Here is a 115,343-nt window from a genome sequence, read left to right as displayed (position 1 = left end):
CGTAAGAAGATAACGAATATGAAATATTTGGTCACGGGAAGTGCCGGGTTTATTGGTTTTAGATTGTGTCAAAGACTATTAGAAAGTGGGCATGAAGTTATCGGTATCGATAATATGAATGCCTATTATGATCAGGGATTGAAACAGTCTCGACTGCATATACTTGAACAATATCCGCAGTTCCGGTTTATTCATCTTGATATCACTGACCGCGAAAAAGTGCTGGTGTTGTGTACTCAAGAGAATTTCGACCGCGTTATCCATCTTGCCGCACAGGCAGGGGTGCGTTACTCATTACAAAACCCATTTGCCTATGCTGACAGTAACCTGAATGGGCATTTGGCGATTTTAGAAGGTTGCCGCCAAGCGAAAGTGAAACACTTGGTGTATGCCTCTTCGAGTTCAGTGTATGGCGTGACCGATAAAATGCCATTCACTACCGACATGTCCACCGATCACCCTATTTCGTTATATGCCGCGACCAAAAAAGCCAATGAGTTAATGGCGCACTCTTATTCGCATCTTTATCAGCTCCCGACGACAGGCTTACGCTTTTTCACCGTGTATGGTCCGTGGGGACGCCCTGATATGGCGCTGTTTAAATTCACCAAGGCTATCTTAGCGGGTGAACCTATCGATGTTTATAATAACGGCGATCTGAGCCGTGATTTCACTTTCATTGATGATATTGTCGAAGGTGTTATTCGCGTTTCAGATATAATCCCGCAAGCAGACCCGCAAAATCGCTCAGATTCGCCAGCGCAAAGCAGCGCACCTTACCGGATTTATAATATTGGTAATGGACAGCCTGTGAAGCTGATTGATTTTATTTCTGCATTGGAAAATGCGTTAGGAAAAGAAGCCATTAAGAACTTCTTACCGATGCAAGCGGGAGATGTTTACACGACATGGGCAGACACCGAAGACCTGTTTAACGTCACCGGTTATCGCCCACAAGTTTCTATTGAACAGGGTGTTCAGGCGTTTGTTGATTGGTACAAGTCGTATTATCACCGTTAATATCGGTCATCAATACGATTTACCATCAATATAGTTTACCACCTGAAATATCCGCAGAAGGATTTGAGAGGCAAGTTTGAAAATAGCAATCGCAGGTACCGGCTACGTCGGTCTGTCTAACGCCATGTTACTGTCCCAACACCACGAAGTGGTGGCGGTCGATATCATTCCTGAAAAAGTGGCGATGCTTAACAATAAGCAATCCCCGATTATCGATACCGAAATCGAACAGTTTCTAACGGAAAAACAACTCAATTTCCGTGCAACCGAAGATAAAGTCGAAGCCTATACAGGCGCGCAATACGTGATTGTGGCGACCCCGACAGACTACGACCCAAAAACGAACTACTTCAACACCAATTCAGTGGAATCCGTCATTCATGATGTGAACAAACTGAACCCGGAAGCGACCATTATCGTCAAATCTACTATTCCAGTGGGCTTTACAGAGCGTCTGCGTAAAGAGTTCGGTTACACCAACGTGATTTTCTCCCCAGAATTCTTACGTGAAGGTCGCGCGCTATGGGATAACCTGTACCCGTCCCGTATCGTGGTGGGAGAACGTTCTGAACGTGCACAGATTTTCGCTGACTTACTGTTAGAAGGCGCGATTAAGAAAGATGTACCGGTGCTGTTTACTGACGGGACTGAAGCCGAAGCGGTTAAACTGTTCGCCAACACCTTTTTAGCTATGCGTGTGGCATACTTCAACGAATTAGACACTTACGCAGAAAGCCGTGGTTTGAATGCGCGTCAAATCATCGAAGGGGTTTCTTTAGACCCGCGTATCGGCAGCCACTACAATAACCCATCCTTCGGTTACGGCGGTTACTGCTTACCAAAAGACACCAAGCAGTTACTGGCGAACTACGACGATGTACCGAACAACCTAATTAACGCGATTGTCGAATCTAACCGCACGCGTAAAGACTTTATCTCGGATGCGATTATCGCTAAAGCACCACGTAAAGTCGGTGTGTATCGCTTAGTGATGAAAGCGGGCTCCGATAACTTCCGTGCCTCTGCGGTGCAGGGTGTGATGAAGCGTATTAAAGCGAAAGGCATTGAAGTGGTGGTTTACGAGCCAGTACTGAAAGACGATGAATTCTTCCGCTCGAAAGTTATCCGTGATTTAGACGCATTTAAAGCGGAAAGCGATATTATCTTGGCAAACCGTATGGTGCCTGAACTGGATGATGTGGCGGATAAAGTCTATACCCGCGATCTGTTTGGTAATGACTAAGATTAAAATAGTCAGCGGTGATTTATAATGAAAATGCCCCACAGGTTGGGGCATTTTTTATTTGTATCCGTCGTCATTCAGATAGATAGCTTTCCATCACCATCCCACCTGCACCTTGAGCGACGATTTCATAAGAATCATTAGCTGGGTAAATACGCGGTTTGATATGCGGGAAAATCGACAGTTTTTGCTCAATGGATTTTTTGGTCATCTCAAAGAAATGGTTTTTTGGCGTGAGTGTTCCGCCGCAAACCACCACATCCGCTTGAGTAATTAATACCGCGTTGGCAATCGCGATACCGTAGTAATAAGCAGCTTCTTCTAAGGCTTTAAGACACACCTCATCATTTTGGGCAAGCGCCTGAAAAATCGTGTGATAGTTAATTTCATCTTCAGATTTGACGAGTTGGTTAATGACCGAGGGTTTGCCAAGTCTTAAATGCTGAATCACGCGAGACTTAATGGCGTGCAATGAACTGTACTGTTTTAAACAGCCAAACGAGCCGCACTCACAACGCTGACCATTGATATCGATAGTCGTGTGTCCAAAAGCTTGAGCGGTGCTTATCGGCGTTGGGGCATATTGGTTATTGATAATGGTCGAGCTGCGAATGTCGGTGTCGCAAGTGGTGAGTAAGAACCGTTGGCTATCAGAGGCGTAGCGTAAACGGTACTCCGCAAAGGCCGCGAAGCTGATGCCACTTCCTAGCAGAACAAAGCAGGGAACACGCTGGGTAATGTATTGATATAACGCCTGAATTCGTGCGCTGTAGTCAGAGTAAGGCACTTTATCGCGTTCTAAAATATGGTCGATGGCAATGCCGATACCCAGTATTTTTTGAGTATCTAACTGATGCTCAGCAAGTAGGTCATCGACGTTGTCCAATAGATGGTCGAGCATATTTTCGGCGGTTTCGAGGTGCTCATACTTGATTTTGACTTTGCCAAGAATGTCTAACTTCAGATTTTGCAGAACAATCGTAGAGTAGATATCACTCATCTCAATGCCAATTAAATAGCCATCAGCTGGATTGACGCTGTACAAAATGGGTTTGCGTCCTCCTGTTGATTCCCCAAGTTCTGAAGTGGAGAGTAATTGGCATTTGCTCAGTTCATCGAGGAGCCTAGCACAGGTCGCGGGTTTCATATTCGCGAGGGAGGTTAGCGCCTCCGCCCGGATTGGTCCGTGGTTAAGGATCAGTCGATACAGCGTTTTGAGTTTTTGCGTTTTGGAATTTTTGGATGTGCGAAATTCGTTCAATAAACGGTGTAACAATTGTTCCCCTCCTATTTTCGCTAGTGGAATATCCAGCTATAAAGCTAATCATTCAAGATTAACAGATTCACATGGCGAGTACTTTAACAGATATCATGTTTATCAACATTTTCTCAAAATGAGATTAAGATCGCTGTTAGATTTTCTAATTTCGTTATTATCCTAATCATCTTCTTTATTTGATTTGATTGCGGAGCGCATTATGCACAACACCAAAGATATCTTAGAAAGCTTAAGTTTTATCCAATCTCGTACGGATATGAAGCCTACTGTTGGGATCATTTTAGGGTCTGGATTAGGCCCATTTGCTGATACGTTAGAAAATGCGGTGCATATTCCTTATAGCGAAGTACCCCATTTTGCGAAGTCTGAGGCAGTAGGTCACGCGAACGAGTTAGTGATCGGGACGATTGCAGGCAAAACTGTGGTGGCGATGAAAGGTCGTTTCCACTATTACGAAGGTTTTTCTCTGGATCAAGTGACGTTCCCTGTGCGTTTAATGAAAGCGCTGGGTGTGGAAAAATTGATCATTACCAACGCCTGCGGTGCGGTGAATACGGACTTTAACCCGGGCGATCTGATGGTTATCACTGATCATATTAACCTAACGGCGAATAACCCATTAATGGGGCCAAATAATCCAGAGCTGGGCGTACGTTTCCTTGATGTCAGCGAAGTGTACAACAAAGAGCTGCGCCAAACGATTTTGGATGTCGCGAAGGAGCAAGGTGTGTCTCTGCGCCAAGGCGTGTACGCATGGTGGACGGGTCCAACTTATGAAACGCCAGCCGAAATTCGTATGATCAGAACTCTCGGGGCTGATGCTGTGGGTATGTCGACAGTACCTGAAGCGCTGGTGGCTCACCATTCTCAGATTAAAACAGTCGGTATCTCCTGCCTGACCAACATGGCATGCGGCATTTTAGAACAGCCTTTAAGCCATGATGAAGTGATTGAAACGGCAGAAAAAGTGAAGGCAACCTTCTTAAAATTAGTGACGGGTGTGATTGAACGCTTCTAACTTTTTATCAAGTTAAGCTTTTTATCAAATTAAGCTTTTTATCAAATTAATAGAAAGACAGTGCGGGAGCGGTTTTCCTTTGGGGCGTTATCGCCGAGCTGAGAATGTTACCCGCCAAATTCACTCCAAACGGAGCCTAGTATGAATATTAAGTCTCGTTTAAAGGTCATGCTTTTTCTGCAATATTTTGTTTGGGGAAGTTGGCTGGTGACATTGGGTGCCTACATGATGAAAACCTTGGATTTTTCAGGGGCTGAAGTCGGTATGGTGTACAGCTCGAAAGGGATTGCCGCTATTTTGATGCCCGGATTAATCGGCATCATTGCGGATAAATATATCCCTGCAAACCGTCTGTATATGCTTTGCCATATTATTTGTGCCGGTTCGTTGTTTTACGCTGCGACGGTGGCGGATCCTTCAGTGATGTTCTGGGCAATGCTAATCAATGCAATGGCGTTTATGCCGACTATCGCCTTGTCGAACACCATTAGCTACTCATCGCTAAGTCAGTATCAGCTAGACTCTGTTGCCAATTTCCCGCCAATTCGTGTCTTTGGTACCGTAGGGTTTATTGCAGCGATGTGGAGTATTAGCTTACTGAAATTTGAGTTGAGCAGTATGCAGCTGTATGTGGCGGGAAGTTGCTCGTTGCTGCTCGCGATGTATTCCCTGACATTACCAAAAATGGCGGTAAATAAGCAGGCTATCACCACCAGTTGGATGAGCAAGCTTGGGTTAGATGCCTTGGTGTTGTTCAAAAAGCCGATTATGGCGGTATTTTTTCTGTTTGCGATGCTACTGGGTGCGGTTCTGCAAATTACCAATACGTTTGGTAGCCCGTTCTTGCATGATTTTGCGCGTAATCCGCTGTATCAAGACAGTTTGATTGTTCAGTATCCGTCGATTTTGCTGTCAGTTTCCCAAATGGCGGAAGTGGCGTTTATTCTCGCTATCCCATTCTTTTTAAAGCGTTATGGTATTAAAACCGTCATGCTGCTCAGTATGTTGGCATGGACATTGCGATTCGGTTTCTTTGCCTTCGGTGACCCATCGACTATCGGTTTGATGTTCTTAATTATGTCGATGATTGTGTATGGCTGTGCGTTCGATTTCTTTAATATTTCCGGTTCTATTTTTATTGAGCAGGAAGTAGACCACCGTATGCGTGCTAGTGCTCAAGGATTGTTTATGACCATGGTGAATGGTGTGGGTGCCTATTTTGGGGCGATATTGAGCGGATTGGTCGTTGACTACTTTAGTGTGGATGGCGTGAAGGATTGGCAGTCAATCTGGCTGGTGTTCTCGTCCTACACCGTAATATTGGCCGTGATCTTCTACTTCTCTTTCCATTATAAGCACCAGCGTGAGAAACCGTTGGAAATGGCAAAAGCGGGTTAAGGTTGAGTTTGATTTAATAAAAAAGCCAGCAAATTCAGTGAATAAGCTGGCTTGAAGTTACTCTGAAAAGTGATTTTTATTCGATGTTCTGAATCTGTTCGCGCATTTGCTCAATCAGCACTTTGAGTTCAACAGCAGAGTTAGTCACTTCACTATTAATAGATTTAGAGGCAAGAGTATTTGATTCACGGTTAAATTCTTGCATCATGAAATCAAGACGACGACCGCTGGCTTCTTTTTTCTTCAGGATATTGCGCGTCTCTTTGACGTGAGCTTCTAGTCGGTCTAACTCTTCGGCGACATCAACACGCTGAGCCAGCAAAATAAGCTCTTGCTCTAAGCGGTTGTTATCCACTTGAATTTGAGCTTCGTCTAATTTGCTTTGCAGGCGGTCACGTTGCCATTGCAGGATTTCAGGCATATGTTGGCGAACTTTGGCAACTTCAACCAAAACACCATCCAGACGTTGCTCGATAAGGCTATGCAGCGCTGCACCTTCTGCTTCACGGCTTTGGATAAAGGCATCGATAGTTTCATCTAAGCCTGCCATTAGTTGTTCACTAATCGCGTCTAAATCTTGTTCACCCGCGGACATCACTCCTGGCCAACGTAAGATTTCTAACGGATTAATCTCACCTTCATGGCTGTAATTTTTTACCCAGTTCGCTGCGCTAATCAGCTGGCGAGCTAAATCTTCATTGAGCAGTAACTCACCACGGTGAGCACTATCTAAGTCAAAACGTAGGTTACATTCGACTTTACCACGTGTTAGACGGGAACGAAGGCGTTCACGGATAACTGGCTCTAAGCTGCGAAATTGCTCGGGTAAACGGATATAGGTTTCTAAATAACGCTGGTTTACGGAACGCAGCTCCCAAGCCGCATTCCCCCATTCACCCTTGATATCACGGCGGGCAAAAGCAGTCATACTACGGATCATAATTCGTTCCTATCATTCATTAAGATAACAGGATTATAGCGCTATGACGGATGACAGGATAGGCATTATCCGATTAACAACGTATAATACGTGCCAATTTGAGTTGATAACGGAGATAACACCATGCGCCCAGCAGGTAGATTAGCAGACCAGATGCGCCCAATAAAAATTACGCGCAATTATACAAAGCATGCGGAAGGCTCTGTTCTTATTGAGTTTGGCGACACTAAGGTGTTATGTAACGCGACTGTTGAAGAGGGTGTTCCTCGTTTCTTAAAAGGTCAGGGGCAAGGTTGGGTAACCGCAGAATATGGTATGTTACCTCGCGCAACAAACTCCCGTAACCAACGTGAAGCGGCAAAAGGGAAACAAACCGGTCGTACTATGGAAATTCAACGACTGATCGCACGTTCATTACGTGCGGCGGTTGACCTGAAAAAACTTGGCGAGCATACCATTACGTTGGACTGCGATGTTATCCAAGCGGATGGCGGTACACGTACTGCAGCGATCTCAGGCGCGTGTGTTGCATTGGTTGATGCACTGAACAACATGGTTGCTCAAGGCAAATTAGCGAAAAGCCCTCTGAAATCCATGGTTGCTGCGGTGTCTGTTGGTATCGTTAATCAAGAAGCGCTGTGTGACCTGGAGTATGTTGAAGATTCTGCTGCAGAAACGGATATGAACGTCGTGATGATGGATGATGGCCGAATGATTGAGGTACAAGGTACCGCAGAAGGCGAACCGTTCAGTCATGAAGAGCTTTTAGCTCTTCTAGCATTAGCGAAAACGGGGCTAGACACCATTTTCGAAGCTCAGCGAGAAGCGCTGAAATAGATTTATTATTAAATAGGCGGCTGAAAAGTCGCCTTTTTTATGCCCGCAGTTTATGAATACAGCAGCAAATAAACCGCGAAAGTAGTTCCAATTAAAAAAGACCAATACTAATTAATGAGGAGAATGACCAATGAAAGCCTATCAGCGCGATTTTATTGAACTTGCCATGAAAAAACAGGTACTGAAATTTGGTGAGTTTACGCTGAAATCAGGTCGTAAGAGTCCCTATTTCTTTAATGCGGGGCTGTTTAATACAGGGCGTGACTTGGCTCTTGTCGGTCGTTTTTATGCACAAGCGTTAAAAGAAAGTGCCATTGAGTGTGATGTGATTTTTGGTCCAGCCTATAAAGGTATTCCGATTGCGACCACAACCGCAGTCGCATTGGCAGAACATCACAATATCGATATGCCATACTGCTTTAATCGTAAAGAAGCGAAAGACCACGGGGAAGGCGGTACATTAGTGGGTAGCCCACTGCAAGGACGTGTTGTGGTTGTCGATGATGTGATTACGGCAGGTACGGCAATTCGTGAGTCGATGGAAATCATCAAACAGCAGAAAGCAACGTTGAGTGGCGTGTTGCTGTGTTTAGATCGTCAAGAAAAAGGGAAAGGTGAAATTTCTGCGGTACAGGAAGTGGAACGTGACTATGGATGTAAAGTGTATTCGATCATCACAATGAGCGATTTAATTACATATTTAGCGGAAAAAGAAGATATGCAACAGCATCTTGCTGCGATGAAAGCGTATCGTGAGCAGTATGGAATTTAATTGAAAAAAAGCCCTCGCCCAATAATGGGCGGGGTGAGTAGTATAAATAAGCGGTTATTGTAACTGAGCCAAAATTAAAGGCCAGCGAGCTTCGAACTCTACCGTTGGACGGTAACGAAACTCAGAACGTACGAAGCGGGACAGCATACCTTCACAGAAGGCTAATAGTTGAGAAGCTAATAGTGATTCGTCATGGATAAAGCCTTGTCCATCACGAATTTTTTTCTCTTTTAATACTTGTCGCAGCTGTGATTCGATACGTTCGAATAATTGGTTAATGCGCCCTTGCAGCCTATCTTGCTCGAACATTAGCGCATGACCCGTCATTATACGCGTTAATCCAGGGTTTTTCTCTGAGAAACCTAAAATTAGCGCTAAAACCAGTTTAATTCGGACAAGTGTATCTTTTTCGTCCGTTAAAATCAGGTTGATGCGGGAAACAAGTGAATCTTCAATAAATTCAATTAAGCTGTCGAACATCTTCATTTTGCTTGGAAAATGACGATATAGCGCAGCTTCTGAAACACCAACTGTTGCAGCGAGTTTTGCCGTTGTAATACGCTGGCTGCCATCGCTACTTTCTAACATTAACGCAAGAGCCTGCAAAATCTCATCACGTCTGTTACGTTTTTGTATTGTATTCTCTGCCATGTCTGATAAGACCCCTGCTAAAACAGCAAGACAAACTATCCAAAATTTCGCTCTGAGTAAAGTCACACTCAGAATAAAACAGGTTTAAAATATGTAGAGATTATAATCAAATCTAATCCATTCACGAGGTACAAAAATACCTTACTGATTGTTTTTATTCATAAATATAGACGCTTGTAGGGCGCCTATATTCGGTATTTCAACGTGAATAGGTTCGACTTATTGTCGGCCCATTATTGGCGGCCAGAATGACCGAAACCACCTTCACCGCGTTCACTCGCGTCAAAGTCATCCACAATATTGAATTGTGCCTGAACAACAGGAACAAAGACCATTTGTGCCATACGTTCACCCGGTTCAACGGTGAATGCTTTGTCGCTACGGTTCCATACTGACACCATCAGTTGGCCTTGGTAGTCTGAGTCGATTAAACCAACCAAGTTACCTAGTACTACACCATGCTTATGACCTAAACCTGAACGTGGCAGAATTACTGCGGCAAGTTGCTCGTCTGCAATATGGATAGCTAGACCTGTTGGGATCAATTCAGTTTGACCCGGTGCTAAATCGATAGGTGCATCAATACATGCACGTAAATCTAAACCCGCAGAGCCAGTGGTTGCGTAAGTTGGCAGTGGAAACTCATTCCCAATACGTGCATCAAGAATTTTCAGATCGATCTTTTTCATAACGTTGGAGTATCTCGTCAAGTAAATGGTGGCTTAATTCAATTTTACTACTGTGTGGTAATCGAACATCACCGTGGGCATCAAATAGATGTAGTGCATTGTTATCACTATTAAAGCCATTATCCGCTAAGGAAACGTCATTCGCACAAATTAAATCAAGTTGCTTTTGTTGGCGCTTTTGTCGTGCATATTCTTCGACATTTTGGGTCTCTGCCGCGAAACCGACTACATAAGGGCGATTTTGCGTCAGTTTTCCTACACTTGCCACAATGTCAGGGTTTTGTACAAGGGTAATGGAAACTTCATTCCCTTGTTTCTTAATTTTATTCTCAGCGACGGTTTTAGCTCGGTAATCTGCAACCGCAGCACAGCCGATAAAAATATCTTGCTCAGTAATAGACTGGTGTACTTGTTCATACATCTCAAGGGCGCTCGTCACGTTAATGCGGTTTACACCATTCGGTGTTGCCAAATTAACAGGACCTGCGACGAGAGTGACGTTCGCTCCGCGTTCACTGGCAGCTTGCGCGATGGCAAAACCCATTTTCCCAGAACTATGATTACTGATAAAGCGTACAGGATCCAAATCTTCACGGGTTGGACCTGCCGTAACCATGATTGAAATCCCCTGTAGGTCTGAACGTGATTGCTGACCTAAACATGATTGAAAGTGCTGACCAGCCAATTTCACGATAGCTAATGGGTCAATCATACGCCCTGGCCCCACATCACCACATGCTTGGCTGCCTTCATCAGGACCCCAAATCATACACTGGCGTTGTTGCAGTCTGATTAAATTATCCTGTGTTGCTGCAGCGCGATACATTTGTTGATTCATCGCAGGCACGACGGCAATAGGCGCCGCAGATGCAAGACAAACGGTCGTAAGTAAATCATTCGCCATGCCAGCGCTTAATCGTGCGATTAAATCGGCAGTAGCTGGCGCTAAAATAATTATATCAGCCCATTTTGCCAATTCAATGTGACCCATTGCGGCCTCAGCGGCAGGGTCTAGCAAATCATCAGCGACCGGATGACCGGAAACGGCTTGCAACGTGAGAGGTGTAATGAACGCTTTTGCCGCAGGTGTCATGACAACACGTACAGATGCCCCTTCATCACGCAGTCGGCGAGTGAGTTCAGGGATTTTATAAGCGGCTATTCCACCACTGATACCAAGAACAATTCGCTTACCTAATAATGAGTTAACTGAAGTTTGTTGAGTCATGGTCTCTGTCCGATTTGGTCAACATGGGGGGCATCTTACCATATCAATGAGCTTGGTGAGAGAGCCGATTTTGTATCCCGATGCTATTTTTGCGAAGCGCTACGCAAAGGCTAGTTTATATGATTGCTCTGTGTATGTTGGTTGACTACAAAGAGGGCAACGACGTGAAAGAGGATGAGTCGATGCACGAATACATGGAGCTTTTACCACGAGAAAAAATGTTGGCATATGGAGCTGCATCATTATCTGATGCAGAGTTATTAGCTATTTTCTTACGTACGGGAACACGAGGTGAACCCGTTTTACAACTTGCTCAGCGTTTACTTCATGAGTTTGGTTCACTCTATTTATTAGTGCAAGCTGACTACGCAAAGCTGATTGAATGCAAAGGCTTGGGGGCTTGTAAATTAAGTCAGTTGCAAGCCGCTAGCGAACTCGCAAGGCGTTGTTTTTCTGCGCAAGTGCTTTGTGATGACATCATGGATAACCCCAATACATTGAAATCGAGGTTGCTTGAATTGTTTTCAGGGCAGGAGCGAGAGGTTTTCATGGTGCTATTTTTGAATAACCAGCATCAGGTGATTTGCCAGGAAGAGATGTTTAAAGGCACTATCAATCGCGTTGAAGTGCATCCAAGAGAAATTATCCGGTTTGCCATGAAAATGAATGCCAGAGCGATAGTGCTTGCTCATAATCACCCATCAGGAAACCCTGAGCCAAGCATGGCAGATAAGTACGTTACTGAGAAAATTCAGAGTGCTTGTGACATGATGGGGATTAAATTACTTGATCATTTTGTGGTTGGACACAAATCTTGCACCTCATTTGCCGAGCGCGGATGGCTGTAAAATTATTTTTTGACTAAAAAATGACAACTTTTGCTGTGTTGGGCTTGAGTGAAAACGATTGAAAGCGTATACTACGCCACCTTTAAGGATCTCGGGTTTGACGAGAAGAGCCTATCTCAGTAAATTTTTTTGCTAAGATAAAGATATTTTGTTGATCACTTAAAAGTTTGCTGAGATGGGCTCCTAAGCCTGACGAGGCAGTCAAGCCCAGAACAAAAAAGCTCGAGCTGATTAGATTTTTGGAGAATAGACATGTCACGAGTCTGCCAAGTTACCGGCAAGCGTCCAATGAGCGGTAACAACCGTTCACACGCATTAAACGCGACCAAACGTCGTTTTTTGCCAAACCTGCACTCTCACCGTTTCTGGGTTGAGTCTGAGAAACGTTTCGTAACACTGCGTGTATCTGCTAAAGGTATGCGTGTTATCGATAAAAAGGGTATTGATGCTGTTCTTGCTGAACTGCGTACCCGCGGTGAGAAGTACTAAGGAGCTAAAAAATGGCTAAAGGTATTCGCGAGAAAATCAAGCTGGTTTCTTCTGAAGGTACAGGTCACTTCTATACCACTACGAAGAACAAGCGCACAATGCCAGAAAAACTGGAACTGAAAAAATTCGATCCAGTTGTTCGTAAGCATGTGATCTACAAAGAAGCAAAAATCAAATAATTTTGCTTTCTGCGTACGAAGAACCCAGCTTAGGCTGGGTTTTTTTATGTCAAAAATTAGCCATAAAGTGGCTATCCATAGGGATATTGATTAAAAACTATAACCATTAATCTGAACGTAGTAACATGTTCAGTATTCATGGAATTAATAACGCATTTTATTGTCAAATATCCATATCAATTTATCTACTAGACCTGATTAAGAGCTCCTGGTGAAAAAACAGTATAAAAAAATTCTTGTAATCAAGATGCGGTTTCATGGTGACATGCTACTGACGACGCCTGTTATCAGCTCATTGAAGCAAAATTATCCTGATGCTCAGATTGATGTTTTGCTTTATCAGGACACCATTCCCATTTTGTCGGAAAACCAAGAGATCCATACACTATATGGCATGAAAGGTAAGAAAAGTGGTGGTTTGAGTAAAGCCTGCAACTTTTTAAGTCTACTGTTTAAATTACGTCGTAATCAGTATGATTTAGTGGTTAACCTTGCCGACCAATGGATGGTTTCGTTACTCGTTCGCGCGATTCCCGCAGAAACTAAGATTTCACACGATTTCGGTCATCGTGATTCGAAATTTTGGCGAAATAGCTTTACGCATCTCACTCCTCCTGAAGGAGAGCATGTTGTTTTAAATAATCTTTCTGTATTAAAACCGTTAGGGATCCAAGAATTCAAAACAGACCTAACCATGTCTTATGCGGAAGATGATTGGAAAAAAATTGATCAAAGACTGTTAGACCTTGGCGTTCACAGTAGCTATGTCGTGATCCAGCCTACTGCCCGACAAATTTTTAAATGTTGGGATAATGAAAAATTCTCAGCCGTCATTGATGCGTTGCAGTCTCGTGGCTATCAAGTGGTATTAACATCGGGCCCAAGCAAAGAAGACTTAGCGTGTGTGAATGAAATTGCGGAGAATTGCCAAACCAAGCCAACGACTGAGCTTGCAGGAAAAACATCTTTCCCTGAATTAGGCGCATTAATTGCGCATGCTGCCCTTTTTATTGGTGTCGATTCTGCACCGATGCATATTGCTGCCGCGGTTAAAACTCCCATCGTTTGCTTATTTGGTGCCACTAACCATATTTTCTGGCGTCCATGGAGCGATAATGTGGTGAAATTCTGGGCGGGGGACTATGAAAATATGCCACCTAGAGATGAGCTAGACCGCAATAAAAAATATCTCTCCGTGATCCCTGCGAGTGATGTGATTGAAGCAACAGAGCAAATGCTGCCGATGAATATGCGCTCAATGATGGGAAGGTACTAAGATGGTGTTGGCATTTTGTCTGTATAAATATTTTCCATTTGGAGGGCTACAACGCGACTTTTTACGTATCGCGATGGCTTGCCAAGCTCGTGGACATCAGATTCGTGTTTATACCCAGTCATGGGAAGGTGAACGCCCAGAACAGTTTGAAATTATTATTGTTCCTACTAGTTCAGGCACTAACCATGGACGAAATGCCCAATATTGTGAATGGGTAATGGCACATCTGAAGCAACATCCTGTAGATAGAATTGTTGGCTTTAATAAAATGCCTGAGCTGGATGTATATTTTGCTGCGGATGTTTGTTATGCGCAAAAAGTGGCTGAAGAAAAAGGCTTTTTCTATAAGCTGACTCCACGCTATAAACATTATGTTGCTTTTGAAAAAGCGGTCTTCCAAAAAGGAAAGGCAACGCAGCTCATGATGCTCACTCCTCATCAAATTACCCATTTTGAAAAGCACTATGGAACGGAAAGTGACCGTTTTCACATGCTGCCTCCGGGTATAGCCGTTGATCGAAAATATGACCAACAGATTGTGGATGCTAAGCGTATTTATCGGGAAAAGAATCAAATTCCAGAGTCTGCATTTTTACTGCTTCAAGTTGGGTCTGATTTTAAACGCAAGGGAGTTGATAGAACTCTTAAGGCGATGGCAGCACTGCCTGAAAACATCAGAAATAACACACTTTTGATGGTGGTAGGGCAAGATAAACCCGGTAAATATCAACGATTAGCGGAAACGTTGGGAATTACTAAACAAGTTTCATTTTTTAGCGGACGCAATGACATTGCGGAGCTAATGGCTGCTGCGGATATTTTGATGCATCCGGCTTATCAAGAAGCGGCTGGGATTGTCCTGCTTGAAGCGATTGTTGCTGGATTGCCAATTATAGTCACTGAAGTGTGTGGTTATGCGTCGTTTATCGACAAAGCACAATGTGGCGTGGTGGTTAATGAGCCGTTTGAACAGACAGTTTTAAATCAGGCTCTATGCGATAGTCTGCAAGATACACAAAAACGAACTCAGTGGGTAAACAATGCTAAATACTATGCGGATACAGAAGATCTGTATAGTTTACCGGAAAAAGCGGCCGATATTATTTTAGGATGCTCTAATGGTTGAGTTAAAAGCACCTTTTAACGAATTATGGAAAGATAAAGACCCATTTGTTGAAACAGATAAACTGGATGGCGAAGTCTTTCGTGCATTGGAAACGCGCAGAACATTGCGTTTCCAGCTTGATGATAAAAGCTATTTTATTAAGATTCATTATGGCACGACGCTAAAAGAGGTTTTGAAGAATTTATTTTCATTCCGTTTACCTGTTTTAGGTGCAGATCGTGAATGGAATGCAATTCATCGATTGACTGAAGCTGGCGTTGATACCATGAACGGGCGTGCTTTTGGGCAAAGAGGGTGGAACCCACTTCGACGTCATTCATTTATTATTACTGAAGACCTCACTCCAACAGTGAGTTTAGAAGATTACTGCGCTAATTGGGCAACTCAACCGCCTAAATTCAGAACTAAGCAAATGTTGATCCAGCGAGTTGCCGAGATGGTACGTAAGATGCATCGCATCGGCATTAATCACCGCGACTGTTATATTTGCCATTTCTTACTGCATCTACCGTTCACAGAAAATCTGCACGATTTAAAAATTTCAGTTATCGATTTGCATCGCGCACAGCTACGGTCGTCAGTTCCTACCCGTTGGCGAAATAAGGATTTAATTGGTTTATACTTTTCGTCACTAGAAATCGGCTTAACTCAACGAGATATTTTCCGGTTTATGAAGGTTTATTTTGAAATGCCGTTAAAAGAGATACTGAGTCAAGAATCTAGTTTGATGGCAGATGCGAAAAGCAAAGCTGACAAAATTAAAGCGCGTACGATCAGAAAGTCGCTATAAAGAAAAAGAGAGACTAAACATGTTTTTTAATAAGGAAAGTGCAATCACAAAGCAAATTGATCTTACAGCCAAAAATGTGGTTGCTAGAGATGATTGTTTACATATTTCTTACGGTATTGACCGTAATTTTTTATATGGTTGTGGAATTTCTATTGCCTCTCTCTTAAAAAATAACGAGGACATATCATTCTGTTTTCATGTTTTTACCGATTATTTTGATTCGGAACAAGAGGCTCTTTTTCGTGAGTTAGCTGAGCAATATAAAACAAGCATAAAAATATATTTAGTTGATTGTGAACAGTTAAAGTCGTTACCAAGTACCAAAAATTGGTCTTACGCAACGTATTTTAGATTTATCATTGCAGACTACTTTTCTGAGCAACTAGAGCGCATCATTTATATGGATGCGGATATCATGTGCCAAGGCTCATTAAGTGATTTGTTACATATTGAATTTAAAGAGAATCAAGTGGTAGCTGCTGTTCCTGAAAGAGATTCTGATTGGTGGAAAAAAAGAGCGGATGCATTGGGGATCCCTAGTATTGCAAATGGGTATTTTAATGCTGGCTTCTTAATTTTAAATTTAGTGAGTTGGAAGGAAAATGATATATCACTAAAGGCAATGAATCTGTTATCTCAAGATGAAGTTAAAGCCAAGATTTCCTATCTTGACCAAGATATATTGAACATGTTGTTAACTGGTAAAATTGTTTACTTAGACCAAAAATATAACACTCAATATAGTATTAATTATGAACTCCAAGATGGTCGAAAAGAGAATCCAATAACATCTAGTACAATTTTGATCCACTATATAGGGCCAACGAAGCCATGGCATGAGTGGGCTAATTATCCAACTGCAAAACCATTTTTAGACGCTAAAAATGCTTCTCCGTGGAAAGATATTCCTTTATTGAAAGCTAATAGCAGTAACCATTTGAGATATAGTGCAAAGCATTTTTTTAAACAGGGAAAGTTTATTTATAGTCTTCTATTAAGCCTAAAATATTTATTTAAGAAAATATTTTAGGCTCGAATATGATTTTTTGAATAGGTGATAATTAGGTTTTCTTTTGTACTAAGAGTAAGAAGCCAAGAACTATCCCGAGAGGCTTAATATCCATCTGTTCAAACATACCTCGAGTGAGTAGATAACCAACAAGAATGGTTATTAAAATAATGCTAATTTTTTTGGTATAGATACAGTCAGATTTTAAGTTTTTCAAGAGTGAAATAAATGCTATTATTATCATTGAAACAAATAAAGTTAACCCTAATAAACCAGTGCCAAACCAGATAAATAAAAATGTATTATGTGGGCCTATAGATTTTTTATAAACCCAATCTGGATGTTGGTTTACTTTCTCATTATAAACAGAATCATAAACATTGTTGCCATAACCATATCCAAGAATTGGCTTCTCTTTAATCATTTCCAAGGCTGTACCTTGAGTTCCGTTAGCATAACGGTTAGAACTACTGGTTTGCTCTAATTTAGAAAATAATAAAATATTGTTCTCATTGGTAATTACTTTCAAGGTGATAAGTGTAATTCCAATAAGGATTAGCACTGCTAGTGGTACTTTCCAATTTTTTATTAATAGGAAAAAGGTTATGCATGACACTAATATCGCTAGCCAAGCTCCTCGGGATAAGGTACCTAGAAGTATGAAGGAAAATGAAATTAACAATAAAGTGAGATAAAAAGAATATTTTGTTCTCTCTGAAAAAAGTAAGATAAGTAGTACTGGAAAGTAAAAAACTAAAGAGTTTGAAATTTCCCTAAAGGAATAAGTCGTAAATGGTAATGTACCATTGTTTATATATTCTAAACAATATCTTGTTAACTCAATAGTACAGTTTAGTGTTAGTCCAAATATAAAAGAAAAGGTAAGCGTTTGAAAAATATCTTTTTTATCTAGCTTGTGAAGTAAAATTGGAATGAAAAGTATGAAGAAAAGAAGACCATAATTTAGTGTGCTGTTAAATGCATACTTAATAGTTTCTTTTCGGTCTTCAGAATACAATGCTGATAGCAGTAAAAACAGGGAAAAAAGCAAGGAAAAAAAGAAAAGTTTATTTTTATATAAGGCAAATGCTTCATCTTTTTTCGATTGAAAGAAAGTTATCAAGGACAGTATTACAATTAATATTGAAATTCCTTTTTTATATCTTGTTATTCCATCGATAAAAAAGATAGAAATAATAAATACAATAGAAAATACATTAATTAGTGTAAGCCTATCATATTTACCATTTTTTATAGAGTTAAACATACTATTGCTCATATTATTTGAAAATTAAAAAACTTAAAATCATGGAAACCAAAAATCCAAATAAAAAACCTAGTGTTGTATATTTTATTTTTTTACTTTTTTTGAATTTCTCACTATCAGTTGGAATGTGATTATCCCACCCTAAGTGTTTTACTGCACTTTTATTTAAGATAACGACGTACATCCCATACATGCTATATGCGATAGATAAAACGCCTTCGGTAAGATCAGCACTCTTTCCAATATTGTACTTTTTGATTAATTTATAATCAGACAATCTTTTCACTCCAGGATTGAAGCTGAATCCTCTCATCATTGAATGAGAGCTATTTATTACGGAATAAGATATATTTTCAAATTCTTTCTGCTCATCTTTGCCAATAAAAGAATAATGTTTTTTGATATCATCATAATAATCACGTAGCCAAACTTGTAAAAGTTTAGGGTCGTGTAGTAATAAAGTTATTGAATCTTCAATAAAATTGCTTCGATAGAATTCCCAATCATCTTCACAATGAAAAATATAGTCGGTGTCAATTTTACTGTATGCAAGGTCAATAGATTTTATTTGACCTAAGTTTTTCTTATTAACAATGACATCGGTATATGGTTTCCATGATTCAGGAATAACTTTATGAACATCAGTATTTCCAGAATCTTCAGTAATTATGACTTTTTTGATCGGATATGAATTATATTTATCAAATGATAATAATGTTGCTTTCAGTAATTCAAATCGCCCACAGCTAGTTATAACAAGGGTCATATCACTTTTATCATCAAAAATCATAAAATTACCTATTTTAGGTTGTGGTAAATTAGTGTAACAATATATCTATACAGATAACAGTTGATTTTCGGTATCATTATACATTAATACATATACTCTGTACCTTATTAAGTGGTAAATTTATTATGCCAGAACTGCCCGAAGTTGAAACCAGCCGCCGAGGTATTGAACCACATTTAGTCGGCAATACAATTAGTTATGCCGTTGTGCGTAATGAACGGTTACGTTGGCCGGTAAGTGAACAAATCATGCGTTTATCTGATGAAACCGTGATTAGTGTTCAACGACGGGCAAAATACCTACTGATTGAACTGCGCAAAGGTTGGATTATTGTCCATTTAGGAATGTCTGGCAGTGTGCGAATTCTAACGGAAGAGATAACCGAAGGGAAACATGACCATGTAGACCTTATCTTGGGTGACGGTAAAGTACTGCGCTACACTGACCCTCGACGCTTTGGTGCATGGCTTTGGTGCGATGATTTAGCGTCTAGCTCCGTTCTCGCCCATTTAGGTCCTGAGCCTCTCTCCGATGAATTCAATCCTAAATATCTCTTTGATTTAGCAGCTAAACGTAAGGTTGCGGTCAAACCTTGGTTGATGGACAACAAAATCGTTGTTGGGGTAGGGAATATCTACGCTAATGAAGCGCTTTTTGCATCAAGAATCTCCCCAGAAAAGCTGACTAACACACTGACACTCAATGAAATTACCGAACTGGTTACGCAGATTAAAAAAGTGCTGCAACGTTCAATAGAGCAAGGTGGAACCACTCTCAAAGACTTTTTACAGTCAGACGGAAAACCGGGTTACTTTGCTCAAGAGTTATTTGTGTATGGAAAAAAAGGTGAGCCTTGCTCTTTATGCGGAACCCAGATTGAGAGCATCAAACAAGGACAGAGGACAACCTTTTATTGCCCTCAATGTCAGAAGTAATTGCTAGATTTTGTTGAGTTTTTTCAACATAGCCTCAGCAACTATAGGCGGTAAAAACGACGAAATATCTCCATCATGAAGCGCGACATCCTTAATTAATGAGGATGAAACGAAAGATAAGCTTTGTGATGGAAGTAAAAATACTGTTTCTAGCTCAGGAACAAAATGGCGGTTCATATTAGCCAGTTGCCATTCATATTCAAAATCTGCCACTGAACGTACGCCACGAATTAAAATATTCGCATTATTTTTCTGTGCAAAATTCGCCATTAACTCAGAAAAGCCAACCACTTCGACATTCCCTAAGTGAGCTGTAACTTGCTTCGCGAGCTCAACACGCTCTTCCAGATTAAACATAGGGCTTTTGCGTTGACTATTTGCGATAGCGAGCAAAACATGGTCAAACATCGCGGCAGCACGGGTGACGATATCGACGTGTCCAGAGGTAATCGGGTCAAAGGTTCCCGGATAAATAGCTTTATGGGTCATGATATTGCTATCTCTTTGTTTATTATTGCTTATCCTAATATATCGATAGGAATAAGTGACGGTGAAATCCACATTAACGGCAATTGCGTTCTCTTGCAACAATCACTGGTAAGCATCCATTTATTTTAAGTCTCATTTTAGGCACAGATTCTACACACTTTCAGTAATGGTTTATGGTAAGATACCGCCAATTTTGGTAAGTGAATCAGATCGAATGTTATTGCGTGTATATCAGGTACTTCTTTATCTCATCCAGCCATTGATTTGGATACGCTTATTATTGCGTAGCCGTAAAGCCCCTGCGTATCGCAAACGCTGGGGGGAACGCTATGGTTTTTGTGGTGGCAAAGTTGTTCCTAAAGGTATTTTATTACACTCAGTTTCTGTGGGGGAAACCCTTGCGGCAGTACCGTTAGTGCGTGCACTTCGCCATCACTATCCATCACTCCCTATCACTGTGACAACAATGACGCCAACCGGGTCAGAGCGTGTTCAGTCGGCATTTGGTGACGATATTAGTCACGTTTATCTCCCTTATGATTTACCAGGCTCAATGAGCCGTTTCCTTAATCAAGTTGATCCTAAACTGGTGATTATTATGGAAACAGAACTCTGGCCAAATATGATCAACCAATTGCATAAGCGTAATATTCCATTAGTTATCGCGAATGCTCGGTTATCTGAACGCTCTGCTGCGGGTTATCAAAAGCTTGGTAGCTTTGTGAAGCGTATGCTGCAAAATGTCACGATGGTGGCAGCTCAGCATCAAGAAGATGGTGAACGTTTTATTCAATTAGGGTTAAGACGTAAGCAGTTAGAAGTGACGGGAAGCTTAAAATTTGATATTTCCGTTACCCCTGAATTGGCTGTTAAAGCGATTACCTTACGCAGGCAGTGGGCCGCACATCGCCCTGTATGGATTGCGACAAGCACCCATGAAGGTGAAGAAGCCATTGTTTTACAAACTCACCAACAGTTGTTGAAAAAATTTCCCAATTTATTACTCATTTTAGTTCCAAGGCATCCAGAACGTTTCGTAAAAGCGGAAGAGTTGACGCAAAAAGCAGGGCTAAGCTTCATTCGTCGTAGTAGTGGCGTTATCCCATCTCTAGAAACCCAAGTGGTTATTGGCGATACGATGGGGGAATTGATGTTGCTGTACGGAATTGCAGATATTGCTTTCGTTGGCGGGAGCTTAGTTGAAACGGGCGGTCATAATCCACTTGAAGCAGCTGCGCATGCGTTACCTGTTTTGATGGGACCACATACCTTTAATTTTAAAGATATTTGCGCGAAATTAACCCAAGCAGATGGGTTGATCACTGTGACGGACAGCGAATCACTGGCTCAAGCCGTCACGAGCCTGCTATCCGATGAAGATTATCGACTGTATTATGGTCGACATGCCGCAGAAGTATTACATGAAAACCAAGGTGCATTGCAGCGTTTACTTAAATTGTTGCAGCCTTATTTACCTCCTAGAGAACAGTAATATTCAGCAAAATATTGATAACTTGAATATTACTATAATGAGTAATAACAATTTCTCTCATTTCTGATTATTTTGTTTAAACTATAGTAAACTACCCAGTCACGTTTTTGCATACTCAGCCGAGCGAGAGGTAGCACTCTACAAGCTTGACGTAAAATAATGCGTATTTCCCTTTAACTTTATTGATAAATTTCGCTGAAAAAAGAATGCCGACAACCAATCAACCAACTTCAAATAAGTATGTGTATCTTTGGATCATTGGCTATGCCATTGCCTGGATCCTTGCGAGTTTCTTTTTTGACCCGACCGTTCCTTACGATACGGTCGAAGCCGTTAACTGGGGAATGAATGGTGAGTGGGGCTCCCCAAAAAATCCGTGGTTTGTCGGTACGATGATGTGGCCTGCCATCCATTTGGGAATTTCTTATAGTTTCTATTGGTATTTAAGCCATTTTATCGGTATTGGATTTGGGTTACTTGGGGTATGGAAACTTGCCTATCGGTTAACAGGGCGCCGTGACCTTGCATGGTTTGCGATGCTGATGATGAATTTATCAGGCGTCATTAATTTCGATATTATTCCTTATAATGATAACTATATTTTAGTGACATTCTGGCCTTGGGTGATTTACTTATTTCTGCGTGCCGTCGAAGATAACCCACTGTGGTGGCTACCTTTTGCTTTAGTGACCGGTCTGGCAACAATGGGGAAATACTCCACGCTTGCTTTAGTCGGCTCCGTTTTCTTACTCACCCTTTTTGTGAAACAAGCGCGCCAAAGCTATCGCCATCCGGTGTTTTATTTAGCGATAGCACTGTGGTTTTCGATGATCTTGCCAAACTTCTTCTGGTTGATGGCGAGTGATTTTTCAGCCTTTAAATGGGTAGATTCGCAAATTGACCCCGGTTTTAACTTACATACCACGGAAGCTGCGTTAAGTGTGTTTTACCCGCTGATTATCGCAGCAATTATCTTATATTGCTGTGGCGGAAAAATCGGTTGGCCGAAAGCCTTATCGAACCGCATGGCAAACTTCATTATTTTATTTCCATTAGCCGTGATTTACGGTTGGTTCTCGTTCCATGATGGTGGGCGAATTACTGAGTGGTTACAGCCATTTATGATGGCCTGTGCGCCTTTATTTGTCGGCTCAATCACTGTAATGCCGAAAAAGTCACTGAAAAAACCATTAATTGGCTTAGCCGTTGTTGGTGTCTTAATGGTATCGGGCTATCTCATTGTTCAAGCTGGGAATATTCGAGGAGCAGGTCAGAAGTTTATTGGCGTGAAAACCTTAATTGCTGAAGGTGAACAGCGCTGGTATCAACGTTACGGAACGCCAGTCAAATATGTTGGCGGTGAGGATAACCTACATCAATGGTTTATTATCTATGCCCAAGATAGACCGCATGTTATCCAGCCTTGGACGCTAGAAAATCATATGCCGCCGAATGTGTATAACCGTGAGATTACCGAAGCAGAAATTCGTGAGCACGGTGCTATTTTATTAGGGCGAAAATATGACGATTGTGCCCACGAAGATTTCGCTAAAGTGCGTAAATTCTGGCCACAATTTACGATCGAAAAAGAAGATGTAATTTATCGCTCTGAACCGGATGCTGAGCCGAAAACCATGTGTTTTGGGTTTATTGCCCCAGAGAAAAAATAAATCTTTTATACAGTGAAAAAAATAATTAAGCGGTCAAATGACCGCTTAATTATTATGGGAGATAGGCTTTAGATAATACTCTGAGTGGGCTATAACTCGGTGCACAGTTGTTGGAAGACCACATCAGCTTTAATGCTATCCATTCTATTATCTACGCTTTTTATCTCATTTTGGTCTTTTCCATAACCACCAATTAAACCGGGGTTTGTTGGACCAAACAGCGTAAAATTCGGTTTATCCAACGCAGCGGTTAAATGGCTTAAGCCGGTATCGACAGAAACCACTGCTTTTGCATCCGCAATCTGTTGCGCGACTTGTGCCAGCGTTAATTTTGGTAAAACTTCAACAAAATCAAAACCCTCAGCTAGCCTCATCGCTCGTTGATGCTCATGCTCTGCACCCCAAGGGAGCTTCACTCTCAGCCCAGTTTCCTTCATTAACTGAATCAGTTCACGCCAATGAGACTCAGGCCAATGCTTATCGTCGCGGGTTGTGGAGTGCAAAAACAGCACATAGGGCGCTTCGGTTTCGTCGGCAGATTGCAAGAAATGGCGAGCAATCGCGTAATCGCCTTGGGTTCTAGGGCAAGTGTACCCGAGGCTTTTAGCAAATAATTGGCGAATACGTTCTACCGCATGTTGCTGTTTACTAATGGAATAACGATGGTCGTAGAAGAAGCTAGCAATCGGCTCGCGGATACTATGGCGGTCATAACCATGTTTAGAACCGAGAGCAAGGCGAGTGACTAGCAACGCACTCTTAAGTAACCCTTGCGCATCAATCACTGCATCGTAGTGGATTTCCTGTAGTTGGCGACGAAATGCCGCACGTTCAGCACGAATTGGCGCAGCAAACCAATTTTTTCGCCAGCGACGGATTGCCACAGGGATGACTTTATTCACCGCACTATGCCATGTAGGGATTTGAGCAAACCCCTCTTCGACGACCCAATCAAATTGAATATTCGGTATTGCTGCCTGCGCATCGGTTAATGCAGGCAGAGAGTGCAAAACATCTCCCATAGATGATGTTTTTACTAATAACACTCTCATTATTTAATACCTATATTTAAACGCGTGAGGGCATCCAGTACCATTTGCGGTTGAATATCAATTAAGCTCTGGTGATAGCCACTTTCGCCGTCACCTTTACGTACTTTGTGGTAACCCGTTATCAGCCGGATCACTTCCGCTTTATCGGACAGTGGTGGGGTAAAGTCAGGGCTGCTTGGGCCATATAGTGCGACTAACGGCTTATCGAGAGCTGCAGCCACATGCATTAAGCCAGAATCATTACTCACTACGGCTTGGCAAGCGTCAATAAGATTAACGGCTTGTTCTAACGACGTTTTTCCTGCGAAATTGAGGCAGTAATGACGAGCGTCGTCAGTCAAACTTTGGCGGATTTCTTCGCCTGCTTCATGGTCTTTTTGAGAGCCAAATAACAGGACTTGGTAGCCTTGCTCGCTGATTAGTTTTTGAGCTAACGCTGCATAGTGATAGTGTGGCCAACGTTTTGCAGGACCAAATTCAGCGCCTGGGCAGAAACCAATAATTGGGCGAGAAAAATCAATATTAAATTGACTAATAGTATCACTAACTTGTTGTTTATCAGTGACTAACCTAGGCCATAGAATTGGGGCGGGAATATCATTGGCAGATTTGATGAGCTGCTTGTCATACGCCAATGCTACGTAGCGTTGCACCATCAGCGGAAATGCTTGTTTATCTAATGGGCGTAAATCATTGAGCAGCCCATAACGCATTTCACCACGCCACCCCGTTCTTTTGGCGATTTTAGCAAAGAACGGCACCAGAGCAGATTTCAAGGAATTAGGTAAAACAATCGCCTGATCGTACCCATTTTTCCGCAAATTGATGCCTAATTGACGACGTTCGCCAATTTCGAGCTTTCCATGGCCTAATGGCATGGAAATCGCTTCAGACACTTCGGGCATTTTCGCCAATAACGGACGGCACCAATCCGGTGCCATCACATCTATCTGAGCATGAGGATGCAGCGCCTTGATCGTACGATAAAGGCTCTGAGACATCATCATATCCCCTACCCATGAGGGGCCAATTACTAATATTTTCATAGGCTCAATTTTCATAGGTACTGTTTTCATAGGCACTGTTTTCATAAAAGACGATTACGCGTCTTTATTCAGCCATTGCATATATTCGGTTACGCCTTCAGCAACGGTTTTAAACGGTGCGGTGTAACCTGCGGCACGTAATTTAGTCAGATCCGCCTGAGTGAAGCTTTGGTAGCGACCTTTTAATTTCTCAGGGAATTCAATGTATTCGATAGACACATTTTTATCTTTATGGAATTCAGTGACGGCATCGGCAACGGCTTGGAATGATTCCGCGCGACCTGTACCACAGTTGAAAATGCCAGAAACATTATTTTCCCAGAACCATAAATTCACCGCTGCCACATCGCCAACGTAGATGAAATCACGGCGGAAAGTGTCGCTTCCTTCAAACAGTTTCGGGGTTTGCCCTTCATTAATTTGTTTGTTTAAGTGGTAAGCCACGCTCGCCATGCTGCCTTTATGGTTTTCATTTGGTCCATAAACGTTGAAATAGCGGAAGCCACACACTTGAGACTGAGCTTCAGGCATGATGCTGCGGACATATTGGTCGAATTGGAATTTAGAGTAGCCGTATACGTTCAGTGGTTTTTCAAATTCACGTTCTTCGATGAAATTATCGCTACGTCCGCCGTATGTCGCTGCGGAAGAGGCATACAGGAAAGGAATTTCACGTTCTAAACAGTAATGCAGCAGTTCTTTAGAAAATTGATAGTTATTATCCATCATATACTTACCATCCCACTCAGTGGTGGATGAGCAAGCACCTTCATGGAAAACAGCGTCAATATCGCCAAAATCATCACCCGCAATAACGCTCACGATAAAGTCTTCTTTATCCATGTAATCGGCGATATCGAGGTCAACAAGGTTGGCAAACTTAGTACCATCTTTCAGGTTATCCACCACCAGAATATCGGTGCGACCCATTTCATTCAGGGCTTTAATAATATTGCTGCCAATAAAACCAGCTCCGCCAGTGACTACGATCATCGTGAATACCTCAAGTGGGTTAAGAATAAATAGATACAAAATTGGGGTCTATAATAACACCTCTTTGTGCAGACAACAGTATATCGACCAGATAATTGTCCTAGTTGTCATACCTCTTTAAAGGGCATTATCGTGATCTTGCCTACAAACTTAACTTATTTGCTCACCAGATATCGCTAGTTCTAGTGACTATTATTAAACTCTGTAAACAACTTCTTTACAGGAACAAATCATGTCAGAACAATTTTACCAGCAGATTAAACAACAATTGGTGCAAATAGAAGCTGAAGGCTTGTTTAAACATGAACGCATTATTACGACCTCTCAAGACGCGGATATTGAAATCCAGGGTGGACAGCGCGTTATTAACTTCTGTGCAAATAACTATTTAGGCTTAGCCAATCATCCCGCGCTGATTGAAGCGGCAAAACAAGGTATGGATAGCCATGGCTTTGGTATGGCATCGGTTCGCTTTATTTGCGGTACCCAAGACAGCCATAAAGTTCTTGAAAAGAAAATCGCGGATTTCCTTGGAATGGAAGATGCGATTCTCTATTCCTCTTGTTTTGATGCCAATGGCGGGCTTTTCGAAACGCTACTGGGGCCAGAAGACGCCATTATTTCTGATGCACTAAACCACGCATCCATTATTGACGGTGTTCGCCTGTGTAAAGCCCAGCGCTATCGCTACAGCAATAACAATATGACGGAATTAAAACAGCGCCTTGAAGAAGCGAAAGCTGCGGGTGCGCGTCATATTCTGATTGCGACTGACGGTGTTTTCTCGATGGATGGTGTGATTGCTGACTTGAAAACTGTCTGTGACCTTGCAGATGAATATAACGCATTGGTCATGGTAGATGACTCTCATGCTGTTGGTTTTGTTGGTGAAAACGGTCGTGGTAGCCACGAGTATTGTAAAGTGATGGGGCGAGTAGACATTATTACTGGCACACTCGGAAAAGCATTAGGTGGTGCATCGGGTGGTTATACTGCCGCCAAAAAAGAGGTTGTCGAGTGGTTACGTCAACGCTCTCGTCCGTATTTATTCTCTAACTCTTTGGCACCCGCTATTGTTGCTGCGTCCATTAAGGTGATCGATATGATGACCGAAGGGCAAGAGCGCCGTGAGAAATTGTGGCGTAATGCGGTGTTATTTAGAGAAAAAATGACGGCTGCAGGATTTACATTAGCAGGCGCCGATCATGCCATCATTCCTGTGATGTTGGGTGATGCCAAAATTGCTCAGCAATTTGCCTCAGAACTATTAAAAGAAGGTATTTATGTCACTGGATTTTTCTATCCGGTAGTTCCGCAAGGACAAGCGCGAATTCGCACGCAAATGTCTGCTGCACACAGCGAAGAGGATATTTTACACGCTGTTGATGCATTCACCCGTATTGGCAAAAAGCTTCAACTAATTTAGTTATAAATTTGATTTTCTTATGAAATTAATGCAGTTGTGAAATTAAAGTGGTCATTAAATTAATGTAATCATAAATAAAAGGTCGCCTATGAAAGCACTGTCCAAATTAAAAGCAGAACCAGGTATATGGATGACAGATGTTCCGAAACCGGAACTGGGACACAATGATGTGATGATTAAAATCCGTAAAACCGCTATTTGCGGTACGGATGTTCATATCTACAACTGGGATGAATGGTCGCAAAAAACGATTCCAGTTCCGATGGTGGTGGGTCATGAATATATAGGGGAAATTGTTGAGATTGGGCAGGAAGTTAAAGGGTTTAAAATTGGTGACCGTGTTTCTGGCGAAGGGCATATTACCTGCGGTCATTGCCGTAATTGCCGAGGTGGGCGTACCCACTTATGCCGTAATACCATTGGCGTCGGTGTAAATCGCCCAGGATGTTTTGCTGAGTATTTGGTGATCCCAGCGTTTAACGCCTTTAAAATTCCAGACAATATTCCCGATGAAATTGCAGCAATTTTTGACCCATTTGGTAATGCGGTACATACGGCACTATCGTTTGATTTAGTGGGGGAAGATGTGCTGGTTTCGGGCGCAGGTCCTATTGGTATTATGGCGGCAGCAGTTTGCCGACATGTTGGTGCTCGCCATGTGGTGATCACTGACGTGAATGATTATCGCCTTGAATTAGCGAAAAAAATGGGTGTCTCCCGCGCGGTGAATGTGAGCCGTGAAAATCTTAAAGACGTCATGAATGAACTGGGCATGAAAGAAGGCTTTGATGTGGCGCTAGAAGTTTCAGGGGCGCCCGCTGCTTTCCAAACTATGCTAGATACCATGAATCATGGTGGCAGAATTGCGCTATTAGGTATTCCTCCATCATCGATGGCAACAGACTGGAGCCAAGTTATATTTAAAGGTCTGTTTATCAAGGGAATTTATGGGCGTGAAATGTTTGAAACTTGGTATAAGATGGCGACACTCGTGCAATCAGGCCTCGATTTATCACCAATCATAACTCATGAGTTTTCTATTGATGATTTCCAAAAAGGCTTTGATGTGATGTGCTCAGGGCAGTCAGGAAAAGTGATTTTAAACTGGGATTAATGCAGAATTAGCTTATGAGTTTAAAGGGTTTATTGGCGAAGGCCTTTAAACCCTTTTTTATGTTTAGTCTTACCCGTTATGGTATTTTCTTTTCTGCAATCAAGGGCTGTAGGGTTTTATCTTGATAAATGGCCTCGACCACAAACATGAGTAGCTCAATGCCTTGTAGGCGGGTTGATGGGAGTTCGATATCGCATACACCTAACTCTGCGGGATTGACTGATTTTTCAGGTTGCTCCGCAGCATCGTTGGTCAGTTCTGGCTCCGCAAGAGTTGGTGTAGCATCATCAGAATCTACCGTTGTTTTAGCCGCTTCATGAGGTTTTGCCTCTGATTTGAATGGCATTTTTGTCTCTGGCTTTGTCACTGGCAGAGTTGGATTAACACCTTCAGGTTGCATTCTGAGCGTTTTACGTGGTTCGCCAGTTGCTGGCTGATAGCCGACCAGTGAACTGACAGGCACAAGCTCAATATCAGAGGGAACCAGTGGAATAAATTTTTGTAAGGCGCGCACGGTTGATGGATGCGGGTGACCAATAGCCACCGCGCTGCCATGTTTACGCGCGTAAGCAATGGCTTTATTCAACTGTGTACGGGTTTCTTCTTCAGATTGGTGATTATCAATAAAAATATTGCGCTTCGTAGAGGGAACGCCAAATTCTTTAGCAGCATTCAATGCTTGCGTATTACCAATCGTGACGCTATCCAAGAAAAAGAGGTTCGATTGCGACAGCGAGCGCATCACATTGCGCATCCCAGAAAGGCTGGAGGTCATCTCGCTACCCATATGGTTATTCATTCCTTTAGCGTGAGGAACTCGGCTAATGGCATTTTTGATGATGCGGTCAACCTCTTCAGCACTCATCGAGGGTGCCAAAGTGTCTTTTTCGAGAGGTTGTTTACTCAATGGTTTCATGGGCATATGGATTAAAATATCCCGCCCTTGCTGATAGGCGGTTGCCGCGACTTCAGCACCATGAGGTGAGTTAGGTAAAATAGCAATACTGATGGCGGCCGGTAACGCTAGGATTTGATTATCTTCTTTGGCTCGGTAACCGAAATCATCGATGACAATAGCGAGTTTGGCGGCACTCGCCTGAGAGCTGACCATGATAAGGAGCAGGCTAATCAGTAATTTCATCGGCGAGTGTCTTAACATAATTATTTTCCTAACTTTTTATAGCCTAGCATTTTATAGGTAATGTGAAAGGTGGTTGTGCTACCTTCCTAGCCATGGGCGAGGGTTGACGGTTTTACCTTGTCGGCGAATTTCAAAGTAAAGTGCAGGGCGTTCTTGACCGCCACTACTTCCCACTAACGCAATTGGCTGACCTGCGCGGACTTCTTGTCCCACATTTACCAGCGCACTTTGGTTATAGCCATATAGGCTCATATCCCCTTTACCATGCTCAACGACAACAACCAAACCATAACCTTGAAGCCAGTCAGCGAGTAGTACACGACCATCCGCAATAGCCTTAACTTGGGTGCCTTCATTTGCGGCGATCACCATACCTTTCCAACGTAATTCGCTGGAGATCACATCCCCATAATTATGTAGGGTGGAACCGCGTACCGGCCAGATAGCTTGACCAGCAGGACGACCTAAACCGCCTGTTCGAGACATAAGTGATTGCTCACTTTCAGATGGCTTATACGTGGCGCCTTTCTGTTTGGCTTTTCTTTCCTTTTCAGCCACTTGAGCACGAATTCGCGCGGCTTCACGAGCTTCACGCTCAGCGCGTGCTTTGGCTTCGCGTTCTGCTTTAGCAATTTTGTCGCGTAGTCTGGCTTCGTTCTGCTTTAAGACCGCGAGATTTTTTTGATCTTCTTTTAATGAGCTTTCTAATACGGTTAAGGTTTTTTGCCGTGAAGCTTGCGCATTATCGAGCTTTTGTTTTTCTTGCTGCTGGCGTGTGAGCGTTGTTTTCTGCTCAGCTTGCTTTTTTTGCTCTAATTGTTTCTGTTCGTGCAGCTCTTTGGTGGTTTCTTCTAGATCAAGAATATTTTTTTCACGAGCTTGGTTGAGGTAACCATAATACGCAAGAATTCGCTCTTCCCGTTGACCTTCTTCACCCTTTAAGAGTAGTGATAAACCTTGGTGTTTACCAAGTCGGAATGCAGCATCTAACTGCTCAGCAAGTAGTTTTTCTTGCTCATTTTTTTTCTTTTGCAGCCGACTGATATTGCTAGATAAGGCGGATATTTCTTTATCTAGCTGTTTTAATTGGTTTTGTGTTAGATGCAAATCACGGCTTGCTGCTGAAATACTTTGTTCTTGCTCTTTAAGTTGCTGAAGGAGATTACTTTTTTTAGTTTGCTGTTCTTTAACGCTTTTTTCTTTTTCAGCAATGCTTTTTAGCAGGTCATTTAATTGACCTTTATTTTCGGTGATCTGATTCGCGAGCGCGACGTGAGAAGGCGCCAAAGTGAATAACCCCAAACCAAGCAGGGCGGGGATCATTGCCTGACGAACAAAAAACGTCTTTATTCGATGGGATGTATGGGCCATTGTGATAGATCACCTCAATTAAATGCAATAACTGATTATTTCATCTGCAAGTCGTGCTTTCCAGTGTTCTCTTAAAAATAGTCATAAAAACGCTTAAAAATTAAGAATATTGCTATTATACCATTTGATACTAAGTCAAATCATAGGCGTATTATCACTGAATTTTACTGTATATACTCTATTTAGATGGGAATTAATTTAGCGTCAAAGTCTAGTCGGAGCATGTTTATGTTAAAATGCCTGCGTACAGCTTTGAGAAAAAAATTCTTTTTTCAGTAAAAAGGTGTTAACTCTGCGAGTGTTTTCGCAAAAAAGACATTCTAGTTTGCGCTAACTGGCTGTAATTAGCTCGGCACAAAGGTATACTCTGAACCCTTTGATATTCGTTTTTAACTAACGGGAGTAATTGCCCCCCATGATCCAAGAAATCATGCAATTTGTCGGTCGTAACACGTTTGTTAGTCTGACTTGGATAGTGTTATTTGTTGCCGTGGTCGTGATGACCTTCAGAAGCCTATTCTCTAAAACTAAAGTCATTGCGCGCACTCAAGCGATTACAATGATCAATAAAGAAGAAGCAGTTGTTGTGGACTTACGTACTCGCGAAGAGTTCCGCAAAGGGCATATTATTGATTCTATTAACTTAACACCATCTGAAATTAAAGATAATAATTTGGGTGAGCTGGAAAAACATAAACAGAAATCTGTGATTATGGTTTCTGCAAGTGGAATGGAAGCAACTAAACCTGCTGAACAGCTTGCTCATCATGGCTTTGAAAAAGTCTTTGTCCTGAAAGAAGGGATCGCTGGTTGGGCGGGTGAAAACCTACCACTGGCTCGTGGTAAGAAGTAATTATCCGGCACTGTAAAATGTGCCGGCAACTGAATATATCTCGAAACTCTAATATGGAAGTAAGGTAATTATTATGTCAGAACAAAACAACTCAGAAATGGTATTTCAAATTCAACGTATCTACGCAAAAGACGTTTCATTTGAAGCACCTAATGCACCTCAAATCTTTCAAAAAGAGTGGCAGCCAGAGATCAAATTAGATTTAGATACTTCTTCAACTCAGCTAGCTGAAGGCGTATATGAGGTTGTTCTGCGTGTGACAACTACCGCTACTCTGGGCGAAGAAACTGCATTTCTGTGTGAAGTTCAGCAAGCGGGTGTGTTCTCCATTGATGGTATCGAAGGCACTCAAATGGCACATTGCTTAGGTGCATACTGCCCAAATATCCTGTTCCCATATGCGCGTGAAACTATCACGAACATGGTGGGTCGTGGTACTTTCCCACAATTGAACTTAGCGCCAGTTAACTTTGATGCACTGTTCATGAATTACTTACAGCAGCAACAAGGTGAACAAGCGCAGAACCCTGAAGTTCAATAAGGTCGCTTAATGAATACTGCTTCAATGACAGTGATCGGTGCCGGCTCGTACGGCACCGCTTTAGCCATTACTCTTGCACGTAATGGTCATCAGGTGGTGTTGTGGGGGCATGACCCAGCACACATCCGTAAATTAAACCAAGAACGTAGCAATCAAGCGTTTTTACCTGGTGTTTCTTTCCCTGATAGTTTATCTCTCGAAACGGACTTAAAAAGCGCCGTTGAAGCGAGCCTGAATATCTTGATTGTGGTACCTAGCCATGTATTTGGTGATGTGCTCAAGCAAATCAAACCGTATCTAAAAGCGGGCTCCCGCATTATTTGGGCAACCAAAGGGCTAGAGAGAGATACCGGGCGTTTGTTGCAAGATGTAGCGCGTGAGGTATTAGGAAACGAAATTCCTCTGGCGGTACTTTCTGGCCCCACTTTTGCAAAAGAGCTTGCAGCCGGTCTCCCTACGGCTATTTCAGTCGCTGCATCCGATAGCCAATTTGGTGATGATTTACAAAAATTATTCCATTGTGGCAAAAGTTTCCGCGTCTATAAAAACCCTGACATGATTGGTGTGCAACTTGGTGGCGCAGTGAAAAACGTTATCGCGATTGGCGCTGGGATCTCTGATGGTATGGGCTTCGGCGCAAACGCACGTACGGCATTGATCACACGAGGCTTAGCCGAAATGAGCCGCTTAGGTGTATCACTGGGTGCTGATCCATCCACATTTATGGGTATGGCAGGACTTGGCGACCTAGTGTTAACCTGCACCGACAACCAATCTCGTAACCGCCGTTTCGGCATGATGCTAGGCAATGGTGTCAGTGTGGAAGAGGCGGAAAAAGAGATTGGGCAAGTGGTTGAAGGCTATCGTAATACCAAAGAGGTGAAAGCCCTTGCGGAGCGTGCTGGTGTTGAAATGCCAATCACGGAACAGATTTATCAAATTCTCTACTGCAATAAAAATGTGTTAGAAGCCTCCCAAGCATTACTCGGGCGTGCAACTAAAGATGAAATTGCAGACATGCCTAAGTTACCAAGCTAATAATAATATAGAAGAGAGCCATTATGTCGCGTGAAGAACTGGATAGAATTTGGGGTTACATTAAGGAAGAAGCCAAGGCGCTTGCTGACTGTGAGCCTTTACTTGCCAGTTTTTTTAACGCGACATTACTGAAGCATGACAACCTCGGTAGTGCGCTTAGCTATATGTTGGCGAACAAGTTGAGCTCACCGATTATGCCCGCAATGGAAGTCCGCGAAATTGTGGAAGAAGCATATCGTAATGACGAGCAGATGATTTTTTCTGCGGCGATGGATCTCTCTGCTGTTCGTTTACGAGACCCTGCGGTTGATAAATATTCTACGCCACTGCTGTATTTGAAAGGTTTTCACGCCCTACAAGCCTATCGTATTGGGCATTGGCTATGGGGTGAAGGGCGTAAAGCGTTGGCCGTTTATCTGCAAAACCAAATTTCGGTCTCTTTTGGGGTCGATATCCATCCAGCTGCCCGTATTGGCTGTGGGATCATGCTCGACCACGCGACGGGGATCGTGATTGGTGAGACGGCGATTGTCGAAAATGATGTGTCTATTCTTCAGTCTGTTACGCTAGGCGGTACCGGTAAAACCTGTGGCGACCGTCATCCTAAAGTACGTGAAGGGGTGATGATTGGCGCTGGCGCTAAAATTCTGGGCAATATTGAAATTGGTCGCGGCGCAAAAATTGGCGCTGGCTCTGTAGTGCTGCACCCAGTTCCTCCTCATACCACAGTGGCGGGAGTTCCTGCGCGTATTGTCGGTAAGCCAACAAGCGATAAGCCATCGCTGGAGATGGATCAAAACTTTAATGGTAACGTTGATGGTTTTGAAGGCGGGGATGGGATTTAAATAAAGCTAGTAATGATAGCGACAGGCAATGATGATTAGTGCGGTATTTTCGATTGCATAAACTAGCCTATTAGTTTCATCTATTCTACGAGACCAGAAGCCAGCTAAGTTTTCTTTTAGTGGCTCTGGTTTACCTATACCGCTGAATGGCGTTCTTTTTGTGTCTTCAATGAGTTTATTGATCCGCTTTAATGTCTTTTTATCTTGGCTTTGCCAGTATAGATAATCTTCCCAAGCTTGATCCGTCCATGTTAGAAGTCTACTCATTGATTAGCTTTCTCTCTGAAATCTTACCCGCTTTAAATTGCTCGATGGATTTGTTGAGATGCTCTGCATTTGCAGGAGAGCGCAATAGGTAGATGGTTTCCATTAAACTATTGTAGTATTCCAAGGACATAACTACAGCCGCTTCAGAATCACGGCGGGTTATAATCGTCGTATCCATATCATCAACAACTCTATCAAGCACTGCTTTCAAATTGCTTCTAGCATCACTAAAGGAAATGGTTTTCATTGTATGATACCTATCTTGTACTATTTATTGTACAAGTCTAGCAGCAACTTAAATGATGTTCAAGATTTGTTCTAAATCTAGCAAACGGCATAAGCAAACTAAATTAGTCTTTCAGCAGTGCACCCGGATACCCAAGCTGGCGCCAAGCTTCGAATACCACAACGGCGACCGAGTTAGAAAGATTCATACTGCGGCTTTCAGCCAGCATCGGAATACGAATTTTCTGCTCGATCGGCATATTGTCGAGAACATACGGCGGTAAGCCGCGGGTTTCTGGTCCAAACATCAAATAATCATCTTCCCGATAGCTTACATTGCTGTGGCTTGGCTTACCTTTGGTGGTTAACGCAAACACACGGGCGCCCGTTGGAGACTGATTATTATCAGGATTTAACCCTTCACTTTCTAAGAATGCGTAATAGTCATGATGATGTTTGATATCCGCAAATTCGCTGTAATCTAGCCCTGCACGGCGTAAGCGTTTGTCATCCCAAGTAAAACCGAGGGGATGGATCAGGTGCAGACTAAAGCCTGTATTGGCGCATAAGCGGATGATATTCCCAGTATTTGGTGGGATTTCAGGTTCGAATAAAACAATATGTGGCATAACGTTAACGGCTATTGGTCGGGATGAAAAAGATGATGCAGAGTTTACGCGCAAATTTGGAAAGATGCATTAGTTGTGTCGGTATGAGAGCGAAAGGCGAGAGGTGGCTCGCCATTCTATTAATACTGGTAGACATAATGATAATCGTCAGATTTTTCATCAATGCCATTAAGGATGGTGCCAGTAATTTCGATATTATTTTGTTTGAAATGTTTAAGTGCGCGTTCAATTTCTTTAACGGTATTCACGCTATAATAGGCCACTAAGAGTGATGTACCAGCATATTTTCCGATGATTGCGGGATCTGTAATCGCAAGAATGGGTGCAGTATCCAACAAAACCATGTCATATTGATGCTTAACTGAGTCCAATAAATGCTTAAATTGCTCGCTCATAAGCAGTTCTGAAGAGTGCGTGGTGCTTTTTCCTCGACTGATAATATCCAAATTCTCAATAACTTGTTGATGTTTTGAGATGGAATTCCCGCCGTGTTGAGATAAGAATTCTGAAAGCCCAGATTTATTTTCTAACCCAAATGTTTTATGAATATGTCCTTTGCGTAAATCAGTATCAATAAGCAGAATTTTTTTACCTGCATTGGCGAGGACGACAGCCATATTCGCAGTAATAAAACTTTTTCCTACATTTGGGGATGCACTTGTCACCATCACAATATTATTGTCTTGATTCATCACAGAGAAATAGACACTTGTTCTTAATGAACGAATGGATTCTATTGCCATATCTGCTGGATTTTCAATGGATAGGGGCTTTTTACTTTCGCGATACCGTGATTTTTTTTCATCCAACGAGAATGGAACGGTGGCATAAACACGAAGGCCTAGCGCCTCGAGTTCTTCCGTGTTCTTAATTTTATTATTGAGAATCTCTTTTCCGATCACAAAGGCGCAGCCCATCACGAGGCCCAATAAGGAGGCCAAAACCATGATTAAGCTTTTCTTGGGAGCGATGGCCATGGGGTAAGACTCCGCAGAGTCAATAATTCGCACATCGGCAGTGATCCCTGAATTCAGCACACTGAGTTCGCGTTGCTTGGTCACCAACTGATTATAAATAGCTTGCTCGGATTCAACATCACGAGTTAAACGAATAATTTGCTGCTGGGTATTTGGCAGCTGTTGAATATTTTTGCTGGCTTTTTCTTTCTCGAGTAGCAATTTTTGGCGTGTATCAAGTAAGGCTTGATAAGCCGGGTGGCTGCGGGTATATCGTTGTTGAAGCTCCACTTCTTTAAAAGTAAGCTCATTTAACCTTTCTTCTACATGCAATGCACTCTCAAGCGCGGATTTGGCCTCTAGCGTTAGGTCAATGGACTCATTTTGTTTACGAAACGTATTTAACTGATTTTCATAATGGTCGAGCTTATCTTTTACTTTTGGGATGTAGTTATCTAGAAAAATCAACGTATTGTTTGTGGCTTGTTTTCTATGCTCTCTATTCTGGTTAATATAATTTTGAATGACATTATCCAAAATCTTGATATTTTCTCGTTGATTTGTCCCTTTAATTGTTAAGTTAATGATACCAGAGCCTTTACTGGCTTCATTCATACTGAGACGGCGTCGTAAATTTTCGATAGCGGAATAACGATCATTTTTTATTAAGGTCAGTTTTTCCCCACCTTGAGCGGTACATGAATCAATCAATAAGTGAATTTCACCTTGCTTTAAAGGGATGCCAATTTGCCCATGATAAGTTTGGCCTGCAAGTTCTAGCGTATATTGGCGATCATCTACAAAGGTTAAAGTGGCGGGTTGACCGATTAAATCTGGGGGGAGTTGATACTCTGCAATATGAACAATAGCCGCATCACTCAGAAATTTGGAGAATATCTTTGAAGGCAAAATCTGAATATCTAGATTCAAATCTGACACCGTTTTGCCTAACACCATTCTGGATTTAATGACTTCAATTTCTGAATCGATTTGCCCGTTATTGCCGCCAAAAAGCATTCCATCGTTCATTTTTTCTAATAGTGAGGCTTGGTTTACTTTATCGTACTGTAATGTAGCATTCGCTTGGTAAATAGGAGAAGCGAGCCAGCAATACACTCCGGCACTTAAAATGGCGGCAATAGTAAACGTCGCTATCGTTAGCGTGTTAGATTTCAGTGTTTTTAGTATGGCGAGTAAGTCGATTTCATCGGTGTTCGGCACATGCTTTTTTTCTGTATTGTTCATAGAGTTAGTTTTTAAATAAGTTTAAATAGAGTCTAAATCTTTCCTTGCCACGACTCGGCTGCTTTTTCCATAAGCTGATAAACATGCTCAAACATCTCCTGGCTATGTTTATAAGGATCTGGGATTTCGGTTTTATTCAGCCATTCACCAAATAGCATGACTTTGCCTCGGGTTTGCGGAAATTGCCGATAAAGTTTTTGGGTATGAGTGTTTTCCATTACGAGGATCAAATCTGCCATCTGGCATAAATGCCCGGTCAAACGACGAGAACGATTCTCCTCCAAAGAGAGGTGATGGTTTTTTGCTATATGGCGAGCTTGAGCATCAGCAGGTTGATTTTCCCGCGCAATCAGCCCTGCGGAGTGGATCTTTTTTTGGGGGAAAAGCCCCTGCATTAAACGCTCCGCAGTGGGTGACCGGCAAATGTTCCCCATGCACACGATAATAATGTTATTGAACATAAGTATTTGATTAAAAATAAGATTACCATGCATAAATACGCTTAGTTCCTTCGGCAAGCTGGTTGTATGAGGCGATGGTTGGCAGTAATTGGGTGATTAAACGGTTCCACCGAACAACAGGTGCCGCTGTCACATAAACAAGGTCATAAGGTTGTAATTTAAATTCAGTTCCCATCACGAGTGATGTCGCATCGGAGAGGTCGAGTTGATAAATTTCTGCCATTTTAGAAAAGGGGTTCTCGTCTTCAGAATCTGTTATTGGTGCGGGTTTATGCGTTGACCGAATGACAAAAATCCCTGTTGCACTTGCGGTAGTTTGGCTGAGTCCATTGGCTTTACTTAGCGCTTCAGTGATGCTCATTCCTGCCCGGTCGATAGTCAATGTTGATGGTTTCCCCACTTCTCCCATCACAAAGACCTTTTGCGCATCATTACGGGGAACATAGAGAACATCGCCGGATAGCATTAAGTAGTTTTGGGTTAAATCGCCGTATTGAATTAACGATTGCAGCGAGATTTTTATCTCTTTGCCTTCACGGGTGAGGATCACATTGTCCCAGTCCGCTTTTTCGGTTAACCCACCTGCGGTATTAAAGGCTTCCAAAATAGTAAGAGGGACATTGGTGATGGGCAAGGAACCCGGCTTAGTCACTTCGCCAGACACATAAATTTTTTGCGAACGAAAGGCGGCAATGCTGACATCGATTTGTGGCGCTTCAAGGTAAGCAGCAAGTCGGGTGCTGACTAATTTCCTGATTTCACTGATTGTTTTACCAAGAACGGAGACTTTTCCAATATAGGGATAATAAATGGTGCCATCTGCGTGAACCCAATTCCCTGAATCCGCAGCGCTGCGATAGGAGCCAGCGGGGATAGTGAGCTCAGGGTGATTCCATACGGTAATTGCCAGCACATCCCCCACGCCAACACGATAGTCATAACTGGCTAGCTGCTCTTCAAGCTGAGGATTAGATTTGGCAATCACAGGGGCAATTTGCATTTCGCTTAGCAGCTTAGGGGAGATAGGGTAAATATCCACAAGTTGGTTGATATCTTGCTTACCAGTATCAATAGTCCTTTTTCCTGATGTGGAAATATAGGTTCCCGGGACGAGATGACACCCAGAAATTAGGATGCTCATTGTGATAGCCATGAGAAATTTACTGAACATGATAATAGCCCTAATCAGGATGGATAATGGTAATTTTTAGCAATCGAAGTTACACGACACAAAGTCAGCTCGGGATAATAGTTCAGTTTTAAACAAAAAACCAAATAATTCATCCAAAAATCGATGTTATATAAAAATATAATAAAACAAAAAATGATATTGATGCAGGAAATGTTTTGTGAGTGAAGGGTGGTTTGAGGAATAGACTAGAAGCGAACTAGGGAGTGAGTAGGTTAACTGTGTGGTGAAGATAGAGTTTGAGGGCGTAAAAAATAAAAAGGCGAGCTAGAGGCTCGCCTAATTGATGCTATATCAAGGATGATTTAGCTTTGATAACCGTTGGGGTTCATAGATTGCCAGCGCCATACATCATCAGCCATATCCTGAATGGTATATTTGGCTTTCCAACCAAGCTCGCGCTCTGCTTTTGCTGGAGTTGACCAATATTCAGCAATATCTCCTGCACGACGTTCGGCAATTTTATAAGGGATTGGTTTACCGACAGCTTTTTCAAAAGCAGCGATCACTTCCAGCACGCTGGTTCCTGTACCGGTACCCAGATTATAGATATAAAGCCCTGAATCTTTATTCATATAGTTTAACGCAGCAATATGTCCATCAGCTAAATCCATCACATGGATATAATCGCGGACGCCAGTGCCGTCTTTGGTGGCATAATCCCCGCCGAATACAGCAAGTTCTTTACGGCGACCGACAGCTACTTGCGCAATAAATGGGGTCAGGTTATTTGGGATCCCATTAGGGTCTTCACCGATCAAGCCCGAATTATGTGCACCAACCGGGTTGAAGTAACGTAGTAAGGAAATTGACCATTCGTTATCTGAGATACTGAGGTCAGTTAAAATACGCTCAACCATATATTTACTCGTACCATATGGGCTATTGGTATTTCCGACAGAGGATTCTTCAGTTAACGGGGTATGTTCAGGTTCACCATACACAGTCGCAGAGGAGCTAAAAATTAAGCTTTTAACACCCGCCTGACGCATGCTTTGCACTAAAACTAAAGTACCATTCACATTCACATCATAGTATTCAATAGGCTTTTTAACAGATTCACCGACTGCTTTTAAACCAGCAAAGTGGATTACTGAGCTAATTGAATGCTGAGCAAAAATGGTGTCCAAAATGCTTTTGTCACGCACATCACCCTGATAAAACATCGGTTTAGTTCCCGTGATGGTTTCAATGCGATTAAGCACCTCAAGGTTAGCATTATGAAGATTATCTAAAATAATCGGCTGAATACCTTGTTGGATCATTTGTACACAGGTATGGCTGCCGATATAGCCAAGACCGCCGGTGACTAATACGCAAGAACTGCTCATGGTCGTACCCTGTCTATATATTCCAAAATTGAAATTATGAAAAATGGGTTTTATTTAAACTCATATTGCACAGTATTGGCGATACCTTGTTCCAAAGTAACAGGTGGAACAAAAGAGGTATTTCCAATGTAATTGGATTTAAATTGTGTGCGAGCACAGAATTTTTTCACGCGAATGCTACTAACTGGGAATTCTTTCCCCGTTAGTTTAGAAAGCACATCAAAACAGTAGCCACCTAAAATTCCAACAGGGTATGGAATGCGGATGTTAGATTTAGGCTTATTAAGAGCGCCACAAATGACTGTTGTTAATTCGTTCATTGTAAAATCAGGCTTATCAATGTAATTGAATACATGCTTTCCTTCAGTGAAGGTGGTTGCGAACGTAATAAACGCCGCAATATTTTCTACATAGGCCATTGATTTTTGGTTATTACCAGAACCGATCATTAAGAATCGACCAGACGCAATTTGGCGGAATAAGTTATAAACGTTACCACGGTTATTTTCACCAAAGACAACGGTTGGGCGAATAGTGACTAAGATGTTATCCGCCGATTTTGCCTGCCATGCATCGTAAACGTATTCAGCTTCTAACTTAGATTTACCATAGTGGTTAAATGGATGATATTCGCCATCTTCCCCGGTTTCTTTTTCAACAAAGCCATAAACAGCAACCGATGAGGTGAAAACAATATGTTTGATACCCAATTGTTCAGCGACATCACAGACGTTTTTGGCACCATCAACGTTCACTTCATAGTAAAGGCTAATAGGGTGAACGTTATCTTTGTGTTTTGCCGATAGGTTAATAATAACGTCACTACCTTTCAGTGGCTCGATAAGCGTTTCAGGTTTGGTGACATCACCAAATTCCCATTTTTCAGGATGGGCTTCACTTTTTTCAATATCAACGATTTTGAAATCGATATTTTTAGATTTTAATTGGTTTGACAGACGTGTTCCGATAAAGCCGGAACCACCGATGATAGTTAGCATGATTAGTCCTAATTTTTACTTTCTGATGACGCCTTTAATGGCATAACCAATAAAATATTGGAGTGATTTGAAAGAGTTGAAATTTAGTTCTTCACGATAGAATTTCCATTGATGCTTTGCTGCATTAACCTTGTTTTGGGTCATGCCTGAGTCAGTTCTATATTCTGCAAGGACTTGAGGGCAACAATGAGCTTTATTGCATATCAATAGAATTTTTAACCATAGCCCCATATCTTGTCGTTTTCGAATGAGAGGCATAAATTGTTTGCCTAATGTCTGCGCATCATATACAGCAGTTAAGCAGCCAATAACATTACAGTAGAGTAATTCATTGTATGTTACGGTAGCTGGCGATGTGACAACTTTTCCTTTTCCTTCCTTAGAAAATTTTTGATAGTGGGTATATGACAAGACATGATTGTTTTCTTGCATATCTTTAATTTGGACCTCTAACTTGTTTGGTAGCCAAAGATCATCACTATCAAGAAAAGCAATGAAACGTCCCGTCGCTTCTTCAATCCCTCTATTACGAGAAACTCCCGCACCGCTGTTTGATGACAATTGAATGAGTTTTATTCGTGAGTCAATTACCGACTTAATTATATTAACTGATTCATCAGTTGAGGCATCATCAATAATAATTAATTCTAAATTCTGATAAGTTTGGCTTAGAACTGAATTAATAGACTCATAAATATACTCTGCAGAGTTATAGCAGGGCATAATTACCGAAACTAATTCTTTTTTTATAGGGTCAGGCATATCAATCATTACCAAACAGGTCACGGGTATAAACTTTATCCGCTACATCATCCAGCTCAAGCACCATTCGGTTTGCCAGAATAATGTCGCTTTCTGCTTTGAATGTTTCTAAATCACGGATAACTTTTGAGCGGAAGAATTCATCTTCTTTCAGTACGGGTTCGTAAACCACCACTTCAATCCCTTTGGCTTTGATACGCTTCATTACGCCTTGAACGGCTGAGGCACGGAAGTTATCGGAGCCCGCTTTCATCACTAAGCGATACACACCGACTTTACGTGGTGCTTTAGCGATAATCGCATCAGAGATAAAGTCTTTACGCGTGCGGTTAGATTCCACAATCGCGTTAATCAGGTTATTTGGCACATCGTCGTAGTTCGCCAGCAACTGCTTGGTGTCTTTCGGTAAGCAGTAGCCGCCATAACCGAATGATGGGTTATTGTAGTGGCTGCCGATTCGTGGGTCTAAAGAAACCCCTTCGATGATTTGACGCGCATTCAAGCCACGGCTTTCTGCGTAAGTGTCTAATTCATTGAAGTATGCGACACGCATCGCTAAGAAGGTGTTGGCGAATAATTTAACCGCTTCCGCTTCAGTACCGTCAGTAAACAGCACTGGCACATCTTTCTTAATCGCGCCTTCTAACAACAAGTCAGCGAAAATTTGTGCGCGTTCAGAGCGCTCACCCACCACAATACGGGACGGGTACAGGTTATCCCACAGCGCGCGACCTTCACGTAAGAATTCTGGGGAGAAAATCACGTTGGTGTAACCAAACTCTTCACGCAGACGCTCCGTAAAGCCCACAGGAATGGTGGACTTGACGATAATGGTCGCTTCCGGGTTCAGTTTGTTCACATCGTGAATAACGGATTCCACAGAATTAGTGTTGAAGTAGTTGGTTTTTGGGTCGTAGTCTGTCGGGGTCGCCACAATCACGTATTGCGCGCCCGTATAGGCTTCGACTTTATCTTCGGTTGCACGGAAATTGAGTTGTTTTTCCGTTAGAAACTGCTCGATTTCGGTATCGATAATCGGGGATTGCTTATTATTAAGCATCGCCACTTTTTCAGGAATGATATCGACCGCGACCACTTCGTGGTGTTGGGACAGTAACATGGCGTTAGACAGACCGACGTAGCCGGTACCTGCGATTGCTATTTTCATGAATTTTAAAGCCTATCGATAATTAAATTAGTAGTATTACAATATATAGTGTTATTATCTTTTAGATCTGGGTGAACCATAACTTCAATCATTTCTTTATTGTTTTTAAATGAATCCATTTCATTATAATTAATAAATTTATCAGTGAAGTTTAATCCGTTTTTTTTCATATAAATACATAATATTTTTTTATAAAGAACTTTATGTAATTTATGTGACCCAGTATATCTTGGTAGTCTTATTCTTAGCTTGTATTTTAAAGCTAGTTCGTGAACTATTCTGTAAATAATAGGTATTGTATGTGTGTGATGATGGGAGTCAAGATGTGTTAGTTTAATTTTATGATCGAATAGAAAACTTATTTGATGATCAAGTTCTATCTTAATTTGATTAATTATACATTTATTTGCAAAAAATGAGTTTCTTGATAAGTTTAAATTCAATTCTCCATTACTATCGGTTAATTCACGATAGTTTAAACAGTTTGAATTTAAAGGTTTTCCTTCCATTAAATTCAGATGGCATCCCAAACTGAAATTATCATTATTCTTAATAGCATGCTCAGTTCCGGGCATATTAGCCATCAGTGTCGCAGAGTCAATCAATCTTTTATTAAAACAGTGGATAATAGCATTGTTGACTCGTTCAGAATGACCATAATCATCAGCATTTATAATAAACATAGAGTTAACTTTTTTTAATATTAAGAGCCAGTTGATATAGTGGTGAGTTATATATGTTATAAGTTACATCATCGCCGCCAAATGATAGTTTGAAGTTTCTAATTCCGGCTAATGAACCATCAATAGTAATACCCCCCCAGTCATATAAACTTATACCTATATTTTTTAGTGAAAGAAAGTCATTCCAATGTAGATGCTTATTTGCTAATCCAGTTAATTTGTTATCTTCTTGACTATTGACTATGGAGTATAACAATTCAGCGTAGTTATCAATGACCAGATATGCATGCTGGGCTAGCCAGGTATTATTATGATTTATTTTGCTTATAACTAGATTTTTTCTGTATTTTAGTATTCTTTTGTCTGTTAATAATGGAATGGGTAATTCTTTATTTTTCACGAAAAAATTATAATCAGATATGAAGTTTACAATTTCACTATTATTGTTTTCCTTACTGTCAATGCAGTTAATTAAATTAAATTTAGTATCAAGTTCTTTAGCCTTATTAATATCGTAACGAGTGTTTTTACGTAGGTTGAGCCATAGCGATTCATTACTTAAACTTAAGTCATTTCTCACGCTTCTCTTCTTTCTCGTAATAAACAGGAACGGTCTCTTATTTAAATTACCACCTTTATAAGCTACGAATTTAAATAAGTCACAAAAGCTTGATTTTTTGTATAGCCATTTATCATGGATAGTTAAAAATTTAATGTTGAATTTTAAATCTAACATCTTTGATTCATTACCTTTTACTGTTATTTCTAATTTCGTTAATCAGTTGAAGCCATGAATGATTTTTCAAGAAATTTTCACGCTCAATTTGGTGTGCAGCAGTATTATCCAACTTTAACGAATTGATAGTATGTGCAAAAGCACGAGGTGTATTCTCAGAAACATAATTTACAAGCCCAGGGTATTTATTAAAAATTTCATTTGTGGCAGTATTTATATTTGGGGATGTATTGTTTAATGCAACTAAATGTAAATTACAAGAAATAGCTTCTAATAGAACTTGACCAAAAGGTTCATAAGTTGATGAAAGACAAAATAAATCACTCAGTTTATAGAAAATTTCTGGTTCTAATGTTTTATTAAAAATAAATACACGGTTTGATATTTTTAATTTTTCTATCATTACTTCATAGTTTTTCTTTTCATCACCATCTCCAACTAATAATAAAATATATTCATTTCCTACATGAGGCATGCATTCTATTAGAGTTGAGTAGTTTTTTACACACGAAAAACGGCCTAATCCTAAAATTATTGTTTTGTTCTTTGGTAGCCCATACGCATCTCTTAATTTATTTTTTTCTATTAAATTTGCTGGATTAAATCGAATCGTATCAATGCCAGGAACTATATTTTTTATATCATTTCGTTTTGTAAGGTTAAAAACTTGTGTTTCCATATTCCTACTAAAAACATAAACATTAGGGCTGAAAGTTAGACAAAATCTATCAATCATACATTCTAATTTAAATCTAAATTGATTTTTTTTATTTGAAATATTATTTTGATATTTATGAATTCCAGGAACAATATAATGAAATTGTTTAAATCTTAGTAGTATAAGTGCTAAGGTTGTAAGCATATTTCTACTAATAATAATATCATAATCATTCTTTCTTATATTCTTTAACTTTTTCAGTAGATTAAAGAAACCACGGATAAAGCCACTATGGCGGTAGCGGAATAGTGTAGCACCATATAGGTATTCTTTATCAGGGAGCGAGTGATCTCCGCTGTCACTAGAAATAATTGTAATTGAATGACCTTCTTTTGATAGAACATCGCTAATACTTCTTAATGAATTTTCAACCCCACCTATTTGAGGATAAAATGATGTATTTAATAATAATATTTTCATTTATTTATCTTTTGATGGGTTGGTAAATGCTAGTTTTATAGATTCAAAAAAAAGATTACTTGAATTGTATTTTCTGATATTTTTTAGTATATAAGCAAGGTAGTATATTCTACCCTTAAGATCGCCAAAAATTCGAGTAAAACATAGTATCCTTGAATTAAATGCATTTATGTGATTGAATGTTGAGCCGCTAGACTCTTCGGGATGAAAGCATAAAACATAAGGTATATATATTCCGGGTAGATCATGTTTCAAAAATTTAGAAAGAAAAACTGGCTCATCACATAGAAAATATGTAGTTCCTGCCCCCATATCTTCAGGAAATTTTATATTATATTGTATTACTGTTTCTCGGCGACATGCTACTTGAATGGTTCCTACACCTAAAATTGTTCTATTAGTATGCCTATATGTTGATAGTTTGAATCGTTTTAGCCATGGACCATTAACAGTGTTTTTATATGCAAATGTAATAAACTCAGTATTATTATGATCTGAAAAACTTTGAATGACTTTATCTTGGAATCCTTCCATATAAGTAATGTCATCATCACAAAATAATATTATATCTCCGGTGGCTTTTTCAATTGCAAGGTTTCTACTTCTGGCTACTCCATTATTATTAGAATGATAATAGTAAATATCATTTCTTTTTGCTATTTTCTCGAGGTTACTATTGTATTTATCGATACTTTTGGCTTGGTGGATTATTATTATTTCAGTACAGGAATGTTTACTCGGTAAATTCTCTATTAATGAAATAATGCGATCATCTAAAGTTGCATATAACATGCTTAATTTCATTTTTCATCACCATGAATTAATGATAATTTATATAAAGCCAGCATAATAATAGAAGTCCACACAAAGTGTGTTGTGGTATATTCAGAACGATATAATGAAGTTATAATTATGTTAATGAAAAATAAAAATGCGAGTAATCCATGTCTATTTTTTTTTGAGATTTTTTTTAGCTTTATGAAAATAAAAATAAGATAACTTACAAATAAAATAAATCCTACTATTCCAGAGTCCCATAAAATATCAATATAAAAATTATTGGAAACAGAAAAATCTAGATGGCTTTTTTGTTGAGATAGTTCATTGAATAGCTGAAGCGTATTTATTCCGTAACCAAATAATAAGTGCAGAGTGTCTGATTTAAAGAATTCAGATAGTATAGTTAGATATATGTAGCTTCGACTTGAATTTCCACTAATTTCGTCTTTCAGTTTTTCAATGAAGAATGAGTTATTTAAATCATAGCTGAGTAAAAACACCATAACTAATGATATTAATATTAAAAAGGGTATTGTAATAGTCGACTTTCTATTAATTAAGATAAATGCTGTTAATATCAAAAATAAATGTAGGTAAGCTCCAGTAGAATGCGTTTTATGTATTAAAAAAAGAGTTACCGGAATAAATAAAAATAAAAATTTTTTCCTAGTTAATGCAAGTGATAATAATATCGATTCTATTAATAATGGGGCGTAAAAATTAGGTTCTCTAGCTATAGATGTAAGGCGAAATCCAAGTTCTTTTTTTGTTTCATAAGATGCTCCGTAAACGTTAGAACGCGTTTCAATGAAAGGGAGATTATACTCAAAGGCGATCATTTGATATAGAGAGAAAAGTAGGAAAACTAAAGTGCTAAAGAAACATAATTTTAGATAGGTCGATATGTTATCTCCATGTTGAGTATTTATCCACGAGGAAATCTCAATTAAGATAACCAAGCACAGAGACGCTGTTGCTAAACGAGAAAAAAAAGTAGTTAAATAAAATGTGGATGTGATTTCTGTAACCGATGTACAGAGGCTAAATATACTTAATATAATGAATGAAAAATAAGATAAGATAAAAGTTGCTGATATGGAATTAATCTTTATCTCACCATTATTTTTTATTAAGGCAATGGTGAGTATTAAGAATAGAAACGCAGTTATACCTAAATTATATATATCTAAGGGGGTTGTTGATAATGGACCAGTTAATGCGAAAAAATATATTATAATATTGAAACTAGAAATTTTCACGCTCATATTTATATAGTGCCTTATACTTCTCAATGTAATCATCAATTGATTTTATTTTCTTTGCCGGATTGCCTGCATAAACTCCATTGCTTTCAATATTTCGAGTTACAATGCTACCAGCTGCAATAATTACATTGTCTCCAATATTTATTCCGGGCAAGATAATAGCTCCTACACCAATAAATACATTATTTCCGATATTAATAGGTTTCCGATAAGAGCATCTTGAACCATGCTCCCATATGTTTTTTTTAATTCTTAGTTCGTTCATGAATATTGTTGGAGATGCATCGTGTCCGAGTAAGGTTGCACCAGTAATCGTACAATTATTTCCAATATAAAAGAAGTCACCTTTAGAACTATATGAGAACGAAGAGTCATAAATGATAGTGTCATGGCCAATAAAAACATTTTTATACTCTAATATTTTTTTATCAAGAAAATAAATTTCTTTTTTGATCTTATTATTTATTTTTTTTATATTGACTATAATTGATAGCTTTAATAAAAGTGATTTTTTTATTTTTAATAGAATTTTTTTCATGTTAATAAAATCCATTGATGACCACAATGTCGATTGATAATGTCATATTTAGTCGCACCCATAGCTACCGCACTGGGTTATCAGGTCCCAGAGCGCCATTGAATTTCAGAATTTAGTGTTTATTAATTGAAAATACTGCATTTTTGCTCAATTAATAAACACTGCTTATGATGGTCTTCCCTTATCGGTTGAATCATGCCGTAAGCACAATCAATCAAAAGCCCTTAATAATAGCACTAAAGTATAAGGGTGACTATCAGTGTGAGGCGCCTAAAAATCACTACTTTGCCTGTAATCTTCTGCTCACTTTCTTGAAATCATCAAATGACTTCTTCGTGTATAGTTCTATCGAAAATTGTTAATTTAACATTGTATAGCATATTGGTTTGGGTGATATCTATACTTAGTGGGTAACTTGATAGTCAAGAAAAAACATAAATACGACTAGATAGTATAAAAAATAATGATGATCACAGTAGTAACTTGATGTATGTTATTAATATATAAATAGAATCCGCATGTGTAGCGTAGGAATAGGTAATTACTCGAATAACGGTGTAATCAATGAAATGTAATATTTATAAGAATTGTCTTAGCTGTTTCTTACTTACAAGTATATGTGGTAAACCCGTATAGGAAAATATCGGCTAATTTTTGAGACACTAATTTCATCACTATTTTTGAATATGAATAAGTTAATTATCAGTCAGATTGAATTTGGTAGGAATATTGGGCGAAATAAGATAGGAATATATGGCTGATATATAAAAAGGCCTTTGGTACATGGGCACTGTTCTGCCGATATAACCACGATATGAGCGATACCTTTTCAATCTGACTGTCGATTTTCAATTAAGCTGCTTCATTAACCGCTGAACTGTCTTGTTATTGAGTATTACCCCCCATATTTTTCAATGTTAAATAAATACGCCAGTAACCATAGCGACGTTTATGTTCATGATAAATAGTCTCAATTCGCGCCAACTCTTTCTCGTTGATTTCCGGCTTTTTAATAATCCTAACGTGATAATAAAAACGTTTTTTGCCAGATTTAGTACATGAAGTAAACACTTTAAGGAAAATTTATTTTTGAGAGCTAAAACAGCGAATGTTTTTTCTTTGCTTATTTATTCATCTGTTTCAGCGCTTCCAACTTTTTAGAACGGCATTTTCCGCACGTAAATAAGCCACCTCTTCTTTGAGTTCTTCAAGTGTTTTTTCATCATCCGAGCGAATTGGTGTTATGCATGAGTGTTTCATTGGTAGTCTTCCTTGGTTCACACTCAAGTCCTGAAAATCCCTTCTCATTATATCGATTAAGCCAAACAAATAGGGTTCCAGGGTAGATTAAATTCAGTACAGAGCTAGTGTGAGTGATAGACCAGCCATTTGTCCATATAAGTTTTAACGCTTGAAATCTGGCTGTAACGCAGCGTAAATGTGGCGTAGGTAAGAAAGCATTATTGTCATGAATGGCAATGACTTTAGACCAATATTGAATTTGCTGGTGAGATATTGAATATTTTGCTGAAAGAGAGCGAGAAGATTCCCCAGACAAACATTGATTCGCAATAATGATTTTTGAATTACGACTGTGTTTTGACATAAAAAGACCCCCATTAACTGGTTGTTCAACTATTGAGGGTTACTTCAGAATTGGTGTTGAAGTAGTTGCTTTTTGAGGCGTAGTCTGTTCGAGTCACTACAATGACAAAATAGGCTTCGACTTTATCTAGGGGTGCCGGAAATTAAGTTGTTTTTCCGTTAGAAACTGTTCGATTTCAGTATCAATAATCGGGGATTGCTTATTGTTAAGCATCGCCACTTTTTCAGGATTGATATCGATCGCCACCACTTCATGGTTTGGGGGCAGTAACATGGCGTTAGATAGACCGACATAGCCGGTACCTGCGATTGCTATTTTCATGGCAGGTCTCTTTATAATTAACTAAATATCGAAATTAAGTTTTCTATTTAATATGTAGAAAATTCCAAAACTTGGAGCAGTTAGTAATAAATTTTGTAATATATTGATCACTATCTCTGTGGAAAGGTAACTTTTCATAATAATGAACAATACCATATATAAAGCACACATCATTGATGCAATGAAAATAGCTTTCATTAATTTCTTATAGAATAAATAAATGTTTCTTTTGAAACAATACTTAAACATAATAAAGTAACATTGGAGGAAATTAGCGGAGAAAGATATTATTAATCCAATGGCTATAAATCTTAACTCGTTAAAATAAACGCCAAAACAAATTGCAATGATATTTAGTGTTGCAGATAAAAGCCCAGAAATAAAAAGCAACTGAGGCTTGTTCATTACTTGATAGAATGAACCTGAAGTTGATAATATTGATTGAATTGGAATCATAAATGAAAATAATTTTATTAAAGGAATTACTCTTTCCCATTGGTTACCAAATATAAAAATTACAATGTTCTCACTATTTATATAAATAAAAAAGCTAATTAATATCGATATAAATAATAGTCTAGAAGCTAATTTATTATGCTCTTCAACAATTAGATCAACATTAGACCGTAATTTTGTTAAAACTGGCTGGATTGCTGGTGTCATGGCGAAGGTAGTCAGCATAAGAGGATATTGCATTAGTTGATAGGACTTTTCATAGACACCTAATGCTGAAGTTCCAATATATTTTCCGATGAGAATTTTATCTAAATTTCGTGAGAAGTAGTTAATTAAATTAAATGAGAATTGATAGGATGCAAAGCCAACAATTTTTTTTATATGGTATAGTTCAGAGCCAAAATATGGTCGTCCTAATGAGGTTTTAGCTGATGAAAACCAAGTTAAAATAAACTTTATTACCCCTTGAGATAGTGACCTTGTTGCTAGTGCAATAGCACCAAATTCTAAAAGACTAAAGTAGTATACGATGGATAAACTAATTAATTCTGTTACGCAATCTATTTTTGCTATTTTTATAAAATTGGCATCTTTATTTAATGCTGTTAATGGAATTATATTTAATGAGTTAAATATAATTCCAATGCTTACAATGATGGCTATATTTTGATAGTCATAGCCATCATAAAAATATGTCAGAAAGTAGGAAAAACAATAGAATAAGATTGCAAGAATAATGCCAAGTATCAATGTTGTTGTAAATATTCCATTACGTTGATTTTTTGTGAATGTATCTTCGTTAATAATGGCAGGGCCAATACCTATATCGGCAAGTAATTGAAAAAAAATCACAAAAACTTGAATGGATGCGATAATACCAAATTGTTCAGGGGTAAATATACGAGCATAAATAGCAAGTGCAAAGAACTGAATCAAGTATGTTAGCAATTTACCCGTGATACTTCGTTTTATTGCTGAATATAAAGGATTAGACATTATTTAATTAAGGGTAAGTATTTTTTAGAGAAAGCTTCAGGGCTAAAATAATGATTATAGATATCATGTCCATTTTTACTTATTTCAAATAAATTATCTTTATTATCTATAATTTCGATTATAGCATTCGCTATATCTTCAGGTGTCGGATTTTCCTTGGTAAGGAAAATATTTTCATTTGCAATAAAAAACTCATCGCAAGCTTTTGTTTGCATCGTCAGACATGGGAGGTTTAAAGCGATTGCATCAACGACTTTATTCACTAGAACTGTTGTTGCTTTCTCACTTGATCCAAAATTACCAAGTGCTAAATCACAGTTATTAATTAAAAATTCAGGAAGTTTGCCATTTTTAAATGTGAAATCATTGTTAAATATAATTTTATTATTTATTTCTAGCTCATTTGCTAAATCTTGGTAAGGTTTGGATTTTTCCTCATTGTTACCAAAGATGTAAAAAGTTATGTCATATCCATCGATAAGTTTGATTGCCTTTATTATTTTTTCTAAACCATGTAATGGTATATAATTACCCCACCAGCATAATTGAAATTTTTTTGCGCTCATTTTTATTTGATTTCTTGATTTTATTCTATCAATAACTAAAGGTACTGATATTACTTTACTCTTTGCAGATGAGTGCATAAATTTTAAATAATAATTTTTCTCTGCTTCATTAAGACATACTATATTTGTTGCATATTGAGTTAATTTTTTTTCTATGAACAATAACCTTTTGGCTTTTTTAGATTTCGGAGCTATTTCACCGCGGTCATTGACAGCTGTATCATATGTACTGATATAAAACTCAAGAATTATTTCTTTGTTGAATATCTTACCAATGATAGTATCAAATAGAGAAAAAACAGTATGATTCATTGGTAATATAACTATTTTTTTACTCATAACTAAAAGCAAAACTCTTGCGGGAATGAGAAAAAACATAGAAATAATAGCAAACGCTCTTTTTATGAAATAATTTTTACCTATTGTTAAAAAAAACGGAATATGTGAAAACTCAATGTTATTATCAGTGATTAGCTTGATAATATTTTGTGCTCTATATGAGCTATTAACATTTCCAGAAACAAAAATCATTTTTATACCTTATATTTTTTAAATAAAATTTCAATGCCGTCGTATATTGATATTTTCGGCTGCCATCCCGGTAAAATTTTATAGCAGTTATAAGGTATCTCCATAACTTCTCTATTTCTATAGGGCCTAGCTCCCCAATGAATAGAGATTTTTTCATTTGTTATTGATTCAACTATTGATACCAATTTCTTTAATGTATGATTATTTCCGGATAACAAGGAATATGTCTCATTATAGTGGGATGGGCTATCATTAATTATTTCTAAGGCTATTTCTATACCTTGTATAACATCACGTATATAGCAGGTTTCAAATTGTTGCTCTCCTGGACTCATATCTAGTGCACGCCCAGTCACAGCACATTCAATCAATAATTGGAGCAATTTTTTTCGTGTATCTTCTTCGCCATATGTGTCATTTAGATGCAAATTAATTACACTGAAGCCTTGCGAGTCTACATACCAGTTTACAAATTCTTGAAATGCCTGCTTAGATGCAGCATATAAATTAGCATACCGATGGTCATCACCCATATAATATTGCCATGTAGTGCCAATATTTATAAGCTTTTTAACTTTTCTTTCTTTCATTGCTTCTAATAAGTGAGCACCAAAACTGATATTTGCATCAATAATTTTATGAATATCATCAGGTTTATGTTCAGCGGTATAGTATGTTGCTAGATGTAATACTATATCAATATCCTCTAAAGCCTGGCAAAGTGAATCATAGCTTCCATCATAGTATCGTGTATTTTCAATAGGTAAACTAGAGTTGCGAACCAAAGCAATAGGTTCAAATACTGATGAATGATATTTACAGAATTGGCTTCCAATAAAACCTGATGCACCGGTTACTAGTATTTTCATTTAGAATGGGCTTTTATAGTCAGCTAAGGGAGAAAAGTTATTATCTCTCTCTGAGATTATGAACTCATTATTTGGGAGTTCTAATCCGATACTTGACCAAAGTATTCCTTGATCATCTTTTGGTGAATATACAAAATCTGTTTTATACAACAAAGTTGCATTTTCACTGAGAGTTAAAAAACCATGTGCTAACCCTTTAGGTAAATATAATAATTGAGGATTCTCACTGTCTAATGTAAGGGCTATATGTTTTCCATACGTATTGGAGGTTTTTCTCAAATCAACGAAAAAATCTAAAACTTTTCCATCAGTGCAAGTTACGATTTTATTATGTGCGGAGGGAGGCTTTTGAAAATGTAACCCACGTAAGACATTTTTTTTTGAAGTAGAGTAAAACTCTTCTTTCAAATTAAAATACTCTAGAGGGCTACCAGTGAGAGTATCAATATTAAATGTTTTTACAAATCCCCCTCTCTCATCTTTGAATGAGGGGAGATTAACTAGGAAACATCCTGAGATGTTCAATTCTTTAATTTGCATAATGGTATATTAAAGCCAATTTAAAAAATTGGCTTTTTCTGATTTAAAAGTTTACACCGAAAAACTCTTCAAATTTCTCAATAACGAAATCTAAATGCTCTTTAGTTAAGCCAGGGTAGACACCGATCCAGAAAGTATTATTCATAATAATATCTGTATTGGTTAACTCGCCAACAATTCGATATTTAACATTTTCAAAGTAAGGTTGACGCGTTAAGTTACCTGCGAATAATAGGCGAGTACCAATTTTGTACTGATCCATAAATTTAAGTAAATCTACACGAGCAATTCCGCTTTCTTCTTTTATAGTTATTGGGAAACCAAACCAAGAAGGATCTGAATTTTCAGTTGCTTCTGGCAAAATGATAAACTCTTCGCAATTCACTAGCCCAGCTTTTAAATATTCAAAGTTATCTTTACGGGCTTGGACAAATGTCTCTACTGATTCCATTTGGGCTAAGCCACAAGCGGCTTGCATATCAGTAATTTTTAAATTGTAGCCTAGATGTGAGTACGTATATTTGTGGTCATAACCTTCAGGTAATGACCCTAATTTTTGGTCAAAACGTTTACCGCAGGTATTATCGCAACCTGGTGCACAATAGCAATCACGCCCCCAATCTCTAAATGACTCAATTAAAGTGCGTAGTTCTTTACTTTTGGTAAATACAGCTCCACCTTCCCCCATAGTTATATGATGGGCAGGGTAAAAACTTACTGTAGCAATATCTCCAAAAGTTCCAACCATTTGTCCATTATAGGTGGAACCTAATGCATCACAGCAATCTTCTATTAGCCAGAGATTATATTTGTCAGCGATGCGGCGCGCTTCGGTTAAATCAAATGTGTTGCCTAAGGTATGAGCAACCATGATAGCTTTTGTTTTGTCAGAGACGGCAGCTTCTATCATTTCAGATTTAATTTGATATGTTGGAATATCGACATCAACAAAAACAGGAATCAAGCCATTTTGAATTGTTGGATTAACTGTTGTCGGAAAGCCAGCAGCAACCGTAATGACTTCATCACCAGGCTTAAGTTGTCTTGAGCCGAGTTTAGGTGATGTTAATGCCGTAAGTGCGAGTAAATTAGCAGAAGAACCTGAAGTTGTAGTTAATAGGTATGGTACTCCAAGGTATTCTGCAAGTTTTTTTTCAAAAGCATCATTAAAGCGACCTGTTGTAAGCCAACCATCTAAAGAAGCCTCTACCATCAGTTGTAACTCTTTCGCACCGAGAACTTTTCCTGAAGGTGGTACTACACTTTTACCACCAATGAACTCCTTTGGAGCATATTCTAGATTTGCATATTGTTGTACAAGTTCTGCTATTTGCTTTCTTATTTGTTCTTTTGACATTATTTATTACCTGCTCTTGCAATCATGTATTCTTTAATTTCATTAATTGTATATTGATGCATATCTTCTTTGTTTAGCCATGCTTTTTGCCAATTTACAATTTTCTCTAATGTTTGCTGTAAATCCCAGACAGCTTGCCAGTCCAAGCGCATTTTAGCCTTGGAGCAATCTAATTTAAGATAGTGTGCTTCATGTGGATGTTCACCAGCACTGATGAACCATTCAGCATTATTTCCCCAAAGATTACTTAATTGATTTGCAATCCACTCAACAGACTTAGCATCTTCATCTTTAGGACCAAAATTCCAGCCCTCTGCATATTCACAACCATCGTTATAGAGGTGCTCTGCGACGGTAATATAACCTGAAAGAGGTTCTAAAACGTGTTGCCAAGGTCGAATAGAATGAGGATTGCGTATTTCAACTTTTTCATTAGATGAGAAGGCTTTTAGCATATCAGGAATCAGTCTATCTAATGCCCAATCCCCCCCACCTATAACATTTCCTGCGCGAACAGATGCTATTGCACAGCCATGCTCATGGTACTTGTTTTTATTAAAAAAGGACTGACGATAAGATGATGCTACAAGTTCTGCACAGCCCTTACTGTTACTATATGGATCATAGCCACCCATAGGCTCATTTTCACGATATCCCCAAACCCATTCTTTATTTTCATAGCACTTATCAGAAGTTATATTTACAACAGCCTTAATTCCACCCACCTGCTTTACAGCTTCAAGTAAATAAACAGTGCCCATTACATTAGTAGAATATGTTTCTATAGGTTCATCATATGAGAGGCGAACGAGTGGCTGGGCTGCCATATGGAAAACAATATCAGGCTTAAATTCATGTATTTCTTGACGCAAGTGCATGAAATCGCGAATATCACCTTCTATAGATTCCATTCTTGCCCATAGTTGCATTTCTTCAAATAAACTAGGTGTTGTTGGTGGAGCTAAAGAATACCCTTTAACGATAGCGCCCATTTCTATTAGCCAAAGAGACAGCCAAGATCCTTTAAAGCCGGTATGACCTGTTATAAATACTTTTTTATTAAGCCAAAAATTTGGATTCATAAATTACTCCCAAATTTTCCAAGGTGCTTTGCCTGATTGCCATAATTCTTCTAAGTAAATTTTGTCACGTAATGTGTCCATTGGTTGCCAAAAACCTTGGTGCTCATAGGCCATCAGTTCGCCATCTAGTGCTAATTGATTTAGAGGATATTGCTCCCAAACACAGCTATCCCCATCAATATAGTTTAACACTTGGGGAGACAATACAAAAAAGCCGCCATTGATCATCGCGCCATCGCCTTTGGGTTTTTCTTTAAAGTTATTAACTTGGCTATTTTTAATATCTAATGCACCAAATCTACCTGGAGGAAAAGTCGCTGTAAGTGTTGCTTTTTTTCCGTGCTGTTTATGAAACTCAATACTCTTGGAAATATCTATATTGGCTACGCCATCTCCATATGTGAAACAGAAAGCTTCTTCATCTTTTAGATAATCAGCTACACGTTTTAACCTTCCCCCTGTCATTGAGTTTTCGCCAGTATCAACTAAGGTGACAGTCCATGGCTCGGCTCGTTTTCGATGAACTTCCATTAGGTTATTTTTCATATCGAAAGTTACGTCTGACATATGTAGGAAGTAATTAGCAAAATACTCTTTTATGATATAACCTTTATAGCCACAGCAGATGATAAAATCATTAATACCATGAGCTGAGTATTGTTTCAGAATATGCCATAGAATGGGTCTTCCCCCAATTTCAACCATTGGCTTGGGTTTAACTGATGTTTCTTCGCTTAAACGAGTGCCAAAACCACCCGCAAGGATTACTGCTTTCATTAATATCTCCAGCTAATTAAATTATTTCGCAGGGGTGAATGCATCTGAGTGAAATGCATCAGAGGGAAGCCCGTATTGAAAAAACAGATCTTGGGCTTCTTGGATCATGTTAAGTGAGCCACAAGCATAGACTTCCATTGTGGCTAAAGAATCAAAGTCTTTTATGACGGCATTTTGTACATATCCCTGATGACCTTTCCAATCTGATTCTTTAGAAAGTACAGGGTTAAAGTGTATATGAGGAAATTTTTTTGCGTATTGTTCTATTTCCGTACAATACAATTCATTTTTATATTGCATACCCCAATATATGTATACATGCCTAGGATCATTTATTGCTAACAGTTGTTCTAAAATAGCTTTTATTGGAGCTATCCCAGTACCTGTTGCTATTAATATGAGAGGTTTAGAATTTTGCCTCACAAAGAAAGTCCCTTTGGGACCTTCTATCCGCATTAGCTGATTTTCACTAAATTGCTTGAAAATATAGTCGGACATTACACCTGTAGGTACATAGCGAATATGCAATTCTAATTCTTTAGAGTTTATATTTGAAATTGAATAGCTACGCTTTATGTTTTTATAAATTAAATCTATATATTGGCCTGGGAGATATATAAAATTACTAGTAGGAGGTAAGCGAAGTTTTAAAATAATAACATCATCTGTTGCATATTTAATGGAAGAAATTTTACAAGGTAAAGTTTGAACTTTAATATCCTTTAATTCTGGATAATAATTAACTTTAAGGGTTAAATGAGATTGTGCTTTAGACTGGCAAGTTAAAATGCTTCCATTACATACAATTTCATCATGTTCATTTTTAACTGTGCCTGAAATTATCTCAGCTTGACAAGTTCTACAATCACCAGTCTTACAGCTATATTCTATAGGAACCGCTTGACTTAAAGCATCATCCAATAAATTATTTTCACTGGTATAGGTAACACCTGCTGGTTCAATTGTTATTTGATATCGCATATAAAAGCTTATAAATGTTTAATTAAGAATTTTGTGGTTACTTTCTTTAAGGTAACTTAAACAGTAATGCTTGGTATGAATGTGGAAAGGTTGATAATGTATAAATTGCATAGCTACCGCACTGGGTTATCGGGTCCCAGAGCGCCATTGAATTTCAGAATTTAGTGTTTATTAATTGAAAATACTGCATTTTTTGCATGATTACTCAATTAATAAACACTGCTTATGATAGCCTTCCCATATAGGTTGACCCGTGCCGTAAGCACAATCAATCAAAAGCCCTTAATAATAGCACTAAAGTATCGGAGTGACTATCGGTGTGAGACGCCTAAAAATCACTACTTTGCTTGTAATCTTCTGATCACCTTTTTGAAACCATTAAGTGAGTTATTAATATATAGTTCTATCAAAAATTGTTAATTTCACATTGGGTGGCATATTGGTTTGAGTGGTATCTATACTTAGGGGCTAATCTGATAGTCAAGAAAAAGCATGTATACGGCTAGATAGTATAAAAAATAATGATAATCACAGCTGTAACTTGATGTATGTTATTAATATATAAATAGATCACGCCCGTGTGGTGTAGGAAAAAGTAATTACTCGAATAACGATATAATCAATGAAATATAATATTTATAAGAATTGTCTGAGCTATTTCTTACTTACAAGTATATGTGGTAAACGCGTATAGGCAAATATCATTAAATGTTTGAGACACTAATTTCATCACTGTTTGTGAATATGAATAAGTTAATTATCAGGCAGGTTGAGTTTGGTAGGGAATATTCGGCGAAATAAGATAGGAATATATGGCTGATATATAAAAAGGTCTTTGGCATATAAGCACCAAAGACCTTCATAATGTAAGATTAGCGTCCGTGTTCTGGCAGCCAAATCTGTAGGCGTAATCCACCTAGCGGGCTGTCGTCAGCTTTTACCCAGCCTTTATGTTGGGAAATTGCAGTTTCAACAATCGCTAAGCCAAGCCCTGTACCACCGGTTTCTCTGTCGCGAGCTTCATCGGTGCGATAGAAAGGTCGGAAGATATGCTCGCGGTCAGCAGGGCTAACACCTGGGCCATCATCGTCGACAGTAATCAAAATACCGTTATTTTCTTCTTTGAAATCAACCGCAATATGGGTGTTTGAGTAGCGCAGTGCGTTACGCACTATGTTTTCAAACGCACTGCCAATGGCGGATGGATTGCAATATAACGGCCATGAGCCAGGGTGCGACGTGACATCCAGCGTCTTGTTCATCTGCTCCGCTTCGAAGCTTGCATCATCCAGAATATCTCCCCATAACTCATCGGCTTTGATGTGTTCGCGAAGAATTTCATTTTTATGCTGGCTGCGAGAGAGAACCAGCAAGTCATTGATCATGCTATCTAAACGGTGAGTTTCTGTTTCGATGCGCTCCAGCTCTTTACTCTCACCATGGCGGCGACGTAATAATGCCGTCGCTAGCTGTAATCGTGTGAGTGGGGTGCGCAACTCGTGAGATATGTCAGAAATCAATCGCTGCTGGGCAGTGACCATGCCATCTAATGCACTGATCATCTGGTTAAAACTGTTACCCGTCGATAAGAATTCTTGTGGACCCGATTCTAGCTCTGGGTGTGGGCGCAAGTTACCTTTTGCCACATCGTCCGCCGCCATTTTTAATTTACGGGCAGGGCGAGCCAAGCTCCATGATAGCCATAATAGCAACGGTGCGCTGATTAACATTGTGGCAATCAAGAGTAAAAATGGTCTGTCAAACAAGAGGTTAATAAAGTCTGATTGCGGGCTGCTTGCAGGGCGAACTAAATAGAGTTGGTAATGATCTTCACCGTCTCGAATAGAAAATGGGCCCAAAATTTCTGCGCGTCCGTACTTTTTCTTCTTCGGATGGTCGGCATTATCTGATTGACCAATAAAGTTGCGGATCACCTGCATTTCACTCGGCATCGCACCAATCACGCGGCCTTCACTGGTCACGATAATCAGCCGTTGCCCTGGGGGCGCCCATTTTTTGATGGCGTTGGAAATCCGTCGCCACCAAAGTAGGTCGTTCATTGGAGCTTGCGCGAGTTCGGCTTCGATGTGTTGCTCAAGCATCTCCCCTTGGCGTTGCTCACTTTCCATCAGGACGGTGAGCTGCCGAGAGTCGAGCTTAGGCACCATCAGCACTAGCATTAATACTAGTGCGAGGGTAAACCAGAAAATCGCAAATATTCGAGCTGTTAAGCTGTTGATCATGTGGCAGAAACCATCAAGTAACCGCGTCCACGCAAGGTTTTAAACCAAGGTTGACCATCGGTGCGTTCTGGAAGTTTGCGGCGCAAGTTTGAAATATGCATATCAATCGCACGGTCAAATGGCGTGAGGCGCTTACCCAAAACTTCTTGGCTTAAATGCTCTCTTGAAACCACTTGCCCTAAATGCTGGGCTAATAGATAGAGCAAAGTAAACTCGGTGCCGGTTAAATCAAGGATTTCGTTATCGAAGCTGGCTTCTTGACGACCCGGATTGAGCTGTAATTTATCTACTTGTAAGGTTGGGGTGTTGCTGTTGTCCCCTTGAGTTTGCTCGCTCCAGTTTGAGCGGCGCAGTAACGCACGAATCCGCGCTACTAACTCCCTATCGTTAAATGGTTTTGGTAAATAGTCATCGGCACCGAGCTCTAAGCCCAGCACTTTATCTAATTCACTGCCACGCGCCGTTAACATAATGACTGGCGTTTGGTGAATTTGGCGTAACTCTTTTAATGTCTCAATACCGTTTTTCTTCGGCATCATGACGTCGAGTAATAATAGGTCAATGGATGAATCGATTTGCTGTAATGCTTGCTCACCGTCATAAGCGATGACAACATTGAAACCTTCCATTTCCAGCAGTTCTTTTAAAAGCGACGTGAGTTCACGGTCGTCATCAACTAATAGGATTTTATGCATTAATTAAGTCCTCCAACTGCCAAAATACGATAACAATCTTCACGTTTCCATGACTTTACGTTCTTTTACATGCTCTGACGCTAGTTTGCAGCCGACCGCGTATATTTAACTCCATTGAATCACGAGCATCGTTCGGAGACAAGGTATCTAAATGCAAAGAATAGTACACAGAACAAAACACAGTTCAGTACATAAAACAGCCGCATACGTTTTAGCTTCTGCATTTGTTTTCGGGCCAGTCGCTGCGTTTGGTGAAGCATCTGAAAGTAGTGTTAATGATGAACCATCATTAGTGCTTCAAATGCAACCGGACCAGCCACTACAAACCACACATATTGCTATTCAGTTTCAGATCCCTGAATCATTAAATAGCGACGAACGTGCCAGTGAATTTATGTTTAATGGTATCACGTTGAGTGAGAAACAGCGCCAACAGCTTCGTGACTTGATGGCTACCCAGCGCCACCGTCATGGTGAAAATGTTGCTTCAATACAAGAACGTGAGTCATTACACAAACTTATTATAGCGGATCGCTTTGATGATAAAGCTGTCCGAGCGCAACTTGAGAAACAATTGCAAAAAGAATTGGATGAACGCGTTGAGATGGCTCGCATCCATCACGAGCTTTACCAGTTACTGACGCCAGAGCAAAAGGCGCAGCTTGAGCAAATTAATCAGCATAAGTTCGCTGAATATCAAGTTATGCAGTAGAGATTCCTAGTAGTGAGTGTAGTTGAGTTTTTTAAAGCCTGTAGTTGAGTTTCTAAGCTGTATCGTTGAGTTTCGAAGTAAGTAGTGAAGTAGCAATAACTGAAGTTTTTCCTTGCCATAGACACCATCCCTGTCTTTATAGCCCCTTTTTAAGGGGCTTTTTTTTGTGTTAAATGGAACTATGTTAACTATAGTTGACAATGTGGGTGTGATAACTATAGTTAACAGATAGCGAGAAGGGAGGCTCTATGTTGACCGTACTAACGACAGATATTTTTAATAGATGAATGCATGACCTGAAAGATATTCGAGCAAAAACAAAAATACAGATAAGAATTCGGCGTTTGAAGCAAGGCAATTTTGGTGATGTTGAATCAATAGGTGATGGTTTTTCTGAATTAAAAATACATGAAGGGAAAGGATATCGCGTTTATTTAAGAAAGATTGATAATACAATCGTATTGTTAATCAGCGGTGGTGATAAATCGACGTAGCAAAAAGATATCGACAAAGCCAAACAAATTTTTCGTGAAATTGAAGGTGATCTATGAATATTAAAATAAAAGAGTATGACATTGCTGAGCACTTAACGAACGAAGAAGAAATTCAGCTGTATCTTAATGAAATATTAGAAGAAGGCGATACGGCACTCATTCTTGCGGCATTAGGCGATATTGCGAGAGCGAGAAATATGACCCAATTAGCAAAGGAAGTAGGAATGAGCCGAGAAGGGCTATATAAGGCACTATCTGGTGAAGGTAACCCTGCATTTACCACTATCTTGAAGATAGTTCATTCACTAGGACTAAAGTTGCAATTTAAGAGCGCAAGATAACCCTCTTTTTTACTCTTCTATTACTATCAGTAATATTTTTATTACTGATATGTTGTCTATACATTCACTTTCCACGTACTATCTTTATTTCCAACGATTATTCTGAACACTTGCAAAATAGATTTTCACACATCCAAAGAGGTCATATTGCGCCATGATCCAGAAACTTACTGCTCACGATTATAAAAAAATGCCTTGGAAAAATGGGCAAGGATTTACGTTAGAACTCGCAAGAAGCCACGGCGAAGGACTAGAAAATTTTGACTGGCGAGTGTCGATTGCAGACGTAAAATCCGCTGGCTCATTCTCTTTCTTCCCAAATAAACAGCGCATTATTGGCGTATTGGAAGGCTCCGGGATTGTGCTGCAGATAGATAAAAACCCATCAGTTTCTTTATTACAAAAGCAATTTTACGCCTTTAATGGTGAAAGTGATGTGTATGCCGAATTAATTAATGACGCCATCCGCGATTTTAATTTGATTTACAACCCTGAAAAGTATTCAGCTCGGCTGCAGTGGGTATCTTGTGAGTCAGCAAACTCGTGGATCAGTAATGGAAACTGTGTGCTGATTTTTAACTTACAGGGCAAGCTAGAGTTGCAGGTAGATGGGCAGCACTCAGTCTTAAATGATTTTGAAACCCTATTGGTCGAAAAATCAGGTACTCCTACGCAATATATTGCTTCTCCTGAGCGTCATGGGGACTTTTGTGTGATTGAGTTATTCGAAAGATAACGCTACAAAGCCATTTAAGTCATTTTAGAGTGATTTAACTCAGTCAAATCGCGACTATTTAGTTAGCGGATAATTCTGATAATTTCACTCTTTGGACAAAATTGTTATCAAATTCATAGATTGCTTATTTAATGGCTTTATTCTTATTGTGATTTTAAACAGAATCTTTAGGCTATATCTCCTAATCGTTATTAGAACGAGAATGGTTTATTAAAAACAGTAATATAATTTTTGTAGCAAGGAAAAAAAAGAAGATGAAAATGAAGGCGCTTGTTGCGGTCGCAGTTTCTGCGGTCATTATGACTGGCTGTAAGAGTATGGACACTGGGCTGATGACCAACTCTGGAATGCAATTATTCCAAGCTGCAACATTATCTGATGCAGATGTTAAAAAATTCAGTGATGACGCTTGTAAAGAGATGGATGCAGAAAACAAAATTGCTCCAGCTTCAAGCAAATATACTCAACGCTTAAACAAAATTGCTAAAGCACTGGGTAACGAAGTTGACGGTACTCCGGTTAACTATAAAGTTTATATGACCAAAGATGTGAACGCATGGGCAATGGCAAATGGCTGTGTACGTGTATACAGCGGTCTGATGGACATCATGAACGACAACGAAGTTGAAGGCGTTCTGGGTCACGAGATGGGTCACGTTGCTTTAGGTCATACCCGTAAAGCAATGCAAGTTGCTTATGCAGCAGTTGCAGCACGTACTGCTGCAGCGGCAACAGGTAACGATGTTGCGACTCAATTAAGCTCTTCACAGTTAGGTGAGCTGGGTCAAAAACTGGTTAACTCTCAGTTCTCTCAACATCAAGAAAGCCAAGCAGATGATTTCTCTTATGATCTGCTGAAAAAACGTGGTGTAGATACTAAAGGTTTAGTGACTGGTTTTGACAAATTAGCAAAACTGGGCAGCAAAGAAACTAGCATGTTTGATTCTCACCCACCGTCAGATGAGCGTGCACAACATATCCGTGACCGTATCGCGGCAGATAAAAAATAATTTTTATCTTGAATGATATTAATGGGGAAGCTAAGGCTTCCCCATTTTTTATCTAACATCTGAGTTTTATATATAACCTGCACTTTATCTTAATTCTGGTGGTGAAAATAAAGTCACAAATCAGAACTTATCCAGTTGTGCTCTTGTTCGACGCTGCATATCTTATTAAGCAAATACGATTAAGAATTTTTTTATCATTGTTTTATTTGTGCTCGATAAGAGAGCAAGGAAAAAAGATGGAAAAAACACAGCGAGTTTCTCTACTGGCGAAAGGAATGGGAATGCTGTTGTCCGGTACTTGTCGTTTATTAACGGGTGTCCGTACACGTTGGGTCGGATGCCAACCGGCTATTACCCCCCGCATCTACTATGCTAACCACTCAAGCCACCTCGACGGGTTGGTTATCTGGTCAGGGCTGCCTCCCTTAATGCGCCATTTTGTTCACCCTGTTGCCGCCAAAGATTATTGGGATGGCACGCCATTTCGCCGATACCTCGTCAATAAAGTGTTTCGAGCTGTATTGGTTGATAGAAAAGGGGACAAACCTGCAAAAGAGTCTGTCCTTGGGCCACTAGAAGCGGTGCTTGCTGCAAACCATTCATTAATTTTATTTCCAGAGGGAACTCGAGGAGATGGCGAGGAACTGGGTAGCTTCAAAAGCGGAATTTATCATTTAGCAAAAAAATATCCCAATGTTGAAGTCGTCCCGGTGTATTTGGAAAATTTAAATCGCGTGCTACCGAAAGGAACAAAGCTCGTGGTTCCAGTTATCTGTTCAGCAACGGTTGGGAAGCCACTATCCCCACTGGCTGAAGATGAAAATAAGGCGGATTTTTTGCAAAGAGCGAAAGTTGCACTTGAGGAGATGATGCCATGAGTCTTTGGGATCGTGAATTAGCACTGCTGTTATCCGGTGTCTTCGGTATTTTGATGGTTGCCAGCGTAATAGGCGGTATTCTGGCATACCGTTATTCAGGGGAAAAAAGTAACCCAACCATTGATAACTTAAATGCTCGTATTCGTGCTTGGTGGGTGATGTGCATCGTCTGCGTTTTGGCTGTGGTACTTGGGAATATCGGGGTCGTGATCCTGTTTGCGTTGATCTCTTTCTTTGCATTAAGGGAATTTATTACGCTAGCGCCGACACGCCGTAGCGACCATGAAGCGCTATTTTGGTGTTTTTTCGTCTTCCTTCCTCTGCAATATGTGCTGGTTGGGATTGAGTGGTATGGGATGTTCTCGATTTTTGTGCCCGTGTTTGTCTTCTTGTTTTTACCGACGCGAATCGCGTTGGCGGGGGATACTTACCACTTCCTCGAACGTACGGCGAAAATACAATGGGGTATGTTGGTCACGGTATTCTGCTTGAGCCACGTACCGGCATTATTGATGCTGAATATTGAAGGTTACCAAGGGGAAAACGTTAAGCTGCTGCTGTTCTTAATTGTGGTCACGCAAATCTCTGATGTACTGCAATATGTCTTTGGTAAGTTACTGGGCAAACACCCTATTGTACCTAAGCTTAGCCCAAATAAAACCGTCGAAGGATTTATTGGCGGAATATTAACTTCAGTGTTAATTGGTATCTGTTTGTATTGGGTGACGCCATTTAGTTGGTGGGCTGCAGGGTTAATGTCATTGGCGATTACCTTAATGGGCTTTGTCGGTGGTCTGTGTATGTCTGCAATTAAACGCGACAGCGGGATCAAAGACTTTGGTGCCATCATTGAAGGGCATGGCGGAATGTTAGATAGAATTGATTCTCTCTGTTTTGCTGCACCAATTTTCTTCCACCTAACGCGTTATTTTTATACCTAATTAGCTGTTATCCCTAGATTCTTCTATTTTTCATCAACTGCAGAAGCACCTTAGGGTGCTTTTTTTATAGGAAAATGCTCCGCATCTTGCAATGATGGGGTCGTGCTGAGATTAACATGCTATCATCGAGACTTAATTTGTACTTCGAAGTAAGATGATTGCGTTGAGTGGATTGGTTTTCGTCATTTGAGCTAAAATTATGTAATCGAGATCACAAGAAAACATAAAAGTTGGCGAGAAAACCCATGCATAATCCTTGCTTTGTCGTATTATTTCGCTTGTTGAATCAATTCAGCAAAATTATTGGCTGAGTTTTGCGGTTAATCCGTCAGTGAGTCGCAGTGAATATCAGTGCAGTGCGGTGGTTTTTTCGTAGATTTGCAATTTATGTTCATTAATCAGAGGTCATCATGGTCAAGCAGATTAAAAGAATTGGAGTGTTAACGAGCGGTGGAGATGCACCGGGTATGAACGCAGCGATCCGCGGCGTAGTACGTGCAGCTCTCGCAGAAGGTTTAGAAGTAATGGGTATTTTTGATGGGTACCTCGGCCTTTATGAAAACCGCATGAAGCAATTAGACCGTTATAGCGTTTCGGATATGATCAACCGTGGCGGTACATTCTTAGGCTCTGCTCGCTTCCCTCAATTCCGTGATGAAAAAGTCCGCGCGGTAGCGGTTGAAAACCTGAAGAAAAACCACATCGATGCATTGGTTGTTATTGGTGGTGACGGTTCTTATCTTGGTGCTAAATGCCTAACTGAATTAGGTTTCCCATGCATTGGTTTACCGGGCACAATTGATAACGACGTTGCTGGTACAGACTACACCATCGGTTATTTTACTGCGTTAGAAACTGTGGTTGAAGCGATTGACCGCTTACGTGATACATCGACTTCTCACAAACGTATCTCTATCGTTGAAGTGATGGGGCGTTATTGTGGCGATCTGACCCTCTCTGCGGCCATTGCAGGTGGCTGTGAGTTTTTAGTTCTGCCAGAACAAGAAATGCCATTTAACCGCGAAGAGTTATTGTTGGAAATCAAACGTGGGATTGAAAAAGGCAAGCGCCATGCAATTGTTGCTATCACCGAGCACGTTTGCGATGTGGATGAGTTAGCAAAATACATTGAAGCAGAAACTCATCATGAAACTCGTGCAACTGTATTAGGTCACATTCAGCGCGGTGGTTCTCCAGTGGCTTATGACCGTATTTTGGCTTCTCGCATGGGTGCATACTCAATCCAACTGCTGCTTGAAGGCTACGGCGGGCGTTGTGTAGGGATCCAAAATGAAAAATTAGTTCACCATGATATTGTTGATGCGGTCATGAACATGAAACGCGTCTTCAAGAAAGATTGGCTGGAAACAGCGAAAAAACTGTACTAATTTCTCACCTCTATTATTGCAAATCTCACCGGTATGGTTGGCCTTATACTGACCATATCGGCGAAGATTGCCCTTGTTCCCCTCGATATTCTTCTTATTTATAAGATTTACCTTTTCGGTATTTCCCGTTGCCGTGGGTATCTGTCAGCCTGATTCCGTATTCAATTAATGGAGAAAAGGATGATGGTACGTTTCTGGCAAAGTTCACGCTATCCAATAGCGGCATTTTCTTTATTGTTATTAACTGCGGGAGCATGGGCGAAAGATATCCAAATTTTAAATGTCTCTTATGACCCGACTCGCGAATTTTATCGCCAATATAATCAAGAGTTTGGTGATTATTGGAAAGCAAAAACGGGGGATACAGTGACGGTGCGCCAGTCTCATGGCGGTTCCGGCAAACAAGCTACTTCGGTGATTAATGGGTTAGAGGCAGATGTAGTGACGCTAGCTTTGGCATACGATGTGGATGCGATTGCACAAAGTGGCAAAATTAATCCAGGCTGGCTGAAAAAACTGCCCGATAACTCTGCACCCTATACTTCAACCATTGTCTTTTTAGTGCGTAAAGATAACCCGAAAAATATCCATGATTGGGATGATTTGATCCGAAAAGACGTTTCGGTTGTGACGCCTAATCCGAAAACATCGGGTGGCGCACGCTGGAATTATTTGGCTGCATGGGGATATGGATTAGAAAAAAATCATAATGATCCAGAGAAGGCAAAACAGTTTGTGAAGCAGCTTTATCAAAATGTTGAAGTGCTAGACTCTGGGGCGAGAGGGGCAACCAACAGCTTTGTAGAGCGTGGAATCGGCGATGTACTGATTGCGTGGGAAAATGAAGCGTTGTTAGCCATTAATGAGTTAGGCGCGAAGGGGGATTTTGAAATTGTTACCCCGAGTATTTCCATTTTGGCAGAACCAACCGTTGCTGTTGTCGATAAAACGGTGGATAAGCGAGATCACCGTGAAGTGGCACAAGCCTATCTAGAGTTTTTGTATTCACCTAAAGGGCAAGAAATTGCCGCAAAAAACTATTATCGTCCACGAGATGCTCAAGTAGCCAAAGAATATCAAAACCAGTTTCCACAATTGAAATTGCTCACCGTGGATGAGAATTTTGGTGGTTGGCAACAAGCGCAGAAAACGCATTTTGCTAATGGTGGGATCTTTGATGAAATCATTCGCCGCTAATCGCTAACGATTTAAAGACCAAATTAAGCTCCTAACCGTCCGCTATCATGGCGGAACGGCTAGGAATTTATGATTGCTGAATGTTTATCGCTACCAGCTATATTTCACGCCTAGCTGACCGAGATACATCGTTTGTTTATTACTGTTTCCTGATGTTTTTTCACTGCCTTTCGGGTATTTCCATTTAGTGGGTTCATAGGCAACGCCGCCCCATAATGCTAACTTCGGTGTCATTTTGTATTCCACTTGAGTTCCGATACGGTAGCCACTGCGTAGTTGCTGAGTGAGCGAGCCTCTACTGTTGTACTCATTATCATTAATGAGATAACGGAAATAAGGGGAAATGCTCCAATCTTGGTTAATAGTCACGGGTAAGCCAAGGCGAATTTGGCGTTGTAAGGATTGGGTGGTGAACTCATTATCCCACGCTTTATCACTGTAATAGCTGACTTTGGCTTTAATGCTATCGGTGAGTTTATAACTCACACCCACTTCAGATTCAAATTCGTAGCTATTGGCCTCATAGAAATTACTGTAGTAGTAAAGTGCACCCCAATAATTAAATGTCCATCGTTCATCAAGGTTAATTGAACCGGAAGGCATAACCCAATAGAGGCTGTTGGATGAGCGGGCCTTAGAGCCTGGCGTTCCATCATTAGATTCTTTGCGGTAGGTGAAATTGACATCGAGGTTGGAAATTTTATCTTTAATGAACTGTTTGGTTACACCGATTTGGGTTCGATTACGAATGTAGGAATCTCGGGAATTGGCAAAGTTTTTTCCGTGATTTCTTAAGGTTTCTCGGTGTTCGAGATCAAACGACCAAGTGGATGCCGGATTACTCAGTGATAACTTACCTATCATACTGGCTTTGTCATACACTTTGTTATTCTGTGAATCCCGCTGACCTTGATACTCTTCGAGCTCGACATACACATTGGTTTTAACGTGCCAATGATTATCACTGGATTGAGAATAACTGGCGATAGGGAAAATGATTGCTGTGCTAAGAATTGCAGTATTAAGAATTAAACTCGTTATAAACTTCATATTCATCCTTTATAGAATGCTTTAATTATTTAATGATTGAAAATCGATGGACTCACAGATTAATTATAATAAGCAAGAGTCTGTCGAACTCTTTGAAGAGTGACGCCACTATAATTAATAATGAGCCATTGATTTTTATTATGTTACTAATTTAAAGAGAGCAGAATAAAAAACATTAATAATGAAAAGTCGGCGAGCCGACGCAAGCAATCTAAATGAATTATCTTGAGGTTGTCTATGGTTAATTTTTGATGGTATAGGTATTTAAATTAGTGTGTTAGCTAACTTTTCATTACCTAGTAGATTGTGTTTGTTCGATTTTTATTTATATTTTAAATGAAATTGAAGTTTGTCTGATACTTATATTTTTTTATTTTACAGTAATTTTTTAAATGTAAAGTAATGGTTTATGTTTTTAATTAATGATTTTTTAAATTCTTTTTTTATTATTTTTATTTGATTGAATGGAAAATAAAACCGTCTATTTAACGTTAAATTAAAATAGACGGTTAAATGAAGTGATTAAATACAGAATTTAATTACTTAGCTTTTTTGGCTTCAGCTGCAGCTTTAACAATCACCGCAAAAGCGTCCGCTTTTAAGGACGCACCGCCCACTAAAGCACCATCGATATCTGGTTGAGTGAATAACTCAGCAGCGTTGCCTGCGTTAACAGAACCGCCGTATTGAATGATTACTTGCTCAGCGACAGCTGCATCTTTTTTCGCAATGTGGCTACGAATAAATTTATGTACGGCTTGTGCCTGCGCTGGAGTTGCTGATTTACCGGTTCCGATTGCCCAGATTGGCTCATAAGCGATAACAGCACCTTGGAATGCTTCTGCACCTAATGTGTTCAGGACTGCATCGATTTGGCGAGCACAAACTTCTTCTGTTTTACCAGCTTCGTTTTCAGCTTCGCTTTCACCGATACACAGAACTGGGATTAAACCTTGTTCTTTCAGTACTGCAAATTGTTTTGCAACGAACTCATCGCTTTCTTTGTGATAAGTACGGCGCTCTGAGTGACCGATGATGATGTATTTTGCACCGACATCTTTCAGCATTTCAGCAGAAATTTCGCCAGTGAATGCGCCAGACAGATTGACGTCAACGTTTTGTGCGCCTAATGCAATGCGGCTGCCAGCGATAGCGTGTTTAGCCTGAGTTAAGTACATTGCTGGTGGTGCAATTGCTACGTCACAGCCATCAACGCTGCTCAGTTCGTTACGCAGGCCAGCAATCAGTTCATTGACCATCTGGGTACTGCCGTTCAGTTTCCAGTTACCCATTACCAATGGATGTCGCATGTTATTTCCTCCAACCAAAAAGTTTGAATGATTTATCGATTAGTTTTTCATCACGCGATCAAGGTATTACGCGCAACGAGACGTTTCTGTCGCTGTTCCTGCATTATAGGAACAATGGATAATAATAGCTTTGCTTTTCATCATGCTTATTGCCAGAGCGTGATCATCATCCATTTCGCGTGTTTGTTGCTCTCAATTATTTACTGCTTTCGCTTGCTTGTTGTTCTAGCTTAATCGGTTCAACAGCAAAAGTAAGCACATTATTGTCACTTTTTACCAAAATATATCGCAATGCGCCTAATCTCGCTTCTTCTGCGCGGGTTGGGGCTTTATTGGCCATAAATTTGTTCAGCGCTGCGGTCAGCTCAGGGGCTTTATCCAAAGAAACATTAGGGTCAAATTGATGAATAATAGCGATGATATAGCGCTCAATTAATTGGCGACTTTCTTGGGCGTCAGCTTCATTGTCAGTAGGTAATAATGTGATTTGTAAGCTTTTAATTTTCTCACTACCCCGTTCGAGGACAGCAGATGAGTATATTTGTTGATTAATACGTGATGCGGCGCGAATGTAGGGTACGGATATATCTTGGCTAGCAATCACTTTGTATTCGTGAAGATACAAATCTTTATAGGTTTGATTAAATTGACTACGTAGCTCTGGGATCGTGAGATTAAAGGTTGGCGCATCGGGGGCTAAATACGCAACGCTTAAGTTGGTATCAGGTAACGTCGGTACCTTTTGGGAGAGTGCCATTTGTGGAAAATAGCACACAAAAGCGGTTATGATGATGGACATGGAACGGAATATTGGTTGAGCCATTTTTTCTGCCACTTATTCTTCAGAGATTAATATTGTATCAGGATTACAGACAATGACATTACTACAATGGGCTTTTTCCTTTAAAGGTAGAATAGGACGGCGACCATTTTGGGCAGGAGTTGCAGGCTGTTTTATTTTGATGACCCTGATCTCTCTCTTTCAAAACGCGTTTTCATTACCGGATGTTGTTGTGGTGGTGTTGTTTATTTTATTACTATATCCCCTTGCCGCAATTTTCACCAAGCGTCTTCACGATAGAGGTAAGCCGGGAGGATGGTTTGCTTTAGTCGTGTTAGCTTTTGCTCTTTTTTCCTTCGATGTCAGCCAATTGGCCGAAATTTGGCAATGGGGTATTGGGCGCTTTCTTCCATTGCTGATTACGATGATGATGCTGATTGATTGTGGCGTTTTTGTAGGAATGGAAGGTGAAAATCCGTATGGAGAAAAGACAGATAAGGTCGATTATCTGTCTTAGCAGTTAGGCTATTACCAGTACTGTTCGCTAGTAATATGTCCCGGTTTACGGCGTAAATGTTTAACTAACCCGTGGGTTTCTTTGAGTTTATCCCGTGTATCTCGCACCATTTCTGGGTTGCCACACAGCATGATGTGGCATTTATCTGCGTCAATCGGCAACCCAACAAACTCTTCCAATTGATGATCTTCAATTAATGCGGGAACCCGTCCATATAGTGAGCCGGGGGCGTGTTCACGGCTCACAACAGTGACAATGCGTAGTTTTCCTTGGAATTGCTGCTCTAATTGCTGCATGAGCGGCAGGTAACTCAGATCTTTTTGGTAACGCACGGCATGCAGTAAGACGATTTTTTCAAAGCGTTCTAGCCCTTTATTCTCTTGTAAAATAGAGAGAAATGGACCAATAGCCGTACCTGTTGAAAGCATCCAAAGATGTTTACATTCTGGGATTTCATCTAGCACAAAGAAGCCAGAGGCCTCATCGGTGATTTGCAGTGTATCGCCGATTTGTAGCTCAGCTAGCTTCGGGCTCAGTTTTCCATTGGGAACAATGACGAAATAGAATTCAAGGCGGTTGTCACTGGGGGCATTCACATACGAGTAGGCGCGGGCAACGCGTTCCCCATTAACTTCAAGGGCGAGTTTAGCAAATTGTCCTGCAATAAACGGTTGAATAGGCGCATCCACCACTAAACTAAACAAGGTTTCTGTCCAATATTTGGCTTCAACCACCCGACCTGTTACCCAATTCGCCATAAATTTGTCCCTCTTATCGAAAAAGCCTCAGAGAAAGTATTCAACAGTGTGAATTATTTAAGATATACATTGCTGAACTTAATAGGATTTCATACTAGATCAGTTCATTGTTTATGCTTATCGATAAAGTGTTTTAGTAGATTGTTCTGCAAATGAGGAGTTTGGTAATTTTAATGTACAGTTAAGTTGACAGAGGTGGCGAATATTACTGCCAACGTGAAGTAAATTAAAATGGTGTCCTACCTCGAAAAATTCATAAATTTTGTTATCTTTATCACACAAGAACAACATCAATTGTTTGCTAGTTATATAATTCCAATGTAATGGGCAAAACAACGAATAAAAATCTATTATTTAATCCTGAGTGCAACTGTTCGTGTTATTAAACTTTAATAATGCGGCGCTATTGTGTGCTCAGGAATTGTGAATGTCTGAGAGCAAAATGAGAAAGCTTGAAAATTTTAATCTGTTGCTAATGTTGATTGCCCTCGCTGCGGTTGGGCAAATGACTCAAACTGTTTATGTCCCCGTGATTGCTGAAATTGCGGTGTATTTCGGTGAACCTTCGGGTGCTGTACAGCGCGTTATGGCGGCGTATCTGTTTTCTTACGGTTTTTCCCAGCTACTGTATGGTCCGTTATCTGACCAAATTGGTCGCCGTCCGGTGATTTTAGCTGGGTTATCTATCTTCTTAATTTCAACGATTGTCGCTATTTTTGCCCCAACGCTGACGGTATTGACGGTCGCGAGTGGTTTACAAGGTTTAGGTACAGGGGTTGCTGGAGTAATGGTGAGAACCATGCCGCGTGACCTGTATAAAGGCACTGCACTACGTTACGCCAATAGTTTGCTCAATATGGGGGTGTTAGTGAGCCCACTGTTAGCCCCTATGTTTGGTGGGATACTGGCGCATTTCTTTGGTTGGCACGCCTGTTATATTTTCTTATTCCTGTTGGGTGGCGGAGTGTTGTTCAGTATGTATCGCTGGATGCCGGAGACTCGTCCTATTTCACCTGAAAAACATAATTTAGTGGCGTCATACCGTGAATTATTATCTAACGGTTCGTTTCTTTCGTATTTGACGATGTTGATTGGTGCTCTGGCGGGGATCGCTGTTTTTGAAGCTTGTAGCGGTGTATTGATGGGTGGTGTCTTAGGGCTAAGCAGTATTACCGTCAGTATTCTGTTTATTTTGCCTATTCCTGCGGCGTTCTTTGGTGCTTGGTACGCGGGGCGTGAAGGTAAGAATTTCTCCACCTTGATGTGGCAGTCTGTACTGATTTGTTTAGCTGCGGGCATCATGATGTGGGTACCAGGTTGGTTTGGCATCATGAATACATGGACACTGTTGGTACCTGCCGCCATTTTCTTCTTTGGCGCTGGGATGTTATTCCCGTTGGCGACTACTGGTGCGATGGAGCCATTCCCATATTTAGCCGGTGCAGCAGGAGCATTAGTGGGTGGTTTACAGAACGTGGGTTCTGGTGTTGCAACGTGGGTGTCTGCGTTAATGCCACAAAATGGCCAGTTTAGCCTTGGCTTACTGATGTTCTTGATGTCGATGCTGGTCGTGTTGTGCTGGTTACCATTAGCGCGTCGTATGAGTCATACCGAGCGTATGGTTTAATTTAGAATACTGATTAAGTTTTATGTTAAGGGGGCAAATAAGCCCCCTGATTTATTATGCGACCAACGGTATGAAATGTGCTGACTCAACCCATTGAGTGGCTTGTTGTTGTGTGCTGATTGTGTCCTCTTTCATTCCTGCCATTTGTGAAGCGAGCGAGTTAAATTCCACAGGGCGATCGTAATTGAGAAACTCGGTATTTTCATCCAATGTTTGATTAGTATTTTGATTAAGCCAAACTGATCTGGCGGCTACATCATCATGTAAATGTTGATCGATATAAATTTTAATCCCCGCGATTTTTAAGCCTGGGATGCTGTCGATTGTTCCTTTGACTGAAAGTATATTTTTATTCTGGGATAAAAACCAAGGTTCCTGCGGCGTTTTTTCTTGGATAATACCTTGTTCATCGTAAATGAGTAGGGTCACCCAATATTGGTTATTTTTCTCAGTGATCCCTAGCTTGCTAATATCAATTTGTTGGTTGATATGCACATCAGAAAGTAGCCTGATATCAGAAAGAATATTTAAATGAGAGGTTGATATATCATTTTCATTATTTTGCATATCGAAATGATGAATTGGTTGGAAATGATGGGTTGTATCAACTTGATTATTTTGACCAAACGGGTCACTTAATGAGAAGTATTGTTGGTGTAATTGCCCGTTCTCTATCCAACTGGCACAAATCGCACTTTGCGGAGTGATATATTGAGAATTTACTTTCCCTGTTGAGATATCAATTAAATTTTTATCCGTTGCAGACCAAGATAATCGACTACCACGCCAATAGTTATCTATCTGCAATTGTTCCGGCACGGTTTTTCCATCACCATAAATAAATAAGCGATTTGCTAGAGATTCAGGATTTTTATAGTGATAGACCTCAGTATCTGTGCCATTTTCCGTCTTAATAATCTTGAGGCTAACTAATTCCCCCTTATTGGGAATATTCAAATTAAGTTCGTTATCCCTCAAGGAAATTTTTAGGGATTCGGTGAGTAGACCGGATGGCGTGACATAGGTGATCGTCAAACTATGAGAGGAATCAGAATGATCCTGTTGGATCAATTGCCCGAGAGTTTGAGTCACGGCGAGGTAACTATAAGGGTGTTGCGAGCCATCAGGTAAAGGAAGAAATATGCCATTAAGTTGGTAGACGGAGACATATTCGCCTGGGACTTCACTTTCGTTAATTTTAGATAAAAAATGTTGAGCCAAGTAAATATAGTAATCTGAATGCGCTAAGAATGCGTCGTATTGATCACTGTAATGAGGATAATCACTCGGATACATTGCGGGTATAATCTCATATTCTGGCTCGTCTTTACGGAAGGTTGTGTATTGCTGGCGATATGAATCATATGCGATGTTCTTACCATGACTTTCCGCTGGATATGGGTAACCTTCATTTGTGGTATGGCCGAGTGCAAGACCATGCCCAAACATTTCATGCCATAAAATACTGGGTTTTGATATTCCGCCACCAAAGTTATGGGTTGCTAACCCAATCACACCTGATGTGCCCCCCTCCATAGATAGCGGCAGGATAGCGATATAAAAAAATTCGCTATACAGCTCTGTTCTCCGCGCTGCTTTTTGGCTCTCTAAGTAAGAGCTCTCAATTTGTGACATTGATGGCTCTTGGATACTGCTTGGAGCGTCATACAAAAGATGAACTAGCGTCGTTCTATCTGTATAAATCACATCATCTTGAACGATACAAGGATATAAAGCCGATTTCTGAGGGATAGGGGGATAGCTATATAAGGTTAGCTGGTGAATGAGTAACTTGGCGAGCGCTTCTAATCCCCAACTGAGAGGGGAATGAGGGTAAGTACCGTGTCCATCTTGGTAAAGCGTTTTATGCGCGACATGTGCAGTGATGGGCTTTATCTTTTTGACTCTAGGAAAGAAACTTCCCTCAGCGGTATAGAAGGGAAATGGTGTACCCTCATCAGGCATTGCGTATTCAGCTTCAACATTTTGGATGCCATATTGAGTTATTGGTATACCCCCCGCGAGAATTTGTATCTCCATATCAGGTTGAATCCATTTTCCCTTTATCGGCGCGGTATAGCTGTAACGGTGCCAATCTTTAGCTTCAAAGCTAGGCGTATTAGGCGGTGGGGTGAGAGCGGCTGGAAGGTTTGATGGACCCGTTAAAACCACTTTCTCTAGTTCAACACCCTCTTTATTTCGAATAATGGCCACAATATCGGGTGCTGTAGCCTCCGATGCGCTGGTAATATCAATTTTTAATAATGCGGGTCGGTCAGCTGTTAAACTGAAGTATTTAGTATGAGGCTCAAGTAAGTGGGTTTGTGCTAGCTGAATACTGTGAATTTGCATATCGCTTGGCACGGGGTGATGACGCATCTGAGGCTGATGATAAATCGGATCTGGTAACGTAAAAATACGCTTACTTGGAAGGGACAGATAAGGCGCTTCTTCAGATTGTAGCTGAATAGACATAGGGGCAGAAACAGAGCCATCTTTCATAATGGCAATAAAATCAAACTGGTCATGCCCACGGAAAGATTGTTTACCATCAGGTATATATTGCCATTCTCCGGTTATTTCGTTTAATACAACCTCTCCAAATAATGGCTCTTCAATAAGCTGAAAATATTCAATTTCCTCATGAAATGGCAAACTTCCAGACAGTACACCTACGTGAAATTGATTGGCGATACCATGGGGATTCTCTGCAATAAGGATAGGGTGTAACTGCTGATTTTTTAGCTGAAATTGGGAAACAATCATGCCGCCACAGGTGATGACAATCTGGTTATTTTTATAATGTGCGGAGATAAGAGGGAGTTCAAGATCAGCGAGTTGCTGATTAACATAGTCTTCGATTTCGGCTGCAAGTCCCTCCCAGGAATCGTGTGGTGATAGGCTGATATCATCCAGTCTTAAAACGGTATTCAACCGTGAGCTATTTATTTGAATTGAAAAATAATCGCTATTATTTCGCGTCTCTTCTGTGAGTGCGAACGAGTTTATCGATGTAGAAGGTAATGACAGTGCCTGCTGGTAGCCATCAGGGTTGAATAAAGAATGTGGGGCAGGTTGCTCAACCGAGGTATTTTCTGTGGTAATCAAGGGAGTGTGATGAATGAAATCATCAGGAATAAATTGAACTGATTCTTGCCCTGAAAACCCCCACCCTAAGCGGATATTGGGGGCATTATCTTGTGTCGTGGTGGTGATTTTAAAGTGAACTTGCTGCCCCTTTTGGGTATGTTTAATCGCGATTTCGCCACATTCATCTTGAGCATTAATTTGATGAGTGTACTGATCAATATCCAGTGTGAGGTTATAGGGATGATATTGTGTATCCACATAGAGGATAAGGCGTTCAGATTTAGGCACGGTGAGAACGCCTTCATAAACCCAAGTGGTTGGCTCTATTTGTTGAGGTAATCCGCTGAAATAGTAAGTTAAATTATCTAGAACATAATATTTTTGCTCGGAGCTATCTTCATAGAATGCAGGGGTGGCAGTGACGGATATCCCTGGTTGAGAATATTGAGCGAAAATCGTTGTATCTTGCTCAGATGCTGGGGAGTCTTGTATGTATTCTAGCTCGTCAAGAAGCAATTGAACTGGCTTCGAGATAAGCGTTGTATCATTTTCAATAATCAGTAAGCCGCCACCAGTCAATTCAAGCCAATGTCGTGCCAGCTCTACTTGCAGATCGTTAGCATCACCCGCAAGAATGAGCATGCCATAATGACGCTCTGATTGGCCGCTTGGAAGTAGTAACTCAACAAATTGCGATTGAGAACGAGGCTCTCCATCGCGCCATTGATGAGGGGAGTTAAAGCTATCAACCCATAAATTATGCAATGGATGGAATTTAAACCCTGAAAAATCATCTTCATCTAGAGTACTTAATAGATAGTTTTTTCGCTGTTCTCCCGGTAAACGGGGCTTATCCAGTAACCAGTTTGTGATATCAAAAGCGGCGTGTCCTGAATGTGTTTTCTGAGGATCGTCTTGTAGCCCTTCTAAGTAAAAACTGTCTGTGTGGATTTTTGCAACTCGTCCTCGATTTTTGTATAGACCAAGCTCTAAATATCCATGCTGTTGTGCTTGGGATGTGAGTTGTGCACTGGATTGATTGGTGTGCATCAATGCATATTTTTTCCGGTTATCCATAACCTTCACTCCTGAAATAATTTAAAAATAATTTTTTATAAAATAATTCATAAACATAGTTATTGCAGGGACGAATTCTAGATAAGCAGGTGGGAGCTTTCTAATTTATTATTCATCTATGAGTGATGTTTTTATTTATTAGCGAATTACTTGAGATGTTGCGATTCGTAGTCACCAGCAATAAAAAAGCAGTGCCGGAGCACTGCTTTGACGGTTTGCTTAGCAATATATTTTGTTTAGCAATATATGTCGTGATATCGAAAAGTTAAGCGCGGTCTTCCCACTCTTGAGCACGAGCGACCGCTTTTTTCCAACCTTCGTATTTATAATTGCGCTCAGTGGTTTCAATACCCGGTTTAAAGACACGTTCAATGTTGGCTTTACTTTGCAGTTCATCCAAACTTTCCCAGAATCCAACGGCGATACCCGCTAAGTAAGCGGCACCTAACGCGGTGCTTTCACGGACTTCAGGGCGTTCTACAGAGGTACCGAGAATGTCTGATTGGAACTGCATCAGGAAGTTGTTCGCAACAGCGCCACCGTCCACACGTAAGGCTTTTAGGCGTTCACCAGAATCGGCTTGCATCGCATCGAGGACATCGCGGGTTTGATAAGCGATGGATTCCAATGTGGCACGGATAATGTGGTTGCGGTTTGCCCCACGTGTTAAGCCAAAGATAGCGCCGCGCGCATACGGATCCCAATATGGAGCGCCTAAACCAGTGAATGCAGGCACCACATACACACCGTTGCTATCTTTAACTTTGGTGGCGAAATATTCGGAGTCCGTAGATTCATCAATCAGTTTCAATTCATCACGTAGCCACTGAATAGAGGCGCCGCCCACAAACACCGCACCTTCAAGGGCATAGTTCACTTCGCCTTTAGGACCGCAAGCAATAGTGGTTAATAGACCATGATTAGAGCGAACTGCGGTATCACCGGTATTCATCAAGAGGAAGCAGCCAGTTCCGTAGGTATTTTTTGCCATACCGGATTTTACGCACAATTGACCATACAGTGCTGCTTGTTGGTCGCCCGCAATGCCCGAAATTGGAATACGTGTACCGCCTTTACCCCCAATGTTGGTTTGTCCGTAAACGTCAGAGGAAGGGCGGACTTCTGGCAGCATGTTACGAGGAATATTTAATGCTTTAAGGATTTTGTCATCCCATTCTAAATTACGAATGTTGAATAACATGGTACGAGAAGCGTTGGTATAGTCAGTGACGTGGACGCGACCTTGAGTCATTTTCCAAACTAACCAAGTATCGACAGTACCGAACAGTAATTCACCTTTTTCTGCGCGTTCACGAGCACCTTCGACGTTATCGAGGATCCATTTTACTTTGGTTCCTGAGAAGTAAGGGTCAACCACTAAACCCGTGTTTTGGCGAATATACTCTTCAAGTTCTTTATCGTTCGTTTTTAAATGGGTACAAAAGTCAGCGGTACGGCGGCATTGCCAAACAATCGCATTATAGACAGGTTTACCTGTCGCTTTCTCCCAAACAATCGTGGTTTCACGTTGGTTAGTGATACCGATACCTGCCACTTCATCGGTACGAATATCGGCTTTAGCGAGAACTTCAATTAATGTCGAACTTTGCGTTGCCCAAATTTCCATTGGGTCATGTTCTACCCAGCCTGGTTTTGGGTAAATTTGCGTGAATTCGCGCTGGGAAATACTGACGATATTTGCATCATGGTCGAGAACGACAGCTCGCGAACTGGTTGTGCCTTGATCAAGAGCGACAATATATTTTTTAACGATATTGGTTTCTGTTGTCATAATTTAAACCTGTTCAGCAATGGGTTAATCTGGTTTTAGGTAAACCCAGTTTTAGAAATAAGAAACGGTATTAAGAGGATTTTTTCTCTTCTTCATCAGACTCGCAAGTCATACAAGGCAGATGGCGACCAATGAGTTTACGATAACCGAATGCCCCTAGCAGACCACCAACAATCGGCGCAGTCAATGGGACAAGGAAATAAGGAATATCACGTCCGCCGGTCAGGGCAATATCACCCCATCCAGCTAAATAAGCCACGACTTTCGGACCAAAGTCACGCGCTGGGTTTAAGGCGAATCCAGTCAATGGACCAAAAGAGCCACCGATAACCGCAATTAAGATACCAATTAATAATGGTGCTAATGGACCTTTAGGAACGCCATTGCCATCATCAGTTAAACCTAAAATTAAGCAGACTAAAATGGCGGCAATCACCACTTCAATAAAGAACGCATGGAACACGCTGATTTGTGGCGCAGGGTAAGTTGAGAAGACACCCGCTGTAAACAAACTTTCTTGTGTGCCACGAACAATATGGTGAACTTGTTCGTAATCGAAAAAAACAGGGGAATACATTGAGTAAACTAGGACAGCAGCACAAAAGCCCCCGAGCATTTGAGCGATAATGTAAGGAACGACTTTTCGCTTATCGAAACACGCGAATAACCATAATGCTAATGTGACGGCAGGGTTTAAGTGAGCGCCAGAGATGCCCGCAGTTAGGTAAACAGCCAGTGCGACGCCGAAGCCCCAAATCACACTAATTTCCCAAAGACCTAACTGAGCACCTGCAATACGTACAGCCGCGACACATCCTAAACCAAAAAAAACCAACAGAGCAGTTCCAAGAAACTCCGATATACACTGACCTGTCAGTGTTGAAGGTGTCATTTTGCTCATAAATGTTCATCCTGCAATAGTTGTTAAGAGAGGTGTTTTGCACGAGTATAATTTTCTCTGCGAAAATTTATTCTGTTAATTTAGCGAGAAAAAAGATAATCGAATATTGCGATTTGTGAAAACTGTGTGTCAAATCACCAAAAAACGAAAACAAACAATCATTTTTAAGGTCGAATTCAAACATTTGAATAGTCACGGGCGAGACAATTAAAAGAATAATGTTTGTAATCAAGTGTAAGTCACTGGACACAGAGGATCATGCTACTTACAATCGAGGGAAAGCGCTTATAAAGGGAGATCCGAACATGTCATTTGAAGTATTTGAGAAACTAGAATCCAAAGTTCAACAAGCCATCGACACCATTGCATTAATGCAAATGGAAATTGATGAACTGAAAGAACAAAACAGTGCATTAAGCCAAGAGTTACAAGCCAACAAATCAGGTACTGAATCACTGGTTCGTGAAAATGAACAGCTGAAGCAAGAGCAGGCGACTTGGCAGGAACGTTTGCGTACACTTCTCGGCAAGATGGAAGAAGTTTAATTCCCTTCATACTTCAAGCCACAGGGGTGTTGGCTTCGTTTGGATACCCGAATCACATACTTATGTATGCTCATCGGGATATCCTCCACTCGCCGCCTACCTGTGACTCGAATTATTTTGGGAATGTAGGGGTATGTAGAAGTGTTTTCTGAAAGAAGTGAAAAACGGAAAACAGAAAACAGAAAACAGAAAAGAAAAAGGCAGATAGTGATATCTGCCTTTTTTGTGGAGTTTGGTGGGGCTATTCGTCGATGGTTTCGTCGAAATCGTCGTTGGCTGCTTGGGTCAGTGGTTCTTCGGATAAAATCATGCCCGTGTTATCGGCATACAGATAATCGCCGGAGAAGAATGTCACGCCGCCAAAATTAACGCGGATATCGCTTTCGCCGATACCTTCGTCAGGGCAACCCGCAGGGATTGCAGCAACTGCTTGGATGCCGAGATCTAACTCCATTAATGCATCCACTTGACGGACGGCACCGTAAACCACAATACCTTCCCAGCCATTGTCTACCGCTAATCGCGCGAGCTCAGCGTCAATCAGTGCTTTACGCACTGAACCACCGCCATCCACCAGCAAGATGCGCCCATGGCCGTCTTCTTCCAGCAAATCATACAGAATGCCATTATCTTCAAAGCATTTTACTGTAATGATTTGACCGCCAAATGAAGTACGTCCACCAAAGTTGGAGAATAAAGGTTCTACTACATTAACGCTTTCTTGGTAGATGTCGCAGAGTTCGGAAGTATCATATTTCATAGGATTTAGGTCTTTTTTGCTGCAAGAGGAAGGTCAGTATATCCCTTTTAGTCACTGATTGGCAAAATTCCCGCCAGAAAATAAGCGGGAAAAGTCAAAAAAACAGCAAATAATTGAGACTATTTACTCAGGATAACCCCAAGGGAGAATAAAACGTTGGTGACTAAAGCGATTTTCACCATATTTTCTAGCATTGGGCGCATCCCTTCTGGGGTAGGATCAGAAAGCACTTTGCGTACATGATTCATCAGCATTGGCACCGCCAATAAGAATAACCAGCCCGCCCAACCTGTTAAATAGAGTAAATTGAAAAATACCAAACATAAGATGGAAACGATGATGATAATGGCGTGGTACATGCGCGCGCCTTGTGGACCTAAACGCACTGCCAACGTGTTTTTACCCGCTTTAATGTCGTTTTCAATATCACGCATATTATTGATATTTAAAACAGCTACAGACAGTAAACCGCAAGCTGTTGCTGGTAGGATAGTGATGATATTAAAGCTATTCGCTTGTAGGTAAAAAGTACCAATCACACTTAACCAACCAAAGAAAATGAGAACGGAAATATCCCCAAGACCAAGGTAGCCATAAGGTTTTTTACCGACGGTATACGTAATGGCAGCCACGATAGCCACTAACCCTAAGCCAAGGAATCCGATGGCATCTTCTGGTTTTTCGCACGCGACAATAATCAACAATAGACCGGAAAGGCAAGCCGCGAAGATATTCAGCTTCAGCGCTTTTTTCATATCTTCTTTGGTGATGACGCCTTTTTGCATTCCACGCAGAGGTCCGATGCGTTCAGCGGTGTCTGAGCCTTTAATCGCATCGCCATAGTCATTGGCGAGGTTAGATAAAATTTGTAATAAGCCCGCTGTGATAATAGAAAGCAGAGCGACAGGCCACTTAAAGTTACCCGTGAAATAGGTCAATGCGGATCCAGTGACGATGGCAATCACCCCTAATGGTAGGGTTTTTGGTCGTAAACTTTCTAGCCAAGCTTGTTTGCGGCTGATTGAAGATGAGTTCATGTAATTTATTCACCGTACTCGTGATATTTCAATGGGTAACGTGGCTTTGCTGCTGAGTGACCGTTTGAATTATTGGGAGTAAATGTTCTTATTAAGTTGGATTTTATATGTCAAAAGTGCAGCAAGATTGCTGCACTTTAGCTAACATCCATTAAGGATACATGAAAACCTGATAATTAATAAGATTATAAAATAAATCTACTCAGGTCTTCGTCTGCTACCAGTTCGTCTAAGTGTTGGCGGACATACTCAGCATCAATTGTAATGCTTTGTCCGTCGCGCTCGCTGGCGTCGAAAGAGATATCTTCCATCAGACGTTCTAGCACAGTATGTAAACGACGCGCACCGATATTCTCGGTTGATTCATTCACTTGCCATGCAGATTCTGCAATTTTGCGAATACCATCTGCGGTGAATTCAACGCTAACACCTTCTGTTGCCATCAACGCTTTGTACTGTTCAGTCAAAGAAGCATTAGGCTCAGTTAAGATGCGCTCGAAATCTTCAGTGGTCAGCGCCTGAAGTTCAACACGAATTGGCAGACGACCTTGCAGTTCCGGAATCAAATCAGATGGGCTAGAGACTTGGAATGCCCCAGATGCGATAAACAGGATGTGGTCAGTTTTCACCATACCGTGTTTGGTTGAGATGGTGCAGCCTTCGATTAATGGTAATAGGTCACGCTGAACCCCTTCACGGGACACATCTGGACCTGAACTTTGACCACCACGTTTACAGATTTTATCGAACTCATCAATAAACACGATACCGTTTTGTTCAACCGCTTCAATGGCTTGTTCTTTCAGCTCTTCAGGATTAACCAGTTTTGCCGCTTCTTCTTCCACCAACAGTTTAAAAGCTTCTTTGATTTTCATCTTACGAGGCTTCTGTTTTTGACCTGCTAAGTTTTGGAACATAGATTGTAGCTGGTTGGTCATCTCTTCCATACCTGGAGGAGCCATGATTTCAACGCCCATTGGTGCTGCGGAAACTTCAATTTCAATTTCTTTATCGTCTAACTGACCTTCACGTAATTTCTTACGGAATGCTTGGCGTGCTGGTGATTGCTCATCAACAGGTTCTGCTTGTCCCCAGTTATTTTTTGCTGGTGGGATCAACACATCAAGAATGCGTTCTTCCGCCATTTCTTCGGCACGATAACGGTTTTTCTCGATAGATTGTAAACGCACCATTTTTACCGCAGAATCGGTAAGATCGCGGATGATAGAGTCAACTTCTTTACCTACATAGCCCACTTCCGTGAACTTAGTGGCTTCAACTTTGATGAATGGCGCATTTGCCAGTTTGGCTAAACGGCGTGCGATTTCGGTTTTACCTACCCCGGTAGGACCAATCATCAGAATGTTTTTGGGAGTCACTTCATGGCGTAAATGCTCATTTAACTGCATACGGCGCCAGCGGTTACGCAGGGCGATAGCAACAGAACGTTTAGCTTTATGTTGACCAATAATATGGTTGTCGAGTTCGCTGACAATTTCGCGTGGAGTCATTTCGGACATGCTAGCAATCCTTATGATTTTGAAGAAATTTCTTCAAAGTTGACATTATGGTTGGTGTAAATACAGATATCTCCCGCTATCGCGAGGGCTTTTTCCGCGATTTCGCGAGCGCTTAAGTCTGTATTTTCGAGAAGGGCGCGTGCTGCTGATTGGGCATATGGACCACCAGAGCCAATCGCAATCAGGTCATTTTCAGGCTGAACGACGTCGCCATTACCCGTAATAATTAATGAAGTGTGTTCATCAGCGACGGCAAGCAGTGCTTCTAATTTGCGCAGCATGCGGTCGGTACGCCAATCTTTGGCTAATTCCACCGCCGCTTTAGTGAGGTGTCCTTGATGGAGTTCAAGTTTGCGCTCGAACAGTTCAAAGAGTGTGAATGCGTCTGCGGTGCCACCGGCAAATCCTGCAATGACTTTGTCGTTATATAAACGGCGTACTTTGCGGACATTGCCTTTCATGACGGTATTACCCATCGTCGCCTGTCCATCACCACCGATTACAACTTGGCCATTACGGCGAACACTTACGATTGTTGTCATGAGTTAGCCCCTGGTTGTATTACAAAAAGAATGCAGTTGATTTCATTTTTTGATAGATAAATTTCAAGTGATAATGGTCTATTCACTATCACTTGAAAGAGATTGATCTCAAAAATAACTGCTTACGAGTATGTTAAAACAGTAGATGGGGGGGCGGCGGGGATTTTTCAACCCCCAGAAGCACGAAGAATACAACCACTCACACCAACGCCTGCTGCACGGTCACGCATGTTTTCAGCGGTGGACTTAGAATATGGGCCTAATACGATGCGATGCCAGCCACCACCTGCGGTGACGCGACTTTCGATACCTGCAAATGCGAGAGTGGCACGTACTGACTCAGCCTGTTCTGCTGTTTTAAATGAACCGCATTGCACGAGCATATTCTGCATTTTATTCACAGGAGCTGTCTCAGGTTTAGGTTCAGATTTCACTTCCGGTTTTGTGACAGGCTGAGCTTGCTGAACTGGCGCAACTGGACGTGTTTCCGGTTTTTGCTCAATAATCGACGGTTTGCGTTGAGTCGGAGTTTCAACGGGCTTAGCTGGTTCATTGATCACCACTTGTGAGCGCGGTACCGGCTTACCATTAAATGGCACTTCTTGCAGGTTGGTCACAGGTTGACGACGATCAGAATCCATTTGTTCTAACAACTGGCGCTGTTCGGTAGTGAGATCAGACTGACGAATATTGCCGCTATTTGTGCTAGGTTGCGATGGCGAAGTGTAATCTTGCCAAGGCTCTTCCAGCTCCCTTTTATAGCGCCAAGGTTCTTCAGGTTTAGGTGGCAGCGTGCTACCCGGTTTTGCAGCTTGAGTGGGGAGTGCAGTTTGAGGCGCTTCTTTTTTATTATGAGTAATAAAAAATAGCCCACCAACGAATAACACCACAATAGCGACCGCCACAATTAATGTGGTTAGCGGTAGCCCTTGGGCCTTCTTCGATTTGCCTTTGCTTTTTTTACGAGCGGACGACCGTCCTCGAGCTACATAATCTTTTTGTGCCACGCTATTAATTCACTAGTTGTCAGTTGTTAATCGTTATTTAGGTCATATGTTACTTAACCTTAACGATTTTGCCTAGCATTTAGGCGCTTTTGTACTCTCTCTAACGATTAAATCAGAATCTAGGAGACGAGAACCTGCGGTGACACTATTTCCGTGTAGCTGCTCTAGTAATAATAGCATCGCATGGCGACCAATTTCCCTGCGAGGGTGATTGATGGTCGTCAGTGCGGGTAATGTATATTTGGCTTGCTCAAGGTTATCAAAGCCGACAAAAGAGATATCGTCTGGAATGTTCAGACCCATTTTCTTCGCTTGCCACATGGCACCGAATGCCATGATATCAGTATGGCAGAAAACGGCAGTCGGTGGCTCTGGTAAAGAAAGTAATGTTTTTAATGCTTCAGCGCCGCTTTCATGAGAGAAATCTCCACGTACAATATAGCTCTCTCTTAGCCCTTCTCCGGTGCGTAACATGGCTTTTTTATACCCTTCTAAGCGGTATTGGCTATGTGGCATCTCTTCAGGTCCTGCGATACAAGCAATACGTTTATGACCTTGTTTTAGCAGGTAATGGGTAGCATTGAAGGCCGCGGTGAGGTTATCAATATGCACCGTTGGGAGTTTTAACTCTGGCGCGAATTCGTTAGCCATCACAATTGGCGGTAGATTTTTTTGTTCCTCGGTTGAGACATCAAACGGTAAGTTAGAGCCCAACAGAACCATGCCATCAATCTGTTTGGTAATGATCAGGTTGATAAAGGCATTTTCTTGTTTCTGTTGATGTTTACAGTCACCAATCAGCACAAAGTAACCTTCGTGAGCAGCCACTTCTTCAATACCGCAGATCACATCGCTGAAGAATGGATCGCTAATGTCTGGGACGATCGCGAGAATAGTTTTGGATTCATTGCGTTTATAGCTGCGGGCAAGGTTATGAGGATAATAGCCAACATCTAAGACGGCTTGCTCAACTTTTTGGCGTGTTTGCAGGGAGACTTTTTCAGGGTTCATCAATGTCCGAGAAACGGTGGCTGTTGATACGCCAGCTGCGTTCGCGACATCTTTCATGGTCGCCGTATTATTGTGCTTTTTACTTTCCACAACGCCTTCCTTTATCTATTTAATCGATTGCTTTTTTTTGAATGGCGCGAACACGTCATTTTGTTAATTAAAAGACATTCTAAAGAGTTTCACAATAATATCTGTTACCTAGTTTGCATAAAAAGTGTGACTTGCATCATTTTTTAGAGCTGCCTCGCAAATTTTGAAAATAGTTATAGTGATATCCACTTAATCCAAATTCTTCATCCATGTATTTATGGCAAAAAATGACGGTTTAGTTATTGTTGTCAGTTAGTTACAGTACCTATTTTTCAGGTAAATTAGTGCTGTTAACCATCCGTAGGGTCCACATCAACATTCCATTTTACCTTGCGGCTTTCCGGTTGTTTTAGTAACTCAGGTAATAATTGCGCCATAAACTGTTGCAGATAGGCGCGTGATGGATGTTGCAATAAAAGCTGCCAGCGAAAACGTCCGCCTCGTTTGGCTTGAATAGACGGTGCAGGGCCTAGAATCCATAAACGCGAGTCACTTTGTGGGTGTTGGCTAATATATTGGCGAACATTCTGTAAAAATTGCCGTGAATCCTGATTATTATGATCTTCAGAGCGGATCAAAATATGGCTAGTGAACGGAGGGAGCATTGCCACTCGGCGCTCTTCAAGGGCTTCTGCGGAAAAGGCGTTATAGCCACTTTCTAGTAAGGTGAGCAAAAGCGGGTGCTCAGGGTGGTGAGTCTGTAAGAACACTTCCCCCTGCTTACCTGCTCGTCCTGCTCGTCCGGATACCTGAACATATAATTGTGCGAAACGTTCGGCGGCTCTAAAATCGCTAGAAAATAAGGCGCCATCAACATCCAGCAATGCCACGAGCGTCACATCAGGGAAGTGGTGTCCTTTCGCCAGCATTTGTGTGCCAATCAAAATTCGCGCGCCGCCTTCATGGACAGCGTTCAAGTGTTGCTCTAGTTCGCCTTTACGGCTGGTGGTATCTCGGTCGATACGAGTCACAGGTACATCTGGAAATAGCTCGGAAATCCCTTCTTCCAGTTGCTCGGTTCCCATCCCGACAGGCACTAAATGCGTCGACCCACATTGCGGGCATTGGCGTGGGACAGGGCGTTGGCTATCACAGTGGTGGCAGCGTAACTGATGAAAATTTTGGTGCAAAGTATAGTAATGATCGCAACGCTGGCATTCCGCTATCCAACCACATTCATGGCAGATAAGCGCAGGTGAATAACCTCGACGATTTAAAAATAAAATTACCTGATTATTTTGTGCGAGGTGATTTTTAATATGTTGGATCAGTAAATGGGATAGTCCAAATTTAAGTGGCTGCCCTTTTAAATCAATCAAATGCTGCTCAGCGGGGCGGGCGTTTCCTGCACGGATAGTGAGATTTAATTGACGATATTTATTCTGTTGAACATTGCTCAGTGTTTCGAGTGATGGCGTCGCAGTTCCCATGATAATTGGGATATTTTCTTTTTTTGCACGGAAAACCGCCAAATCACGGGCATGGTAGCGCCAGCCATCTTGCTGTTTATACGAACTGTCATGCTCTTCATCGATAATAATAATGCCAAGACGAGCAAATGGCGTGAACAAGGCAGAGCGAGTCCCGATGATAATGCCGTTAGAACCTTGCTTTGCCCGTAACCAAACCGCTAAGCGTTCACTGTCATTGAGCGCAGAATGCAGCACATCCACAGGAACGTTAAAGCGTTCACGGAAGCGATTAATAGTTTGTGGTGTTAAGCCAATTTCGGGGACTAATACCAAGGCTTGTTTACCTTGAGCCAGAATATTTTCTAACACACTCAGGTAGACTTCGGTTTTTCCCGATCCGGTGATCCCCGCCAGTAACCACGGCGAAAAATTATCATCTTCTGCGCGAATTGCGCCTACAGCAGTAGCTTGTTCGCTATTGAGTCGTAAACGTTCTCCACTCACGGCAAACTGTGATTGCCATTTTTCCGCAACTGGTTGAACAGGGTGCAACTCGGCATACTGTTTTTTCTTTAATGCTTGCAGGGCGCTTTCACTGATTTCAAGCTCACTAACTTGATGGCGATAAACCGGACGGCGGCGTAAGAGCGCTAATGCTTGCTGCTGTTTTGGGGATCGTTTTAGCTCATTCAGATCCACCGCTTGGCCTTCTTCAGTCACTTGCCATTGCCAGATCGGCGTAAATTCAGCGGGTTTCCCTTGGCGTAATAGGGTCGGCATCGCGTGAAATAATACTTCGCCAATTGGGTAATGATAATATTGAGATGACCATAGCAGCAGCTGCCAGAGATCGTCGGGGAACAGGGTTTTTGAATCTAATACCAGCTCCACGGCTTTGAGTTGGTCTTCGGGAAATTCGCTTTTATCGCTCAGATTGGCAACCACACCAAGGGCTTGGCGTTTGCCAAAAGGCACCATAACTCGCCCACCGATGACGGGGACTGGCATATTTGCACCCAAGAGATAATCAAATGTGCGATTTAAAGGAACAGGTAACGCCACCTGAACGACGATCATAGCTGGATTTCCGTCTGTTTTTTGTACAAAAATATGAGGGTATTCTGTTAGAGTACCACAAAAATCATGCTATTTTCATTGCGTGATAAACAGATTTTCTGTATGATCCGCCGCCTTTGGTATCAATTAATTTTGTTTTGCCAATAAACTAAATTTAATCAACACGACGTGTGGTGTCCGGCGTTAGGGCTGGAATGGCGACACGGCCTTATTAGAGGTTCTCCCATGAAAAAAGGTATTCACCCTAAATACGAAGAAGTTACTGCAACTTGTTCTTGCGGCAACGTAATGAAAATCAACTCAACAGCTGGTCACTCTCTGAACCTGGACGTTTGTGGTAACTGCCACCCGTTCTATACTGGTAAACAACGTGATGTTGCTACCGGTGGTCGTGTTGATCGCTTCAACCAGCGTTTCAGCATCCCAGGTGCTAAAAAGTAATAAAACCTGTCACGTTGAAGTTGATTTAACGTATTCAGTAAGAAAACCTGTTCAATTGAACAGGTTTTTTATTGCCTAAAATTCGTCAATTGAGCTGTTAAAAACGGTAGGCGACTCCAAACATAAAGTCATGGCTGGCGAGATTGAATTGGGATTTGTGGGTATCACCAGGATCAAATGCATCTTTAGTTGTGATCTGATACTTCCCTGCATCTAAGAAACGATAACTCATATCAAATAATAAATTGTCGCTCCATGCATATTGACTACCGAAGCCTATACTCCATGCTAATTTATTAATTCTTTCCGATGCTGAATTCAGGTCTGTAGATTTACTACTAGGCGTTTGGAGAAATGTTTGTAGTTCTCTATCATATCGAGTACTTGCCAGACCTAATCCAAAAGAAATATAAGGTGTAAACTGAGTCTGGTTTTTCATATCGTAGTATCCATTTAGCATCACTGTTGTGAGAGTTGCTTCATTTTTCATATCTGTAGATGCATCTATGCCAGATGGAGTAGAAACCTTAGCAACATTATAATTATTTTGAATTTTCCCTCTCATACCAAGCTCTAATTCACTACGAATAGGCAGTGAAAATTGATCGTAAAAGTTATAGCCAATAGCAAGGTAATTACCAAAAGCAGAATGACTTTTATCACTAAAATTGATGGTACTAAAATTGGGATCGCTGAGACTTGCGGATTTGAGCTTTGAATCATACATATTCAAAACTGATACACCAATTTTACTGGATATATATACGCCGTTATTACTGGATGCTATTGCTAAATTAGCAAACAACAAGCAACTTGAAGCCAAAAGTAAATTTTTCATAATTAAGCACCAGTGAATGATTTCGGATGGAAACCTTACTGGAGTATAAGTGATGAAGGCGGGGTTATAGTCAGTGTAAGAAACTTCGAGGGATTGCGCTAAAAAGAGAGAATAAAATGAATATTCATCAGAATTAAATTCTGAATAATATGGATTATAAGAAATAAATTCTCATCATAATTGTAATATTTAGATTCAATGGCTGAAAGAAGTAGGTTGGCACCTCAAGAATATGTATTAAGGTGCCAACTGAAAATCCTTAGAAACGGTAAGTTATACCAAACATAATGTCATGGCTTCTCACTTTGACTTTAGAAGTGTTTTCTTGGCTATCTGCGTAGTAACTCGCTTCAGATTTTCCTGCATCTAAGAAGCGGTATCCCATATCTAATGAAACGTGATTATTCACTCTGTATTGCGAACCTAAGCCGACGCTCCACGCAAAATTAGTGGTGGTTTTAGATTTGGTGAATTTTTCATGAGTGAATTGGTTCATGCTAACAATATGTTCATTGTAGTCGTAGCGCATTTTGTGGTTAATGCTTGCCATACCTAACCCGACGTTCACGTAAGGGGTAAATTTGGTGTCATTTTTGAAATCATAATAGGTATTGAGCATTACCGTATTTAAGGTGATATCGGTTTTGACATCATCCGAGCTACTTAAATCGACGTGGTCGTTGTAGGACGCCAAGTTATGGCTTGTGGAGGCTTTTTCCCTCATCCCAAATTCAAGTTCGGTACGCAGAGGTAACGTGGTGGTTTTTGAAAAATCGTAACCGACGGCAATGTTGCCGCCGAAAACAGAATCATTGGTATTTCCGAGATTGGTTTTTTCAAATTCGTTATCGCTAGTGAGCCATTTTTGATTTGAAACTTGGACAATTGAAGCCCCGATTTTACCTGAGACATACAGGCTTTCTGCCCCTGCAAAGGCAGCACTAGACACCAAACTGAGTAGAGATACGGCAATAATTTTTTTCATTATAAATTCCATTTAGCTATGTATTCGAATCACGCAATATGAGTATAGATAACTATTAAATTTATCTATGCAGGATCCCCATAAAACTTGATATACAGCAGGCTTTATTGTTTTTTAATATAATTAAGCATTTAGCTGTAAAAATAGTCTTTAGAGGAAAGAAAAATCGCGCTTTATTTGACGGATGGCTTGTTCTTGAGATTAATCCATGGCAAAACGCGTACATTGGTTATCGGCAACAAATGAAATTGCTTAACAGTATGAAGATAATGAAAATAAATGATGGGTGGAGCAGAGGGTAAGAGTGTTATTGAGGTGAAATAGGTTGATAAGATAAGTCACACTCGACCCACATCAGTAAGTCGAGTGTTAAAGAAAGACGCGGAGGGATTAATATTCCCAAGTTTCTGGGTCAATACCCAGTTCACGCATGATCTCTTTTGCTGCTTCAGGGATCTCATCATTGCGTTCTTTACGCAAATCATCATCATCCGGCAGCGGTTGACCAGTAAACGCATGCAAAAAGGCTTCGCACAGTAATTCACTGTTAGTCGCGTGGCGCAAGTTATTGATCTGACGACGAGTACGTTCATCAGTTAAAATTTTCAGTACTTTTAAAGGAATCGATACTGTAATTTTTTTGACTTGCTCGCTTTTTTTGCCATGTTCAGCATACGGACTGACATATTCACCGTTCCATTCAGCCATGAGATACCTTGGATATATTCATTGATAATAAAATAATATACGAGTGTCAGTTTCCTGATCCTGAAGATGAATTTTTTTCAAGATACACTCAGCATACGGGTTAAGAATAAAGGGCTTAAGTTATTATTTAATGCGTATTAAAATCAATAAATTAAGTCTTTTTATATGCCGGTAAGGTGGTCTAACTATCCATTGGCACATAATTATTATGGCTGATTATTCCATTAGTTGTTATAAACGTAAAGAGGTTTAGACGTCCAGACATGTTGACGGCTAAATTTGCTTTGAGTATGATTTGAGCTATCCCATACTTGGAGAGACACTCATGACATACAAAGCATCCACTATCGCGATACATAATGGACTCAATGAAGACTCGCAATTTGGTTGCGTTGTTCCTCCCATCTATTTATCTAGCACCTATAATTTTACAGATTTCAATGAGCCAAGAACCCATGACTACTCCCGTCGTGGTAATCCTGGGCGAGATATTGTGCAGCGAACACTGGCACAGCTAGAAGGGGGAAGTGGTGCCGTGATGACTAACAGCGGGATGTCGGCTCTCCATCTATTATGCACGGTATTATTACAGCCGGGTGATTTGCTCGTTGCTCCGCACGATTGCTATGGCGGCAGCTACCGTTTATTTAATAGCTTGAGCCAAAAAGGGGCTTATCAGGTTGAATTTGTTGATCAAAGTGACGAATCTGCGTTGCAAGCGGCATTAGCGAGAAAACCCAAACTGGTACTCATTGAAACCCCAAGTAACCCGTTACTGAGAATTTACGATATCCAACATATTTCGACGCTTGCACATCAAGCAGGGGCTTTGGTGGTGGTGGATAACACATTTTTAAGCCCTGCATTACAGCAACCATTAGCGTTAGGTGCTGATTTTGTTGTACATTCTTGTACAAAATATCTCAATGGTCATTCAGATATTATTGCGGGTGCGGTGATTGCAAAAGAAGAGAAATGGGCTCTAGAATTAGCATGGTGGGCGAATAATATCGGTGTCACTGGCGGTGCATTTGACAGTTATCTGCTACTCAGAGGTATGAGAACATTGTTGCCTCGCATAAAACAGCAGCAGCATAATGCGGGTGAAATCGTAAAATATCTTAAAACTGAGCCGCTGGTGAAGAAAATATATTATCCTGCCTTGAGTGATCATCCGGGACATCACATTGCCGCCGCGCAACAATCTGGCTTTGGCGCAATGTTAAGTTTTGAATTTGCAGGCGATGAAGCGCAACTTCGTCAGTTTTTACAGGCGCTGAGCTTGTTTACATTAGCGGAATCTCTCGGTGGTGTAGAAACTTTGATTTCCCATACGGCGACCATGACCCATGCTGGCATGTCTCCTGAAGCGCGAGCCGCAGCAGGTATTACTGATAGTTTATTGCGCATTTCAGTCGGTCTTGAAGATAGTCAGGATCTTATCGCAGATTTAAGCCACGCATTTAAGGTTGCGTCATAACGTTAGCGGAGTTTTTGATGAGTGCAATAACAGCATTTGAGGTGATCCCTTGTCACCGACAGTTACACAAGTTTGGGGGAAGTAGCTTAGCTGATGTGAAATGTTATCAGCGTGTCGCCACCATTATGGCGAACTACAGCCAACCCGGCGATTTAATGGTTGTTTCTGCGGCAGGGAGTACCACAAACCAGCTGATAAGTTGGCTTAAATTAAGCCAGAGTGACCGTATTTCTGCCCATCAAGTGCAGCAAGCGCTACGCCGCTACCAGCAAGATTTGATCAGTGGTTTACTGCCTGAAGAGAAGGCTAATGAGCTCAATCAGCTATTTGTTGCGGATTTAGAACGACTCAGTGGGCTACTGGATAAACCTATCAATGATGCTGCCTACGCAGAAGTTGTGGGGCATGGTGAAATTTGGTCTGCACGTTTAATGTCTGCCGTGCTTGAACAGTTTGATATGGCAAGCGCTTGGCTAGATGCACGTACATTTTTACGTGCAGAAAGAGCAGCGCAGCCACAGGTGGATGAGGTTCAATCCCGCCATCTCCTACAGCAATTACTGGTGCAACATCCTCAGCGCCGTCTTGTGGTCACAGGGTTTATCTCCCGTAATCAAAAAGGTGAAACCGTCCTGTTAGGACGTAATGGCAGTGACTATTCGGCTACCCAAGTAGGGGCATTAGCGGATGTCGGCAAAGTCACTATTTGGAGTGATGTGGCAGGGGTATACAGTGCGGATCCTCGCAAGGTGAAAGATGCATGTCTATTGCCGTTATTGCGTTTAGATGAAGCGAGTGAATTGGCTCGCCTTGCTGCGCCTGTCTTACATACGCGTACTTTGCAGCCTGTTTCCGTCAGCAATATTGATTTGCAGCTGCGCTGTAGCTACCAGCCGGAGCAAGGCTCCACCAAAATTGAGCGTGTATTAGCCTCGGGGACGGGGGCAAAAATTGTCACCAGCCACAACGATGTGTGCTTAATTGAGCTGCGAATTGCTGCAGGGCGCGACTTCAACCAAATCTGCAAGGATGTGGATTTATTATTAAAACGCGTACAACTTCGCCCATTGGCGCGAGGCGTTCACCATGACCGCGCTATCTTGCAACTGTGCTACACCTCGGAAGTGGTGGAAAGCGCGTTGAATGTATTGGAAGAAGCGGCATTGCCTGGGTCTCTTTCATTACGTGAAGGTTTTTCACTGGTGGCTCTGGTTGGCGCTGGTGTGTGTAAAAAACCGCTGCATAGCCACCGTTTTTATGAAGAGCTTAAAGGGCAGCCGGTTGAGTTTATCTGGCACTCAGAAGATGGCATTAGCTTAGTCGCGGTACTGCGTACTAATCAAACTGAGCATATCATTCAAGGTATGCACCAAAGCTTATTCCGCGCCGAAAAGCGCATCGGCTTAGTATTATTTGGTAAAGGGAATATTGGCGCCCGTTGGTTAGAGCTGTTTTCGGTTGAGCAGCAAAATATTTCTGCTCGCAGTGACTTTGACTTTGTTTTGGCGGGTGTCGTGGATAGTCGCCGCAGTTTATTGAATTACCAAGGTATTGACCCAAGCCGTGCATTAGCTTTCTTTGATGATGAAGCGGTCGAGCATCAGGACGACAATCTGTTTTTATGGATGCGAGCGCACCCTTATGATGACCTGATTGTGTTGGATGTCACAGCCAGTGGCGAGCTTGCTAATAGTTATGTGGACTTTGCGAGTTACGGTTTCCATGTTATCAGTGCAAACAAACTCGCAGGGGCAGCGCCTACTCAGCAGTATCGTGAAATTCGTGATGCATTCGCCAAAACGGGGCGTCATTGGCTCTATAATGCGACCGTTGGCGCTGGGTTGCCGATCAACTACGCAGTGCGCGATCTCAAAGAAAGCGGTGACGCGATTCTGGCGATCAGCGGGATCTTCTCTGGCACATTATCGTGGCTATTCTTGCAGTTTGATGGCTCAGTGCCTTTCAGTGAGCTTGTCGAGCAAGCTTGGCAGCAAGGATTAACGGAACCGGATCCGCGCATCGATTTATCTGGGCAAGATGTGATGCGCAAGCTCATTATTCTGGCGCGAGAAGCGGGCTATGATATCGAACCGGATGATGTGCGCGTGGAATCGTTAGTTCCAGCGCAAGCGGAAACAGGCTCACTGGATGAATTCTTTGAAAATAGCGCCGTGATTAACGAGCAGATGCAGCAGCGCTTAGAAGCCGCGAAGGAGCTGGGGTTAGTGCTACGTTACGTGGCGCGGTTTGATGCAGTGAAAGGTAAAGCAAAAGTGGGTGTCGAGGCGGTTAAACCTGAGCACCCGTTAGCCTCTTTATTGCCGGGGGATAACGTTTTTGCCATTGAAAGCCGTTGGTACCGTGATAACCCATTGGTGATCCGTGGACCAGGTGCGGGTCGCGATGTGACCGCCGGTGCTATCCAATCTGACCTGAATCGACTTTCTCAGCTTTTATAAAATCAGTAACGCACGGGTTAGATAAACGCGTGCGTTCTCTTCATTTCCCAAATTTTCCAATTCCTATTTTATTCTTAAATAAGATTCATGACTTAAAAGTGCTGAATCGACGATAGATTGCGCTGACGCAATACTTAAATAAGAAAAATTAATAAAAATGGTGCTGTAATTAAATTTCAGAAAAATCACCCAAAGCGCTTTTTTTCTGATATGAATATAGGGTACAGGGTGAAATTCGCGGTCTGCATCACAAAACATAATTCTAGCCGACTGAAATTTTATTACAGGAAATCCAGCGCAGTTTGTTAACCGTTCATGAGAAGCGGGGTGGCATCCTGCCAACAGCACAAGATCAGGAGTCCCATGAATCAGCAATATTCCGCAATGCGCAGTAATGTCAGTATGTTGGGTAAGCTACTCGGTGATACCATCAAAGACGCTCTTGGTGAAGATATCCTCGATAAAGTCGAATCTATTCGTAAGCTATCCAAATCCTCCCGCGCAGGTAATGAAGTTCAGCGCCAAAAATTATTAATGACCTTGCAAACACTGACCAACGACGAGCTATTACCTGTTGCGAGGGCATTCAACCAATTCTTAAACTTAACCAACGTGGCAGAGCAATACCACAGTATTTCTCCCCACGGTGAAGCGGCGAGTAACCCTGTTGCCCTACAGAAATTATTTGGGCGTTTAAAAGAGCACGATTTTAGCCACGGTGATATTCAAAAAGCCGTTGAAGAGCTCTCTATTGAGCTGGTGCTGACCGCCCATCCAACCGAAATCGCCCGACGTACCTTAATTCACAAATTGGTTGAGGTGAACACCTGTTTATCCCAGCTCGATCATGATGATTTAGCGGATTACGAACGCAACAATATTATGCGTCGCTTACGCCAACTGGTGGCGCAATCTTGGCATACCGATGAAATTCGTAAAATTCGCCCTACGCCAATCGATGAAGCGAAATGGGGCTTTGCGGTTGTTGAAAACTCGTTGTGGGAAGGGGTTCCGGCATTTTTACGGGAATTCAATGAACAGCTTGAAGAGTCCATTGGGGCTGAATTACCTGTCGAAGCAAACCCAATCCGCTTTACGTCATGGATGGGCGGCGACCGTGATGGTAATCCGAATGTGACCGCGGAAGTGACTCGCCATGTTCTGCTATTAAGCCGTTGGAAAGCTGCCGATTTATTCTTGAAAGATATTCAAGTCTTGGTGTCAGAGCTTTCTATGACGGAAGCGACGCCAGAGCTGCGTGCACTCGCAGGCGGCGATGATGTGGATGAGCCTTATCGCCAAATTGCCAAAAATCTGCGTAGCCAACTGTTTTCTACATTGGATTATTTAGAGCGCCGAGTGAAAGGTGAGCAAGTTCTGCCACCAGCGGATTTACTGACGGATAACGCGCAACTTTGGGATCCGCTGTATACATGCTATCAATCGCTCGTTGCTTGCAATATGAGCATTATTGCTAATGGCTCACTGTTAGATACGTTGCGCCGTATTCGTAGCTTTGGTCTGCAATTGGTGCGTATCGATGTGCGCCAAGAGAGCACTCGTCATACCGAAGCACTGTCTGAGCTGACAGAATATTTGGGGCTGGGTAACTATGGCAATTGGTCAGAACAAGAGAAGCAAGATTTCTTACTGACTGAGTTGCAATCTCGTCGTCCACTGATCCCACAAGATTGGCAACCGACAGCAGAAACGCAAGAAGTATTCGAAACTTGCCGCGTTATCGCTAAAGCGAAGAATGACTCTATCGCCGCTTACGTGATTTCGATGGCGAAAGTGCCATCCGACGTTTTAGCCGTCAAACTCCTGCTAAAAGCAGCGGGTGCTTCCATTAAATTGCCGGTTGCGCCACTGTTCGAAACTCTGGAAGATTTAAATAACGCCGAAAGCGTGATGACTAAGTTGCTTAGCATTGAATGGTATCGTGAGCTGATTGATGATCGCCAAATGGTAATGATTGGTTACTCCGACTCTGCAAAAGATGCGGGTGTGATGGCAGCGTCATGGGCGCAGTATCGTGCACAAGATGCCCTGATTAAGTTGTGCGATAAAGAAGGCGTGAAACTGACACTGTTCCACGGTCGTGGCGGCACCATTGGTCGTGGCGGTGCGCCAGCACATTCCGCACTTCTTTCCCAACCACCGGGAAGCTTAAAAGGCGGGTTGCGTGTGACGGAACAAGGCGAAATGATCCGCTTTAAGTTTGGTCTCCCGCAAGTGACGATTAGCAGTTTAGCCATGTACGCGAGCGCTATCCTCGAAGCCAACTTATTGCCACCGCCAGAGCCAAAAGAAGAGTGGAAGGCAGTAATGAATTCGTTGTCAGACGTATCTTGCGCGATGTATCGCGATTATGTGCGTGAACAGCCTGACTTTGTCCCGTATTTCCGTGCGGCGACCCCAGAGTTAGAGCTGGGCAAATTGCCATTAGGTTCTCGCCCTGCAAAACGTCGTCCTACTGGGGGTGTTGAGACCCTTCGCGCTATTCCTTGGATTTTCGCGTGGACACAAAACCGATTGATGTTACCCGCATGGTTAGGGGCAGGTGCGGCGCTGAAACATGTCATCGAAAAAGAAAGTAAGCAAGCGGTACTGGATGAAATGTGGCAAGAGTGGACATTCTTCAAAACCCGTATTGCAATGCTGGAAATGGTGTATGCGAAAGCCGATCTATGGTTAGCGGAATATTATGACCATTGCCTCGTTGAGAAACGTTTATGGCCACTGGGACAAAAACTGCGTGACCAGTTATCCGAAGATATTAAGAGTGTTTTAGCGGTCTCTAAAGATGAAGCGTTGATGGCGGATTTACCGTGGATTGCGGAATCTATCGCCCTGCGTAATGTCTATACCGACCCTCTGAACGTATTGCAGGCTGAGCTATTACAACGCTCTCGTCAGCAAGAGCATCCAGACCCGCGTGTGGAGCAAGCGTTGATGGTGACCATTGCAGGTGTTGCGGCGGGAATGCGTAATACCGGCTAGTAATTGATTACGTTATTTATAATTAGTGATAAGTAAAAGGCTGCCAATTGGCAGCCTTTTTCGTTTATGGTCGAACGTTATTTTTTGTTCTGATCATTATGGATCAAATGATAAGGCGAACGCGCCCGTGGATGAATAAAGAAATGGTTCGTTGGGGCATTGTGAGTTTTGATATGCACCATGGAGACGTTGGTGGATTTTCCTACTTTATTGTGGAATGCATAAATCACAAAAGGCAGCAGGAAGATAATTACAAAACTGACCGCGAGCAGCGTCACGTAAGTCGTATCATCTGCCCCGCCCGGCAATGAACTTGGTGGGAAGAATGACACCACAAATGCCAGAATTGAGATCACTAACCCAACAAACGCGATTAACAATTTAAAGCTTTTACCGCCCGGAACGTTGAATGCCCGTTTTTTATCAGATTGTTTGCAGACTAAATGCATATAACCGAGGAACAGCATAAAGTAGCTACACAGATAAATAACAACGGTTAATGCCAGCGCTATCAGGAAGGACATATTCCCGCCGCCGCCCGTGTTAGTAAGGACAATAATCGCCACCGTGGTGATCAATAATTGGGAAATCACTAACGTGACTGGCACGCCATTTTTATTCACTTTGGCAAAGCTTTTCGGCAGAATTCCTTTTTGTGCAGCGACATACATCCCACGGGAAGGTCCCACAATCCAAGAGGCAATTTCCGCTAATACGCCGAGTAATAGCAACGCGGCAATAATCCGTACTGCCCACTCTAAAGTGGAATTAAAGTGGGTAACGAGAACCTCAAAGGTTTGTACCACACCAGCAGATAGGTTGATTTCGCTGTTAGGGATCACGGCAGCAACCGATAAACCGCCAATAGAGCTTAAGCAAATCGCCGCAATCATCAGTAAAAACATTGCTGCAGGATAATCTCGACCAGGGTTTTTCATTTCGTTGACGTGGGTTGCAGAGGCTTCAACACCCATGTAGCTGAGAATAAAGGCGACAAAGACCACTAATGTGCCGATTTGAGTGAAGTCAGGAATAAAGGTTTTTGTGCTCATCTCGATAGCTAAAGGCGCACCGCTTGCCAAGTAGCTAATCGCTAGCCCAACGAGAATGAGAGCCGGTAATAAAATCCCAGCAAAGAAACCGACTTTTGCGATACTTGCTGTATATTTTGTTCCACCAAATTGGGTAAAGGCGAGAACCCATAAAATCACCAGAGCGCCGATGGTTTTGGTGATGGGATCAGTATTGAGTTCTGGCCAATTTAATATGTAGGATAGGGCGCCGAGTACAAAGTACAGCATCGGAATAAAACCTATCGCAATTTGTAGATAACCAAATGAAATCGCCGCAAATCCCCAACGCTCTCCCAATGTGTTGGAAACCCACGCGAAAATCCCTCCTTCTTCCCAACCTTCAACGGTGGCCATTTCGGCAGCACATAAGGCTACGGGGATGAACCATAGCAATCCCCCTAAGAGTAAAAAGAAGACTAAACTGAAACCCGATGTGGCGAATGTCGGATATTCATAGACCGCCATCACCATAGACGCGGTGATCGCAAAAAAACCTAACAAGGTGAGTTGTTTTGCGGCTGGAGCTGTTGTTGACGTCGCCATGCCTATTCTCCTGTCATATGTTTTACGAAGTCAGTCGGCGCATAAATGAATACGCCGACTGGATAAACGACTAAGGATTAGCTGTGATTGAAACCGCCGCTTTCTTCTTCAGAAAGTGGTGTACTGACAGGGTGTTTCTCGAAATATTCGAGGGTGCGTTTGAAATCTTCGATGAGCAGTGAGGCGAGGTCTAGGCTGACACCATGACGGACTAAAATACGTTGGATCACCAGGTCTTCACGGTTTGCAGGCATTGAGTAAGCGGGAACTTGCCAGCCGCGACTACGTAGTTTGTCTGCAATATCATATAAAGAGTAGTTACTAGTTTTCGCTCCGTCTTTTAATTTCCATGCCAGCGCTGGGATACCTTTGGCACTATCGCCATCAAAGATCATCTCAAATGGACCCAGTTTTTCAATTTCACGGGCAAGGTATTGCGCGGTGGCATAGCAAGCATTATGAATTTTAGCGTAGCCTTCGCGACCAAGACGCAGGAAGTTGTAATACTGTGCAATGATTTGTCCACCTGGACGAGAGAAGTTTAATGCGAAGGTTGGCATGTTACCGCCAAGGTAGTTCACATTGAAAATTAGCTCTTCTGGGAGGTCTTTCGCTTCACGCCAAATTACCCAACCGGCACCTAATGGCGCTAAACCAAATTTGTGTCCAGATGCGTTGATGGATTTAACACGAGGTAAACGGAAATCCCATTCCAGGGTAGGCGCGCAGAAAGGCGCGAGGAAACCACCACTTGCACCATCCACATGAATAGGAATGTCTAAGCCAGTTTCTTTTTGCAGTTTATCTAATGCATCATGAACTGCTTTCACTGGCTCATATTGGCAAGTGAACGTCACACCTAAAGTCGGAACGACACCGATAGTATTTTCATCAACGCGTTTGAGAACTTCTTCAGGGCTCATGATCAGGCGGTCGCCTTCAAGTGGAATTTCACGCAGTTCAACATCAAAATAACGGGCAAATTTATGCCAACAAATTTGGACAGGACCACAGATTAAGTTAGGTTTATCGGTGGGTTTTCCTTTGGCAGCTTGTTTTTTACGCCATTGCCATTTTAACGCCAGCCCCCCTAACATTGCGGCTTCTGAAGAGCCAATTGTTGAGCAGCCTAATGTATTGAGTGCGTCAGGAGAGTTCCATAAGTCAGCGAGCATATGCACGCAGCGGTTTTCAATTTCAGCGGTTTGCGGATATTCGTCTTTATCAATCATGTTTTTGTCGATAGAGAGATCCATCAAACTGCGAATTTCGTCATCGACCCATGTTTGGCAAAATGTCGCTAAGTTTTGTCGGGAATTACCATCTAGCATTAGCTCATCACGTACTGCGCTAAATACATTTCTCGGGTCGCTTTCTTTGATTGGGAATTTCGTTTTTGGTAAGGATTGGGATAAATCAAATGAAGCATAAATATCATCTAATTCACTATATTTTGAAGATACTGATTTATTATTCATACAACGAATCTCCTCAATAATTGAGATGTTATTACTAGGAATGATCAATAATCTTATATTTTCATATAAGCATAAAAATAAATTAGAATAAAGTTCTTTAAACGAAAGTCTTATTTTAATAGCGGTTGTTTTGATTATTTGTTTTTATGGTAAATATGATTTAAATTCGAAGTTAATCAGGTATAACAATTTATCAACATTGTTAATCTGCGTTTTCACTACGTCATTCAATGTGAAAAAATGAGTTGCATCAATGGGATATGTGGTTTCTTTGGTTTTGTAAGCTATTGAAAAATAATATTTTCATTATCAGGTAAATAATGGTGAATAAGGATAAAATAGCGTTTTATGTGATTTTTAATGATATTAATCAGCGCATCACTAAACGACTATTTGTTTTGGATTGATCTAATTTCGGGTTTTTAATTAAATATTTTCTGCATTTTAATTCTATTTGGGCATATTTAAGGGATTATTTATTCCATAACTTTAATATCTAGTCTAATAATGATTGGTTTTAGCCTGCATTAACTATGGAAAATGGAATTATAGAGAATGGCGATAAATAGAATAGAGGGAGGGGAATATAACTGGGTTAATTCACGATAAATGAATTAACCCGATAAGTGATAGGAATGAAGTGGTTACTTCAACCTAACACCCAATTATTTTGGTCTAACGCCTAATGTGTGGCAAATGGCGTAAGTCAATTCAGAGCGGTTTAAGGTGTAAAAATGGAAATCTTTTACGCCTTCACGACTTAAAATTTTCACCATGTCCATGGCAATTGACGCACCAACAAGATTACGACTTTCAGGGTCATCATCTAAGCCTTCGTACATTCTATTCATCCAACTTGGGATGCGCACATTGGTGATTTTGGCAAAACGTTCTAGCTGGCGAAAGTTAGAGACTGGCAAAATTCCCGGTACGATTTCCACATCAATGCCTGTTGCTACGCATCGGTCACGAAAACGTAGGTAGCTTTCAACATCGAAGAAAAATTGAGTAATGGCACGGTTGGCTCCGGCTTCAATCTTTTTCTTCAAATTGATTAAGTCTGCCTGAGCACTTTTAGCTTCAGGGTGCACTTCGGGGTAAGCGGCGACGGAAATGTCAAAGTCGGCTTCAGTTTTCAGTAATTCAACCAAGTGCTCAGCATACATGTCGGGCTTGCGGCTGTTATCAGGGAGGTCTCCCCGTAATGCCACAATATGGCGAATACCGTTATTCCAGTAATCGCGCGCGATGGTTTTTAGTTCATCAGGGCTGGCATCGATGCAGGTTAAGTGCGGTGCTGCCACTAATCCTGTTTTATCTTTGATATCTTTAATGATGCTATGGGTTCTATCTCGCTCACCGGAGTTAGCACCGTAGGTGACAGAGACAAAATTTGGTTTTAAGACCTTGAGCCTATCGATAGACTTCCACAATGTTTGTTCCATTTCTGCTGAGCGAGGTGGGAAAAATTCAAATGAGACATTAATCTGCCCATCTAATTCAGCTAAATTTTGGTTCAACGCCTCGCGCTGATTTGCGTGAAAGAAACTCATACCCTGTGACCTCGCCTCAAGAAACTCATTATTTAATGATTATTTTCGTTATTCGATTATATGCACTCTTTTGTACTTCTATACGTTTAGACGTCTAAATAGAGATTACGCGATATTGAGTGAGAGTCAACTCCTAAATCAAATTTGGAATTGATGTTTTTTCAGGCGCAACAAGAGAAAAATTCATGATGGGGAAATGCGGAGCCAAGTGACTCCGCATGCAGTACAACATTATTCAGTAAAACAGAAGTGCTCGACCATTTGGCTGATGAGTTGGCGGGTTGGTTCAATAAAGCTCATATCGATGAACTCATCAGGCTGGTGGGCTTGTTCAATAGAGCCGGGACCCAGCACCAGTGTTGGGCAGAGTTCTTGGATAAATGGCGCCTCCGTACAGTAGTTCACGGTTTCCGCTTTTTTACCTAATAACTGCTCAATGACTGCCACCATTTTATGATCTGTGGGGCATTCGTAGCCGGGGATCGGTGGGTGCATCTCTTCAATGGCTAAGCGACCCGGCCATTTTGCACGAACGGGTTCGAGAGTTTCATTGAGTAGCTCGTCCAGATCTTGCAACGTTAAACCTGGTAGTGGGCGAATATCCATATGTAATTCACAGCAACCACAAATTCGGTTTGCTGCATCACCACCATGAATATGACCGAAGTTCATGGTTGGATAAGGGATCACAAACGCAGGGTTGTTATAGCGCTCTTTCAATGTATTTCTTAAGGTCATTAAGTGAGAGATAGATTCATGCATTAATTCAATGGCATTAACGCCTCTATCTGGATCACTGGAATGCCCAGATTGACCTGTAATGCGAATGGCATTGGAAAGATGCCCTTTATGCGCGCGAATAGGCTGTAATGATGTCGGTTCACCGATGATGGCGAAATCAGGGCGTAATTGCGTGCTGGCGGCAAAGAAGCGAGCGCCAGCCATCGAGGTTTCTTCATCTGCCGTGGCGAGAATATGCAAAGGACGTTTTAAGGTACTGAGGTCAACATCTCGCAGTGCATCAATAATAAAGGCAAAAAAGCCTTTCATATCTGCGGTGCCTAGCCCATACAGTTTGCCATTATGTTCGGTGAGCTTGAACGGATCTTTAGTCCAGCGACCGTCATCAAATGGGACGGTATCCGTGTGACCACATAGCATCAACCCTCCGTTACCCTCGCCAATCGAGGCTAACAGGTTATATTTATCTCGGGTATCAGGGACCGGTTGAATATTCACAGTAAAGCCTAAGGTTTCTAACCATCCACCTAATAGCTCCACCAGCGCTCGGTTACTCTGATCGAGTTGCGAATCAGTCGCACTAATCGACGGAGTGGCGATTAATTGACGATAAATCTCAATAAATGCAGGTAATTTAATATTCACTGTTGACAGCCTTTATCCATAATAGTATCAATATTCATGCACTTTATTTGAATAAAAATACACATTAAACTGTTTGGGTCACGAGTACAAGGTAGAAAACACATGTTGAACACACTCATTGTCGGGGCCAGTGGTTATACTGGAGCAGAATTAGCCGCATACTTACAACGTCACCCCGATATTCATCTTTCTGGGCTGATGGTTTCCGCACAAAGTGCGGATGCAGGTAAATGCTTTTCTGATTTACATCCCCAGTATAAAGGCATTATCGACCTTCCGGTTCAGCCGCTTACTGATGTGGCTGAGGCTGCAAAAGGGGTCGATGTTGTTTTCCTCGCGACCGCCCATGAAGTGAGCCATGACATCGCGCCCCAGTTTCTTGAAGCGGGTTGCGTGGTGTTTGACCTTTCGGGTGCTTATCGTGTTCAAGATGCGGCGTTTTATCCGCAATACTACGGTTTCGAACATACAAATACCCAGTGGTTAATGCAAGCAGTTTACGGTTTAGCGGAATGGCAGGCAGATAAAATCCGTCAAGCTCAGCTGATTGCGGTACCGGGGTGTTATCCAACGGTTTCTCAACTTTCATTAAAGCCACTGATTGAAGCGGATTTGCTCGATGAAAACATGTGGCCAGTCATTAATGCGACCAGTGGCGTTTCAGGGGCAGGACGCAAAGCTTCCATGACGAACAGCTTTTGCGAAGTGAGCTTACAGCCTTACGGTATTTTCACTCACCGTCATCAACCTGAAATCGCGACGCATCTAGGTAGAGATGTGATTTTCACGCCACATTTAGGCAATTTTGCACGGGGCATACTGGCGACCATCACTTGCAAAGTGAAAGCCGGCGTTACAGCGGAGCAAATTAGCCAAACATTTAAAGATGCGTATCACAACAAACCGTTAGTTCGTTTATATGACAAAGGGGTTCCTGCACTGAAATCGGTGGTTGGCACGCCATTTTGTGATATCGGCTTTGTATTGAAAGGTGAGCACCTGATTTTAGTGGGTACAGAAGATAACCTATTAAAAGGTGCCGCAGCGCAAGCTGTTCAGTGCATGAATATTCGGTTTGGTTTCAACGAAACGCAGTCATTACTTTAATGCTCTTATGGCAATTTATTAAGGATAAATCTCCATGCAACCTTTAGTCATTAAATTGGGTGGTGTGTTACTCGATAGCGAAGAAGCCCTAGAAAGATTATTTACGGCGATCCAAACCTACCGTCAGGCTCATCAACGTGAGCTGGTAATTGTTCACGGTGGTGGATGTCTAGTTGATGAATTAATGCAAAAACTGCAATTACCCGTTGTGAAAAAGCAAGGATTGCGCGTTACGCCAGCAGACCAAATCGACATTATTACTGGTGCGTTAGCCGGAACGGCGAATAAAACTTTGTTGGCATGGGCGATTAAACATCAATTGCAAGCGGTGGGTTTATCCCTTGGGGATGGACACAGCGCAGTGGTTACGCAAATTAATGATGAGTTAGGCCATGTGGGTAGCGCGAAAGCGGGTGATGCGAAGTTACTGAAATTATTACTGTCTGCGGGATATTTACCCATCATTAGCTCTATCGGGATCACCGAAGAGGGGCAACTTATGAACGTCAATGCAGACCAAGCCGCGACAGCGATTGCCCAAGCACTGAATGCAGATTTAGTCCTGCTTTCTGATGTGAGCGGTATTTTAGATGGTAAAGGTCAAAAGATTGATGAAATGACCACCGCCAAAGCCCAGAAACTTATCGATCAAGGCATCATCACTGATGGAATGATAGTCAAAGTGAATGCGGCTTTAGAAGCGGCTTCCACATTGCAACGTCCGGTGGATATTGCAAGCTGGCGCCATGCGGAGCAATTGCCATCATTATTTAATGGCACCGCGATTGGCACACGAATTCTTGCTTCTTGAATGAAGAACTGAGCAAGCAAACAGACAAATCAAACATTTATTTTAAAAGAATTGGGACAGGTAATTTATGAAAAAGGGCATTAAGAAGATTGTATTAGCATACTCCGGTGGATTAGACACGTCGGCTATCATTCCATGGTTAAAAGAGAACTACGATGACTGTGAGGTCGTGGCATTCGTTGCTGATGTGGGTCAAGACAGAGAAGACTTAGTCGGTGTTGAGAAAAAAGCCCTGCAATCAGGTGCTTCTGAATGCTATGTGGTTGATCTGCGTGAAGAGTTTATCAAGGAATATATCTACCCAGTACTGAAAACGGGTGCATTGTATGAAGGTAGCTATTTACTGGGTACGTCAATGGCGCGTCCAATTATCGCTAAAGCGCAAGTTGAAATCGCATTGAAAGTTGGCGCAGACGCAGTCGCGCACGGCGCAACCGGTAAAGGTAATGACCAAGTGCGTTTCGAAAGCACTTACACCGCTTTAGCACCACAACTGAAAGTGGTTGCGCCATGGCGTGAGTGGGACTTACGTTCCCGCGAAGCTCTGCTGGATTACCTGAAAGAACGTAATATTCCAACTACCGCTAGCTTAGAGAAAATCTACAGCCGTGATGAAAACGCATGGCACATTTCTACCGAAGGCGGCGTATTAGAAAGCACATGGAATGCAGCCAACCAAGATTGCTGGGTATGGACGGTTGATCCGAAAGACGCACCGGATGAAGCTGAGCTGGTGACTGTGGGTGTGAAACACGGTGAAGTGGTTTCTGTGAACGGTAAAGCCCTGTCTCCATTGGGGTGTTTAGAAACATTAAATACGCTGGGTGCAAAACATGGCGTGGGTCGTATCGATATCGTAGAAAACCGTTTAGTGGGTATGAAATCCCGTGGTTGCTATGAAACCCCAGGGGGCACCATTATGATGGCTGCGCTGCGTGGTGTTGAGCAATTAGTATTAGACCGCGATAGCTACAAATGGCGTGAGCAGTTAGGTCTAGAAATGTCTTATGTGGTGTATGACGGTCGCTGGTTTGCGCCACTGCGTCATTCTCTGCAAGCAGCGGCAGAATCCCTGGCTCAGGATGTGACGGGTGAAGTGGTTCTGAAACTGTATAAAGGGCAAGTGACTGCTATCCAGAAAAAAGCGGATAAGAGCCTGTACTCTGAAGAGTTTGCAACATTTGGTGAAGATGAAGTTTACGATCACAGCCATGCTGGTGGGTTTATCCGTCTCTATTCACTCTCTTCACGTATTCGTGCGCTGAAAGAACAGAACAAAGCAAAATAGTTTTATCAGAATGACCCCGACAGCCAGATAGGGCTGTCGGGCAGACACTTATTTTATCAATCAGGTAGGGACTCGTTATGGCACTTTGGGGTGGACGTTTTAGTCAGCAGGCAGATCAACGGTTTAAACAATTCAATGATTCACTGCGTTTTGATTATCGCTTAGCTGAGCAGGATATTATTGGCTCTGTGGCATGGTCAAAAGCGTTGGTCACAGTTGGCGTGCTGTCTGATAGCGAGCAAAAATCTCTCGAGCAAGCACTCAATGCGCTATTGGCTGAAGTGCAAGCCGAGCCTGAGATTATCTTGCAAAGCGACGCCGAAGATATCCATAGCTGGGTCGAAGGTAAACTGATTGATAAGGTCGGTGATTTAGGGAAAAAACTGCACACAGGTCGTAGCCGTAATGACCAAGTTGCGACAGATTTAAAACTGTGGTGTAAAGGCCAAGTGGCGCTGTTATTAGAAGCTGTGACTGAGTTACAAAAAGCGCTGGTCATCACTGCTGAACATAACCAAGATGCCGTGATGCCAGGCTATACCCACTTACAACGTGCCCAGCCAGTGACATTCGCTCATTGGTGTTTAGCGTATTGCGAAATGTTGTCTCGTGATGAAAGTCGTTTGCAAGATACTTTAAAACGTTTAGATGTCAGCCCATTAGGGTGCGGGGCGCTGGCGGGTACAGCCTATGATATTGACCGCGAGCAATTGGCATCATGGCTAGGTTTTTCCTCCGCAACGCGTAACAGTTTAGATACAGTTTCTGATAGAGACCATGTGTTAGAGCTGTTATCCGACGCAAGTATCGGTATGGTACATTTATCACGTTTTGCTGAAGATTTGATTTTCTTCAATAGTGGCGAAGCCGGGTTTGTAGAGTTATCTGATAAAGTGACTTCAGGTTCGTCGCTGATGCCGCAAAAGAAAAATCCTGATGCATTGGAGCTAATTCGTGGTAAATGTGGCCGTGTTCAAGGGGCATTAACCGGCATGATGATGACACTGAAAGGATTACCGCTTGCCTACAACAAAGATATGCAAGAAGACAAAGAAGGGTTATTCGATGCTCTCGATACGTGGTTAGATTGTATGCATATGGCGGTACTTGTTCTGGATGGTATTCAAATTCGTCGTCCTCGTTGTGAAGATGCAGCAAAACAAGGCTATGCAAATGCGACCGAGCTGGCTGATTATTTAGTCGCAAAAGGCGTTCCATTCCGTGAAGCTCACCATATTGTGGGTGAAGCTGTTGTGGCTGCGATAGCGCAGGGGAAAGCATTAGAAGAAATGGCATTAAGTGATTTGCAAAAATTCAGTGCAACTATCCAACTGGATGTGTATGAGATTTTATCTCTGCAGTCTTGTCTTGATAAGCGATTAGCAAAAGGTGGGGTATCTCAAAAGCAGGTAGCAAAAGCCATTGTAGATGCGAAAACTCGCTTGAAGATGTAAATAAAGAAAATGTAGTAAAAAATGGGGGGTAGCATGGCTACCCCAATTTCCATAACGTTTAATCTTAACTATATTTAATTGTTAACATACCCATCTGTTTGTCTTCATTCAGCCAATCATAAGAATAGACACTTCGGCCGCCATTCAAGACTTTCCAACCTTGAGTTTTTACTAATTTTTTCAGGTCAATGCTATTGGCAACCATATCGTCATTGTCGTTTAAACAATTTAAAGTGACATTATTATTATTTACTTCATTCAAGCAAGAGGCATAGACAATTGAGCCTGTAAATTGGATGGTACCGTTATGTTCGCTGTTTTCTGCATAGGCATTAACTGCGCTAAAAGCCGGAACGAGTAATAATGTCATGACTGCGCGAGAGAAGGTTTTTTTAGCGATTGATGTTAAATTTTTCATAATAGGATCCCCTAACTGATTTGTGTTTAATCAATTTGTTTAAGTGTATTAATTTAATAAATTCGGTATTGCGTAAGGTATATATTGGCTACTTTTATTTTTTCAATTACCTCGTGCTATTTGATGGAGCATATAATAATTCAAATAACTCGATTAAGGTGTAAATATTGAAAATCAAATGTATGGAAATTTTAAAATTAAATTAAACAATATGGGATAAGTTAAATATAGTATAAGTAAAAGTGCTCACCCATAAAAAACTATCTAATCACCATTTAGTTTATAATTATGGTGTAAAAAACCTTCTTATTCGATATTTTCGAATAAAAAAATCAATTTATGAGATTTGCATGCACTCATTCATTGAGTGATTGATAATATATATCAAAATCTATGCAGATCACTTTAATATATTCTTTTATATGTATTTACAAACTTTAATTAGATATGAAAGAGAATATAACAAAATGTTTCATTACTATGGGGTAATACTCAATAAAGCTATGTTCTTTATAATTGTTATTACCTTATTTTTGGGTATTAAGTTCCATTAGTGTGTTTTGAGCCATTCGTTATTGTCATTTTTTAGAGGGTTTTTGATAATCATTCTATATAGAAATATAAGAGAAATTATCTAGATGGCTAAGTATCAATATTCCGTACTTTCATGATAAACAATATGCGTTTTACATTTGATATCATCTGTATTGAACATTCCTTAGTTTTAAAGTGACTTAATGTCTTTTGTAGCGGAATCCAATGCTCACAATGCTTATCACGTTTTTTCTTCTTACCTTAATTAACTTATCTAAATGTCTAAAAGGTGTCTGACTACGAGTTAAGCTGCCAATTTTTACGTTGGCGTTATTTATTTTGCGTTTGATTACAGTAATTATTTGTCTAAATGATTCGAAATTCAACGTTCGAAATATTATTAAATATTACTGGAAAAACAATAAGTTAATAACGATTGTTATCATATCTAAGAGCAATAGTGTAATTTACCTTTATGGATATTAATGACCGTTCAATTTATTGGAACGAAGTGCTATTTTCTGTATCAATTTGCATTATTGTACTATTTTTATGTCATTGTTAAATTTAGGTTAAGTAATTATTTATTTTAAAATAGTAATATTTAGTGATTTAATTTGGATAATATTACTCCAAATAAGAGTAATATTGTTTGATACTTCTGTTCGGTACTATTTTTCTCAATTAAATTATAGAAATATATTTACTTTCTTATTCTTACAATTTGTTTCATTTTCACATGAGATAAATCCTAAAAAGGCAAGGGTGTTTTTTAATTTTATTGATAGATGAAATATTATCTATTCTTTATAATGATTGGTATTATCTATATAGTCAGGCATAACGAGAGGAAAAAGGCGGATGAATATTCGTGATCTGGAGTACCTAGTTGCACTTGCTGAGCACAAGCACTTTAGACGTGCTGCGGATTCTTGCCATGTAAGTCAGCCTACGCTGAGCGGTCAAATTCGTAAGCTTGAAGAAGAGCTCGGCGTGATGCTATTAGAAAGAACCAGCCGAAAAGTGCTTTTTACTCAACAAGGTTTATTGCTCGTTGAGCAGGCAAGAACGATCTTAAGAGAGATAAAAGTTCTACAAGAAATGGCAGCTTTACAAGGTGAAAGTATGTCGGGGCCTTTACATATAGGGCTGATCCCAACGGTTGCACCTTACTTACTTCCGCACATTATTCCTGAATTACATCGTGTGCACCCTAAACTAGAAATTTACTTGCACGAAGCACAGACTCAGCAATTATTAGCTCAGTTAGATAGTGGTAAGTTGGATTGCGCCATCCTGGCAGAAGTCAAAGAAACCGAGCCATTTATTGTGGTGCCATTATTTGAAGAGCCAATGAAACTCGCGATTTATGAGAATCACCCATGGCATGACCGTGACACGGTTGAAATGGGGGAATTAGCGGGTGAGAAGTTATTGATGTTGGAAGATGGCCACTGTTTACGTGATCAAGCGATGGGATTCTGTTTCCAAGCCGGGGCAAAAGAAGATACTCATTTTAGAGCAACGAGCTTAGAAACGCTGAGAAACATGGTAGCAGCGGGTAGCGGAATTACATTGCTGCCTGATTTGGCTGTACCTCATGAGGCTTGTCGGGATGGCGTTTGTTACTTGAACTGTATCGAACCTGAGCCAAAACGCCGAATTGTATTAGTTTACCGTCCGGGCTCTCCATTGCGTGGACGCTATGAGCAGCTTGCTGAAACAATTTACAGCTCGATGGATAAGTACTACAGAAATAAAAAGTAAGCTATAAAAGCAAAAAAGTGATTGCGGGGATGAACCTGCAATCACTTATTCTAAAGCCAATCATTCAGTGTAAAGCGTAGAGATTGACTAAAACAGTCGATTTAGACCATTCAATGCAGCAACTCGGAACGCTTCTGCCATGGTTGGATAGTTAAATGTAGTATTAATGA

The 115,343-nt window shown here is 41.2% G+C and carries 107 protein-coding genes and 1 pseudogene (1 of these 108 only partly in view); 43 read left to right on the top strand and 65 right to left on the bottom strand.

The features are described from left to right. Positions 1 to 18: 18 nt before the first annotated feature. Positions 19 to 1,020, top strand: coding sequence for an NAD-dependent epimerase (locus M5X66_RS17845; protein ID WP_036950702.1), 1,002 nt, complete (start codon positions 19 to 21; stop codon positions 1,018 to 1,020). Between the two features lie 76 nt (positions 1,021 to 1,096). After that, positions 1,097 to 2,263, top strand: coding sequence for a nucleotide sugar dehydrogenase (locus M5X66_RS17840; RefSeq protein WP_270103778.1), 1,167 nt, complete (start codon positions 1,097 to 1,099; stop codon positions 2,261 to 2,263). 73 nt (positions 2,264 to 2,336) lie between these two features. Here M5X66_RS17840 and M5X66_RS17835 read toward each other — a convergent pair whose 3' ends face one another. Then, on the bottom strand, positions 2,337 to 3,539 hold the full coding sequence (locus M5X66_RS17835) for an ROK family protein (protein WP_036950706.1): 1,203 nt from the start codon (positions 3,537 to 3,539) through the stop codon (positions 2,337 to 2,339). Between the two features lie 202 nt (positions 3,540 to 3,741). Here M5X66_RS17835 and M5X66_RS17830 point away from each other — a divergent pair, with 202 nt between their 5' ends. Together M5X66_RS17830 and M5X66_RS17825 are read left to right on the top strand one after the other, a co-directional pair. Further along, complete coding sequence (locus tag M5X66_RS17830) at positions 3,742 to 4,560, top strand: purine-nucleoside phosphorylase (protein WP_036950708.1); 819 nt, start codon at positions 3,742 to 3,744, stop codon at positions 4,558 to 4,560. A gap of 141 nt (positions 4,561 to 4,701) precedes the next feature. After that, positions 4,702 to 5,958 carry a nucleoside permease gene (locus tag M5X66_RS17825; protein ID WP_036950710.1) on the top strand — a complete coding sequence of 419 codons (1,257 nt, stop codon included), beginning with the start codon at positions 4,702 to 4,704 and terminating at the stop codon, positions 5,956 to 5,958. A gap of 76 nt (positions 5,959 to 6,034) precedes the next feature. On the opposite strand, the gene M5X66_RS17820 is transcribed toward M5X66_RS17825, so the two are convergent. Further along, a complete protein-coding gene (locus tag M5X66_RS17820; RefSeq protein ID WP_036950712.1) occupies positions 6,035 to 6,898 on the bottom strand; it encodes a YicC/YloC family endoribonuclease in 864 nt (287 codons plus the stop codon). A gap of 123 nt (positions 6,899 to 7,021) precedes the next feature. On the opposite strand from M5X66_RS17820, the gene rph reads away from it, so the two are divergent. Together rph and pyrE are read left to right on the top strand one after the other, a co-directional pair. Next, complete coding sequence (gene rph, locus M5X66_RS17815) at positions 7,022 to 7,735, top strand: ribonuclease PH (protein WP_036950714.1); 714 nt, start codon at positions 7,022 to 7,024, stop codon at positions 7,733 to 7,735. A 130-nt stretch (positions 7,736 to 7,865) separates the two neighbouring features. Further along, positions 7,866 to 8,507: an orotate phosphoribosyltransferase gene (gene pyrE / locus M5X66_RS17810; protein WP_108479136.1), complete on the top strand. Its 642-nt coding sequence runs from the start codon at positions 7,866 to 7,868 to the stop codon at positions 8,505 to 8,507. Positions 8,508 to 8,561: 54 nt separating this feature from the next. On the opposite strand, the gene slmA is transcribed toward pyrE, so the two are convergent. From slmA to coaBC, 3 genes are all read right to left on the bottom strand, one after another. Continuing rightward, positions 8,562 to 9,158, bottom strand: a complete 597-nt coding sequence (slmA, locus tag M5X66_RS17805; RefSeq protein WP_036950718.1) for a nucleoid occlusion factor SlmA — start codon at positions 9,156 to 9,158, stop codon at positions 8,562 to 8,564. Positions 9,159 to 9,391: 233 nt separating this feature from the next. Next, complete coding sequence (dut, locus tag M5X66_RS17800) at positions 9,392 to 9,847, bottom strand: dUTP diphosphatase (protein ID WP_154599592.1); 456 nt, start codon at positions 9,845 to 9,847, stop codon at positions 9,392 to 9,394. Continuing rightward, positions 9,819 to 11,075: a bifunctional phosphopantothenoylcysteine decarboxylase/phosphopantothenate--cysteine ligase CoaBC gene (gene coaBC / locus M5X66_RS17795; protein WP_154610064.1), complete on the bottom strand. Its 1,257-nt coding sequence runs from the start codon at positions 11,073 to 11,075 to the stop codon at positions 9,819 to 9,821. The genes dut and coaBC overlap by 29 nt, the downstream gene beginning before the upstream one ends. Before the next feature lie 182 nt (positions 11,076 to 11,257). Between coaBC and radC the strand changes: the two genes are divergently transcribed. The 7 genes from radC to waaO all read left to right on the top strand — a co-directional run bounded on the left by radC (position 11,258) and on the right by waaO (position 16,813). Continuing rightward, a complete protein-coding gene (radC, locus tag M5X66_RS17790; RefSeq protein WP_036950916.1) occupies positions 11,258 to 11,923 on the top strand; it encodes a RadC family protein in 666 nt (221 codons plus the stop codon). A gap of 252 nt (positions 11,924 to 12,175) precedes the next feature. Beyond that, positions 12,176 to 12,412 (top strand): 50S ribosomal protein L28, encoded by a 237-nt coding sequence (gene rpmB, locus M5X66_RS17785; protein ID WP_004265123.1) that lies wholly within the window; start codon positions 12,176 to 12,178, stop codon positions 12,410 to 12,412. A gap of 11 nt (positions 12,413 to 12,423) precedes the next feature. Continuing rightward, a complete protein-coding gene (gene rpmG, locus M5X66_RS17780) occupies positions 12,424 to 12,591 on the top strand; it encodes a 50S ribosomal protein L33 (protein ID WP_004265124.1) in 168 nt (55 codons plus the stop codon). A 211-nt stretch (positions 12,592 to 12,802) separates the two neighbouring features. Next, a complete protein-coding gene (gene rfaQ / locus M5X66_RS17775) occupies positions 12,803 to 13,867 on the top strand; it encodes a lipopolysaccharide core heptosyltransferase RfaQ (RefSeq protein ID WP_036950725.1) in 1,065 nt (354 codons plus the stop codon). Between the two features lies 1 nt (position 13,868). Continuing rightward, complete coding sequence (locus M5X66_RS17770; RefSeq protein WP_154610065.1) at positions 13,869 to 14,993, top strand: glycosyltransferase family 4 protein; 1,125 nt, start codon at positions 13,869 to 13,871, stop codon at positions 14,991 to 14,993. Further along, positions 14,986 to 15,783, top strand: a complete 798-nt coding sequence (gene rfaP / locus M5X66_RS17765; protein WP_270103777.1) for a lipopolysaccharide core heptose(I) kinase RfaP — start codon at positions 14,986 to 14,988, stop codon at positions 15,781 to 15,783. The genes M5X66_RS17770 and rfaP overlap by 8 nt, the downstream gene beginning before the upstream one ends. Positions 15,784 to 15,802: 19 nt before the next feature. Then, on the top strand, positions 15,803 to 16,813 hold the full coding sequence (gene waaO / locus M5X66_RS17760; protein ID WP_270103776.1) for a lipopolysaccharide 3-alpha-galactosyltransferase: 1,011 nt from the start codon (positions 15,803 to 15,805) through the stop codon (positions 16,811 to 16,813). A 31-nt stretch (positions 16,814 to 16,844) separates the two neighbouring features. On the opposite strand, the gene rfaL is transcribed toward waaO, so the two are convergent. Together rfaL and M5X66_RS17750 are read right to left on the bottom strand one after the other, a co-directional pair. Then, positions 16,845 to 18,059 (bottom strand): O-antigen ligase RfaL, encoded by a 1,215-nt coding sequence (gene rfaL / locus M5X66_RS17755; protein WP_270103775.1) that lies wholly within the window; start codon positions 18,057 to 18,059, stop codon positions 16,845 to 16,847. A 13-nt stretch (positions 18,060 to 18,072) separates the two neighbouring features. Then, the gene (locus M5X66_RS17750; RefSeq protein WP_270103774.1) at positions 18,073 to 18,849 is read right to left on the bottom strand and encodes a glycosyltransferase family 2 protein; all 777 of its coding nucleotides are present in this window, start codon (positions 18,847 to 18,849) and stop codon (positions 18,073 to 18,075) included. 125 nt (positions 18,850 to 18,974) lie between these two features. Here M5X66_RS17750 and mutM point away from each other — a divergent pair, with 125 nt between their 5' ends. Continuing rightward, entirely contained in the window at positions 18,975 to 19,784 is an 810-nt protein-coding gene (gene mutM, locus M5X66_RS17745) for a bifunctional DNA-formamidopyrimidine glycosylase/DNA-(apurinic or apyrimidinic site) lyase (RefSeq protein ID WP_108479144.1), read from the top strand. 3 nt (positions 19,785 to 19,787) lie between these two features. Here the strand turns inward: mutM and coaD are convergent, their stop codons facing one another. Beyond that, positions 19,788 to 20,273: a pantetheine-phosphate adenylyltransferase gene (coaD, locus tag M5X66_RS17740; protein ID WP_036950747.1), complete on the bottom strand. Its 486-nt coding sequence runs from the start codon at positions 20,271 to 20,273 to the stop codon at positions 19,788 to 19,790. A gap of 214 nt (positions 20,274 to 20,487) precedes the next feature. Between coaD and waaA the strand changes: the two genes are divergently transcribed. Beyond that, complete coding sequence (gene waaA / locus M5X66_RS17735) at positions 20,488 to 21,765, top strand: lipid IV(A) 3-deoxy-D-manno-octulosonic acid transferase (protein ID WP_036950750.1); 1,278 nt, start codon at positions 20,488 to 20,490, stop codon at positions 21,763 to 21,765. Positions 21,766 to 21,971: 206 nt separating this feature from the next. Then, on the top strand, positions 21,972 to 23,435 hold the full coding sequence (locus M5X66_RS17730; RefSeq protein ID WP_108479145.1) for an ArnT family glycosyltransferase: 1,464 nt from the start codon (positions 21,972 to 21,974) through the stop codon (positions 23,433 to 23,435). 89 nt (positions 23,436 to 23,524) lie between these two features. On the opposite strand, the gene rfaC is transcribed toward M5X66_RS17730, so the two are convergent. The 3 genes from rfaC to rfaD are packed head-to-tail and all read right to left on the bottom strand — an operon-like array spanning position 23,525 to position 26,526. Beyond that, entirely contained in the window at positions 23,525 to 24,487 is a 963-nt protein-coding gene (gene rfaC / locus M5X66_RS17725; RefSeq protein ID WP_154634489.1) for a lipopolysaccharide heptosyltransferase RfaC, read from the bottom strand. Continuing rightward, positions 24,487 to 25,533 carry an ADP-heptose--LPS heptosyltransferase RfaF gene (gene rfaF, locus M5X66_RS17720; RefSeq protein ID WP_154634490.1) on the bottom strand — a complete coding sequence of 349 codons (1,047 nt, stop codon included), beginning with the start codon at positions 25,531 to 25,533 and terminating at the stop codon, positions 24,487 to 24,489. Before rfaF ends, rfaC begins: the two co-directional genes overlap by 1 nt. 54 nt (positions 25,534 to 25,587) lie before the next feature. Next, positions 25,588 to 26,526: an ADP-glyceromanno-heptose 6-epimerase gene (gene rfaD / locus M5X66_RS17715; protein WP_036950761.1), complete on the bottom strand. Its 939-nt coding sequence runs from the start codon at positions 26,524 to 26,526 to the stop codon at positions 25,588 to 25,590. Between the two features lie 232 nt (positions 26,527 to 26,758). Between rfaD and M5X66_RS17710 the strand changes: the two genes are divergently transcribed. Both M5X66_RS17710 and tdh read left to right on the top strand, forming a co-directional pair. Continuing rightward, positions 26,759 to 27,952, top strand: a complete 1,194-nt coding sequence (locus M5X66_RS17710) for a glycine C-acetyltransferase (RefSeq protein ID WP_036950763.1) — start codon at positions 26,759 to 26,761, stop codon at positions 27,950 to 27,952. An 88-nt stretch (positions 27,953 to 28,040) separates the two neighbouring features. After that, positions 28,041 to 29,066 carry an L-threonine 3-dehydrogenase gene (tdh, locus tag M5X66_RS17705; protein ID WP_036950765.1) on the top strand — a complete coding sequence of 342 codons (1,026 nt, stop codon included), beginning with the start codon at positions 28,041 to 28,043 and terminating at the stop codon, positions 29,064 to 29,066. Between the two features lie 76 nt (positions 29,067 to 29,142). Here tdh and M5X66_RS17700 read toward each other — a convergent pair whose 3' ends face one another. Beyond that, complete coding sequence (locus M5X66_RS17700) at positions 29,143 to 30,225, bottom strand: divergent polysaccharide deacetylase family protein (RefSeq protein ID WP_036950767.1); 1,083 nt, start codon at positions 30,223 to 30,225, stop codon at positions 29,143 to 29,145. A 60-nt stretch (positions 30,226 to 30,285) separates the two neighbouring features. Next, positions 30,286 to 31,578 carry a murein hydrolase activator EnvC gene (gene envC, locus M5X66_RS17695; RefSeq protein ID WP_036950769.1) on the bottom strand — a complete coding sequence of 431 codons (1,293 nt, stop codon included), beginning with the start codon at positions 31,576 to 31,578 and terminating at the stop codon, positions 30,286 to 30,288. 418 nt (positions 31,579 to 31,996) lie between these two features. Here envC and M5X66_RS17690 point away from each other — a divergent pair, with 418 nt between their 5' ends. The 4 genes from M5X66_RS17690 (at position 31,997) to cysE (ending at position 34,855) form a co-directional block, all read left to right on the top strand. Further along, on the top strand, positions 31,997 to 32,431 hold the full coding sequence (locus M5X66_RS17690) for a rhodanese-like domain-containing protein (RefSeq protein WP_230085095.1): 435 nt from the start codon (positions 31,997 to 31,999) through the stop codon (positions 32,429 to 32,431). Positions 32,432 to 32,504: 73 nt separating this feature from the next. Then, positions 32,505 to 32,972, top strand: coding sequence for a protein-export chaperone SecB (gene secB / locus M5X66_RS17685; RefSeq protein WP_006660561.1), 468 nt, complete (start codon positions 32,505 to 32,507; stop codon positions 32,970 to 32,972). Between the two features lie 9 nt (positions 32,973 to 32,981). Further along, a complete protein-coding gene (gene gpsA, locus M5X66_RS17680) occupies positions 32,982 to 34,010 on the top strand; it encodes an NAD(P)H-dependent glycerol-3-phosphate dehydrogenase (RefSeq protein ID WP_108479153.1) in 1,029 nt (342 codons plus the stop codon). A 23-nt stretch (positions 34,011 to 34,033) separates the two neighbouring features. After that, positions 34,034 to 34,855, top strand: a complete 822-nt coding sequence (gene cysE, locus M5X66_RS17675) for a serine O-acetyltransferase (protein WP_036950776.1) — start codon at positions 34,034 to 34,036, stop codon at positions 34,853 to 34,855. A 6-nt stretch (positions 34,856 to 34,861) separates the two neighbouring features. Here the strand turns inward: cysE and M5X66_RS17670 are convergent, their stop codons facing one another. The 29 genes and pseudogenes from M5X66_RS17670 to cpxR form a co-directional block, all read right to left on the bottom strand. Further along, positions 34,862 to 35,122, bottom strand: a complete 261-nt coding sequence (locus M5X66_RS17670; protein WP_036950778.1) for a Txe/YoeB family addiction module toxin — start codon at positions 35,120 to 35,122, stop codon at positions 34,862 to 34,864. Next, positions 35,115 to 35,369, bottom strand: coding sequence for a type II toxin-antitoxin system Phd/YefM family antitoxin (locus M5X66_RS17665; protein ID WP_006663215.1), 255 nt, complete (start codon positions 35,367 to 35,369; stop codon positions 35,115 to 35,117). The genes M5X66_RS17670 and M5X66_RS17665 overlap by 8 nt, the downstream gene beginning before the upstream one ends. Before the next feature lie 103 nt (positions 35,370 to 35,472). Beyond that, entirely contained in the window at positions 35,473 to 35,976 is a 504-nt protein-coding gene (gene trmL, locus M5X66_RS17660; protein WP_036950780.1) for a tRNA (uridine(34)/cytosine(34)/5-carboxymethylaminomethyluridine(34)-2'-O)-methyltransferase TrmL, read from the bottom strand. A 119-nt stretch (positions 35,977 to 36,095) separates the two neighbouring features. Further along, positions 36,096 to 38,177 carry a polysaccharide biosynthesis tyrosine autokinase gene (locus M5X66_RS17655; protein WP_270103773.1) on the bottom strand — a complete coding sequence of 694 codons (2,082 nt, stop codon included), beginning with the start codon at positions 38,175 to 38,177 and terminating at the stop codon, positions 36,096 to 36,098. A gap of 32 nt (positions 38,178 to 38,209) precedes the next feature. Continuing rightward, positions 38,210 to 38,638: an arsenate reductase/protein-tyrosine-phosphatase family protein gene (locus tag M5X66_RS17650; RefSeq protein ID WP_154610082.1), complete on the bottom strand. Its 429-nt coding sequence runs from the start codon at positions 38,636 to 38,638 to the stop codon at positions 38,210 to 38,212. A 22-nt stretch (positions 38,639 to 38,660) separates the two neighbouring features. Continuing rightward, complete coding sequence (locus M5X66_RS17645) at positions 38,661 to 39,809, bottom strand: polysaccharide export protein (protein WP_036950785.1); 1,149 nt, start codon at positions 39,807 to 39,809, stop codon at positions 38,661 to 38,663. A gap of 323 nt (positions 39,810 to 40,132) precedes the next feature. Continuing rightward, positions 40,133 to 41,158 (bottom strand): UDP-glucose 4-epimerase GalE, encoded by a 1,026-nt coding sequence (galE, locus tag M5X66_RS17640; protein ID WP_270103772.1) that lies wholly within the window; start codon positions 41,156 to 41,158, stop codon positions 40,133 to 40,135. A gap of 50 nt (positions 41,159 to 41,208) precedes the next feature. Then, the gene (locus M5X66_RS17635) at positions 41,209 to 42,156 is read right to left on the bottom strand and encodes an NAD-dependent epimerase/dehydratase family protein (RefSeq protein ID WP_036967047.1); all 948 of its coding nucleotides are present in this window, start codon (positions 42,154 to 42,156) and stop codon (positions 41,209 to 41,211) included. 15 nt (positions 42,157 to 42,171) lie between these two features. Next, entirely contained in the window at positions 42,172 to 42,927 is a 756-nt protein-coding gene (locus tag M5X66_RS17630) for a glycosyltransferase family 2 protein (protein ID WP_336432853.1), read from the bottom strand. Continuing rightward, positions 42,920 to 44,086, bottom strand: a complete 1,167-nt coding sequence (locus M5X66_RS17625) for a nucleotide sugar dehydrogenase (protein ID WP_270103771.1) — start codon at positions 44,084 to 44,086, stop codon at positions 42,920 to 42,922. Before M5X66_RS17625 ends, M5X66_RS17630 begins: the two co-directional genes overlap by 8 nt. A 5-nt stretch (positions 44,087 to 44,091) precedes the next feature. After that, positions 44,092 to 44,769 (bottom strand): ChbG/HpnK family deacetylase, encoded by a 678-nt coding sequence (locus M5X66_RS17620; protein ID WP_270103770.1) that lies wholly within the window; start codon positions 44,767 to 44,769, stop codon positions 44,092 to 44,094. A gap of 4 nt (positions 44,770 to 44,773) precedes the next feature. After that, entirely contained in the window at positions 44,774 to 45,505 is a 732-nt protein-coding gene (locus M5X66_RS17615) for a hypothetical protein (RefSeq protein WP_270103769.1), read from the bottom strand. 10 nt (positions 45,506 to 45,515) lie between these two features. Further along, on the bottom strand, positions 45,516 to 46,643 hold the full coding sequence (locus M5X66_RS17610) for a glycosyltransferase family 4 protein (protein ID WP_270103768.1): 1,128 nt from the start codon (positions 46,641 to 46,643) through the stop codon (positions 45,516 to 45,518). Further along, on the bottom strand, positions 46,644 to 47,447 hold the full coding sequence (locus M5X66_RS17605; protein WP_270103767.1) for a glycosyltransferase: 804 nt from the start codon (positions 47,445 to 47,447) through the stop codon (positions 46,644 to 46,646). It lies immediately after the preceding gene. Next, on the bottom strand, positions 47,444 to 48,688 hold the full coding sequence (locus M5X66_RS17600; RefSeq protein WP_270103766.1) for an O-antigen ligase family protein: 1,245 nt from the start codon (positions 48,686 to 48,688) through the stop codon (positions 47,444 to 47,446). The genes M5X66_RS17605 and M5X66_RS17600 overlap by 4 nt, the downstream gene beginning before the upstream one ends. Continuing rightward, positions 48,669 to 49,226, bottom strand: coding sequence for an acyltransferase (locus tag M5X66_RS17595; RefSeq protein ID WP_270103765.1), 558 nt, complete (start codon positions 49,224 to 49,226; stop codon positions 48,669 to 48,671). Before M5X66_RS17595 ends, M5X66_RS17600 begins: the two co-directional genes overlap by 20 nt. An 885-nt stretch (positions 49,227 to 50,111) precedes the next feature. Then, a complete protein-coding gene (locus M5X66_RS18875; protein WP_442959371.1) occupies positions 50,112 to 50,297 on the bottom strand; it encodes a transposase in 186 nt (61 codons plus the stop codon). 151 nt (positions 50,298 to 50,448) lie between these two features. Then, positions 50,449 to 50,832: a helix-turn-helix domain-containing protein gene (locus M5X66_RS17590; protein WP_270103764.1), complete on the bottom strand. Its 384-nt coding sequence runs from the start codon at positions 50,830 to 50,832 to the stop codon at positions 50,449 to 50,451. Positions 50,833 to 50,878: 46 nt separating this feature from the next. Next, a pseudogene (locus M5X66_RS17585) lies at positions 50,879 to 51,153 on the bottom strand (UDP-glucose 6-dehydrogenase); the annotation flags it as partial. 21 nt (positions 51,154 to 51,174) lie between these two features. Then, complete coding sequence (locus M5X66_RS17580) at positions 51,175 to 52,605, bottom strand: oligosaccharide flippase family protein (RefSeq protein ID WP_270103763.1); 1,431 nt, start codon at positions 52,603 to 52,605, stop codon at positions 51,175 to 51,177. Then, complete coding sequence (locus M5X66_RS17575; RefSeq protein WP_270103762.1) at positions 52,605 to 53,702, bottom strand: glycosyltransferase; 1,098 nt, start codon at positions 53,700 to 53,702, stop codon at positions 52,605 to 52,607. Before M5X66_RS17575 ends, M5X66_RS17580 begins: the two co-directional genes overlap by 1 nt. Positions 53,703 to 53,704: 2 nt before the next feature. Beyond that, entirely contained in the window at positions 53,705 to 54,571 is an 867-nt protein-coding gene (locus tag M5X66_RS17570; protein ID WP_270103761.1) for an NAD-dependent epimerase/dehydratase family protein, read from the bottom strand. Continuing rightward, entirely contained in the window at positions 54,572 to 55,111 is a 540-nt protein-coding gene (locus M5X66_RS17565) for a dTDP-4-dehydrorhamnose 3,5-epimerase family protein (RefSeq protein WP_270103760.1), read from the bottom strand. A gap of 43 nt (positions 55,112 to 55,154) precedes the next feature. Beyond that, positions 55,155 to 56,468 (bottom strand): lipopolysaccharide biosynthesis protein RfbH, encoded by a 1,314-nt coding sequence (rfbH, locus tag M5X66_RS17560; RefSeq protein WP_270103759.1) that lies wholly within the window; start codon positions 56,466 to 56,468, stop codon positions 55,155 to 55,157. After that, positions 56,468 to 57,550, bottom strand: coding sequence for a CDP-glucose 4,6-dehydratase (rfbG, locus tag M5X66_RS17555; RefSeq protein WP_270103758.1), 1,083 nt, complete (start codon positions 57,548 to 57,550; stop codon positions 56,468 to 56,470). The genes rfbH and rfbG overlap by 1 nt, the downstream gene beginning before the upstream one ends. Positions 57,551 to 57,553: 3 nt before the next feature. Continuing rightward, entirely contained in the window at positions 57,554 to 58,327 is a 774-nt protein-coding gene (gene rfbF, locus M5X66_RS17550; protein ID WP_270103757.1) for a glucose-1-phosphate cytidylyltransferase, read from the bottom strand. A gap of 21 nt (positions 58,328 to 58,348) precedes the next feature. Next, positions 58,349 to 59,308: an FAD-binding oxidoreductase gene (locus tag M5X66_RS17545; protein WP_270103756.1), complete on the bottom strand. Its 960-nt coding sequence runs from the start codon at positions 59,306 to 59,308 to the stop codon at positions 58,349 to 58,351. A gap of 872 nt (positions 59,309 to 60,180) precedes the next feature. Further along, positions 60,181 to 61,551: an envelope stress sensor histidine kinase CpxA gene (gene cpxA, locus M5X66_RS17540; protein ID WP_036950809.1), complete on the bottom strand. Its 1,371-nt coding sequence runs from the start codon at positions 61,549 to 61,551 to the stop codon at positions 60,181 to 60,183. Next, positions 61,548 to 62,246: an envelope stress response regulator transcription factor CpxR gene (gene cpxR, locus M5X66_RS17535; RefSeq protein WP_006660535.1), complete on the bottom strand. Its 699-nt coding sequence runs from the start codon at positions 62,244 to 62,246 to the stop codon at positions 61,548 to 61,550. Before cpxR ends, cpxA begins: the two co-directional genes overlap by 4 nt. 151 nt (positions 62,247 to 62,397) lie before the next feature. Here cpxR and M5X66_RS17530 point away from each other — a divergent pair, with 151 nt between their 5' ends. The 9 genes from M5X66_RS17530 (at position 62,398) to M5X66_RS17490 (ending at position 69,943) form a co-directional block, all read left to right on the top strand. Further along, the gene (locus M5X66_RS17530) at positions 62,398 to 62,958 is read left to right on the top strand and encodes a Spy/CpxP family protein refolding chaperone (RefSeq protein WP_036950811.1); all 561 of its coding nucleotides are present in this window, start codon (positions 62,398 to 62,400) and stop codon (positions 62,956 to 62,958) included. 287 nt (positions 62,959 to 63,245) lie between these two features. Further along, the gene (locus tag M5X66_RS17525; RefSeq protein ID WP_270103755.1) at positions 63,246 to 63,452 is read left to right on the top strand and encodes a type II toxin-antitoxin system RelE/ParE family toxin; all 207 of its coding nucleotides are present in this window, start codon (positions 63,246 to 63,248) and stop codon (positions 63,450 to 63,452) included. Positions 63,453 to 63,505: 53 nt separating this feature from the next. Then, complete coding sequence (locus M5X66_RS17520; RefSeq protein WP_108479168.1) at positions 63,506 to 63,793, top strand: addiction module antidote protein; 288 nt, start codon at positions 63,506 to 63,508, stop codon at positions 63,791 to 63,793. Between the two features lie 154 nt (positions 63,794 to 63,947). Next, positions 63,948 to 64,529: a HutD/Ves family protein gene (locus M5X66_RS17515; RefSeq protein WP_036950818.1), complete on the top strand. Its 582-nt coding sequence runs from the start codon at positions 63,948 to 63,950 to the stop codon at positions 64,527 to 64,529. Between the two features lie 254 nt (positions 64,530 to 64,783). Continuing rightward, a complete protein-coding gene (locus tag M5X66_RS17510) occupies positions 64,784 to 65,539 on the top strand; it encodes a M48 family metallopeptidase (RefSeq protein WP_036950820.1) in 756 nt (251 codons plus the stop codon). 236 nt (positions 65,540 to 65,775) lie between these two features. After that, a complete protein-coding gene (locus M5X66_RS17505; RefSeq protein WP_036950823.1) occupies positions 65,776 to 66,417 on the top strand; it encodes a lysophospholipid acyltransferase family protein in 642 nt (213 codons plus the stop codon). After that, positions 66,414 to 67,358, top strand: a complete 945-nt coding sequence (locus M5X66_RS17500; protein WP_036950825.1) for a phosphatidate cytidylyltransferase — start codon at positions 66,414 to 66,416, stop codon at positions 67,356 to 67,358. The genes M5X66_RS17505 and M5X66_RS17500 overlap by 4 nt, the downstream gene beginning before the upstream one ends. A gap of 410 nt (positions 67,359 to 67,768) precedes the next feature. After that, positions 67,769 to 68,746, top strand: a complete 978-nt coding sequence (pfkA, locus tag M5X66_RS17495) for a 6-phosphofructokinase (protein ID WP_036950827.1) — start codon at positions 67,769 to 67,771, stop codon at positions 68,744 to 68,746. A gap of 183 nt (positions 68,747 to 68,929) precedes the next feature. Beyond that, positions 68,930 to 69,943, top strand: a complete 1,014-nt coding sequence (locus tag M5X66_RS17490) for a sulfate ABC transporter substrate-binding protein (RefSeq protein WP_051422603.1) — start codon at positions 68,930 to 68,932, stop codon at positions 69,941 to 69,943. A gap of 90 nt (positions 69,944 to 70,033) precedes the next feature. Here M5X66_RS17490 and M5X66_RS17485 read toward each other — a convergent pair whose 3' ends face one another. From M5X66_RS17485 to M5X66_RS17475, 3 genes are all read right to left on the bottom strand, one after another. Next, on the bottom strand, positions 70,034 to 70,999 hold the full coding sequence (locus tag M5X66_RS17485) for an OmpG family monomeric porin (RefSeq protein ID WP_036950830.1): 966 nt from the start codon (positions 70,997 to 70,999) through the stop codon (positions 70,034 to 70,036). Between the two features lie 533 nt (positions 71,000 to 71,532). Beyond that, the gene (gene tpiA / locus M5X66_RS17480) at positions 71,533 to 72,303 is read right to left on the bottom strand and encodes a triose-phosphate isomerase (protein WP_036950832.1); all 771 of its coding nucleotides are present in this window, start codon (positions 72,301 to 72,303) and stop codon (positions 71,533 to 71,535) included. Positions 72,304 to 72,499: 196 nt separating this feature from the next. Then, complete coding sequence (locus M5X66_RS17475; RefSeq protein WP_036950834.1) at positions 72,500 to 73,126, bottom strand: DUF1454 family protein; 627 nt, start codon at positions 73,124 to 73,126, stop codon at positions 72,500 to 72,502. Positions 73,127 to 73,178: 52 nt separating this feature from the next. On the opposite strand from M5X66_RS17475, the gene M5X66_RS17470 reads away from it, so the two are divergent. Then, complete coding sequence (locus M5X66_RS17470; protein ID WP_036950836.1) at positions 73,179 to 73,601, top strand: DUF805 domain-containing protein; 423 nt, start codon at positions 73,179 to 73,181, stop codon at positions 73,599 to 73,601. A gap of 11 nt (positions 73,602 to 73,612) precedes the next feature. Here M5X66_RS17470 and fpr read toward each other — a convergent pair whose 3' ends face one another. Then, a complete protein-coding gene (gene fpr / locus M5X66_RS17465; protein WP_154609494.1) occupies positions 73,613 to 74,359 on the bottom strand; it encodes a ferredoxin--NADP(+) reductase in 747 nt (248 codons plus the stop codon). A gap of 442 nt (positions 74,360 to 74,801) precedes the next feature. Between fpr and emrD the strand changes: the two genes are divergently transcribed. Continuing rightward, positions 74,802 to 75,986 (top strand): multidrug efflux MFS transporter EmrD, encoded by a 1,185-nt coding sequence (gene emrD, locus M5X66_RS17460; protein WP_036950922.1) that lies wholly within the window; start codon positions 74,802 to 74,804, stop codon positions 75,984 to 75,986. A 54-nt stretch (positions 75,987 to 76,040) separates the two neighbouring features. Here the strand turns inward: emrD and M5X66_RS17455 are convergent, their stop codons facing one another. The 3 genes from M5X66_RS17455 to M5X66_RS17445 all read right to left on the bottom strand — a co-directional run bounded on the left by M5X66_RS17455 (position 76,041) and on the right by M5X66_RS17445 (position 82,846). After that, positions 76,041 to 80,153, bottom strand: coding sequence for a hypothetical protein (locus M5X66_RS17455; protein ID WP_270103754.1), 4,113 nt, complete (start codon positions 80,151 to 80,153; stop codon positions 76,041 to 76,043). 265 nt (positions 80,154 to 80,418) lie between these two features. Further along, the gene (glpK, locus tag M5X66_RS17450) at positions 80,419 to 81,945 is read right to left on the bottom strand and encodes a glycerol kinase GlpK (RefSeq protein ID WP_036950842.1); all 1,527 of its coding nucleotides are present in this window, start codon (positions 81,943 to 81,945) and stop codon (positions 80,419 to 80,421) included. A gap of 70 nt (positions 81,946 to 82,015) precedes the next feature. Next, complete coding sequence (locus M5X66_RS17445; RefSeq protein ID WP_270103753.1) at positions 82,016 to 82,846, bottom strand: MIP/aquaporin family protein; 831 nt, start codon at positions 82,844 to 82,846, stop codon at positions 82,016 to 82,018. Positions 82,847 to 83,151: 305 nt separating this feature from the next. Between M5X66_RS17445 and zapB the strand changes: the two genes are divergently transcribed. Next, positions 83,152 to 83,391 (top strand): cell division protein ZapB, encoded by a 240-nt coding sequence (gene zapB, locus M5X66_RS17440; RefSeq protein WP_108479177.1) that lies wholly within the window; start codon positions 83,152 to 83,154, stop codon positions 83,389 to 83,391. Between the two features lie 241 nt (positions 83,392 to 83,632). Here zapB and rraA read toward each other — a convergent pair whose 3' ends face one another. From rraA to priA, 7 genes are all read right to left on the bottom strand, one after another. After that, positions 83,633 to 84,151: a ribonuclease E activity regulator RraA gene (gene rraA / locus M5X66_RS17435; protein WP_036950850.1), complete on the bottom strand. Its 519-nt coding sequence runs from the start codon at positions 84,149 to 84,151 to the stop codon at positions 83,633 to 83,635. Between the two features lie 119 nt (positions 84,152 to 84,270). After that, on the bottom strand, positions 84,271 to 85,188 hold the full coding sequence (locus M5X66_RS17430; RefSeq protein ID WP_036950853.1) for a 1,4-dihydroxy-2-naphthoate polyprenyltransferase: 918 nt from the start codon (positions 85,186 to 85,188) through the stop codon (positions 84,271 to 84,273). 185 nt (positions 85,189 to 85,373) lie between these two features. Beyond that, a complete protein-coding gene (gene hslU / locus M5X66_RS17425; RefSeq protein ID WP_108479178.1) occupies positions 85,374 to 86,708 on the bottom strand; it encodes an HslU--HslV peptidase ATPase subunit in 1,335 nt (444 codons plus the stop codon). An 11-nt stretch (positions 86,709 to 86,719) separates the two neighbouring features. Then, positions 86,720 to 87,250 (bottom strand): ATP-dependent protease subunit HslV, encoded by a 531-nt coding sequence (hslV, locus tag M5X66_RS17420; protein ID WP_006660514.1) that lies wholly within the window; start codon positions 87,248 to 87,250, stop codon positions 86,720 to 86,722. Between the two features lie 167 nt (positions 87,251 to 87,417). Next, the gene (ftsN, locus tag M5X66_RS17415; protein ID WP_036950859.1) at positions 87,418 to 88,257 is read right to left on the bottom strand and encodes a cell division protein FtsN; all 840 of its coding nucleotides are present in this window, start codon (positions 88,255 to 88,257) and stop codon (positions 87,418 to 87,420) included. 72 nt (positions 88,258 to 88,329) lie between these two features. Continuing rightward, on the bottom strand, positions 88,330 to 89,358 hold the full coding sequence (gene cytR / locus M5X66_RS17410; protein WP_036950860.1) for a DNA-binding transcriptional regulator CytR: 1,029 nt from the start codon (positions 89,356 to 89,358) through the stop codon (positions 88,330 to 88,332). Positions 89,359 to 89,648: 290 nt separating this feature from the next. Then, positions 89,649 to 91,847, bottom strand: coding sequence for a primosomal protein N' (priA, locus tag M5X66_RS17405; protein WP_270103752.1), 2,199 nt, complete (start codon positions 91,845 to 91,847; stop codon positions 89,649 to 89,651). Between the two features lie 225 nt (positions 91,848 to 92,072). Here priA and rpmE point away from each other — a divergent pair, with 225 nt between their 5' ends. After that, positions 92,073 to 92,288, top strand: coding sequence for a 50S ribosomal protein L31 (gene rpmE / locus M5X66_RS17400; RefSeq protein ID WP_036950864.1), 216 nt, complete (start codon positions 92,073 to 92,075; stop codon positions 92,286 to 92,288). Positions 92,289 to 92,385: 97 nt separating this feature from the next. Here rpmE and M5X66_RS17395 read toward each other — a convergent pair whose 3' ends face one another. The 3 genes from M5X66_RS17395 to metJ all read right to left on the bottom strand — a co-directional run bounded on the left by M5X66_RS17395 (position 92,386) and on the right by metJ (position 94,819). Further along, positions 92,386 to 93,126: an outer membrane protein gene (locus M5X66_RS17395; RefSeq protein WP_036950866.1), complete on the bottom strand. Its 741-nt coding sequence runs from the start codon at positions 93,124 to 93,126 to the stop codon at positions 92,386 to 92,388. A 259-nt stretch (positions 93,127 to 93,385) separates the two neighbouring features. Beyond that, positions 93,386 to 94,111: an outer membrane protein gene (locus M5X66_RS17390; protein ID WP_108479180.1), complete on the bottom strand. Its 726-nt coding sequence runs from the start codon at positions 94,109 to 94,111 to the stop codon at positions 93,386 to 93,388. Positions 94,112 to 94,501: 390 nt separating this feature from the next. Continuing rightward, complete coding sequence (gene metJ / locus M5X66_RS17385) at positions 94,502 to 94,819, bottom strand: met regulon transcriptional regulator MetJ (protein WP_036950870.1); 318 nt, start codon at positions 94,817 to 94,819, stop codon at positions 94,502 to 94,504. A gap of 325 nt (positions 94,820 to 95,144) precedes the next feature. Here metJ and metB point away from each other — a divergent pair, with 325 nt between their 5' ends. The 3 genes from metB to ppc all read left to right on the top strand — a co-directional run bounded on the left by metB (position 95,145) and on the right by ppc (position 101,761). Beyond that, positions 95,145 to 96,299, top strand: coding sequence for a cystathionine gamma-synthase (gene metB / locus M5X66_RS17380; RefSeq protein WP_036950872.1), 1,155 nt, complete (start codon positions 95,145 to 95,147; stop codon positions 96,297 to 96,299). A gap of 17 nt (positions 96,300 to 96,316) precedes the next feature. After that, positions 96,317 to 98,758 (top strand): bifunctional aspartate kinase/homoserine dehydrogenase II, encoded by a 2,442-nt coding sequence (locus tag M5X66_RS17375; RefSeq protein ID WP_108479183.1) that lies wholly within the window; start codon positions 96,317 to 96,319, stop codon positions 98,756 to 98,758. A 363-nt stretch (positions 98,759 to 99,121) separates the two neighbouring features. Next, complete coding sequence (gene ppc, locus M5X66_RS17370; RefSeq protein ID WP_270103751.1) at positions 99,122 to 101,761, top strand: phosphoenolpyruvate carboxylase; 2,640 nt, start codon at positions 99,122 to 99,124, stop codon at positions 101,759 to 101,761. 77 nt (positions 101,762 to 101,838) lie between these two features. Here the strand turns inward: ppc and gadC are convergent, their stop codons facing one another. The 4 genes from gadC to argE all read right to left on the bottom strand — a co-directional run bounded on the left by gadC (position 101,839) and on the right by argE (position 107,794). After that, positions 101,839 to 103,377 (bottom strand): glutamate:gamma-aminobutyrate antiporter, encoded by a 1,539-nt coding sequence (gadC, locus tag M5X66_RS17365; protein ID WP_036950880.1) that lies wholly within the window; start codon positions 103,375 to 103,377, stop codon positions 101,839 to 101,841. 77 nt (positions 103,378 to 103,454) lie between these two features. Then, positions 103,455 to 104,855 (bottom strand): glutamate decarboxylase, encoded by a 1,401-nt coding sequence (locus tag M5X66_RS17360; RefSeq protein ID WP_036950882.1) that lies wholly within the window; start codon positions 104,853 to 104,855, stop codon positions 103,455 to 103,457. Between the two features lie 665 nt (positions 104,856 to 105,520). Next, on the bottom strand, positions 105,521 to 106,408 hold the full coding sequence (metF, locus tag M5X66_RS17355; protein WP_036950884.1) for a methylenetetrahydrofolate reductase: 888 nt from the start codon (positions 106,406 to 106,408) through the stop codon (positions 105,521 to 105,523). Positions 106,409 to 106,639: 231 nt separating this feature from the next. Then, positions 106,640 to 107,794, bottom strand: coding sequence for an acetylornithine deacetylase (gene argE / locus M5X66_RS17350; RefSeq protein ID WP_036950886.1), 1,155 nt, complete (start codon positions 107,792 to 107,794; stop codon positions 106,640 to 106,642). 102 nt (positions 107,795 to 107,896) lie between these two features. On the opposite strand from argE, the gene argC reads away from it, so the two are divergent. The 4 genes from argC to argH all read left to right on the top strand — a co-directional run bounded on the left by argC (position 107,897) and on the right by argH (position 112,454). Further along, positions 107,897 to 108,901 (top strand): N-acetyl-gamma-glutamyl-phosphate reductase, encoded by a 1,005-nt coding sequence (argC, locus tag M5X66_RS17345; protein WP_108479185.1) that lies wholly within the window; start codon positions 107,897 to 107,899, stop codon positions 108,899 to 108,901. A gap of 34 nt (positions 108,902 to 108,935) precedes the next feature. Further along, on the top strand, positions 108,936 to 109,712 hold the full coding sequence (gene argB / locus M5X66_RS17340; RefSeq protein ID WP_036950890.1) for an acetylglutamate kinase: 777 nt from the start codon (positions 108,936 to 108,938) through the stop codon (positions 109,710 to 109,712). A 67-nt stretch (positions 109,713 to 109,779) separates the two neighbouring features. Beyond that, entirely contained in the window at positions 109,780 to 111,000 is a 1,221-nt protein-coding gene (locus tag M5X66_RS17335) for an argininosuccinate synthase (protein ID WP_036950892.1), read from the top strand. A 77-nt stretch (positions 111,001 to 111,077) separates the two neighbouring features. Continuing rightward, entirely contained in the window at positions 111,078 to 112,454 is a 1,377-nt protein-coding gene (argH, locus tag M5X66_RS17330; protein WP_036950894.1) for an argininosuccinate lyase, read from the top strand. A gap of 64 nt (positions 112,455 to 112,518) precedes the next feature. On the opposite strand, the gene M5X66_RS17325 is transcribed toward argH, so the two are convergent. Then, the gene (locus tag M5X66_RS17325) at positions 112,519 to 112,872 is read right to left on the bottom strand and encodes a hypothetical protein (protein WP_108479187.1); all 354 of its coding nucleotides are present in this window, start codon (positions 112,870 to 112,872) and stop codon (positions 112,519 to 112,521) included. A gap of 1,395 nt (positions 112,873 to 114,267) precedes the next feature. On the opposite strand from M5X66_RS17325, the gene oxyR reads away from it, so the two are divergent. Then, the gene (gene oxyR, locus M5X66_RS17320) at positions 114,268 to 115,173 is read left to right on the top strand and encodes a DNA-binding transcriptional regulator OxyR (protein ID WP_036950898.1); all 906 of its coding nucleotides are present in this window, start codon (positions 114,268 to 114,270) and stop codon (positions 115,171 to 115,173) included. Between the two features lie 87 nt (positions 115,174 to 115,260). On the opposite strand, the gene sthA is transcribed toward oxyR, so the two are convergent. After that, positions 115,261 to 115,343, bottom strand: the 3' end of a protein-coding gene (sthA, locus tag M5X66_RS17315; protein ID WP_036950900.1) for a Si-specific NAD(P)(+) transhydrogenase. It continues 1,318 nt past the right edge of the window; 83 of the gene's 1,401 nt are visible here — the last part of the coding sequence; its start codon lies beyond the right edge, outside the window; the stop codon is at positions 115,261 to 115,263.

This window comes from Providencia sp. PROV188 (assembly GCF_027595165.1).
GTDB classification, from domain to species: domain Bacteria; phylum Pseudomonadota; class Gammaproteobacteria; order Enterobacterales; family Enterobacteriaceae; genus Providencia; species Providencia lanzhouensis.
The sequence above is the reverse complement of the archived record's forward strand: the minus strand, read 5'-3'. Positions and strand labels throughout refer to the sequence as shown.

Bases quoted from the DNA above. Each gene is read 5' to 3' on its own strand.
- M5X66_RS17620 (WP_270103770.1), bottom strand. From the start codon at position 44,769: ATGTTTATTATAAATGCTGATGATTATGGTCATTCTGAACGAGTCAAC.
- secB (WP_006660561.1), top strand. From the start codon at position 32,505: ATGTCAGAACAAAACAACTCAGAAATGGTATTTCAAATTCAACGTATC.
- M5X66_RS17500 (WP_036950825.1), top strand. From the start codon at position 66,414: ATGAGTCTTTGGGATCGTGAATTAGCACTGCTGTTATCCGGTGTCTTC.
- coaD (WP_036950747.1), bottom strand. From the start codon at position 20,273: ATGACCCATAAAGCTATTTATCCGGGAACCTTTGACCCGATTACCTCT.
- cpxR (WP_006660535.1), bottom strand. From the start codon at position 62,246: ATGCATAAAATCCTATTAGTTGATGACGACCGTGAACTCACGTCGCTT.
- M5X66_RS17530 (WP_036950811.1), top strand. From the start codon at position 62,398: ATGCAAAGAATAGTACACAGAACAAAACACAGTTCAGTACATAAAACA.
- tpiA (WP_036950832.1), bottom strand. From the start codon at position 72,303: ATGCGACATCCATTGGTAATGGGTAACTGGAAACTGAACGGCAGTACC.
- oxyR (WP_036950898.1), top strand. From the start codon at position 114,268: ATGAATATTCGTGATCTGGAGTACCTAGTTGCACTTGCTGAGCACAAG.
- glpK (WP_036950842.1), bottom strand. From the start codon at position 81,945: ATGACAACAGAAACCAATATCGTTAAAAAATATATTGTCGCTCTTGAT.
- fpr (WP_154609494.1), bottom strand. From the start codon at position 74,359: ATGGCGAATTGGGTAACAGGTCGGGTGGTTGAAGCCAAATATTGGACA.
- ppc (WP_270103751.1), top strand. From the start codon at position 99,122: ATGAATCAGCAATATTCCGCAATGCGCAGTAATGTCAGTATGTTGGGT.
- M5X66_RS17635 (WP_036967047.1), bottom strand. From the start codon at position 42,156: ATGCTAACTATCATCGGTGGTTCCGGCTTTATCGGAACACGTCTGTCA.
- M5X66_RS17625 (WP_270103771.1), bottom strand. From the start codon at position 44,086: ATGAAAATAGCAATCGCAGGTACCGGCTACGTCGGTCTGTCTAACGCC.
- tdh (WP_036950765.1), top strand. From the start codon at position 28,041: ATGAAAGCACTGTCCAAATTAAAAGCAGAACCAGGTATATGGATGACA.
- argH (WP_036950894.1), top strand. From the start codon at position 111,078: ATGGCACTTTGGGGTGGACGTTTTAGTCAGCAGGCAGATCAACGGTTT.
- pfkA (WP_036950827.1), top strand. From the start codon at position 67,769: ATGGTCAAGCAGATTAAAAGAATTGGAGTGTTAACGAGCGGTGGAGAT.
- M5X66_RS17455 (WP_270103754.1), bottom strand. From the start codon at position 80,153: ATGGATAACCGGAAAAAATATGCATTGATGCACACCAATCAATCCAGT.
- M5X66_RS17390 (WP_108479180.1), bottom strand. From the start codon at position 94,111: ATGAAAAAAATTATTGCCGTATCTCTACTCAGTTTGGTGTCTAGTGCT.
- M5X66_RS17830 (WP_036950708.1), top strand. From the start codon at position 3,742: ATGCACAACACCAAAGATATCTTAGAAAGCTTAAGTTTTATCCAATCT.
- M5X66_RS17580 (WP_270103763.1), bottom strand. From the start codon at position 52,605: ATGTCTAATCCTTTATATTCAGCAATAAAACGAAGTATCACGGGTAAA.
- rpmE (WP_036950864.1), top strand. From the start codon at position 92,073: ATGAAAAAAGGTATTCACCCTAAATACGAAGAAGTTACTGCAACTTGT.
- M5X66_RS17820 (WP_036950712.1), bottom strand. From the start codon at position 6,898: ATGATCCGTAGTATGACTGCTTTTGCCCGCCGTGATATCAAGGGTGAA.
- M5X66_RS17545 (WP_270103756.1), bottom strand. From the start codon at position 59,308: ATGCGATATCAAATAACAATTGAACCAGCAGGTGTTACCTATACCAGT.
- rfbH (WP_270103759.1), bottom strand. From the start codon at position 56,468: ATGTCAAAAGAACAAATAAGAAAGCAAATAGCAGAACTTGTACAACAA.
- dut (WP_154599592.1), bottom strand. From the start codon at position 9,847: ATGAAAAAGATCGATCTGAAAATTCTTGATGCACGTATTGGGAATGAG.
- M5X66_RS17520 (WP_108479168.1), top strand. From the start codon at position 63,506: ATGAATATTAAAATAAAAGAGTATGACATTGCTGAGCACTTAACGAAC.
- slmA (WP_036950718.1), bottom strand. From the start codon at position 9,158: ATGGCAGAGAATACAATACAAAAACGTAACAGACGTGATGAGATTTTG.
- cysE (WP_036950776.1), top strand. From the start codon at position 34,034: ATGTCGCGTGAAGAACTGGATAGAATTTGGGGTTACATTAAGGAAGAA.
- M5X66_RS17610 (WP_270103768.1), bottom strand. From the start codon at position 46,643: ATGAAAATATTATTATTAAATACATCATTTTATCCTCAAATAGGTGGG.
- rfbF (WP_270103757.1), bottom strand. From the start codon at position 58,327: ATGAAAGCAGTAATCCTTGCGGGTGGTTTTGGCACTCGTTTAAGCGAA.
- rpmB (WP_004265123.1), top strand. From the start codon at position 12,176: ATGTCACGAGTCTGCCAAGTTACCGGCAAGCGTCCAATGAGCGGTAAC.
- cpxA (WP_036950809.1), bottom strand. From the start codon at position 61,551: ATGATCAACAGCTTAACAGCTCGAATATTTGCGATTTTCTGGTTTACC.
- rfaF (WP_154634490.1), bottom strand. From the start codon at position 25,533: ATGAAAATATTAGTAATTGGCCCCTCATGGGTAGGGGATATGATGATG.
- argB (WP_036950890.1), top strand. From the start codon at position 108,936: ATGCAACCTTTAGTCATTAAATTGGGTGGTGTGTTACTCGATAGCGAA.
- mutM (WP_108479144.1), top strand. From the start codon at position 18,975: ATGCCAGAACTGCCCGAAGTTGAAACCAGCCGCCGAGGTATTGAACCA.
- M5X66_RS17600 (WP_270103766.1), bottom strand. From the start codon at position 48,688: ATGAGCGTGAAAATTTCTAGTTTCAATATTATAATATATTTTTTCGCA.
- M5X66_RS17475 (WP_036950834.1), bottom strand. From the start codon at position 73,126: ATGGCTCAACCAATATTCCGTTCCATGTCCATCATCATAACCGCTTTT.
- M5X66_RS17565 (WP_270103760.1), bottom strand. From the start codon at position 55,111: ATGCAAATTAAAGAATTGAACATCTCAGGATGTTTCCTAGTTAATCTC.
- rfaL (WP_270103775.1), bottom strand. From the start codon at position 18,059: ATGTTTAACTCTATAAAAAATGGTAAATATGATAGGCTTACACTAATT.
- waaO (WP_270103776.1), top strand. From the start codon at position 15,803: ATGTTTTTTAATAAGGAAAGTGCAATCACAAAGCAAATTGATCTTACA.
- M5X66_RS17730 (WP_108479145.1), top strand. From the start codon at position 21,972: ATGCCGACAACCAATCAACCAACTTCAAATAAGTATGTGTATCTTTGG.
- M5X66_RS17655 (WP_270103773.1), bottom strand. From the start codon at position 38,177: ATGAACAATACAGAAAAAAAGCATGTGCCGAACACCGATGAAATCGAC.
- rfaD (WP_036950761.1), bottom strand. From the start codon at position 26,526: ATGATCGTAGTCACTGGCGGAGCTGGTTTTATTGGCAGCAATATTATT.
- M5X66_RS17595 (WP_270103765.1), bottom strand. From the start codon at position 49,226: ATGAAAAAAATTCTATTAAAAATAAAAAAATCACTTTTATTAAAGCTA.
- rfaC (WP_154634489.1), bottom strand. From the start codon at position 24,487: ATGAGAGTGTTATTAGTAAAAACATCATCTATGGGAGATGTTTTGCAC.
- M5X66_RS17505 (WP_036950823.1), top strand. From the start codon at position 65,776: ATGGAAAAAACACAGCGAGTTTCTCTACTGGCGAAAGGAATGGGAATG.
- M5X66_RS17770 (WP_154610065.1), top strand. From the start codon at position 13,869: ATGGTGTTGGCATTTTGTCTGTATAAATATTTTCCATTTGGAGGGCTA.
- M5X66_RS17825 (WP_036950710.1), top strand. From the start codon at position 4,702: ATGAATATTAAGTCTCGTTTAAAGGTCATGCTTTTTCTGCAATATTTT.
- rpmG (WP_004265124.1), top strand. From the start codon at position 12,424: ATGGCTAAAGGTATTCGCGAGAAAATCAAGCTGGTTTCTTCTGAAGGT.
- M5X66_RS17375 (WP_108479183.1), top strand. From the start codon at position 96,317: ATGAGTGCAATAACAGCATTTGAGGTGATCCCTTGTCACCGACAGTTA.
- M5X66_RS17395 (WP_036950866.1), bottom strand. From the start codon at position 93,126: ATGAAAAATTTACTTTTGGCTTCAAGTTGCTTGTTGTTTGCTAATTTA.
- M5X66_RS17430 (WP_036950853.1), bottom strand. From the start codon at position 85,188: ATGAACTCATCTTCAATCAGCCGCAAACAAGCTTGGCTAGAAAGTTTA.
- M5X66_RS17630 (WP_336432853.1), bottom strand. From the start codon at position 42,927: ATGATTGATATGCCTGACCCTATAAAAAAAGAATTAGTTTCGGTAATT.
- envC (WP_036950769.1), bottom strand. From the start codon at position 31,578: ATGGCCCATACATCCCATCGAATAAAGACGTTTTTTGTTCGTCAGGCA.
- M5X66_RS17525 (WP_270103755.1), top strand. From the start codon at position 63,246: ATGCATGACCTGAAAGATATTCGAGCAAAAACAAAAATACAGATAAGA.
- rraA (WP_036950850.1), bottom strand. From the start codon at position 84,151: ATGAAATATGATACTTCCGAACTCTGCGACATCTACCAAGAAAGCGTT.
- M5X66_RS17335 (WP_036950892.1), top strand. From the start codon at position 109,780: ATGAAAAAGGGCATTAAGAAGATTGTATTAGCATACTCCGGTGGATTA.
- trmL (WP_036950780.1), bottom strand. From the start codon at position 35,976: ATGCCACATATTGTTTTATTCGAACCTGAAATCCCACCAAATACTGGG.
- M5X66_RS17570 (WP_270103761.1), bottom strand. From the start codon at position 54,571: ATGAAAATACTAGTAACCGGTGCATCAGGTTTTATTGGAAGCCAATTC.
- emrD (WP_036950922.1), top strand. From the start codon at position 74,802: ATGAGAAAGCTTGAAAATTTTAATCTGTTGCTAATGTTGATTGCCCTC.
- rfbG (WP_270103758.1), bottom strand. From the start codon at position 57,550: ATGAATCCAAATTTTTGGCTTAATAAAAAAGTATTTATAACAGGTCAT.
- M5X66_RS17615 (WP_270103769.1), bottom strand. From the start codon at position 45,505: ATGTTAGATTTAAAATTCAACATTAAATTTTTAACTATCCATGATAAA.
- metF (WP_036950884.1), bottom strand. From the start codon at position 106,408: ATGAGTTTCTTTCACGCAAATCAGCGCGAGGCGTTGAACCAAAATTTA.
- M5X66_RS17750 (WP_270103774.1), bottom strand. From the start codon at position 18,849: ATGATTTTTGATGATAAAAGTGATATGACCCTTGTTATAACTAGCTGT.
- M5X66_RS17670 (WP_036950778.1), bottom strand. From the start codon at position 35,122: ATGAGTAGACTTCTAACATGGACGGATCAAGCTTGGGAAGATTATCTA.
- galE (WP_270103772.1), bottom strand. From the start codon at position 41,158: ATGAGCAGTTCTTGCGTATTAGTCACCGGCGGTCTTGGCTATATCGGC.
- coaBC (WP_154610064.1), bottom strand. From the start codon at position 11,075: ATGACTCAACAAACTTCAGTTAACTCATTATTAGGTAAGCGAATTGTT.
- M5X66_RS17700 (WP_036950767.1), bottom strand. From the start codon at position 30,225: ATGTTAAGACACTCGCCGATGAAATTACTGATTAGCCTGCTCCTTATC.
- M5X66_RS17710 (WP_036950763.1), top strand. From the start codon at position 26,759: ATGTCAGAACAATTTTACCAGCAGATTAAACAACAATTGGTGCAAATA.
- M5X66_RS17845 (WP_036950702.1), top strand. From the start codon at position 19: ATGAAATATTTGGTCACGGGAAGTGCCGGGTTTATTGGTTTTAGATTG.
- M5X66_RS17470 (WP_036950836.1), top strand. From the start codon at position 73,179: ATGACATTACTACAATGGGCTTTTTCCTTTAAAGGTAGAATAGGACGG.
- metJ (WP_036950870.1), bottom strand. From the start codon at position 94,819: ATGGCTGAATGGAACGGTGAATATGTCAGTCCGTATGCTGAACATGGC.
- M5X66_RS17325 (WP_108479187.1), bottom strand. From the start codon at position 112,872: ATGAAAAATTTAACATCAATCGCTAAAAAAACCTTCTCTCGCGCAGTC.
- zapB (WP_108479177.1), top strand. From the start codon at position 83,152: ATGTCATTTGAAGTATTTGAGAAACTAGAATCCAAAGTTCAACAAGCC.
- M5X66_RS17360 (WP_036950882.1), bottom strand. From the start codon at position 104,855: ATGAATAATAAATCAGTATCTTCAAAATATAGTGAATTAGATGATATT.
- M5X66_RS17445 (WP_270103753.1), bottom strand. From the start codon at position 82,846: ATGAGCAAAATGACACCTTCAACACTGACAGGTCAGTGTATATCGGAG.
- M5X66_RS17645 (WP_036950785.1), bottom strand. From the start codon at position 39,809: ATGTTCAGTAAATTTCTCATGGCTATCACAATGAGCATCCTAATTTCT.
- priA (WP_270103752.1), bottom strand. From the start codon at position 91,847: ATGATCGTCGTTCAGGTGGCGTTACCTGTTCCTTTAAATCGCACATTT.
- M5X66_RS17490 (WP_051422603.1), top strand. From the start codon at position 68,930: ATGGTACGTTTCTGGCAAAGTTCACGCTATCCAATAGCGGCATTTTCT.
- gadC (WP_036950880.1), bottom strand. From the start codon at position 103,377: ATGGCGACGTCAACAACAGCTCCAGCCGCAAAACAACTCACCTTGTTA.
- radC (WP_036950916.1), top strand. From the start codon at position 11,258: ATGCACGAATACATGGAGCTTTTACCACGAGAAAAAATGTTGGCATAT.
- rph (WP_036950714.1), top strand. From the start codon at position 7,022: ATGCGCCCAGCAGGTAGATTAGCAGACCAGATGCGCCCAATAAAAATT.
- gpsA (WP_108479153.1), top strand. From the start codon at position 32,982: ATGAATACTGCTTCAATGACAGTGATCGGTGCCGGCTCGTACGGCACC.
- argC (WP_108479185.1), top strand. From the start codon at position 107,897: ATGTTGAACACACTCATTGTCGGGGCCAGTGGTTATACTGGAGCAGAA.
- M5X66_RS17650 (WP_154610082.1), bottom strand. From the start codon at position 38,638: ATGTTCAATAACATTATTATCGTGTGCATGGGGAACATTTGCCGGTCA.
- M5X66_RS17605 (WP_270103767.1), bottom strand. From the start codon at position 47,447: ATGAAATTAAGCATGTTATATGCAACTTTAGATGATCGCATTATTTCA.
- rfaP (WP_270103777.1), top strand. From the start codon at position 14,986: ATGGTTGAGTTAAAAGCACCTTTTAACGAATTATGGAAAGATAAAGAC.
- M5X66_RS17590 (WP_270103764.1), bottom strand. From the start codon at position 50,832: ATGTCAAAACACAGTCGTAATTCAAAAATCATTATTGCGAATCAATGT.
- waaA (WP_036950750.1), top strand. From the start codon at position 20,488: ATGTTATTGCGTGTATATCAGGTACTTCTTTATCTCATCCAGCCATTG.
- M5X66_RS17510 (WP_036950820.1), top strand. From the start codon at position 64,784: ATGAAAATGAAGGCGCTTGTTGCGGTCGCAGTTTCTGCGGTCATTATG.
- M5X66_RS17665 (WP_006663215.1), bottom strand. From the start codon at position 35,369: ATGAAAACCATTTCCTTTAGTGATGCTAGAAGCAATTTGAAAGCAGTG.
- M5X66_RS17575 (WP_270103762.1), bottom strand. From the start codon at position 53,702: ATGATTTTTGTTTCTGGAAATGTTAATAGCTCATATAGAGCACAAAAT.
- pyrE (WP_108479136.1), top strand. From the start codon at position 7,866: ATGAAAGCCTATCAGCGCGATTTTATTGAACTTGCCATGAAAAAACAG.
- metB (WP_036950872.1), top strand. From the start codon at position 95,145: ATGACATACAAAGCATCCACTATCGCGATACATAATGGACTCAATGAA.
- hslV (WP_006660514.1), bottom strand. From the start codon at position 87,250: ATGACAACAATCGTAAGTGTTCGCCGTAATGGCCAAGTTGTAATCGGT.
- M5X66_RS17515 (WP_036950818.1), top strand. From the start codon at position 63,948: ATGATCCAGAAACTTACTGCTCACGATTATAAAAAAATGCCTTGGAAA.
- hslU (WP_108479178.1), bottom strand. From the start codon at position 86,708: ATGTCCGAAATGACTCCACGCGAAATTGTCAGCGAACTCGACAACCAT.
- M5X66_RS17485 (WP_036950830.1), bottom strand. From the start codon at position 70,999: ATGAATATGAAGTTTATAACGAGTTTAATTCTTAATACTGCAATTCTT.